Annotated in this window: 87 protein-coding genes and 1 tRNA gene; 44 read left to right on the top strand and 44 right to left on the bottom strand. The window is 68.6% G+C overall.

The annotated features are described in order from the left end of the window. Positions 1 to 328: 328 nt before the first annotated feature. The 4 genes from ACZ7KI_RS34300 to ACZ7KI_RS34285 all read right to left on the bottom strand — a co-directional run bounded on the left by ACZ7KI_RS34300 (position 329) and on the right by ACZ7KI_RS34285 (position 8,352). Complete coding sequence (locus ACZ7KI_RS34300) at positions 329 to 1,573, bottom strand: low temperature requirement protein A (protein WP_470277179.1); 1,245 nt, start codon at positions 1,571 to 1,573, stop codon at positions 329 to 331. Positions 1,574 to 2,030: 457 nt separating this feature from the next. Next, complete coding sequence (locus ACZ7KI_RS34295; protein ID WP_470277178.1) at positions 2,031 to 3,503, bottom strand: MFS transporter; 1,473 nt, start codon at positions 3,501 to 3,503, stop codon at positions 2,031 to 2,033. Further along, positions 3,503 to 7,087, bottom strand: coding sequence for a DNA polymerase III subunit alpha (gene dnaE / locus ACZ7KI_RS34290; protein WP_470277177.1), 3,585 nt, complete (start codon positions 7,085 to 7,087; stop codon positions 3,503 to 3,505). The genes ACZ7KI_RS34295 and dnaE overlap by 1 nt, the downstream gene beginning before the upstream one ends. Positions 7,088 to 7,278: 191 nt before the next feature. Beyond that, entirely contained in the window at positions 7,279 to 8,352 is a 1,074-nt protein-coding gene (locus tag ACZ7KI_RS34285) for a plasmid pRiA4b ORF-3 family protein (protein ID WP_470277176.1), read from the bottom strand. 77 nt (positions 8,353 to 8,429) lie between these two features. Here ACZ7KI_RS34285 and ACZ7KI_RS34280 point away from each other — a divergent pair, with 77 nt between their 5' ends. The 6 genes from ACZ7KI_RS34280 (at position 8,430) to ACZ7KI_RS34255 (ending at position 15,725) form a co-directional block, all read left to right on the top strand. Continuing rightward, entirely contained in the window at positions 8,430 to 8,888 is a 459-nt protein-coding gene (locus tag ACZ7KI_RS34280) for a nitroreductase/quinone reductase family protein (RefSeq protein ID WP_470277175.1), read from the top strand. A 569-nt stretch (positions 8,889 to 9,457) separates the two neighbouring features. Beyond that, positions 9,458 to 10,129 carry a FadR/GntR family transcriptional regulator gene (locus ACZ7KI_RS34275; protein ID WP_470277182.1) on the top strand — a complete coding sequence of 224 codons (672 nt, stop codon included), beginning with the start codon at positions 9,458 to 9,460 and terminating at the stop codon, positions 10,127 to 10,129. A 4-nt stretch (positions 10,130 to 10,133) separates the two neighbouring features. Further along, on the top strand, positions 10,134 to 11,573 hold the full coding sequence (locus ACZ7KI_RS34270) for an amino acid permease (protein ID WP_470277174.1): 1,440 nt from the start codon (positions 10,134 to 10,136) through the stop codon (positions 11,571 to 11,573). Next, positions 11,570 to 12,541: an asparaginase gene (locus ACZ7KI_RS34265; RefSeq protein ID WP_470277173.1), complete on the top strand. Its 972-nt coding sequence runs from the start codon at positions 11,570 to 11,572 to the stop codon at positions 12,539 to 12,541. Before ACZ7KI_RS34270 ends, ACZ7KI_RS34265 begins: the two co-directional genes overlap by 4 nt. A gap of 11 nt (positions 12,542 to 12,552) precedes the next feature. Beyond that, the gene (aspA, locus tag ACZ7KI_RS34260; RefSeq protein WP_470277172.1) at positions 12,553 to 13,941 is read left to right on the top strand and encodes an aspartate ammonia-lyase; all 1,389 of its coding nucleotides are present in this window, start codon (positions 12,553 to 12,555) and stop codon (positions 13,939 to 13,941) included. A gap of 161 nt (positions 13,942 to 14,102) precedes the next feature. Then, complete coding sequence (locus tag ACZ7KI_RS34255; protein WP_470277171.1) at positions 14,103 to 15,725, top strand: CocE/NonD family hydrolase; 1,623 nt, start codon at positions 14,103 to 14,105, stop codon at positions 15,723 to 15,725. Here the strand turns inward: ACZ7KI_RS34255 and ACZ7KI_RS34250 are convergent. Together ACZ7KI_RS34250 and ACZ7KI_RS34245 are read right to left on the bottom strand one after the other, a co-directional pair. Further along, positions 15,722 to 16,483 (bottom strand): metallophosphoesterase, encoded by a 762-nt coding sequence (locus tag ACZ7KI_RS34250; protein ID WP_470277170.1) that lies wholly within the window; start codon positions 16,481 to 16,483, stop codon positions 15,722 to 15,724. The genes ACZ7KI_RS34255 and ACZ7KI_RS34250 overlap by 4 nt on opposite strands. A gap of 4 nt (positions 16,484 to 16,487) precedes the next feature. After that, a complete protein-coding gene (locus tag ACZ7KI_RS34245; RefSeq protein ID WP_470277169.1) occupies positions 16,488 to 17,117 on the bottom strand; it encodes a GntR family transcriptional regulator in 630 nt (209 codons plus the stop codon). A gap of 46 nt (positions 17,118 to 17,163) precedes the next feature. Between ACZ7KI_RS34245 and ACZ7KI_RS34240 the strand changes: the two genes are divergently transcribed. Beyond that, on the top strand, positions 17,164 to 18,342 hold the full coding sequence (locus ACZ7KI_RS34240; RefSeq protein ID WP_470277168.1) for an aminotransferase class V-fold PLP-dependent enzyme: 1,179 nt from the start codon (positions 17,164 to 17,166) through the stop codon (positions 18,340 to 18,342). Here the strand turns inward: ACZ7KI_RS34240 and ACZ7KI_RS34235 are convergent. Further along, positions 18,339 to 18,830: a DUF1453 domain-containing protein gene (locus ACZ7KI_RS34235; RefSeq protein WP_470277167.1), complete on the bottom strand. Its 492-nt coding sequence runs from the start codon at positions 18,828 to 18,830 to the stop codon at positions 18,339 to 18,341. The two genes, ACZ7KI_RS34240 and ACZ7KI_RS34235, sit on opposite strands and share 4 nt — an antisense overlap. A gap of 63 nt (positions 18,831 to 18,893) precedes the next feature. On the opposite strand from ACZ7KI_RS34235, the gene ACZ7KI_RS34230 reads away from it, so the two are divergent. Then, positions 18,894 to 19,505, top strand: a complete 612-nt coding sequence (locus tag ACZ7KI_RS34230; RefSeq protein ID WP_470277166.1) for a TetR/AcrR family transcriptional regulator — start codon at positions 18,894 to 18,896, stop codon at positions 19,503 to 19,505. A 35-nt stretch (positions 19,506 to 19,540) separates the two neighbouring features. Beyond that, positions 19,541 to 19,960, top strand: coding sequence for a cupin domain-containing protein (locus ACZ7KI_RS34225; protein ID WP_470277165.1), 420 nt, complete (start codon positions 19,541 to 19,543; stop codon positions 19,958 to 19,960). Here ACZ7KI_RS34225 and ACZ7KI_RS34220 read toward each other — a convergent pair. Next, complete coding sequence (locus ACZ7KI_RS34220; RefSeq protein ID WP_470277164.1) at positions 19,957 to 20,475, bottom strand: MarR family winged helix-turn-helix transcriptional regulator; 519 nt, start codon at positions 20,473 to 20,475, stop codon at positions 19,957 to 19,959. The genes ACZ7KI_RS34225 and ACZ7KI_RS34220 overlap by 4 nt on opposite strands. Before the next feature lie 14 nt (positions 20,476 to 20,489). Between ACZ7KI_RS34220 and ACZ7KI_RS34215 the strand changes: the two genes are divergently transcribed. After that, positions 20,490 to 20,993, top strand: a complete 504-nt coding sequence (locus ACZ7KI_RS34215) for a carboxymuconolactone decarboxylase family protein (protein WP_470277163.1) — start codon at positions 20,490 to 20,492, stop codon at positions 20,991 to 20,993. Between the two features lie 460 nt (positions 20,994 to 21,453). On the opposite strand, the gene ACZ7KI_RS34210 is transcribed toward ACZ7KI_RS34215, so the two are convergent. The 4 genes from ACZ7KI_RS34210 to ACZ7KI_RS34195 form a co-directional block, all read right to left on the bottom strand. Then, complete coding sequence (locus ACZ7KI_RS34210) at positions 21,454 to 22,419, bottom strand: GNAT family N-acetyltransferase (protein ID WP_470277162.1); 966 nt, start codon at positions 22,417 to 22,419, stop codon at positions 21,454 to 21,456. A gap of 47 nt (positions 22,420 to 22,466) precedes the next feature. Further along, a tRNA-Val gene (locus ACZ7KI_RS34205) sits at positions 22,467 to 22,538 on the bottom strand. Positions 22,539 to 22,574: 36 nt separating this feature from the next. Next, positions 22,575 to 23,036 (bottom strand): peroxiredoxin, encoded by a 462-nt coding sequence (locus ACZ7KI_RS34200; RefSeq protein ID WP_465504701.1) that lies wholly within the window; start codon positions 23,034 to 23,036, stop codon positions 22,575 to 22,577. A gap of 76 nt (positions 23,037 to 23,112) precedes the next feature. Beyond that, a complete protein-coding gene (locus ACZ7KI_RS34195) occupies positions 23,113 to 23,544 on the bottom strand; it encodes a DUF3052 domain-containing protein (RefSeq protein WP_125786920.1) in 432 nt (143 codons plus the stop codon). A 402-nt stretch (positions 23,545 to 23,946) separates the two neighbouring features. Between ACZ7KI_RS34195 and aceE the strand changes: the two genes are divergently transcribed. Further along, positions 23,947 to 26,742: a pyruvate dehydrogenase (acetyl-transferring), homodimeric type gene (gene aceE / locus ACZ7KI_RS34190; protein ID WP_470277161.1), complete on the top strand. Its 2,796-nt coding sequence runs from the start codon at positions 23,947 to 23,949 to the stop codon at positions 26,740 to 26,742. A 115-nt stretch (positions 26,743 to 26,857) separates the two neighbouring features. Next, positions 26,858 to 28,069: an alpha-hydroxy acid oxidase gene (locus ACZ7KI_RS34185; protein ID WP_470277160.1), complete on the top strand. Its 1,212-nt coding sequence runs from the start codon at positions 26,858 to 26,860 to the stop codon at positions 28,067 to 28,069. A gap of 73 nt (positions 28,070 to 28,142) precedes the next feature. On the opposite strand, the gene ACZ7KI_RS34180 is transcribed toward ACZ7KI_RS34185, so the two are convergent. After that, positions 28,143 to 28,784 carry a nicotinamide mononucleotide transporter family protein gene (locus tag ACZ7KI_RS34180; RefSeq protein ID WP_470277159.1) on the bottom strand — a complete coding sequence of 214 codons (642 nt, stop codon included), beginning with the start codon at positions 28,782 to 28,784 and terminating at the stop codon, positions 28,143 to 28,145. A gap of 226 nt (positions 28,785 to 29,010) precedes the next feature. Next, on the bottom strand, positions 29,011 to 29,763 hold the full coding sequence (locus ACZ7KI_RS34175; RefSeq protein ID WP_470277158.1) for a mechanosensitive ion channel family protein: 753 nt from the start codon (positions 29,761 to 29,763) through the stop codon (positions 29,011 to 29,013). 329 nt (positions 29,764 to 30,092) lie between these two features. On the opposite strand from ACZ7KI_RS34175, the gene ACZ7KI_RS34170 reads away from it, so the two are divergent. The 5 genes from ACZ7KI_RS34170 to ACZ7KI_RS34150 all read left to right on the top strand — a co-directional run bounded on the left by ACZ7KI_RS34170 (position 30,093) and on the right by ACZ7KI_RS34150 (position 35,001). Continuing rightward, positions 30,093 to 31,307, top strand: a complete 1,215-nt coding sequence (locus tag ACZ7KI_RS34170) for a PucR family transcriptional regulator (protein ID WP_465466532.1) — start codon at positions 30,093 to 30,095, stop codon at positions 31,305 to 31,307. 182 nt (positions 31,308 to 31,489) lie between these two features. Further along, positions 31,490 to 32,416, top strand: a complete 927-nt coding sequence (locus ACZ7KI_RS34165) for an ACP S-malonyltransferase (protein WP_470277157.1) — start codon at positions 31,490 to 31,492, stop codon at positions 32,414 to 32,416. Continuing rightward, a complete protein-coding gene (locus tag ACZ7KI_RS34160; RefSeq protein ID WP_465504695.1) occupies positions 32,413 to 33,396 on the top strand; it encodes a beta-ketoacyl-ACP synthase III in 984 nt (327 codons plus the stop codon). The genes ACZ7KI_RS34165 and ACZ7KI_RS34160 overlap by 4 nt, the downstream gene beginning before the upstream one ends. Positions 33,397 to 33,464: 68 nt before the next feature. Next, positions 33,465 to 33,710, top strand: coding sequence for an acyl carrier protein (locus tag ACZ7KI_RS34155; protein WP_004559006.1), 246 nt, complete (start codon positions 33,465 to 33,467; stop codon positions 33,708 to 33,710). 40 nt (positions 33,711 to 33,750) lie between these two features. Next, on the top strand, positions 33,751 to 35,001 hold the full coding sequence (locus ACZ7KI_RS34150; protein ID WP_470277156.1) for a beta-ketoacyl-[acyl-carrier-protein] synthase family protein: 1,251 nt from the start codon (positions 33,751 to 33,753) through the stop codon (positions 34,999 to 35,001). Positions 35,002 to 35,084: 83 nt separating this feature from the next. Here ACZ7KI_RS34150 and ACZ7KI_RS34145 read toward each other — a convergent pair whose 3' ends face one another. From ACZ7KI_RS34145 to ACZ7KI_RS34130, 4 genes are all read right to left on the bottom strand, one after another. Beyond that, positions 35,085 to 37,445, bottom strand: a complete 2,361-nt coding sequence (locus ACZ7KI_RS34145) for a cation-translocating P-type ATPase (protein WP_470277155.1) — start codon at positions 37,443 to 37,445, stop codon at positions 35,085 to 35,087. A gap of 66 nt (positions 37,446 to 37,511) precedes the next feature. Next, a complete protein-coding gene (locus ACZ7KI_RS34140; protein ID WP_470277154.1) occupies positions 37,512 to 38,105 on the bottom strand; it encodes a hypothetical protein in 594 nt (197 codons plus the stop codon). A 41-nt stretch (positions 38,106 to 38,146) separates the two neighbouring features. Beyond that, a complete protein-coding gene (locus ACZ7KI_RS34135) occupies positions 38,147 to 38,650 on the bottom strand; it encodes a DUF3145 domain-containing protein (RefSeq protein ID WP_145926758.1) in 504 nt (167 codons plus the stop codon). A gap of 223 nt (positions 38,651 to 38,873) precedes the next feature. Continuing rightward, entirely contained in the window at positions 38,874 to 40,346 is a 1,473-nt protein-coding gene (locus ACZ7KI_RS34130; protein WP_470277153.1) for a S8 family peptidase, read from the bottom strand. A 177-nt stretch (positions 40,347 to 40,523) separates the two neighbouring features. On the opposite strand from ACZ7KI_RS34130, the gene ACZ7KI_RS34125 reads away from it, so the two are divergent. Beyond that, entirely contained in the window at positions 40,524 to 42,005 is a 1,482-nt protein-coding gene (locus ACZ7KI_RS34125) for a hypothetical protein (protein ID WP_470277181.1), read from the top strand. Positions 42,006 to 42,008: 3 nt separating this feature from the next. Here the strand turns inward: ACZ7KI_RS34125 and ACZ7KI_RS34120 are convergent, their stop codons facing one another. Continuing rightward, the gene (locus ACZ7KI_RS34120; RefSeq protein WP_470277152.1) at positions 42,009 to 43,382 is read right to left on the bottom strand and encodes a dihydrolipoyl dehydrogenase family protein; all 1,374 of its coding nucleotides are present in this window, start codon (positions 43,380 to 43,382) and stop codon (positions 42,009 to 42,011) included. Positions 43,383 to 43,539: 157 nt separating this feature from the next. Here ACZ7KI_RS34120 and ACZ7KI_RS34115 point away from each other — a divergent pair, with 157 nt between their 5' ends. Continuing rightward, positions 43,540 to 44,244, top strand: coding sequence for an Lsr2 dimerization domain-containing protein (locus tag ACZ7KI_RS34115; RefSeq protein ID WP_470277151.1), 705 nt, complete (start codon positions 43,540 to 43,542; stop codon positions 44,242 to 44,244). Positions 44,245 to 44,344: 100 nt separating this feature from the next. Here ACZ7KI_RS34115 and ACZ7KI_RS34110 read toward each other — a convergent pair whose 3' ends face one another. The 5 genes from ACZ7KI_RS34110 to ACZ7KI_RS34090 all read right to left on the bottom strand — a co-directional run bounded on the left by ACZ7KI_RS34110 (position 44,345) and on the right by ACZ7KI_RS34090 (position 48,754). Then, the gene (locus ACZ7KI_RS34110; protein WP_470277150.1) at positions 44,345 to 45,088 is read right to left on the bottom strand and encodes a lipoate--protein ligase family protein; all 744 of its coding nucleotides are present in this window, start codon (positions 45,086 to 45,088) and stop codon (positions 44,345 to 44,347) included. After that, positions 45,085 to 46,470 carry an NAD(P)(+) transhydrogenase (Re/Si-specific) subunit beta gene (locus tag ACZ7KI_RS34105; protein WP_044850809.1) on the bottom strand — a complete coding sequence of 462 codons (1,386 nt, stop codon included), beginning with the start codon at positions 46,468 to 46,470 and terminating at the stop codon, positions 45,085 to 45,087. The genes ACZ7KI_RS34110 and ACZ7KI_RS34105 overlap by 4 nt, the downstream gene beginning before the upstream one ends. Continuing rightward, the gene (locus tag ACZ7KI_RS34100) at positions 46,467 to 46,766 is read right to left on the bottom strand and encodes an NAD(P) transhydrogenase subunit alpha part 2 (protein ID WP_037313815.1); all 300 of its coding nucleotides are present in this window, start codon (positions 46,764 to 46,766) and stop codon (positions 46,467 to 46,469) included. The genes ACZ7KI_RS34105 and ACZ7KI_RS34100 overlap by 4 nt, the downstream gene beginning before the upstream one ends. Beyond that, entirely contained in the window at positions 46,766 to 47,872 is a 1,107-nt protein-coding gene (locus tag ACZ7KI_RS34095; protein ID WP_470277149.1) for a Re/Si-specific NAD(P)(+) transhydrogenase subunit alpha, read from the bottom strand. The genes ACZ7KI_RS34100 and ACZ7KI_RS34095 overlap by 1 nt, the downstream gene beginning before the upstream one ends. Before the next feature lie 225 nt (positions 47,873 to 48,097). After that, the gene (locus ACZ7KI_RS34090; RefSeq protein ID WP_470277148.1) at positions 48,098 to 48,754 is read right to left on the bottom strand and encodes a TetR family transcriptional regulator; all 657 of its coding nucleotides are present in this window, start codon (positions 48,752 to 48,754) and stop codon (positions 48,098 to 48,100) included. Positions 48,755 to 48,857: 103 nt separating this feature from the next. Here ACZ7KI_RS34090 and ACZ7KI_RS34085 point away from each other — a divergent pair, with 103 nt between their 5' ends. From ACZ7KI_RS34085 to ACZ7KI_RS34060, 6 genes are all read left to right on the top strand, one after another. After that, positions 48,858 to 49,949 carry a ferredoxin reductase gene (locus ACZ7KI_RS34085; protein ID WP_470277147.1) on the top strand — a complete coding sequence of 364 codons (1,092 nt, stop codon included), beginning with the start codon at positions 48,858 to 48,860 and terminating at the stop codon, positions 49,947 to 49,949. 13 nt (positions 49,950 to 49,962) lie between these two features. Further along, a complete protein-coding gene (locus tag ACZ7KI_RS34080; RefSeq protein ID WP_470277146.1) occupies positions 49,963 to 51,078 on the top strand; it encodes a fatty acid desaturase family protein in 1,116 nt (371 codons plus the stop codon). 10 nt (positions 51,079 to 51,088) lie between these two features. Continuing rightward, positions 51,089 to 51,292: a hypothetical protein gene (locus ACZ7KI_RS34075; protein ID WP_037313821.1), complete on the top strand. Its 204-nt coding sequence runs from the start codon at positions 51,089 to 51,091 to the stop codon at positions 51,290 to 51,292. Between the two features lie 47 nt (positions 51,293 to 51,339). Next, positions 51,340 to 52,605, top strand: a complete 1,266-nt coding sequence (locus ACZ7KI_RS34070; protein ID WP_470277145.1) for a sensor histidine kinase — start codon at positions 51,340 to 51,342, stop codon at positions 52,603 to 52,605. A gap of 15 nt (positions 52,606 to 52,620) precedes the next feature. Beyond that, positions 52,621 to 53,265: a response regulator transcription factor gene (locus ACZ7KI_RS34065; RefSeq protein WP_470277144.1), complete on the top strand. Its 645-nt coding sequence runs from the start codon at positions 52,621 to 52,623 to the stop codon at positions 53,263 to 53,265. Between the two features lie 180 nt (positions 53,266 to 53,445). Further along, on the top strand, positions 53,446 to 54,702 hold the full coding sequence (locus tag ACZ7KI_RS34060) for an HNH endonuclease signature motif containing protein (protein WP_470277143.1): 1,257 nt from the start codon (positions 53,446 to 53,448) through the stop codon (positions 54,700 to 54,702). 162 nt (positions 54,703 to 54,864) lie between these two features. Here ACZ7KI_RS34060 and ACZ7KI_RS34055 read toward each other — a convergent pair whose 3' ends face one another. Further along, positions 54,865 to 55,395 carry a GNAT family N-acetyltransferase gene (locus ACZ7KI_RS34055; protein WP_470277142.1) on the bottom strand — a complete coding sequence of 177 codons (531 nt, stop codon included), beginning with the start codon at positions 55,393 to 55,395 and terminating at the stop codon, positions 54,865 to 54,867. 31 nt (positions 55,396 to 55,426) lie between these two features. Here ACZ7KI_RS34055 and ACZ7KI_RS34050 point away from each other — a divergent pair, with 31 nt between their 5' ends. Together ACZ7KI_RS34050 and ACZ7KI_RS34045 are read left to right on the top strand one after the other, a co-directional pair. Next, positions 55,427 to 55,990: a helix-turn-helix domain-containing protein gene (locus ACZ7KI_RS34050; RefSeq protein ID WP_470277141.1), complete on the top strand. Its 564-nt coding sequence runs from the start codon at positions 55,427 to 55,429 to the stop codon at positions 55,988 to 55,990. Between the two features lie 44 nt (positions 55,991 to 56,034). Beyond that, positions 56,035 to 56,445: a secondary thiamine-phosphate synthase enzyme YjbQ gene (locus ACZ7KI_RS34045; protein WP_470277140.1), complete on the top strand. Its 411-nt coding sequence runs from the start codon at positions 56,035 to 56,037 to the stop codon at positions 56,443 to 56,445. Here the strand turns inward: ACZ7KI_RS34045 and ACZ7KI_RS34040 are convergent. Then, entirely contained in the window at positions 56,383 to 57,387 is a 1,005-nt protein-coding gene (locus tag ACZ7KI_RS34040) for a YhgE/Pip domain-containing protein (protein ID WP_470277139.1), read from the bottom strand. The genes ACZ7KI_RS34045 and ACZ7KI_RS34040 overlap by 63 nt on opposite strands. A gap of 127 nt (positions 57,388 to 57,514) precedes the next feature. Between ACZ7KI_RS34040 and ACZ7KI_RS34035 the strand changes: the two genes are divergently transcribed. From ACZ7KI_RS34035 to ACZ7KI_RS34020, 4 genes are all read left to right on the top strand, one after another. After that, positions 57,515 to 58,201 carry an HAD hydrolase-like protein gene (locus ACZ7KI_RS34035; RefSeq protein WP_470277180.1) on the top strand — a complete coding sequence of 229 codons (687 nt, stop codon included), beginning with the start codon at positions 57,515 to 57,517 and terminating at the stop codon, positions 58,199 to 58,201. Between the two features lie 9 nt (positions 58,202 to 58,210). After that, positions 58,211 to 59,110 carry a DUF8017 domain-containing protein gene (locus ACZ7KI_RS34030; RefSeq protein ID WP_470277138.1) on the top strand — a complete coding sequence of 300 codons (900 nt, stop codon included), beginning with the start codon at positions 58,211 to 58,213 and terminating at the stop codon, positions 59,108 to 59,110. Next, positions 59,107 to 59,970 carry a DUF8017 domain-containing protein gene (locus ACZ7KI_RS34025; RefSeq protein ID WP_470277137.1) on the top strand — a complete coding sequence of 288 codons (864 nt, stop codon included), beginning with the start codon at positions 59,107 to 59,109 and terminating at the stop codon, positions 59,968 to 59,970. Before ACZ7KI_RS34030 ends, ACZ7KI_RS34025 begins: the two co-directional genes overlap by 4 nt. A 70-nt stretch (positions 59,971 to 60,040) precedes the next feature. After that, on the top strand, positions 60,041 to 62,215 hold the full coding sequence (locus ACZ7KI_RS34020) for a bifunctional lysylphosphatidylglycerol flippase/synthetase MprF (RefSeq protein WP_470277136.1): 2,175 nt from the start codon (positions 60,041 to 60,043) through the stop codon (positions 62,213 to 62,215). Here the strand turns inward: ACZ7KI_RS34020 and ACZ7KI_RS34015 are convergent. Next, positions 62,152 to 63,093, bottom strand: a complete 942-nt coding sequence (locus ACZ7KI_RS34015; RefSeq protein ID WP_470277135.1) for a DUF8017 domain-containing protein — start codon at positions 63,091 to 63,093, stop codon at positions 62,152 to 62,154. The genes ACZ7KI_RS34020 and ACZ7KI_RS34015 overlap by 64 nt on opposite strands. Next, entirely contained in the window at positions 63,093 to 64,841 is a 1,749-nt protein-coding gene (locus tag ACZ7KI_RS34010; RefSeq protein ID WP_470277134.1) for a proline--tRNA ligase, read from the bottom strand. The genes ACZ7KI_RS34015 and ACZ7KI_RS34010 overlap by 1 nt, the downstream gene beginning before the upstream one ends. Positions 64,842 to 64,967: 126 nt before the next feature. Between ACZ7KI_RS34010 and ACZ7KI_RS34005 the strand changes: the two genes are divergently transcribed. Together ACZ7KI_RS34005 and ACZ7KI_RS34000 are read left to right on the top strand one after the other, a co-directional pair. Beyond that, positions 64,968 to 65,324 carry a VOC family protein gene (locus ACZ7KI_RS34005; RefSeq protein WP_470277133.1) on the top strand — a complete coding sequence of 119 codons (357 nt, stop codon included), beginning with the start codon at positions 64,968 to 64,970 and terminating at the stop codon, positions 65,322 to 65,324. Between the two features lie 28 nt (positions 65,325 to 65,352). Beyond that, positions 65,353 to 66,255, top strand: a complete 903-nt coding sequence (locus ACZ7KI_RS34000) for a 2-hydroxyacid dehydrogenase (RefSeq protein WP_470277132.1) — start codon at positions 65,353 to 65,355, stop codon at positions 66,253 to 66,255. 40 nt (positions 66,256 to 66,295) lie between these two features. Here ACZ7KI_RS34000 and ACZ7KI_RS33995 read toward each other — a convergent pair whose 3' ends face one another. Then, complete coding sequence (locus ACZ7KI_RS33995) at positions 66,296 to 67,231, bottom strand: aminoglycoside phosphotransferase (protein ID WP_470277131.1); 936 nt, start codon at positions 67,229 to 67,231, stop codon at positions 66,296 to 66,298. 72 nt (positions 67,232 to 67,303) lie between these two features. Beyond that, on the bottom strand, positions 67,304 to 68,272 hold the full coding sequence (locus tag ACZ7KI_RS33990) for a GNAT family N-acetyltransferase (RefSeq protein WP_470277130.1): 969 nt from the start codon (positions 68,270 to 68,272) through the stop codon (positions 67,304 to 67,306). Between the two features lie 59 nt (positions 68,273 to 68,331). On the opposite strand from ACZ7KI_RS33990, the gene yaaA reads away from it, so the two are divergent. Both yaaA and ACZ7KI_RS33980 read left to right on the top strand, forming a co-directional pair. Then, a complete protein-coding gene (gene yaaA, locus ACZ7KI_RS33985; RefSeq protein ID WP_470277129.1) occupies positions 68,332 to 69,078 on the top strand; it encodes a peroxide stress protein YaaA in 747 nt (248 codons plus the stop codon). A 108-nt stretch (positions 69,079 to 69,186) separates the two neighbouring features. Then, on the top strand, positions 69,187 to 70,638 hold the full coding sequence (locus ACZ7KI_RS33980) for a trypsin-like serine protease (RefSeq protein ID WP_470277128.1): 1,452 nt from the start codon (positions 69,187 to 69,189) through the stop codon (positions 70,636 to 70,638). Between the two features lie 64 nt (positions 70,639 to 70,702). On the opposite strand, the gene ACZ7KI_RS33975 is transcribed toward ACZ7KI_RS33980, so the two are convergent. The 3 genes from ACZ7KI_RS33975 to ACZ7KI_RS33965 all read right to left on the bottom strand — a co-directional run bounded on the left by ACZ7KI_RS33975 (position 70,703) and on the right by ACZ7KI_RS33965 (position 75,009). Continuing rightward, on the bottom strand, positions 70,703 to 72,226 hold the full coding sequence (locus ACZ7KI_RS33975) for a phytoene desaturase family protein (RefSeq protein WP_470277127.1): 1,524 nt from the start codon (positions 72,224 to 72,226) through the stop codon (positions 70,703 to 70,705). A 72-nt stretch (positions 72,227 to 72,298) separates the two neighbouring features. Next, positions 72,299 to 73,846, bottom strand: a complete 1,548-nt coding sequence (locus ACZ7KI_RS33970; protein ID WP_470277126.1) for a S8 family peptidase — start codon at positions 73,844 to 73,846, stop codon at positions 72,299 to 72,301. After that, on the bottom strand, positions 73,846 to 75,009 hold the full coding sequence (locus ACZ7KI_RS33965; RefSeq protein ID WP_470277125.1) for a S8 family peptidase: 1,164 nt from the start codon (positions 75,007 to 75,009) through the stop codon (positions 73,846 to 73,848). The genes ACZ7KI_RS33970 and ACZ7KI_RS33965 overlap by 1 nt, the downstream gene beginning before the upstream one ends. A gap of 269 nt (positions 75,010 to 75,278) precedes the next feature. On the opposite strand from ACZ7KI_RS33965, the gene ACZ7KI_RS33960 reads away from it, so the two are divergent. The 5 genes from ACZ7KI_RS33960 (at position 75,279) to ACZ7KI_RS33940 (ending at position 83,804) form a co-directional block, all read left to right on the top strand. Beyond that, entirely contained in the window at positions 75,279 to 78,143 is a 2,865-nt protein-coding gene (locus ACZ7KI_RS33960) for an ATP-binding protein (RefSeq protein WP_470277124.1), read from the top strand. A 234-nt stretch (positions 78,144 to 78,377) separates the two neighbouring features. Beyond that, positions 78,378 to 79,331 (top strand): serine protein kinase RIO, encoded by a 954-nt coding sequence (locus ACZ7KI_RS33955; protein WP_470277123.1) that lies wholly within the window; start codon positions 78,378 to 78,380, stop codon positions 79,329 to 79,331. Positions 79,332 to 79,507: 176 nt separating this feature from the next. Continuing rightward, positions 79,508 to 80,596: a lytic polysaccharide monooxygenase auxiliary activity family 9 protein gene (locus tag ACZ7KI_RS33950; RefSeq protein ID WP_470277122.1), complete on the top strand. Its 1,089-nt coding sequence runs from the start codon at positions 79,508 to 79,510 to the stop codon at positions 80,594 to 80,596. A 375-nt stretch (positions 80,597 to 80,971) separates the two neighbouring features. Further along, a complete protein-coding gene (locus ACZ7KI_RS33945) occupies positions 80,972 to 82,474 on the top strand; it encodes a DEAD/DEAH box helicase (RefSeq protein WP_470277121.1) in 1,503 nt (500 codons plus the stop codon). A 142-nt stretch (positions 82,475 to 82,616) separates the two neighbouring features. Beyond that, positions 82,617 to 83,804 (top strand): 8-amino-7-oxononanoate synthase, encoded by a 1,188-nt coding sequence (locus tag ACZ7KI_RS33940; protein WP_470277120.1) that lies wholly within the window; start codon positions 82,617 to 82,619, stop codon positions 83,802 to 83,804. Here the strand turns inward: ACZ7KI_RS33940 and ACZ7KI_RS33935 are convergent. Next, a complete protein-coding gene (locus tag ACZ7KI_RS33935; protein WP_470277119.1) occupies positions 83,776 to 84,246 on the bottom strand; it encodes a GNAT family N-acetyltransferase in 471 nt (156 codons plus the stop codon). The two genes, ACZ7KI_RS33940 and ACZ7KI_RS33935, sit on opposite strands and share 29 nt — an antisense overlap. A gap of 40 nt (positions 84,247 to 84,286) precedes the next feature. Continuing rightward, positions 84,287 to 85,120: a S1 family peptidase gene (locus ACZ7KI_RS33930; RefSeq protein ID WP_470277118.1), complete on the bottom strand. Its 834-nt coding sequence runs from the start codon at positions 85,118 to 85,120 to the stop codon at positions 84,287 to 84,289. Positions 85,121 to 85,382: 262 nt separating this feature from the next. Here ACZ7KI_RS33930 and ACZ7KI_RS33925 point away from each other — a divergent pair, with 262 nt between their 5' ends. Next, positions 85,383 to 86,777 carry a mycothione reductase gene (locus tag ACZ7KI_RS33925; protein ID WP_470277117.1) on the top strand — a complete coding sequence of 465 codons (1,395 nt, stop codon included), beginning with the start codon at positions 85,383 to 85,385 and terminating at the stop codon, positions 86,775 to 86,777. A gap of 39 nt (positions 86,778 to 86,816) precedes the next feature. On the opposite strand, the gene ACZ7KI_RS33920 is transcribed toward ACZ7KI_RS33925, so the two are convergent. Together ACZ7KI_RS33920 and ACZ7KI_RS33915 are read right to left on the bottom strand one after the other, a co-directional pair. Then, positions 86,817 to 87,329 carry a hypothetical protein gene (locus ACZ7KI_RS33920; RefSeq protein ID WP_470277116.1) on the bottom strand — a complete coding sequence of 171 codons (513 nt, stop codon included), beginning with the start codon at positions 87,327 to 87,329 and terminating at the stop codon, positions 86,817 to 86,819. A gap of 55 nt (positions 87,330 to 87,384) precedes the next feature. After that, on the bottom strand, positions 87,385 to 88,632 hold the full coding sequence (locus ACZ7KI_RS33915; protein ID WP_470277115.1) for a CynX/NimT family MFS transporter: 1,248 nt from the start codon (positions 88,630 to 88,632) through the stop codon (positions 87,385 to 87,387). Positions 88,633 to 88,680: 48 nt separating this feature from the next. On the opposite strand from ACZ7KI_RS33915, the gene ACZ7KI_RS33910 reads away from it, so the two are divergent. Continuing rightward, a complete protein-coding gene (locus ACZ7KI_RS33910) occupies positions 88,681 to 89,370 on the top strand; it encodes a FadR/GntR family transcriptional regulator (RefSeq protein ID WP_044850844.1) in 690 nt (229 codons plus the stop codon). Positions 89,371 to 89,698: 328 nt separating this feature from the next. Here the strand turns inward: ACZ7KI_RS33910 and map are convergent, their stop codons facing one another. The 6 genes from map to dxr form a co-directional block, all read right to left on the bottom strand. After that, positions 89,699 to 90,556 (bottom strand): type I methionyl aminopeptidase, encoded by an 858-nt coding sequence (map, locus tag ACZ7KI_RS33905; protein WP_470277114.1) that lies wholly within the window; start codon positions 90,554 to 90,556, stop codon positions 89,699 to 89,701. 23 nt (positions 90,557 to 90,579) lie between these two features. Continuing rightward, the gene (locus ACZ7KI_RS33900) at positions 90,580 to 92,385 is read right to left on the bottom strand and encodes a penicillin-binding transpeptidase domain-containing protein (RefSeq protein ID WP_470277113.1); all 1,806 of its coding nucleotides are present in this window, start codon (positions 92,383 to 92,385) and stop codon (positions 90,580 to 90,582) included. 50 nt (positions 92,386 to 92,435) lie between these two features. Beyond that, complete coding sequence (locus ACZ7KI_RS33895; RefSeq protein ID WP_470277112.1) at positions 92,436 to 93,290, bottom strand: GNAT family N-acetyltransferase; 855 nt, start codon at positions 93,288 to 93,290, stop codon at positions 92,436 to 92,438. A 163-nt stretch (positions 93,291 to 93,453) separates the two neighbouring features. Further along, complete coding sequence (gene ispG / locus ACZ7KI_RS33890) at positions 93,454 to 94,605, bottom strand: flavodoxin-dependent (E)-4-hydroxy-3-methylbut-2-enyl-diphosphate synthase (RefSeq protein ID WP_470277111.1); 1,152 nt, start codon at positions 94,603 to 94,605, stop codon at positions 93,454 to 93,456. Between the two features lie 117 nt (positions 94,606 to 94,722). Continuing rightward, positions 94,723 to 95,964: a M50 family metallopeptidase gene (locus ACZ7KI_RS33885; protein WP_470277110.1), complete on the bottom strand. Its 1,242-nt coding sequence runs from the start codon at positions 95,962 to 95,964 to the stop codon at positions 94,723 to 94,725. Positions 95,965 to 95,967: 3 nt separating this feature from the next. Next, positions 95,968 to 97,173, bottom strand: a complete 1,206-nt coding sequence (gene dxr, locus ACZ7KI_RS33880) for a 1-deoxy-D-xylulose-5-phosphate reductoisomerase (RefSeq protein ID WP_470277109.1) — start codon at positions 97,171 to 97,173, stop codon at positions 95,968 to 95,970. Positions 97,174 to 97,268: 95 nt separating this feature from the next. On the opposite strand from dxr, the gene ACZ7KI_RS33875 reads away from it, so the two are divergent. Next, entirely contained in the window at positions 97,269 to 97,538 is a 270-nt protein-coding gene (locus ACZ7KI_RS33875) for a DUF2631 domain-containing protein (RefSeq protein WP_470277108.1), read from the top strand. Positions 97,539 to 97,551: 13 nt separating this feature from the next. Here ACZ7KI_RS33875 and ACZ7KI_RS33870 read toward each other — a convergent pair whose 3' ends face one another. Next, entirely contained in the window at positions 97,552 to 98,154 is a 603-nt protein-coding gene (locus tag ACZ7KI_RS33870; protein ID WP_470277107.1) for a hypothetical protein, read from the bottom strand. 217 nt (positions 98,155 to 98,371) lie between these two features. On the opposite strand from ACZ7KI_RS33870, the gene ACZ7KI_RS33865 reads away from it, so the two are divergent. Continuing rightward, positions 98,372 to 99,049 carry a peptidylprolyl isomerase gene (locus ACZ7KI_RS33865; RefSeq protein ID WP_470277106.1) on the top strand — a complete coding sequence of 226 codons (678 nt, stop codon included), beginning with the start codon at positions 98,372 to 98,374 and terminating at the stop codon, positions 99,047 to 99,049. The last annotated feature ends 157 nt before the right edge of the window (positions 99,050 to 99,206 follow it).

Raw genomic sequence — 99,206 nt, 5'->3', positions numbered from 1 at the left:
ATTTTCATGCTCTCAAAGGAACCTCAAACGAGGTTCAAATACATAAGCTCTACTGGCTTAGTTCACTAGCACACTGTTGAGTTCTCAAGCAACACACCCCAGATCGCACCGCGGTCACGCGGCCTTATCCGAAGCAGTTATTTCTTGGCTTTTGTCCGGAGCACACTCTAGCACCTGCTCGAAACTGCCGTCTCAGCGGGGTAGAGTTACCTCTCCGGTTCGGGACCACCCACTCTACCACCATCTGGTGGGAGCTTGGTTCGTGTTCCCGGCGGCCGCTCGGTTTCCCTGGCGACGAAGAGAACATTACACGGCCCGAAACCGGGGTTTACAGGGGGGTCCCTTTTTTCGCGCCGGGGCTCTGACCTGCGTCGATCCGGCTCTCGCCGGGCACGGGCTCGCCGTGGGTGGCGAGCACGGTTAGCGCGACGAGCGCGGCGGCGAGCAGCGCGGTGATGTGGATGGGCGCCGGCGTGAACGACGCGGCGAGGACGAGCACCGCGGTCACCGGGAAGCCGATCGCGATCGGACGGCATTCGTTGGTGGGCCCGATGTGCATCAGCCAGACGCTCAGTAGATAGATCGCGACGGGCACGGTCGTCGCCATCGCGGCGGGCAGCGGGGCCACATGCCCGGTGTGGGTGTCGTAGTCGACGGCGACTTCGAGGCCGGCGCCGAGCGCGGCCGCCGAGGCGAAGATCAGGTAGTGCCCGTAACCCCAGCTCGCGACGGTGAACAGGTTCTTCGCCTTCGAGAGCCGGACGTGTCCAGGCTGGTCGAAGTACAGCCACCACAAGGAGAAGACCAGCACGAGCCCAGCGGCGGCGAGCGAGATCAGGCTGCCGGTGTGCTCGCCCTCGTCCAGGCCTTCCTTGACCGCGGTGGTCGCGCCGAGGATGGATTCACCCAGCACGATGATCGTGAACAGGCCATAGCGTTCGGCGATGTGATGCGGATGCCAGCTGGTCGGCCTCCGGCGCTCGGCGATCATCGGCACGGCGAGTTCGGCGAGCAGGAGCACGAAGAACGAGGGCAACCCGAGGGACTCGGGCAGCGCGAGGCGCACGATCCAGAGGACCTGCACGATCGAGATTCCCACGGCGTAGCGCAACGCGGCGGGACGGCACTCCGGGTCGGTCCTGGCGGCACGGAGCCACTGGACGACCATCGCGAGCCGCATCAGGACGTAGCCGATCACCATGATCGTGAAGTCGCGTTCGAAGGCCGACGAGACGCCGGCGGCGACGGTCAGCCCTCCGGCGATCTGCACCAGCGTCACCAGGCGATACGGGACGTCGTCGGTGTCGAACGACGAGGCGAACCAGCTGAAGTTCAGCCAGCCCCACCAGATCGCGAAGAACACCATCCCGAAGCTGGGCACGCCTTCACCGATGTGGTTTTCGGCGATCGCGTGGTGCAGGCCCGCCGCGGCCTGCGCGACGGCGACCACGAAACACAGGTCGAACAACAGCTCCAGCGGCGTCGCGACCCGGTGCCCTTCGTCGCTGTTCCGCGACGTCATCGGCCGGTACCAGACCCGCAGGCGACTCCGCCCCTCAGAACTCTCCGCCATCGGTGCTCCTCCGCAAATCTCGAACTCGCGAAGATCTTCGCAGCCCGAAGCGGTTCACACAGGACGGAGAGCGCGCGGCGGGTGGGTCCAGGCCGGGGTGCACCTCCCCAGGCGTCCCTGCCGGACCCACCCGCGCGAGTGCTTCACAGGGCTCGGCTGTCAGTGGACGCGAACCGGCTGCCGCCGAACGGTCCCCCGCGGACGCCGACGGCCGTCCACCGGCTCTTGACCATGGGTGTCCATTCCAGAGAACTCCGGACTCGCCACGGTCGCTCCCACCGATCGATCCATCCCCGATCGATCGACAGAAATACCACTGTCGGTAGCCAAGACACAGCAGTGAAGGCTCCGTAAGGTGTACCCGGTTGCTCTGAGTAGCGCCAGGGGCTGACTAGCTCCGTCACTCGGATGGAGCATCGGGTCTTGCCGACCGTAGTCAATGACACGCTCCGGTGACTCAGCCGCGTTGGCTGTCGGCGCCTGCCCTGGTGGCTTCTTCCCGCTCGGTGAGCGAACGACGCTTCCGGCGCGCACGGAGTTCGATCACGGCGAGGAGAAGCGCCGAACAGGTCAATCCCGCGGCGCACAGCATCGCCGCCGTCAGCGCCGACGGGTAGCCGCCGTTCGCGCCGAGTACCGCGTGGAAGACCGACGCCAGGACGACCGTGCCGATCGCGGTGCCGATCCGCTGCCCGGTCTGCAACGCGCCCCCGGCCACTCCCGCCATCGACGTCGGCACGCATTCCAGGGTCAGCGTGGTGTTCGGCGAAATGACCATGCCGCCGCCGACACCGGCGACGAGCAAGGGGAACGCGAACCACCAGCCCGCCGCGGAACCGGGATCCTGACCGGCGAGGACGGCGACCGTGACCATCCCGGAGATCACCATGACCAGCCCGGTGACGGTGAGCTTGCGACCCCATCTCGGTACCAGCCGTCCCGCGACCGCCGCCGAGACGGCGGAGCCGAGAGCGAAGGAGGTGACGGCGAGCCCGGACTGCAAGGGCGTGTAACCGAGCCCCTGTTGGAAGAAGATGGCGAAGACGAGCCACATCCCGGTGAACCCGCTGAAGTACAGCGCGCCGACGGCGGCACCCGTGGCGTATCCGGGAGTGCCGGTGAACAGCCGCGTGTCCAGCAGTGGCGGACGACCGCGCCGCACCATCGAGCGCTCCCAGCGCACGAACGCGAAGCCGAAGACCACCGCGACGACGAACAGCCACCACAGGCTGCTGAGACCGCCTTGTTCGGATTCGATCAACGGAAGCAGCACTCCGAGCACGGCGACACCCAGCAGCATGATGCCGACGAAGTCGATCTCGCCCCGCAGGCTTCTCGCCGGTTTCTCCGCTTTCGGAAGCCATCTCAGTGCCAGGGTGAACGCCAGGATCCCGATGGGCACGTTCACGTAGAAGACCCAGCGCCAGCCTTCCGGGTCACCGAAGACGGCGAGGATCACGCCGCCGAGTACTGGCCCGACGGCGGTCGAGATCCCGACAGTGGCGCCGAACATGCCGAACGCCCGGCCTCGTTCCGCGCCGCGGAACAGGTCCTGGATCATCCCGCTGTTCTGCGGCGTCATCATGCCCGAGGCGACTCCCTGCAGGAGCCGCGCGATGATCAACGTCGTCTCGTCCTGCGCCGCGCCGGCGAACGCGCTGGTCAGCACGAACGCGGCGAGGGCGAACAGGAACATGCGGCGGCGGCCGAGCGCGTCGCCGAGCCTGCCGCCGGTCACCAGCACCAGTCCGAAAGCCAGCGCGTAGCCCGACACGACCCACTGGATCCCGCCGCTCGACGCGCCGAGGTCCTTCTGGATCGAGGGCAGTGCCGTGTTGACGATGCTGACGTCGAGCAGGCCCATGAACCCGGCGGCGAGGCTGACGGCGAGCGCTTTCCAGCGCCGCGGGTCGGGTTCGAAGGTGGTCATCAGGTGCTGGCGGCGATCCCGGGGATGCCCTTGAGCTCACCGATCAGCATCGACGTCACCTTGACCGGGTAGTCGTAGAGCGCGAAGACCGTCTGATTCTTGCCGACGAGCTTGAGGTGCACCGGGGTGTCGCCCTTGTGCGCGAGCAGGGTCTGTTTCAGTTCGCTGACCACCGCCTGGTCGAGCTTCTCCGGCGCGGCCAGCAGCACGAGCGGCAGGTCGTCGTCGCCGTTGCCGACCTCGGACAGGTCGAGCGGCACCAGCCCGCCGCCGAAGATGGACATCTTGTCCTCGCGCCAGTTGACCCGGCCCTTGACCAGTACCGCGTTGTCCTCGATGAGGTCGGCCGAGAACATGGCATACGACTTGGGGAAGTAGAGGACCTCGATCGACGCGTCCATGTCCTCGACGGTGCAGATCGCCCAGGGCTCGCCCTTCTTGTTGACCCGGCGTTCCAGCGAGGTGATCAGCCCGGAGATGATCAGCTCGCCTTCCTTCGGCGGGTCGGCGAGGATCGCGGCGATCGGACGGGGCGCGTGTTTGCGCAGGATGCGCTCGGCGCCGTCCAGCGGATGCGCCGAGACGTACAGGCCGAGCATCTCCCGTTCGTAGGCCAGGAGTTGCTTGCGCGGGTATTCCTCTTCCCCGAACTTCAGATGCGCGAGCGGCGACGAGGACACCGCGTCCCCGGCCTCGTCTTCCCCGCCGAAACCGAAGAGGTCGAACTGGCCCATCGCCTCCTGGCGTTTGAGCGGGACCACGGCCTCGACCGCGTCCTCGTGCACCTGGATCATCGAGAGCCGCGTGTTGCCGAGCGAGTCGAACCCGCCGGCCTTGATCAGCGATTCGATGACCCGCTTGTTGCAGGCCACCAGTTCGGACTTGTCGAGGAAGTCGGTGAAGGAGGAGTACTTACCCTTCTCCTCGCGGGTCTTGATGATCGACTCGACGACGTTCGCGCCGACGTTGCGGACGGCACCCATCCCGAAGCGGATGTCGTCCCCGACGGCCGCGAACCTCAGCGCCGACTCGTTGACGTCCGGCGGGAGGACCTTGATCCCGAGGCGGCGGCATTCCGACAGGTAGACCGCGGACTTGTCCTTGTTGTCACCGACCGAGGTGAGCAGCGCGGCCATGTACTCCGGCGTGAAGTTCGCCTTGAGGTACGCGGTCCAGTACGAGATCAGGCCGTACGCGGCCGCGTGACTCTTGTTGAACGCGTAGCCGGCGAACGGGAGGATCGTGTCCCACAGCGCCTTGATCGCCTCGGACGAGAAGCCGCCGGGAACCAGGTCGCTCGCCTTCATCCCGGCCTCGAAGCCCACGAACTCCTGATCGAGGACTTCCTTCTTCTTCTTGCCCATGGCCCGGCGGAGCACGTCCGCGCGGCCCATCGTGTACCCGGCCACCTTCTGGCCGATGTGCATGATCTGCTCCTGATAGACGATCAGGCCGTAGGTGTCGGCCAAGATCTCCTTCAGGGGCTCCTCGAGCTGCGGGTGGATCGGCTTGACCTTCTGCCGATTGTTCTTCCGGTCGGCGTAGTCGTTGTGCGCGTTCATGCCCATCGGGCCGGGGCGGTACAGCGCGCCCACCGCCACGATGTCGTCGAACACCGTCGGCTGCATCCGCCGCAGCAGGTCACGCATGGGCCCGCCGTCCAGCTGGAACACGCCGAGCGTGTCTCCCCTGGCGAGCAGCTTGTAGGTCTCCGGGTCATCGACGCCGAGGGTGTCGAGGTCGATGTCGATGCCGCGGTTGGTCTTGATGTTGTCGATCGCGTCACCGATGACGGTGAGGTTCCGCAGGCCCAGGAAGTCCATCTTCAGCAGGCCGATGGCCTCGCACGAGGGATAGTCCCAGCCGGTGATGATCGAACCGTCGTCGCGCTGCCACAGGGGGATCGCGTTGGTGAGCGGTTCACTCGACATGATGACCGCGCAGGCGTGGACACCGGCGTTGCGGATCAGCCCTTCGAGACCACGGGCGGTCTCGAAGATCGTCTTGCACTCTTCGTCGGTCTCGACGAGCGCGCGGACCTCGGCCGCTTCGCCGTAGCGCTCGTGCTTCGAGTCGACGATGCCCGAGAGCGGGATGTCCTTCGCCATGATCGGCGGCGGCAGCGCCTTCGAGATCCGGTCCGCGATCGCGTAGCCCGGCTGGCCGAAGTGGACACGGGCGGAGTCCTTGATGGCCGCCTTGGTCTTAATAGTGCCGAAGGTGATGACCTGCGCGACCTTGTCGACGCCGTACTTATCGGTGGCGTAGCGGATCATCTCGCCGCGGCGGCGGTCGTCGAAGTCGATGTCGATATCGGGCATCGAGACGCGCTCGGGGTTCAGGAACCGCTCGAACAACAGTTTCTGCGGGATCGGGTCCAGGTTGGTGATACCGAGGACGTACGCGACCAAAGAGCCGGCTGCCGAACCACGGCCGGGGCCGACGCGGATGCCGACCTTGCGGGCGTAGTTGATGAGGTCGGCGACGATGAGGAAGTAGGCGGGGAAGCCCTTGCCGATGATGACGTCGAGCTCGATCTCGATGCGCTCGTTGTAGTACGGGTCCGGGACGCCGTCCGGGTACCGCCACTTGAGACCGCGCGCGACCTCTTCCCGCAGCCAGGAGCCCTGGTCGTAGCCCTCGGGGACCTCGAAGAACGGCAGCCTGTCCTTGTGCGTGTAGACGTCCTTGTAGGACTCGACGCGCTCGGCGATCAGCAGCGTCGAGTCGGCGGCGCCGGGAACTTCCTTGTCCCAGTACTCCCGCATGTCGGCCGCCGACTTCAGGTAGTAACCGTCACCGTCGAACTTGAACCGGTTCGGATCGTTCAGCGTCTTGCCCGCCTGCACGCACAGCAGCGCGGAGTGGGTGTCGGCCTGGTCCTTGGTGACGTAGTGCGAGTCGTTGGTGGCCAGCGGCTTGAGGTCGAGCAGCTTGCCGATCTCGAGCAGGCCCTCGCGGACCGACCGCTCGATCGGCAGCCCGTGGTCCATCAGCTCGAGGAAGAAGTTCTCGGCGCCGAAGATGTCCTTGTAGTCCGAAGCGGCCTGGATCGCTTCGGTGCGCTGCCCCAGCCGGAGCCGCGTCTGGACCTCGCCAGAGGGGCAGCCGGTGGTCGCGATGATGCCTTCGTGGTTCTCCGCGATCAGCTCGCGGTCCATCCGGGGCTTGCGGTAGTAGCCCTGCATGCTCGCGAGCGAGGAGAGCTTGAAGAGGTTGCGCAGCCCGGTGGAGTTCGCGGCGAGCATCGTCATGTGGGTGTAGGCACCACCACCGGAGACGTCACCGCCCTCACCGAACTCGTCGGAGCCGCGCTGGTTGGCCTGCCCCCAGAAGACCGGCTTCTTGTGGAAGCGGCTCTCCGGCGCGATGTAGGCCTCGATGCCGATGATCGGCTTGAGCTCGTGCTTCACCGCCTGCTGGTAGAACTCGTCCGCGCCGTACATGTTGCCGTGGTCGGTCATCCCGACCGCGGGCATGCCGAGCCGCGCCGCCTCCTTGAACAGGGGGGCGATCTTCGCCGCACCGTCGAGCATCGAGTACTCGGTGTGCACATGCAGGTGGACGAAGGAATCGTTCGACACCAGCGAAAACCTCCCCTAGGCAGACGGATCCCTGGCTGCGTGACGCGGGCCGGTCCTCCCACCTTATGCGCCGGGGTTCACCGACGCATGGGCGGGATGGCGGGCCGCCGCGGCAAGCTTCCTCCGGTAATCGGCCAACGCAAAACAGGCGCGCGGAGAGGCCTCGGTTACGCCCGGACGGGGCGGCGGAGTCAGCCCAGCCGGGCCAGCCGGGCATTGACCGCCACCGGATCGAACCACTCCGGATCGAACCCCACGCCGAGCTCGTCGATCAGCGCCTCGTTGTCTTCGTGGTCCGGATCTTCCATGGCCCCCAGCAGCATCTCGTAGGTCTGCTGGTCTTCGCAGGTCTCCGGAGGCGCCGCGCGCTCACCGTCCAGACAGCGGGGCGCGACGGGAAGGCCGACCCTGTGCTCGACGCGGATCCAGTGCCTCCAGCTCTCCACCTCGTAGACGAGCCGATGGCCGGGTGCCGTCACGACGTGGCCGAGGGTGACATCGTCGTCCAGGCGGTCGCCGTGCCGGGTGTCGGCGCTGAACGCGCCGAAGGCGGTCACGAAGCGATGGTCCCGCCGTTCGTCCCGCTCGAACGCGGTGGCGAGGATCCGGTGCAGTCCCGCGAGGGTGACATCCGAGCGGACTTCGAGCCGCCGCCAGATCGCCTCGTCCGGTTCGGCCAGCGCGACCGCGAGCCGCAGGCCGGTGACCGGCACGGGCGGGGGCAGCACGAGCGGAAGGGGATCACCCGGCAGCTGGGGTATCGGTTCGTATTCGGGGAGACCGAGCCAGCGCCGCAGCTGGGCGGCGCGTACGGGCAGGTCGGATTCGGTCCTCGACCCCGGCTCGAAGAGCTTCGACCCCCTCTCCCGAAGCCAGGCTTCGGAATCCGCCTTGAGGTTCAGAGCCGCTTCCACCTGGCTCCGGAACTCGTCGGGGGTCAGCGGTGCCTCCGCCACCTCGAAACCGGCGCGAAGAACCGCCAACGCGTCCGCGGGCTCGGGGTGGAGTTCGATCACGTCGATCTCGTGCTCGTTGACCACCACTTCGACGCCCACCGAGCGTTTGCCCGCGGTCAGCGTGGCGGCCAGGACCACGAGGTCCTGATCCACTTGACCTTGGACGACGCAGTCCGAAAGCTCGACCGGCCCGTGGAGCAGCTTCGGCCAGCGCTCCACCCTGGCGACGTCCAAGGGCGGACGCGACCGGCGGGAGCGCTGGTTCTTGGGTCTTTTGGCGGGCTTGCGCCCGCGGCTGACGGGGCTCACTCGTCCACTATCTCCGGTGGCACCGACAGTTTCCGCGGCCTCGCGAACAGCCATTACCCAAAAGTGGTTGCCGACCAGTGCGCGGATGGGCAGACTGGCCAGCCGTCAAGATCACCGAGCAGCCCGGAGCGTTGATGATCGACCTGCGTGAGATGAACGAACGCGTGATCGCGGAGTTCCGCGCGAACGGCCGCCAAGGCGACGGCCTTCCGACCCTGCTGCTCACCACCACCGGCGCCCGCACCGGGCGGCGGCACGTGACGCCGATGCTGTTCCTGGCCGACGACGACCGCTATGTCGTCTTCGCCGCCAACGGGGGCGCTCCAGGGCATCCGGACTGGTATCGCAACCTGATCGCGGAGCCGTCTGTCGACGTCGAAGCGGACGGAGAGGCCTTCGCCGCCCACGCGGTCGAGATCACCGGAGCGGCCAGGGACCGTCTGTTCGCGAAGCAGGCGAAGGCGTTCCCGCGGCTTGCTGAGCACCAGGCTAAGACCAGCCGGCCGTTCCCGGTGATCGCGCTCAACCGCGTCTGACGGCGCTCTGGCGCCAGGACATCCGGTGTTTCCGGTCGGCCTCCTCTTGACTGTCCATAAGGGACACGTTTTCGGGCCATGTCGCCCGGTTTGAGTGGTTTGCACGGTTTCGCGAGGGCGAAACAGGACACCGAGGCGCGAATCGAGCACTCGATCGCCAGGAAATGTCCCTTGTGGACACTGACGCCCCGTCTGCGCCCAAATAACGGGCCTCGTATTTGCGTACCTTCGCCTGACCAGTCCACGAGCGACGATCCGGCGGAGTCGTCGGACGTTGCCAAGGAGTCCTTCACGGCTCGGCCACTCATGCCCCCGAGCCCCTCCCGGCGTGTGACGATGACCACGTCGGCAGCGGCATCCGGTGTCACGAAGGGACTCCCTCCGCGCGAAGGTGCCCAGTACGGCTTCGTATTCGCGCATGATTACCGCAGCGAAATCATCCTCGCAGGCTGAATCCCGTCCTCGGTCCGATCGCTTGACAAAGCAATGGACCGGCCGCACGATCTCGTCTCATGAACCTGTCTGACAGCCAGACAGCCGGACACGGTGGTCCGCGGCGCATCAGCGCGATGGAGGCCGTACTGGCCCACCTTCGCGGCGCCATCGAGCGCGGCGAGTACGCCGTCGGCCAGAAGCTGCCGTCGGAATCCGCGCTCGGCAAGGAGTTCGAGGTCAGCCGCTCGGTCGTCCGCGAGGCACTGCGGGGACTGCAGGCGCTCGGGCTCACCGTGTCCAAAACGGGCAAAGGGACCTTCGTGACCGCCACCGGGCCGGTCGAGAACCCTACGTTCGGGACCTATTCGGCCCGCGACCTGTTCGAGGTGCGGCGCCATGTCGAGATCCCCGTCGCCGGATACGCGGCCGTGCGCCGCAGCACCGACGACCTCGATCTGCTCGGTCACCTCGTCGAGCGGATGGATCTCGAAACCGACAACACCGCGTGGGTGGCGCTGGATTCGCTGTTCCACATCACCATCGCCCAGGCCTCGGGCAACCCGGTGTTCGGCAAGGTCATCGAGGAGATCCGGGACGCGCTGGCGCGCCAGTCGTCCTTCCTCAACCAGCTGGGCGGCCGTCGCGCGCGCTCGAACATCGAGCACCGCGAGATCGTCACCGCCATCGCCGCGGGGTCCGAAGCGGACGCCGTCGCGGCGATGACCTCCCATCTGGAGCACGTCGAGAACGCCCTCACCACCATCGTGCGGCCCGGCCACACGACGCACCCGAACAAGGACGACTGACACCGTGACCGAACAGACTCTCAGCACGGACGACAAATCCGTGCCGGTGCCGGCCGACGCCGGTGACGCCGGCTACGACAAGGCGCTGAAGCCCCGCCACGTCAACATGATCGCGATCGGCGGCGCCATCGGCACCGGCCTGTTCCTCGGCGCGGGCGGGCGGCTCGCGCAGGCGGGCCCGGCGCTGGCGATCGTTTACGCGGTCTGCGGCCTTTTCGCGTTCTTCGTGGTGCGTTCGCTCGGCGAGCTCATCCTGTACCGCCCCTCCTCCGGCGCCTTCGTCTCCTACGCCCGGGAATTCATGGGCGAAAAGGGCGCTTACGTCGCGGGCTGGATGCACTTCCTGAACTGGTCGACGACCGGGATCGCGGACATCACCGCCATCGCGCTGTACGCGCACTTCTGGTCCTTCTTCACGCCGATCCCGCAGTGGGTGCTGGCGCTCATCGCGCTCGCGGTGGTGCTGGCGCTGAACATGGTGTCGGTCAAGCTGTTCGGCGAGATGGAGTTCTGGTTCGCCATCATCAAGGTCGCCGCGCTGGTGACCTTCATGGGAATCGGGATCTTCCTCCTGGTCACCCAGCAGCCGATCGACGGCCAGACGCCCGGTTTCTCGCTGATCTCCGACCACGGCGGGATCTTCCCGGCGGGTCTGCTGCCGATGGTGCTGATCGTCCAGGGTGTCGTGTTCGCCTACGCCTCGGTCGAGCTGGTCGGCGTCGCCGCGGGTGAGACGAAGGACCCGCGCAAGATCATGCCGAAGGCGATCAACTCGATCATGTGGCGCATCGGGGTGTTCTACGTCGGCTCGGTGATCCTGCTGGCGATGCTGATGCCGTGGGATTCCTACTCGAAGAACGAGAGCCCGTTCGTCACCGTGCTCTCGCACATCGGGGTACCGCAGGCGGGCAACGTGATGAACCTGGTGGTGCTGACCGCGGCGCTGTCCAGCCTGAACTCCGGTCTCTACTCCACCGGCCGCATCCTGCGCTCGATGTCGCTGGCCGGATCCGCGCCGAAGTTCACCGGCGTGATGAACAAGAACCACGTGCCCTACGGCGGGATCCTGCTCACCTCGGCGGTGTGCGTGGTCGGTGTCGGCCTGAACGCCATCGTGCCGAGCCAGGCCTTCGAGATCGTGCTGAACTTCGCCGCCATCGGCATCCTCGGCACCTGGGCGATCATCGTGCTCTCCCACCTGCTGTTCGTGCGCAAGGCCAAGCGCGGTGAGGTGGAACGGCCCTCGTACCGGCTGCCGTTCTCGCCCTACACCGAGATCGCGACGCTGATCTTCCTCGCCGCCGTCGTCGTGCTGATGGCCTTCGACGAGACCGGCCGGATCACCCTGTACTGCCTGCCGGTGATCGGGCTCGCGCTGGTGGCCGGCTGGTTCGGGGTCCGCAAGCGGATCAACATGGACGTCTTCGAGAAGACGAAGCTGTGATCCCCGAAATCCGCGTGCCCGCCCACGAACCGCTGGTCCACCTCCTCCGTGACGGAATGGTCGAGGGGGTGCACCACGGTTCGGCCGTGGTCCTCGCGCCGGACGGCCGCGTGCTGTTCTCCGCGGGCGACATCGAGGCCGCGTTCTATCCGCGTTCGGCGGCGAAACCCTTGCAGGCCGCCGCGATGGCACGGCTCGGGGTCGAACTGAGCCCGGCCGGATTCGCCGTCGGCGCGGCAAGCCATTCCGGCGAGGAGATCCACCTGTCGGAGGTCCTCACGACCTTGGACGGTGCCGGATTCACCGCCGGTGACCTGCGGACGCCGGAGGACCTGCCGTTCGACCCGGTCGAGCGTGACGCCTGGGTGTCGGCGGGCCGGGGTGCGAGCCGGTTGGCGCACAACTGTTCCGGCAAGCACGCGGCGATGCTCGCGACCTGCCGCCGGCACGGATGGTCCACAAAGGACTACCTGGATCCCGGCCATCCGCTGCAGCGCGCCATCGCGGACCGCGTCGAGAACCTGACCGGGCAACGGATCCCGAAGGTCGCCGTCGACGGCTGCGGCGCTCCCCTGTTCGCGGTCTCGCTGCGCGGGCTCGCCACGGCCATCGGCAAGATCGCCGCGGCGGCCCCCGGTGCTCCGGAAGGCCTTGTGGCCGAAGGGATCCGAAAGCATCCGGAACTGGTCGCCGGCACCCGGCGCGACGTCACCGCGCTCATGCGCGCGGTTCCCGGCCTGATCGCCAAGGACGGTTTCGAAGCCGTCCAGGTCGCCGCCCTGCCGGACGGTACGGCGATCGCGGTCAAGATCGCCGACGGCGGTGACCGCGCGCGGCAGCCGGTGCTCGCCGCCGCGCTCGAACTGTGCGGCGTCGATCGGGACGTACTGAAGCCGTTCGCCGGGACCACCGGAACCGACGGCCTGCGCGTGACGGGCGCGCTGGCCGAACACCACCTCGCCGCCTGAGGAGCCTTTCGATGCACCGTGTGGAACACGATCTGCTGGGAGACAAGGAAGTCCCGGCCGACGCCTACTGGGGCGTGCACACCGCGCGTGCCAGGGAGAACTTCCCCATCACCGGCACCGCGATCTCCTCCTACCCCCATCTGATCGAGGCGCTCGCCGCGGTCAAGGAGGCCGCGGCACAGGCCAACGCCGAGCTCGGGCTGCTGGCCCCGGACGTCGCCGACGCGATCCGCGGCGCGTGCAAGGAGATCAGGGAAGGTGCCCTGCACGACGAGTTCGTCGTCGACGTCATCCAGGGCGGCGCGGGCACCTCGACGAACATGAACGCCAACGAGGTGATCGCGAACCGCGCGCTCGAACTGCTCGGCCACGAGAAGGGCGACTACGCCCGCGTGCACCCGAACGAGCACGTGAACCTCGGGCAGTCGACCAACGACGCCTACCCGACCGCGGTCAACGTCGCGACGATCATCGCCGTGCGTGAACTCGCCGAAGCGATGGTGGTGCTGGAGAAGGCTTTCGCCGCCAAGGCCGTCGAGTTCCACGACTTGCTGAAAATGGGCAGGACCCAGTTGCAGGACGCGGTGCCGATGACGCTGGGGCAGGAATTCGGCACCTACGCGGTCATGCTCGGCGAAGACCGGCTGCGGCTCACCGAGGCGGTGACGCTGCTGCACGAGATCAACCTCGGCGCGACCGCGATCGGCACCGGCCTCAACGCCGCGCCCGGGTACGCCGAAGCCGCCGTCGCGCACCTGCGCGAGATCACCGGCCTGCCCGTCGTGACCGCCGCCGACCTCGTCGAAGCGACCCAGGACTGCGGTGCGTTCGTGCACCTTTCCGGTGTGCTGAAGCGGATCGCGGTGAAACTTTCGAAGAGCTGCAACGATCTGCGGTTGCTCTCGTCCGGGCCTCGGGCAGGGTTCAACGAGATCAACCTGCCGCCGGTGCAGGCGGGCTCGTCGATCATGCCGGGCAAGATCAATCCGGTGATCCCCGAGGTGGTCAACCAGGTCGCGTTCGAGGTCATCGGCAACGACGTCGCCATCACGATGGCGGCCGAAGCCGGGCAGTTGCAGCTCAACGCCTTCGAGCCGCTGATCCTGCACTCGCTTTCGGAGAGCATCACGCATCTGCGGGCGGCCTGCCTCGTGCTGGCGGAGCGGTGCGTTTCCGGGATCACCGCGAACGCCGACGTGATGCGGGGCTACGTCGAAAACTCGATCGGCCTGGTGACCGCGCTGAACCCGAGCATCGGCTACGCGGCGGCGACCGAGATCGCCAAGGAAGCGCTGGAAACCGGGCGCGGGGTGGCCGAACTCGTCGTCGAGAAGGGCCTTCTCCCCGCGGAGGAACTGGCGAAACTGCTGAAGCCGGAGACACTCGCGCGACTCGGCTGACCGGACCAGCGGGGCGGTACCGGGCGGTCTGCCCCGCGCTAAGAAAGCGTCCTTCATTGCGAATTCCGCAATGAAGGACGCTTTCATTTCAGGCGGGCGCGGGGTCACGGGGGTACGGTCGTAAGCGGAAGGTGATCATCCGCACGAAAGGCGGCCCCGGCGTGCTCGACCGACTTCTCGACCGGTATCTCGGCCTCCCTCCGGCCGAAGGCCCCGCCCCCATCGCGACCAAGGGAATTCCCGTCCCGATGCCCGACGGCGTCCGGCTGCTCGCGGATCGCTACGCCCTCCCGGGCGACGAGCCGCGGCCGGTGGTGCTGATCCGCACCCCGTATGGCCGGAAGGCCCTGTTCAGCAAGGTCTTCGGCGAGACACTGGCGCGGCACGGGCTGCAAACGGTCCTCCAGAGCACGCGCGGGACCTTCGGCTCCGGCGGCGAGTTCCGGCCGTTCCACCTGGAGAAGGAGGATGGTCTCGCCACCATCGCCTGGCTGCGCGAGCAGCCGTGGTGCGACGGCCGGGTCGCGATGGCAGGCGCGAGCTACCTCGGCCATACGCAATGGGCAGTCGCGCCGTACCTCGACGAGCCGCTCGAAGCGCTGTGCCTCGGCGTCACCGCGTCGGAGTTCGTCTCGACCTTCTATCCCGGCGGGATCCTCGCGGTCGACAACATGGTCTCGTGGTCGGCGCTGATCGGCCGCCAGGAGGGCCGGTTCGCCGGCCTGCCGAATCCGTGGCAGACGAAGAAGACCCGCGCGGCCATGGCGCATCTGCCGATCTCCGGCGCGGACGTCGCGGCCATCGGCAAGCAGGTGCGGTTCCTCCAAGACGTCTCCGAGCACGCCGAGCCCGGCGACGACTTCTGGGCGCCGTCGGACCACAGCGCCGAGGTCGCTTCGCTGACGACGCCGGTGACGATGGTGACCGGGTGGTACGACCTGTTCATCTCCGCCCAGCTGCGCGACTTCAAGGAACTCGCCGCGGCCGGACGCGCACCGCGCATCACCATCGGCCCGTGGGCGCACGGCGAGCCCGCCAGCCTGAAAACCCTGCTGACCGACCAGATCGGCTTCCTCTCCGCCCATCTGCTCGGCGACAAGGCCCAGCTGAGGCAGGCCCCGGTGCGCCTGTACCTGCAGGGTGCCGGGCGGTGGCTGGACTTCGACAGCTGGCCGCCGAAGTCCGACGCCACCCCGTATTTCCTGCGCCCTGGCGGGCTTTCCCCCGCCGAGCCGGTCGAGTCGAAACCCGGCACGTTCACCTTCGACCCCGCCGATCCGACACCGACCGTCGGCGGTCCCCTGCTGACGGGCGCGCAGAAACAGCGCGACAACAAGATCGTCGAGCAGCGCCGGGACGTGCTGCTGTTCACCGGCGACAGGCTGAAGCGGGATCTCGACGTCATCGGCGAGATCTCCGCGCTGGTGCACATCCGGACCGACATCGGCCACGGTGACGTGTTCGTCCGGCTGTGCGATGTGGACGGTCGCGGTGTCTCCCGCAACGTCACCGACGGCATCCTCCGCCTGCGCCCCGGTTCCACCGAGTCCGATGTGGACGGTGTGGTCGCGGCCGAGGTCCACCTCGACCCGACGGCCTACCGGTTCCGGCGCGGGCACCGGCTACGGCTGCAGGTCGCGGGCGGAGCGTTCCCTCGCTTCGCCCGCAACCACGGCACCGACGAGCCGGTTTTCCGCGCGGTGGACGGGAAACCCGCCCGGTTCGAGATCTTCCACGATCCCGCGCGGCCGTCTCGGATCACCTTGCCGGTATTCGGCGGTTAGGCGGGGACCACGCGCTGGTGCGTGGTCAGCCTGCCGTCGTCGTGCAACACGTGGAACAGCAGCGACGGCGGCAGGTCATAGTCGATCGGCCCGCCTTCTCCCCACGGCCGGAGACCGTTCTCCTCCCACGGGAACAGGATGCTCGACCCGACCGAGGGAGCCGCCCGCAGCGGCACTCCGGCGAACGTGGTCGACGCCGCGGCGTGGACGTGCCCGCAGAGCAGGGCCACCACCCGCGGATGACGCGCGAGCACGTCGGCCAGCTTGTCCTCGCCGTACTGGCGCATCGCGTCCACCAGCGGCAGGCCGAGCTCGACCGGCGGATGATGGAAGGCGACGAAGGCCGGGCCGTCGCCGTCGGCGAGGACCCCGTCCAGCCAAGCCATCGTCTCGTCGTCGAACCGCCCGTCGGGCTTGCCGGGGATACTCGAATCGGCCATCACGAACGTGACGTCGCCGACGGTGTGGACCGCGTTGACCGGCGCGTCGTCCGGTGCCTGGCCGAGCAGTCCCTCACGGAACGGACCGCGCTTGTCGTGGTTTCCGGGGCAGGTGAACAGCGGCACGCCGGTCTTGAACAGCTCGGCCGCGCGCCGGTACTCCTCGAGCGTGCCGTGGTCGGCGATGTCACCGGTCACCAGGATCGCGTCGACCGGCGTCGCCAGGTTCTCCAGATACCGCATCACGCGCTCGGTGCGTTCGTCCGCGCGATCCCCGCCGTCGAGATGGTTGTCACTTAGATGTGCCGTCACGAACATCGTTTCACCCCATGTCATCCAGATAGTCCAACGTTTTCACCCAGTTCCGCACGAGCAGTTCCAAGGCCGTCGCGAGGTCGGCGGCACGAATCGCGCCGGCGATCCGGTGGTGCTCATCGATACTCTCCCTGGCGCGTTCTGCACCACCGAAATAGCGCGCGTCATAGCGTTTCAGCAGCGGTTTGGTCTGCTCGAGCAGGCGCAGCAGATGCGGGTTCGTGCACCGCGAGACGAGCAGCGCGTGCCAGCGGTCATCCAAAGCGGTGAGATCGCCCTGCCGTTCGAGTTCCACGGTCATCTCGGCGGTGATCCGGTCGAGTCCGCCGGTGAGGGCGGCGAGGTCCTGCGGCGAGCTCCAGCGCAACGCGAGCGACTCCAGCTCCGCGACGAGCGGGTACAGCTGCCGGGCCTCTTCCGGATCGAACGGCGGCACGAGAAAACCGCGCCCCGGCGCCGAAACGAGCAGCCCTCGATCGGCCAGCCCGATCAGCGCCTCACGCAACGGTGTCCGGCTGACGCCCAGTTCGCGGGCGAGGTGCACCTCGTTGATCCGGCTGTCCGCGGCGATCCGGCCGTCGAGCAACCGGGCGGTGATCTCCTCCGCGAGGTCGCGCCGGAGCAGGTTCCTCGTCATGCGGGCAGTATTGCATGCACTTCGGCCGTACTGTATTCAGTTAGGCATGACGGACTTCGATGTGAACCGTGCTCGCGCCGAGACTCCGGGCTGCGCCGAAGTGGTCCACCTCAACAACGCCGGCTCCTCGCTGCCACCCGCGCTGGTGACCGACACGGTCGTCGACTACTTGCGCGAGGAAGCCCTGATCGGGGGCTACGAACAGGCCGCGGCCACCGTGGACCGGCTCGAGGGGGTCTACGCCTCGGCCGCCCGGCTCGTCGGCGCCCGGCCCGACGACATCGCGCTGACCGACAACGCGACCCGGTCATGGCAAGCGGTCTTCTACGCGCTGCCGTTCACGGCGGGAGACCGGATCTTGACGGCGAAGTCCGAGTACGCGAGCAACGTCATCTCCTTCCTGCAGACCGCGAAGCGCACCGGTGCCGTCGTCGAGGTGGTGGACGACGACGAGTTCGGGCAGCTGGACGTCGAAGACCTGAAACGCCGGATCGACGGCGACGTCAAGCTGATCGCCGTCTCCCATGTGCCCACCCAGGGCGGGCTGGTGAACCCGGCCGAGAAAATCGGCGCGGTCGCGCGTGAAGCCGGGATCCCGTTCCTGCTGGACGCGTGCCAGAGCGCCGGTCAGATCGACCTCGACGTCACGCGCCTGAACTGCGACGCGCTCAGCGTGACCGGCCGCAAGTACCTGCGCGGGCCGCGCGGCACCGGGTTCCTCTACGCGCACCCGCGGCTGCGCGAGCGCATCGAGCCCGCGATGCTCGACCTCCACTCGGCGGCGTGGACCGCGCCCGAGACCTACGAAGTCGATCCGACCGCGAAGATGTTCGAGGTCTGGGAACGCGATCACGCGGCGGTGCACGGCCTCGGCGCGGCGATCGACTACGCCCTCCATTGGGGCATGCCCGCCATCGAAGGCCGCGTCGCCTCGCTCGCGGCGAAACTCCGCGACGCGCTGCGCGAGATCCCCGGCGTCCAGGTCCATGACCAGGGCGAGCGGAAATGCGGGATCGTCACGTTCAGCGTCGCGAAAACGCCGTCGCAGGAAGTGAAGCAGCACCTGGCGACGAAGAAGATCAACGTCAGTGTCGCGGAGGCAACGTCCGCGCAGTTCGATTTCGCCGCGCGTGGGCTGCCGTCGATGGTCCGGTCCTCGGTGCACTACTTCAACACCGAAGACGAGATCGGGCTCCTCGTCAGCGAAGTCGAGAAACTGGCTTAACGGCGGGAAAGCACAGACTCGGACGGCGGGGCGTACGGCAGCCCCGTCGTCTTCGCGCGACGGCCGATCACCAACGCCTCCCCCAGCAGGCTCACGCCGATCGACAACGTCACCGGCCGCGCGTCGGGATGCGCCCCCGCCGCCGTGGCCAGGAAGCCGATCCCGAAGTTCACCAGCATCGAGAGCACCCACACCCCGAACGTCCAGCCGGTGTATCGCAGCCACAGCACGCCGTCGCGCTCGAACAGTTTCGTGGTGGCCGCGCGCACCGCGCCGAGGCCGCAACCGACCACGGAGCCCAGTACGAGCCAGGCACCGTCGGTGAAGGTGAAACTTTCGAGCTTGGTCAGCCCGTAGGCCCCGATCGCGAGCAGGACCACCGGCGCCCCGAACACCTCACGGACCACCAGCGGCTCACCACGCAGCCTGCGCACGACGATCACGATCACCACGGCGACCACCAGCGCGATCAACAACCAGCTCCGCATGAACTCCCCCTTTATGGCACGTGTGTGCTAAATAAAATAGCAGGGGCGTGCTATAAAGACAACATGCCGAAGATCGTCGACCCCGCGGCCCGGCGCCTGGAAATCGCCGAAGCCGTCTTCCGGGTGATCCAGCGAGACGGCCTCGCGCAGGCGTCGCTCAGAGGTGTGGCCGACGAGGCCGGCCTCGCGATCGGTTCGGTGCGGCACTACTTCCGCGGCCACGACGAGCTCATCGTGTTCGCCATGCGCGCGCTCGGCGACCGGGTGGAAGCCCGGCTGCTGCGCCACCTCCCCGAACTACTCGATCCGGAAACCCCGCGCTCACGCCGTCAGGAACTCACCGAAGCGCTGCTCAGCGAACTGCTTCCGCTCACCGAGCAGACCCGGGCCGAAACCGACGTCTGGCTGGCCTTCTCCGCCGCCGCGAAAAACCGCCCGGATCTTGCCGAGGAAGTCGAGCGCGCGCACGCGGGCGTCCGCGCGCTCGTCCGCAGGGTGCTCGAAGGCGCGCGTGGCGCGGGCGGACTGCTCGACGACCTCGACCTGGAGGTCGAAACCGAACGGCTGGCGGCACTACTGGACGGCCTCGCCATGGCGGCCGGGCGGACATCGCCGGAGCTGATGCGCACGGTGCTCGGACGCCATCTGGAAACCCTGCGACACCCGGATCGATGAAGACGACGGCCACGAAAGTCGGTACGGTTTTCGTCATGCGCCTGCGGTCCGTGACCACACTGCTCGCCACACTCGTCCTCGCGCTCGCCGTCCCAGCCTCGGCGGAGGCGACCCCTGGTTCCGGGGTCACCGGCACGATCCTGAAGCAGAAGACGGTCGGGGACACCGACTACGTCCTGCGTGAGGTCGTCATCCAGCCGGGCGGTTACACCGGCTGGCACTACCACGACGGCACGCTCTACGCGTACGTCAAGGCGGGCACGCTGACGCACAACTCCGCCGATTGCGGGCTGGATGGCCTGTACCGGCAGGGCGTCGCCTTCACCGAGCCGAGCGACACCGTCCACATCGGACGGAATCTCGGGACGACACCCATCGTGCTGGAGGTGCTCTACGTACTCCCGCACGGAAGCCCGCTCTCGCAGGACGCGCCGAACCCGGGCTGCCCTTTCTAGGCTCCGAACCAGCTGGCGACGTCGAGACGGAAGCCGCCCGACGGCGTCATGGCGCGAAGATCACCTTCGAGCGCTCGGACCCTGTCGGCGCCCAGCGCGGCGACCCACTCCTTGCGCAGTTCCTCGAAGATCGCCGCGGACCGGCCGAGCGAGTCGTACCCGCGTGCGGTGAGCCGCACGACCTTGCGTCGCGCGTCGGCCGGATCGTCGACACGCTCGACGTAACCGAGCTGCTCCAGCTTGTCGACGGTCTTGCCCGCCGCCTGCTTGGAGACCCCGAGCCGCCGTCCGATCTCGCTCGCCGTCGCCCCGTCGCGGCCGACCGCCTGCATCGCGAAACCGTACGCCGGCCGGACGTCGGGATGCCCCTGCTCGGCCAGTTCGGCGTGCAGCCGGTCGATGATCGAACGGAAGCCCGCGAACAGCAGGAGCGGCAGCTCGAAACCGGGCGGATCGAAAATCCTCTTGCGTCGATCGACAACTTGGTTTACCTTTTCGTCAACCACATTGACCATCTTAAGGGGCCGCCTTGTTCACCGACCACACCCTCGAAACCGCTCCTGAAGCCTCGCGTCGCTCGATGGAGGCGACCATCCGGCATTTCGGCCACCTCCCCACCGCCGTCGCCCGGCTGGCGACATCACCGGAGCTGCTCGACGGGTTCCTGAAACTCAGCGCGAGTTTCGAGCGCACGACACTCGACCCGGTCGCGCGGGAGACGGTGGTGATGACCGTGGCGACCCGCAACGACTGCCACATCTGCGTCGAAATGCACACCGCCAAGCTGAAGAAGTTCGACGCGGACGACGCCGTCATCGCGGCACTCCGCGCGGAGGAGCCGCTGCCCGACGAGCGGCTGGAAGCCATCCGGCAGTTCACGCTGGCGGTACTCGAAACCGCCGGCGGCGTGGACGACGAGACACTGAAGGCCTTCCTCGGGCACGGATACACCGAGCGGAACGCCCTCGAAGTCGTCATGGGCATCGGGACATACACGATGTCGACCCTGGCGAACCGGCTCACCCGCGCCTGAAAGCGCGCCTTTAGGCCCCGGTCGCGTGTCCGGCCGGATCTGTATTCGCCTACCTCTGCGCGAGGGCTACCCCGGCAGGTGCTGAACGGCTCACCCGAGCGGCCCCAGGTCCGTGAAACCTCGCGACGATGGAGGAATCGGGACGTTGAGTGTCCCGAATCCTCCATCGTCGATCCGGAATCCGCCCGGCCGGATCTGTCACCTTGCGTGATCGCCCCTCGTGGTCTGGATCACTCCAATGGCCGCCGATCTTGATGTATCTGGGCAGTCCCGACCGTCTCTTTTCTTGTGCAGCCGAAAGTTCGCCACCCGCGGCGCGGCGCACCGGCGGTCTGGCCTGCCGAGGGGGCAGACCAGACCGCCGAAACCGAAGGCGTTCCACAGGTGTTGGGGGTGCGTGAAGGCCCTCCTCATTGCGGTTAGCGCAATGAGGAGGGTCTTCACGTGTCTACGGAACGCCTCAGGCTTCGAGCGCCCATCGCACGAACCGCATCGTCGGCATGAAGCCTGCCTTCTCGAACACCCCGAAAGCCCCGGACGCGTTCGCCGAGTCCACGGTCAAACTGGCGCGGTCAAAACCCCGTCCGGCGGCGACCCGCAGCGCGTGTCCCATCAGCGCACTGGCGACACCCCGCTTCCGATACTCGCGAAGCGTTCCGATGGCCATGAAGTGCGCGTCGCGGACCCCGGTGGCCTCCGTGTCGGCTTCCCAGTACATGGTCACCAGCATGCCCACCGGGATGCCGGTCGCCACCTCACGGAGCAGGAAGCTGACCTCGGGCTGGAAAGTCTGGTTGGTGATCTTGTTCCGCCAAAGCTCGACGGGCATGGGCACCGCGCCCCAGTAGTCCCGGTACGCCTCGTTCCGGACCATCCGGAAGTCCTCGTCGTTCCGCTCCGACCACGGCTCGACGCGCAATCCTTCGGGGATCGCAGGAGCACCGAGAGCATCGCCGAGCGGCTGCTCCATGCGCTGGAAGTAGCGAGCGGGCACGAAGCCCTGCGAGCGGGCGAGTTCGGCAAGACCGGCGATGTGCTCGGGGCGGTGGATGTCGACAGCGAGCTTCGAGGCCGGGTGATGCAGTTCGTGCAGCACCTTCGCCGCCTTGACACCCGCTTCCACGAGCTCGGTGCCGATACCCCGGCGGCGATAGGCGGGATGCACCCCGCCGTCCAGGAAGACCCGGTGGACCTCTTCCGCAGAAGGCTTGAAGCGAACCTTCATGAAGCCGACCATCACGTCGCCGTCGAAGGCACCGAGACTGCCGCGCCCCAAATCCGCGTACGGGTCGATCAACTCCTGGAGGGTGTCCTCCTCGGTGTAGTTCTCGCCGATCCGGTCCACGGTCTCGATGGCGTTGAGGAGGTCCGCCGACGCCTTGGCGTCCTCGGGAACGAGCGGCCGCCATGTCAGAGTGTCGTGCATGCGGCCGACGCTATCCGCACGGATGCGGACTGTCGCCGGGTTTTCGGTGGGCGCAGTAGGGATCGAACCTACGACCGCTCGGGTGTAAACCGAGTGCTCTCCCGCTGAGCTATGCGCCCGGGAGGTGGCACCGCGAGGGTGCCACCGGTGAAGACTCAGGCCAAGGAGGCCACGGCCTTCTTCCACGCCTGCTGGTCGCGAGCCTCGCCGGGCTGGTTGACCTCGGCGAACTGCACGACGCCGTTCTTGTCGATCAGGAAGGTGCCACGGGTGGCCAGTCCCGCCGCCTCGTTGAAGACGCCGTAGGCCTTGGCGACCTCGCCGTGCGGCCAGAAGTCCGAAAGCAGGGGGAACTGGTAGCCCTCCTGCTCGGCCCACGCCTTGAGCGAGAACGGCGTGTCCACGGACACACCGATCACCTGGACGCCCTGACCGTCGTAGTCCGCGAACTCGTCACGGAGCTGGCACAGCTCGCCGGTGCAGATACCGCTGAACGCGAACGGGTAGAACACGAGCAGGACCGGCTTCTCGCCCTGGAAGGACGACAGCGTCACGGCCTGCTTGTTGTAGTCGTTGAGCGTGAAGTCCGGGGCTTGCGATCCGACCTCGACGGCCATACCGGCGGTTTCCTCTCAAGAGCGAACAGGGGCCTGCGTCGACAACCCTATCGTGTCGATCGCACGGCCTTCGAGGTCACCGCTTGGTCTTGGACGACTTCGGCGACACCAGCCGGGTGCCCGCCCACTTCGGGCCGGCGCTGATGTTGGCCGTCTGCGCCAGTCCGACCTGCGGCACCGCTTCGGCGATCTCGCTCGGCTGGACATGCCCGGGCTGTCCCGTCTTCGGGGTCAGCACCCAGATCACGCCGTTCTCGTTCAAGGGGGTCCGGACCTCGATCAGCGTGTCTCCGAGATCACCGTCGTCTTCGCGCCACCACAGCAGCACCACGTCGATGACCTCGTCGGCGTCCTCGTCGAGGATGTCGCCGCCGATCTGCTCCTCGATCGCCGCACGAAGATCGTCATCGACGTCCTCGTCCCAGCCGATCTCCTGGACCACCATGTCCGGCTTGATCCCAAGCCTTTCGGCGACGCTGTTCTGATCAGCGTCTCCCGCGGCGACCACTGCTGTCACTCCTCCAACTACGACGGAGCGTGATGTCACCTCGGCCGGATCGACCGGGCGGGCACCACACTCGGGTACACGATGCCCGTTAGCGAACACTGGTGAGGCGCTGCGCGCAACCGTCCACACCGGATCTTGAACAACTCGTGTCGCAGCGTACGGACATTCGGCCTACTCGCGCGAGGCGAATTCGGGCGCGCTTGGGCACCCCGGAGACCCCTGCTTTAGGGTGGAGGAGAAAACGCGCGCGCGAATACAGGCGCGCGCGAGGCGTGTCGCAATCGGGTCCGCGAACGTTACCGATCAGTAGCGGTGCCGTGAACGGAATCCGAGTACGACGATGGAAGGCGAACACGCCCGCGTACGAGCACAACCAGCTACCACCTTTCGCAAGGAGACCCCTTGGCCCCGCAGAACGACGGCGCCTCCGGCAAGGAGACCCCGGCACGCGTCCGCGTCATCCGTGACGGATTGGCGGCGCACCTGCCCGACATCGACCCGGAGGAGACTGCCGAATGGCTGGACTCCTTCGACGAGGCGCTGGCCAGGGGTGGTCAGCAGCGCGCCAGGTACCTGATGCTGCGCATCCTCGAGCGGGCCAGGGAACGCCACGTCGGCGTTCCGGCGCTGACGTCGACCGACTACGTCAACACCATCCCCACCGAGAACGAACCCTGGTTCCCCGGTGACGAGGAGATCGAGCGCCGCTACCGCGCCTACATCCGGTGGAACGCCGCGATCATGGTGCACCGCGCGCAGCGCCCCGGCGTGGGCGTCGGCGGGCACATCTCGACCTACGGCTCGTCCGCGGCGCTGTACGAGGTGGGCTTCAACCACTTCTTCCGTGGCAAGGACCACTCCAGCGGCGGCGACCAGATCTTCATCCAGGGTCACGCCTCCCCCGGCATCTACGCCCGCGCGTTCCTCGAGGGCAGGCTGACCGAGAGCCAGCTGGACGGGTTCCGCCAGGAGTACTCGCACGCCGGTGAGGGCGGCGGCCTGCCGTCGTACCCGCACCCGCGGCTGATGCCGGAATTCTGGGAGAACCCCACAGTGTCCATGGGGCTCGGCCCGATGAACGCGATCTACCAGGCGCGGTTCAACCGCTACCTGCGCGATCGCGGCATCAAGGACACCAGCGATCAGCACGTCTGGGCGTTCCTCGGCGACGGCGAGATGGACGAGCCGGAATCGCGCGGCCTCATCCACGTGGCCGCGGGCGAGGGTCTCGACAACCTGACCTTCGTGATCAACTGCAACCTGCAGCGGCTCGACGGTCCGGTGCGCGGCAACGGCAAGATCATCCAGGAGCTGGAGTCGTACTTCCGCGGCGCCGGCTGGAACGTCATCAAGGTCATCTGGGGCCGCGAGTGGGACTCGCTGCTGCACGCCGATCGTGACGGCGCGCTGGTCAACCTGATGAACACCACGCCGGACGGCGACTTCCAGACCTACAAGGCCAACGACGGCGCCTTCGTCCGTGAGCACTTCTTCGGCCGCGACCCGCGGACGAAGGAGCTGGTCAAGGACCTCTCCGACGCCGACGTCTGGAACCTCAAGCGCGGCGGGCACGACTACCGCAAGGTCTACGCGGCCTACAAGTCGGCGCTGGAGCACCACGGCCAGCCGACGGTGATCCTGGCCCACACCATCAAGGGTTACGGCCTCGGCCCGTCCTTCGAGGGCCGCAACGCCACGCACCAGATGAAGAAGCTCACCCTCGACGACCTCAAGCTGTTCCGGGACGCCCAGCGCATCCCGATCAGCGACGAGGAACTCGAGCGCGACCCGAAGCTGCCGCCGTACTACCACCCCGGCAAGGACTCGGCGGAGATCGAGTACATGATCGGCCGCCGCAAGGCGCTCGGCGGATTCCTGCCGGAGCGCCGTCCGAAGGCCGCGAAGGCGCTCGTTCTGCCGGGCGACAAGGTCTACGAAGGCATTCGCAAGGGCTCGGGCAAGCAGGAGGTCGCCACCACGATGGCGTTCGTCCGGCTCGTCCGTGAGCTGGCGAAGGACTCCGAGATCGGCAAGCGGATCGTCCCGATCATCCCGGACGAGGCGCGCACCTTCGGCCTCGACTCGATGTTCCCGACGGCCAAGATCTACAACCCGCACGGCCAGACGTACACGTCGGTCGACGCGAGCCTGATGCTGGCCTACAAGGAGTCCGAAAAGGGCGTCATCCTGCACGAGGGCATCAACGAGGCGGGGTCGACCGCGTCGTTCACCGCCGTCGGCACCTCGTACGCCACGCACGGCGAGCCGATGATCCCGATCTACATCTTCTACTCGATGTTCGGGTTCCAGCGGACCGGTGACGGCCTCTATGCGGCGGCGGACCAGATGGCCCGCGGGTTCGTGCTCGGCGCCACCGCCGGCCGCACCACGCTGACCGGTGAGGGCCTGCAGCACGCCGACGGGCACTCGCTGCTGCTGGCGGCGACCAACCCGGCCGTCGTGGCCTACGACGCGGCGTGGTCGTTCGAGATCGCCCACATCGTGCGGGACGGTCTCCGCCGGATGTACGGCGAGACCGGGCCGGACGGCAACGGCGAGAACGTCTTCTACTACATGACGATCTACAACGAGCCGTACCAGCAGCCCGCCGAGCCGGAGAACCTCGACGTCGACGGCCTGCTCAAGGGTCTGTACCGCTACGCCGATGCCCCGTCGGGCGACGGTCCGGAGGCGCAGATCCTGGTGTCCGGCGTGACCATGCCGGACGCGCTCCGCGCACAGCAGATGCTGGCCGAGGAGTGGGGCGTCCGCGCGGCCGTGTGGTCGGCGACGTCGTGGACCGAGCTGCGGCGCGAGGCCGTCGAGGTCGACCACGACAACCTGCTCCACCCGGGCGACTCCCCGCGTGTGCCGTATGTCACGCAGAAGCTGTCCGGCGTGAACGGGCCCGTCGTCGCCGTGTCGGACTGGATGCGCGCGGTACCGGATCTGATCCGCCCGTGGGTGCCTGCCGACATGCTGACGCTGGGCACCGACGGGTTCGGGTTCTCCGACACCCGCCCGGCCGCCCGGCGGAAGTTCCTGGTCGACGCGCAGTCGATCGTGGTCGGCACGCTGAGCGCGCTCGCGAAGCGCGGCGAGTTCGACCAGGCGAAGGTGGCGGAGGCGGCGCGGAAGTACCGCCTCGACGACGTCGCCGCCGCGGGTCCGCAGTTGTCGGACTCCGGCAGCGCCTGACGCTGAGATGAAGGGACCTTTCCTTGCGAATTTCGCAAGGAAAGGTCCCTTCATCGCGTCCGGCGGCGGACGAGCTAGGGTGATACATCGGATGTTTACGAGAGGGTGAGCGAGTGTGACGAAGCGTCGACTGCCGAAGCCGAGTGAACTGAAGCAGATCCTGCGGCCGAAGCCGATCGTGCTCAACCCGACGGAGCGGCGGCTGGCGAGCGCGCACACGATCGCCGACCTGCGGATGATCGCCCGCAAGCGGACACCACGGGCGGCGTTCGACTACACCGACGGCGCCGCGGAGCTGGAGGACAGCCTCCGTCGCGCCCGACAGGCCTTCCGCAGCGTGGAATTTCACCCGAACGTCCTGCGCGGGGTGTCCGATGTGGACACCAGCAGGGAGATCCTCGGCAAGCGTTCGGCGCTGCCGTTCGCGTTCGCGCCGACCGGGTTCACGCGGATGATGAACCACGAGGGCGAGTCCGCGGTGGCCCGCGTCGCGCAGCGCAACGACATCCCGATGGGGTTGTCGACCATGGCGACGACGTCGATCGAAGATCTCGCGGCGGCCGCGCCCGAGGCCCGCAAGTGGTTCCAGCTCTACGTCTGGCGCGACCACAAGGCGGGCGAAGATCTGATGAATCGCGCCTGGGCTGCCGGATTCGACACGCTCATGCTGACCGTGGACACCCCGGTCGCGGGCGCGCGGCTGCGCGACGTCCGCAACGGGCTGACCATCCCGCCCGCGCTCACCCTCAAGACGTTCGCCGACGGCGCGATGCATCCGGCGTGGTGGTTCAACCTGCTGACCACCGAGCCACTGACCTTCGCGTCGTTGAGCAACTTCGACGGCACGGTCGCCGAGCTGCTCAACAAGCTTTTCGACCCGACCTTGAACTTCGACGATCTCGACTGGGTCCGCCAGACCTGGCCGGGCAAACTCGTGGTCAAGGGCATCCAGAACGTCGACGACGCGCGTGACGTGGTCAAGCACGGCGCCGACGCGGTCCTGCTGTCCAACCACGGCGGACGTCAGCTCGACCGCGCGCCGACCCCGATCGAACTGCTCCCGGCGGTGCTCGACGAGATCCAGGGCAACGCCGAGGTGTGGGTCGACACCGGCATCCTCTCCGGCGGTGACATCGTGGCCGCGATCGCGCGCGGTGCCGACGCGGTGCTCATCGGCCGCGCGTTCCTGTACGGCCTGATGGCCGGTGGCGAACGCGGCGTCCAGCGGTGCGTGGACATCCTGCGCGGCGAGATCGTCCGGACCATGCAGCTGCTGGGCGTCCGCACCCTCGCCGACCTCAAGCCCTCGCACGCCACCATGCGCTGACCCTCACGCGTTTCGTCCTCTAAACGCGGTGGTTGGCGATACCAACTACCGCGTTTAGAGGATGAAACGCGGGTCAGGCGGAGGCCGTGGTGGCGCTGGAGGGCGCGGTGCGGACCTGTTTCGCCGTGCGGTTCCAGCTCCACCAGCCGTGGACGACCAGCCCGGCGAAGACGATGTAGACCGCGGCCGAGAAGTACAGGCCCGAGGAGAGCTGCAGCGGCACACCGATCGCGTCGACGACCAGCCACACCAGCCAGAACTCGACGAGACCCGCGCCCTGCGCGGCGAAGGCGACCAGGGTGCCGACGAAGATCGCGGCGTCCGGCCACGGCGCCCACGAGGCGTCCAGCGCGTCGAGGACCAGTGCCATCGCGGTGGTGCCGATCGCGAACGCCCCGAGCATCGCCAGCCGCTCGGAGAGGCGCCCCTTGCGGACGACGACGCCGTAGATCGGATCGCTGCGGCGGGACCAGGCCCACCAGCCGTAGATCGAGATGGCGAGGATCGCGACCTGCCTGGTGGCGAGCCCGCCGAGATGCGCCGAAAGGTAGACCGAGAACAGCAGCACGGTGGCGCCGACCTGGACCGGCCAGGTCCACAGCGTGCGGCGTTGCGCCAGGAAGACCACGGCCAGCGCGAAGATCTGCCCCGCCAGCTCGGCGAAGGAAATCCATTGTCCGAGCACCGTGACACCGTTGTGCAGCAGGAAGTCCACGTCCGCGCCCCTCTCCGTCTACCGCTCCAACATGCTCCGCCGCGCCGCCATTCCCTAGGGAGTGTGAGGTGCGGAACAGGGAACCGGCTGGAGAGCCGCTGGAGTGGCGTAGTGAGCCCGCGCCCAGTACGACGAAGGGGCCCTTCGCCGCGTGTTGAGCGGCGATGGACCCCTTCAGCTCCACGCGGGCCCGGTGCCTTCCTCGATCACCGGGCCCGCGGGATGCTCAGGAATCTACGCGACCGATGCCCACGGGTGACGTCGGCGGCTCCGAACGGACTTCCCGCTTGCCGGAAGCCTGCCCTTGAGGGGCGGCGTCCAGCTGGCCCTGCAGGTTGGCCAGCCAGCCCTGCCAGCGCTCCTGCGCCGGCTTGATCAGGCCGCCGCCGAAGCCGACGACGATCACGCCGCCGATGGTGGCGAGCACGGCGACCAGAACCGGCCCGGTCACGGCCGTCGCGATGTTCACCTGGCCGAGCGCGGCGATGACGCCGAACGCGACGATCATCCAGTACGCGATCGTGCCGAGCAGCCGTCCGGCAGGGCGGGTCGACAGGGCGCCGGTCACCAGGTCGCGGACGACCTTCGCGACGGCGGCCGCGACGATCACCAGCACCAGCGCCACCAGGATCCTCGGCAGGAACGCGATGATGTCGTTGAGCAGCGCGCTGACCGGATTGCTCTCACCGAATACCCCGAAGGCGAGTTGCAGGGCGATCAGGAGAATGAAGTAGTACACGAGTTTGACGAGGATCCCACCGGCGTCGACATTCGCTTGTTTCAGCGTTCCGGTGAGTCCGGTCTTCTCGATGAGCTTGCCGAAACCGATCTTCGACAGAACCAGTCCCAATGCCTTCGAAACGGCCTTCGCGATCAACCAGCCGATGAGCAGGATGATCAGGAATCCGACCAGTTTGGGCACGAAGGTGGCGACAAGGTTCCATGCTTGCCCCAGACCGTCTTTCAGCTGCTCGCCCACGGCGAACTCCCTCCTCTGCGATCCGCGCCGTACCTGGCGCGACTTGCGAGGGATCGTTGATCACGAGCACCTCACCGGCAACTCGGCACCCCACGATCGAGTGAGTCAACTAGCGGGAAAAGATCCACAAGTCCCATACTTGTTCTACCGGTGGGGACCGGGGAGACGAGGCCGTCCGGCGCAGCGAAAAACGCTAGCGCCGGGCGGCCTCGAGTTTTATGCAAACACCTTTCACAATTCGCACACCATGACTGTCCACTTCGGACAAGCAGGCGGAAGGACCGCAGGACGACGGGCATCGTGGCCGGTCGGACTAGGATCGGCTGACCATGGCTGATGCGACTTCCGGACGGCGTGTGCCCAAGCACCACGGGCTGTCCGCCAAGACCCTCCGGCGGCTCGACCACGCCTCCGGCCGGCTCGCGAGCGCGAGCGTCGCGGTGATGGAGGAGCGGCTGAGCTGGTTCGCCCGCCTCCCCGCCGACCAGCGCGCGAGCGTCCTGCTGATCACCCAAGCGGGTGCCGCCGGGTTCGTCGACTGGCTCCGCGACTCGAAGGAGGCCCTCTCCCTCACCACCGAGGCGTTCCGCGAAGCGCCCGCCGAGCTGTCCCGCTGGGTGAGCCTGCGACAGGCGGTCGGCATGGTGCGGCTCGCGATCGAGGTGTTCGAGGAGCAGCTGCCGGAATTCGCCGCGAGCGAGGCGGAGCGCGCCGCGCTGATCGAGGGGATCCTGCGCTACGGCAGGGAGATCGCGTTCGCCGCCGCCAACTCCTACGCGGCCGCCGCCGAGGCACGCGGCGCCTGGGACGCGCGACTGGAGGCGCTGGTCGTCGACGGCATCGTCCGCGGTGACGCCGAGGAGGCGGTGCTGTCCCGCGCCGCCGCGCTCGGCTGGGATCCGGCCGCACCGGCCACCGCGCTGGTCGGCACGCCGACCTCGGACGACCCGCCCGCCGTCGTATTCGAGGTCCGCAGCCGCGCCGCCAGGGTCGGCCGTCCCGTCCTGCTTTCGGTGCAAGGGTCCCGGCTGGTCGTGGTCGTCGCCGGGCCCACCGACGGCAGCGTCAAGGACCGCGAAATCCTCACCAAGCTGTCTGTCGCCTTCGCCGAGGGCCCGGTCGTCGCCGGTCCGACGGTGCCCACCCTCGCCGAGGCGCACCACAGCGCCACCGAAGCGCTGTCGGGCCTGCGCGCCGTCGTCGGCTGGCCCGGTGCGCCGCGGCCGGCGAGATCGATCGACCTGCTGCCGGAACGCGCGTTGTCCGGCGATCCCGAGGCGGAACGTCTGCTCGTCGAGCAGATCGCCCGGCCACTGGAGGAGGCAGGCCCGGCGTTGCTGCGGACGGTCGAGACCTACCTCGACAGCGGCGGCGTGCTGGAAACCTGCGCACGGACGCTGTTCGTACATCCGAACACCGTCCGGTACCGGCTGCGGAAGGCGGCCGAACTCACCGGCCGCCACGCCGCCGAATCACGCGACGCCTGGGTGCTGAAGGTGGCACTGACAGTCGGACGCCTGGCCCGCTCCCGCGGCCTCTGGTAAAACCGGTTGGTAACTCAGCGCAGTGACGGACTTCATAGCGAAAGCTGATTGAACCCGACAAGGCTTTTGGGTTAAGAGCGGAGATCAGGAAGGCGCTTTTGGAGGGTTTCTACAATTACGTAGGCCGGACTTGGTGAGCGTCGGCATCACGACCATGGTGGCCGAGAGTGTTCCCTTGAGAGGTGACAGCAGCAGTCCTCGCCCCCGGTCAGGGTTCCCAAGCCCCAGGCATGCTCTCCCCTTGGCTCGAGCTCGACGGTGCCCGCGCGCGCGTCGAAGCCTGGTCCGAGCGCGCCGGTCTCGATCTCGTCCGCCTCGGCACCGAAGCGGACGCCGAAGAGATCCAGGACACCGCGATCACGCAGCCGCTGATCGTGGCGCTGTCCCTGCTGGCGTTCGAGCACCTGCAGCGTGTGGCCCCGGTCGCCGCGGACGCGCCGGTCGCCGGTCACTCCGTCGGTGAGCTGGCCGCCGCCGCCATCGCCGGGGTGCTGAGCCCTGAGGACGCCGTCGCGCTGGCCGCCGTCCGTGGCGCGGAGATGGCGAAGGCGTGCGCGCTGGAGCCCACGAGCATGGCCGCGGTCATGCTCGGCGACCCGGAACAGGTCGTCGCCTGGCTCGAAGGTCACGGTCTCGCCGCGGCGAACCGCAACGGCGCGGGGCAGATCGTCGCCTCCGGCTCCGCCGCCGCGATCGAGAAGATCGTGGCCGAGCCGCTCGAAGGCACCAAGGTCCGCGCGCTCAAGGTCGCGGGTGCGTTCCACACGTCGTACATGGCACCCGCGCGTGAGGCGCTGGCCGCCCACGCTGCGAAGATCACCCCGGCGGACCCCACGCGTCCGCTGCTGTCGAACGCCGACGGCCAGGTCGTCACCGGTGGGGCCGAATACCTCGACCGGCTGGTCAAGCAGGTCACCAGCCCGGTGCGCTGGGACCTCACCATGGACGGGCTGGTTTCCTTGGGTGTCACTTCGACGCTCGAACTGCCGCCGGCGGGGACGCTGACGGGACTGGTCAAGCGACAGCTCAAGGGAACCGTGACCACCACCATCGCACTGAAGACGCCCGCCGAGCTGGCGAAGCTTCAGGGGCAGGAGGACGCTTCGTGACCGACCGATCCACCTTGCGGCAGGCGCCGGGCGCCGCCGGGACCCGCATCCTCGGGGTCGGAAGCTTCCAACCCGAGAAGATCGTGACCAACGACGATCTCTCGAAGATCATGGACACCAACGACCAGTGGATCCGCGACCGCGTCGGCATCATCGAGCGCCGGTTCGCCGAAAAGGACGAGTCACTGGTCGACATGGCGGTCAAGGCAGGCACGGCCGCGCTGGCCGACGCCGGCGTCGATCCGTCCGAAGTGGACACGGTCATCCTGCCCAACTGCACGATGCCCACCCAGATCCCGAACGCCGCCGCCCAGGTGGCCGACCGGATCGGGATCACGCATCCGGCCGCGTTCGACCTCAACGCCGCCTGTGCCGGATTCTGCTACGGCCTCGGCGTCGCCTCGGACCTGATCCGGGCGGGCAGCGCGAAGAAGGCACTCGTCATCGGCGCCGAAAAGCTCACCGACCACGTCGACCCGGTCGACCGCGCGAACGCGATCATCTTCGCCGACGGCGCCGGTGCCGCGGTGGTCGGCGCGGCCGACACCCCGCAGATCGGGCCGGTCGCCTGGGGCAGCGCCGGCGAGCACGTCGACCTCATCTACATGCGCGACGACAAGTGGATCTACCAGGAGGGCCAGTCGGTCTTCCGGTGGGCGACCACCCAGATCGCGCCGATCGCGCTGCGGGCGCTGGAGCTGGCCGGGCTCGAACCGTCCGATGTGGACGTGCTGATCCCGCACCAGGCCAACCTGCGCATCGTCGAAGCCATCGCCAAGAAGCTGCGCGCCAAGGGTGGCCGCGAGGACATGGTCGTGGCCGACGACATCAAGTACTCGGGCAACACCTCGTCCGCGTCCATCCCCCTCGCGCTGGACCACATGCGCAAGGCGGGCACCGTGAAGTCCGGCGACGTCGTACTCGCCGTCGGCTTCGGGGCCGGACTCTCCTACGCGGGCCAGACCTTCATCTGCCCGTGATGAATACTTCCCCTGCGGACGCCGTGTCCGCGGGGCAGCCGAAAGCATCACCGAGAAGGGAACAACCAGTGGCAGACAACGCAGAGATCCTCGCCGGCCTCGCCGAGATCGTCGAAGAGGTCGCCGGTGTGGCGCAGGACGACGTGACCGCCGAGAAGTCCTTCGTGGACGACCTCGACATCGACTCGCTGTCCATGGTGGAGATCGCTGTTCAGGCCGAGGACAAGTTCGGCGTCAAGATCCCGGACGACGAGCTGGCGAACCTGAAGACCGTTGGCGACGCGGTGAACTACGTGTCGGCCAACTCCAAGTAATTCCCAGTTCTTGATTGGCGCCGACCTTGGGGAGACACCAATGAGCAACATCGACGTCGTGATCACCGGGATGGGCGCCACCACGCCGCTCGGCGGGGACGTCGCGTCCACGTGGGACGGTCTGCTCGCCGGGGCGAGCGGGATCCGCCGCATCGAAGCCGACTGGGTCGACGAACTCGACCTGCCGGTGAAGATCGGCGCCATGCTCGCCGTGGACCCGTCCGAAGTCCTGCCTCGGGTCCAGGCTCGCCGTCTGGACCGCTGCGAGCAGGTGGCCCTCATCGCCGCACGTCAGGCATGGGCGGACGCGGGGTTCACGCAGCCGACCGATGAGCATCAGGACGTGGTCCCCGAGCGCCTGGGGGTGACCATCGGCACCGGTGTCGGCGGTCCGGTCACCCTGATCTCCCAGAACGATCTTCTGCACAAGCAGGGACTCCGCAAGGTTTCCCCGCTGACCGTGCCGATGCTGATGCCGAACGGCCCCGCCGCACACGTCGGGATCGACCTGAAGGCCCGCGCCGGTGTGCACTCGCCCGCGTCGGCTTGTGCTTCGGGCGCGGAAGGCATCGCCGCCGGCTACGAGATGATCCGCTCGGGCCGTGCCGACGTCGTGGTCGCCGGTGGGGCCGAATCGTGCATCCACCCGATCACCCTCGCCGGTTTCGCCCAGGCGCGGACGGTGTCCACCCGCAACGACGATCCGACGAAGGCGTCCCGGCCGTTCGACGTGAACCGTGATGGTTTCGTCCTCGGCGAGGGTTCCGGTGTCGTGATCCTGGAGCGGGCGGACCGGGCGAAGGCCCGCAACGCGCGGATCTACGCGCAGCTGAGCGGCTACGGGATCACCTCGGACGCCTACCACATCACGGGCAACCACCCGGAGGGCATCGGCCAGATCGCCGCCATGCGGCAGGCGATGACGATGGCCGGGGTCTCCCCGACCGACGTCGGCCACGTCAACGCGCACGCGACCTCCACGGTCGTCGGTGACGTCGGCGAGGCCGCGGCGATCCGCAACGCCATCGGCGACCACACCGTGGTGACCGCTCCCAAGGGCGCGCTCGGCCACCTGGTCGGCGGTGCGGGCGCGGTCGAGGGCATCGCCACGATCCTGGCGATCTACCACGGCCTGATCCCGGCGACGCTGAACCTCGAGGACCTGGACCCGAAGGTGCAGCTCGACGTCGTCTCCGGCGAGGCCCGCAAGGTCGAGCTGGGCGCGGCGATCAGCAACTCGTTCGGTTTCGGCGGCCACAACACGGCGCTGCTGTTCACTCCGGCGGCCTGAGACCGGTTGTAAGTACGTGAAGGCCCCCTTCACTGCGCTAGACGCAGTGAAGGGGGCCTTCACGTACTTCTGGGCTTGAGTTCTCAGGCCTCCGAGCGCTTCACCAGATGCCGCCCGATCCACCAGGCCGCTTCCACCAGCACGATCCCCACCCCGGCACACGCGAACGCCGAGAGCGTGTACGCGCTGACACTCGGGTCCAGCGCGAAGAACTTCTGCGTGAACGGGATCAGGAACAGTGCGAGGGTCAGTACGACCATCCCGCCGATCAGGCCGATCTTCCACCACCGGTACGGCCGTGCGACGATCCCGAGCACCCACAGCGCGATCGTGATGAGCGTGATCAGCGCTGTCGTCCCCGCCTGGATCTTGTCCACTTCGGACTGTCCGGATCCCTTGTAGACCAGCAGGTAGCTGACGAACGTCGCCGTGGCGATGACCAGCCCGGCCGGTACGGCCATCCGCATCACCCTGCCGACGAACCCGGTGCGGGCGCGTTCGTTGTTCGGCGCCAGCGAGAGCACGAAGGCGGGCAGGCCGATCGTGAACCACGCGGTGATCGTGATGTGCCGCGGCAGGAACGGGAACGGCACCTGCGCGATGCCGACCATCAGCGCCAGCAGCACCGAGTAGACCGTCTTGGTGAGGAATAGGTTCGAGACACGCTCGATGTTGCCGATCACCCGGCGCCCCTCGGCGACGACGTGCGGCAGGGTGGCGAACTTGTCGTCCAGGAGCACGATCTGCGCGACCGCGCGGGTGGCCGGGCTACCGGCACCCATGGCGACGCCGATGTCCGCGTCCTTCAGCGCGAGGACGTCGTTGACGCCGTCGCCGGTCATCGCGACGGTGTGCCCCTTCGACTGCAGCGCACCGACCATCGCGCGTTTCTGCAGCGGCGTCACGCGGCCGAAGACGGCGCGCTCTTCCACCGTCTCGGCCAGCTTTTCCGCATCGTCCGGCAGCTTCCGCGCGTCGACGGGCTTGTCCGCGCCCGGCAGGTCGAGGGTGCCCGCGACCGCGCCCACCGAGATGGCGTTGTCGCCGGAGATGACCTTGACCGCGACATCCTGATGCGCGAAGAAGTCCAAAGTGTCCTTCGCGTCGGCGCGCACCTTCTGCTCCAGCACCACGAGCGCCACCGGTTCGATGTCGCCGGGCCCCTCGGCCGCGTCGACGGCCCGCGCGGCCCGGCCCAGCAGCAGGACCCGCAGTCCACGTGAGCCGATCTTCTCGGCTTCGGCCCGGTGTTCCCCTTCGGGCAGCAGGACGTCGGCCGCGCCGAGCACCCAGTCACCGTCGCCGCCGAACGACGCGCCACTCCACTTGCGCGCCGAGGAGAACGGCATCGTCGTGGAAACCCGCCAGCCCGGATCGGTCCCGTGCGCCTCCGCGATCGCCTGCAGGCTCGCGTTCGGCCGGGGATCGGCGGCGGCGAGCGCGGCCAGCGCGTCGTTCACCGGATGCCCCGGAGTGATTTCCCGGACCTCGGAAAGCCGCATGGCGTTCTCGGTGAGCGTGCCGGTCTTGTCCGCGCACACCACGTCGACCCGGGCGAGCCCCTCGATCGCGGGCAGTTCCTGCACCAGGCACTGGCGCTTGCCCAACCGGATGACGCCGACCGCCAGCGCGACACTGGTCATCAGCACCAGGCCTTCGGGCACCATCGGCACGAGCGCCGCGACCATGCCGCGTAACGCGTCCGGCCACGCCTGGTCGCCCGCGAGCTGGTTGTAGATGGTCAGCGCGCCCGCCGGAACGAGCAGGTAGGTGATGAACTTGAGGATCTTGTCGATACCCTGCCGCAGTTCCGACTTCACCAGGGTGAATTTGCTGGCCTCCGCGGCCAGTTTCGCGGCATAGGACTCATCGCCGATGATGTCCGCGCGGTAGGTGCCGCTGCCCGCGACGACGAAGCTGCCGGAAAGCACCTTGTCGCCGGGCTGCTTGACCACGGGATCGGATTCGCCGGTGAGCAGCGACTCGTCGACCTCCAGCGCTTCGGCCGTCAGCGTCGGACCGTCGACGACGATCTTGTCGCCTGGCCCCAGTTCGACGAGGTCGCCGAGAACGACGTCCTCCGGCGCGATCTCGGCGCTCTGCCCGTCACGGCGGACGGTCGGCTTCGCCTGTCCCACGATCGCGAGCCGTTCCAGCGTCCGTTTCGCCCGGAGCTCCTGGATGATGCCGACCGCGCTGTTCACGATGATCAATCCGCCGAACAGCCCGTCGATGAAATACCCCGTCGACAGGATGAGCACGAACAGCACGCCGTAGATCGCGTTGATCCGGGTGAAGACGTTCGCGCGGACGATCTCGCCGGTGGTCCGGCTGGTCTTCGTCGAGACCGTGTTCGTCTGGCCCGCGGCGACCCGTTGGGCGACCTCTTCGCTGGTGAGCCCCCTCGAGGCGTCGGTCAGCAAGGCCGGCTGATCAATTGCCATGCCCGCGACTCTATTCCGCCTCCGCCCGCGCACGCGTCAGCCTGAGGGACCATGTCGGCCCTTACTTCAGCATCTTTCGTGCTCGGGATTGGTACCGCCATCGGTGGTGTCCACACGCCAGGTTCCGCTCTCCAACCGCAGCGGCAGCACCAGCCGCCAGCGGATACAGCCCTCCGGCAGGTACACCGGCGCGTCGTCGACGTCCTGTGTGCTGGTGAAGGCGACGAGTACCCGGAGCGAGCCCGGCGAGCCCGGCTCGATGCGGTAGACGAGGATGCTGCCGTCCCGAGTGGACTGATAGTCGTTCTTCCACTCCGAGGAGGTCTTGGTCTTGGCCCGTTCCCGGCTGACCACCGAAGTCCACTTCGGATAGTCGCGATTGTTGATGGAGTCGAAATACCCCTGCAGCACCTGGCGGACGCTCTGGTACTGCGGATGCGCGAAGACGTCGGGCGTGACTTCGACGATGGGCGAACCAGGCTGCGCCCCCGGGGCGACCGGCGACGGCGAATCGCTGACGACCGGATCGGTGGACGCGGCCTCGGGACGGCGGTAGAGCTCGCGCGCCAGCAACCCGATGCCGACGGTCAGGGAGATCACCACCACGAGGACGGGGATCAGCCACCGCTGGCGAGAGGCGGGGCGAGGCTGGGCGGTCACCCTGAAAGGTTAGCCGCCCGCCTCTTCCGTCTTCACGCCGTCTACCCGACTTGATGCAGCCAGGTGACCGGAGCGCCGTCGCCGGCGTGCCGGTACGGTTCGAGCGCTTCGTCCCAATTGGCGGCGAGGAGCTCATCGAGCTTGTGCGCCAGGGATTCACCGGTGCGGACCTTGCTCACGAGAGCGCGCAACTGGTCCTCACCCACGACGATGTCGCCGTTGGCACTGGTCCTGCCGTGCCACAGGCCGAGGCCGGGGGCGAAACAGAACCTCTCACCGTCGACCCCCGCACTGGGCTCTTCGGTGACTTCGAACCGGATCATCGGCCACGCCTTGAGCGCGGACGCCAGCTTCGCGCCGGTGCCCGAAGGCGCGCGCCAACCACATTCGGCGCGGAGCTGTCCTGGACTGGCGGGTTGCGCCGTCCACTTCAACTCGACTCGGGCACCCAGGGTGCCCGAAATGGCCCACTCGACGTGCGGACAGACCGCAGACGGCGACGAGTGGACGTACACCACGCCACGGGTGTTGCCACGGGTGCTCACTGCTGACCTCCGCTACTCGACGAGGGGCGTCTTCCCCTACGACCTCGCGAGCTGCGCTGGTCAGGTGGCTCGTGCCGCCGCCCGATACGCGTGAGCACATTGTGCACCCCAACTGTGCTGTTTGGCCACATGAACACCATAAGTCGCACCTGATTGGGACGCGGGACTCGCGTGAAGGCCTCCTTCCCTCGGCTCAGTCATGGGAAGGAGGCCTTCACGCGGGTCAACCCTGGGCGCCGAGGGATTGCGCGGCGGCGAAGGTGTCCACCAGACCGGTGCCCTTGTCGAAGCTCGACGCGTACGGCCCGGCCGCCACGTACGGCGAGCCGTTCGCGAACTTGTACGCCGTGGCCTTGATCGCGGCCTCGATGTCACCCGGACTCGCGTTCGGCGCGACCTGGAACAGCTGCGCGACGATGCCGGTGATCTGCGGCGCCGCCATCGAAGTCCCGCTGATCACGTTGTAGGTGGCGAGGTCCAGCACTCCCGGCCCGCTCTTGGGCTGCCCGCCCTGCGTGCAGATCGGCTGCGTCGGACGGCAGGACGACAGGATGTTCTCGCCGGGAGCGGAAACGTCGGGCCAGCTCGACTGGGCGGTTTTGAGGCCGCGCGAGGAGAAGTCGGACACGGTGCCATCGCGGGTGCCGGTCCCCTGGTCGTTGAACGACGCCACCGAAAGCACACCCGGCGTCTGGTCCTGCCCAGGCGGGTTGGAGAGGTTCGCCGAACCGTCGCCGCCGTCGTTCCCGTTCGCCCACACCGTGACGACGCCTTCCGCGGCGAGCGCGCGCTGCAGCTTCACCGTCGCCGAGTTCGGGTCGAAGGTGCCACCACCGGTGGGGCCGTAGGAGTTGTTGGTCACCTTGATCGGCGGGCACACCGACGCCGGGACGCCCGCGCCGCACGGCGCCTTGTGGTTCTCCAGCACCCAGTTCAGCGCCGCGTCCGTGCCGAGCACGAGCAGCGCGGCCCCGGTCGAGACCGAGACGATCTTCGAACCCGGCGCCGAGCCGCCGACCTTGGTGCCGTCGGTCAGCGTCAGCCGGTTGCCGGCGGCGATACCGGTGACGTGCGTGCCGTGGCCGCCGAGGGAAAGGGTGTCGGTGTCGACCGACGTCGGGACGTCGACGATGCAGCCGGTCGTGGTCCCGTCGAGGCAGAGGCTCTTCAGGCTGCGCACCACCCGTGTCTTGCCGTCGGCACCCTTGAACGCGGGATGCGTCGGGTCGACGCCGGTGTCGATGATCGCGACGGAAACGCCCCTGCCGTCCACCGGCGCGCCACCGGCGTCCTTGAGCTGTGTCTGCGTCTGGAGGCTCCGCGTCGCCGTGGTGCCCGTGCTGCCGTGTGCCTTGAGCTTCTCGTTCCCTTCGACGTAGATGACCCCGGCCGCCTCGCGGACCGCGCGCACCTGGTCGGCGGTGCCCCGGACGGCGACGACACCGATCTTCCCGAACGAGGTGATCTTCGTGAGCCCGGCTTCGCGGGCGGCGCGCTCGGCGGTGGCGACGTCGCCGGCGTGCACGAGCGCGGTCACCCCCGTGGCGCCGGAGACGGCCGACAACAGCCGGGACAGTCCGGGAGCCACGGGTGCCAGCGGCCCTGCGGCCTGCGCGGGGACCAACCCCGCGGCAGGGACGGCTAGCAGGGCGACGACGAGCGCTGCACGTCGACGCCAGTGGCGAAATGCGGCCATGTGTTTCTCCTGGTGACAGGGGGCAGGGAACTGTCACCTACCAACGAGTACTACCCGGACGGGTGACGGCGCTCACGCGCATTACAACTTTTCGGAGCAACCTCACCGCCCCTACCTGGGACGTGTCTCCCCATTAGTCCGGATGGAGGCGCTAGTTTGTGCACCGAGACCGACGAGATGGGGAGGGGTTCGGTGCGACTCGTTCGCCTCGCTCAGCAGCCGTCCCGGGTGGCCGAGGACGTACGCGCCGCGCTGGCCTCACTCGGCCGCGGGAGCAACGTCGTCGGCGGGGTCGCCCTGATCGGCGCCCGCCCGGCCGACGAACGGGCCGTCGAGGCGGTCATCGTCATGCCCAAGGGCGTCATCATCGTCATCGGTGTCGACCTGCCGGACCCGGCGCTGAAACTCGAAGCCCCGCTCGGCGGGCCGTGGAAGGCCGACGGCTGGCCGCTGGTCCATGGCGACACGTCGATCAACCCGGCCACCGACGCGCTCTCGCTGTCCGCCGCGTGCACGCACAAGATCGCCGACGTCGCCCCCGGCGCCGGGCCGATCGGCACGATCATCGCCGTCGGCCCGTACGTGGAGACGGTCGATCAGCCGCCGTCGGACCTCGCGGGCTCGGTCCGCGTCCTGTACCCGACGGCGACGACGATGCTCGCCGCGACGGTTTCGCTGGCCACCGCGGACCGGCCCCGGTCGGTTCAGCAGGCGCGGGAGCTGATCGCCGCGCTAGCCCCGGACGCGCCTCCGATGCCCGAAGAGATGTTGCTCGGCGAGGGATTCAGCGCCTACTCCGACGACGAGCCGACGGTGATCCGCGAGAACCCGCTCGTCGCGATCGCGCCGACGGTTCCCGTGCAGCACCCGGGAAAGGCGAAGAGATCGGCGAAACCGGCCGCACCGCCGGCGCCGCCTGTTCAGCCCGCCCCTCCGCGGGCCGCCGCGAAATCGGTTCCCCCGGTCCGGCAGACCCCACCACCGGTGGCCGTCCCCGCCGCGGCCTCCGCTCCAACCGAGTCCGCACCGAAGGCGCCGCACCAGTCCAAGCCTCACCAGTCCAAGACGGTGAAGTGGCTTCCGGTCGCCGCGATCGGCCTGCTCATCGTGCTGCTGGTCGCGGCCATCGCCGTCGCTTCCGGCGGGGACGACACCGCGTCCACGCAGACCCCACCGGCACCGACCCCGGCGACCAGCTCCGCCCCGCCCAGCAGCAGCGCCGTGGAGAACATCCAATTCACCTCGCGGGCGTCGGCCGCGGACCAGAAATGCGCGTCGCACGCGTACGGCGACGTCCAGGCGAGCCTTCAGCAGACGAGTTGCTCGACGGTGAAACGGGCCAGCTTCGCCAGTTCCATCGACGGCAGGGCCGCCGCGGTGACGATCGCCGTCGTCGAGTTCCCGGACACCGCGCAGGCGACCGCGTTCAAGGCGGCCGCCGACACCCCCGGCGGTGGCGGCATCCTCGATCTCGCCACCGAAACCAACCAGTGGCAGGGCGAAGTCCCCGTGTTCGAGGGCGCGGCCTACCAGAGCAGCCAGGACGGGAAGTCGGTCCGGCTGATCCAGGTGGTGTGGGTGCCGGGACCGTCCACTCCGGACGATCCCGGCCTGGTCCGTGGCGCGAAGGCCGCGCTCGAACTCCCCGTCAACGGCTGAGCCTCAGAGCCCGTACGCCTCCAGCAGGCGCAGCCACACCTCGCTGATCGTGGGGAACGACGGAACCGCGTGCCACAGCCTCGGCAGCGGGACCTCCCCCACGATCGCGATCGTCGCCGAATGCAGCAGTTCGGCCACGTCCTGCCCGACGAAGGTCGCGCCGACCAGGACACCGCGCTCGGTGTCGACGACGATCCGCGCCTTGCCCGCGTAGCCGTCCGCGTGCAGTGACGAACCGGCGACCGCGATGTCGATGTCGACGACGCGATGCGGTTCGCCCTCTTCCGGGCCGGCGAGCCCGACCGAAGCGACCTCCGGGTCGGTGAAGACGACCTGTGGGATGGCGTAGTGGTCGGCGGTGGAACTGTGCGCGCTCCACGCGGCGGAGTCGACCGGCTTGCCCGCCGCCTGCGCGGCCACCGCGTCGCCGGTGGCCCGGGCGGCGTACTTGCCCTGATGGGTCAGCGGAGCCCTGCCGGTGACGTCCCCGACGGCGAACAGCCAGTCACCGTCCACAGCGGACACACGACCGTTGTCGTCGGTCGTGAGCGCCGCACCGGCTTCGAGGCCGAGCACCTCCACACCGAGTCCGTCGGTCGCCGGACGGCGGCCGGTGGCGACGAGCAGTTCGTCGACGACCAACCGATCGCCGCCCTTCAGCGCCAGTTCCTTACCACCGTCCAAAGCGGACACGGAGTCGACACCGGAGCCGGTGTGCACGGTGACCCCGGCTTCGCGCAGCCCCGCGATGACCGCGTCGCCGACGAAATCCGGCAGCCGCGGCAAGGGACGCGCCCCCGAGATGATCAGGTGGACTTCGGCGCCGAGCGTGGCATAGGCCTGCGCCATTTCGACGCCGACGACACCGCCACCGAGTACGCCGAGGCGGCGCGGGACCTCTTCCGCCGAGGTCGCCTCCCGCGAACCCCAAGGGGAAATGGTGTCCAGCCCGGGGATCGACGGCGTCCGCGGAACGCTGCCGGTGGCGACGATCACCGCGTGCCTCGCGGTGAGGACGTCACCGCCGTCGACCGTGACCTCCCGCTCACCGGTGATCCGGCCGTGCCCTCGGATCGGGGCGATCCCGGCCCCTTCCGCCCACTTGACCTGTCCGCTGTCGTCTCCCTTGCCGGTGAACCAGTCCCGGCGCGCGAACACCTCGGCGGGGTCGACCGCGTCGCCCACCGGGACACCGGGGACGCGTTTGGCCGCGGCGAGCAGGTTGCCGGGGCGCAGCAGCGCCTTGCTCGGAATGCAGGCCCAGTAAGAACATTCGCCGCCGAAGCGTTCGTCTTCGACGAGGGCGACCTGGAGGCCGCCGCGGGCGGCGCGCTCGGCGGCGACCTCACCGACCGGGCCGCCTCCGATCACGATCACGTCAAAAGTCTGTGCTGACATGCATTCAGCGCACACCACCGCGCAGCTTCGCGCAACCTGCCGCTATCCTCGTGTCGCTGCGTGAGTCATCAGCCGCGGGTTCAGGTTGCACCGTGCCGGTTACGCAGTAGAACGATCGAGCGCGGGAGGTTTTTTCATGGCCAGGAACACTGCTGTGCATTTGCTGGACGATCTGACCGGCGAAGCGGCCGAAGAAACGGTCGCCTTCGCTTTGGACGGAATCGCCTACGACATCGACCTTTCGGCCGACAACGCCACCGCGCTCCGGGAAATCCTGCGTGCTTATGTGGAGAACGGCCGCCGGATCGGTGGACGGAAACTGCGGCCGCGGGTCGTGCAGCGACCCAAGGGTGCCCGGGTGTCGAAGTCGACACCGAAGACCGCGGCGACCGCCGCGAAGGCGGAGGCGAAGACCGCCGCGAAGCCGGGTCGCAAACCCGCCGCGAAGGGTGTCGCCGGCCGCAAGCCCGCCGCCGCCAAGGCCGCTCCCAAGACCGCCGCCGCGAAGGTCGCCGCCCCCAAGGCGGAGACCAAGACCACCGCCAGGAGCACGGCGAAAGCCACCGCGGCCAAGGCGAAGGCGGCCCGCGGCACGGCGGCGAAGACCACCACGGCCAAGGCTCCGGCCGGCCGCGCCAAGGCCGCCGCCGCGGCCAAGGCCCCGGCGAAGACGGCGACGGCGAAGCCCGCGGCCAAGACCACGGCCGCGAAGGCGACGGCCGCCAAGGCCGCTCCGAAGGCCGCCGCCAAGACTCCGGTGAAGAAGGCCGTGGAGCCGAAGAAGACCACCCGGGCCGCCCGCAAGGTGCCCGCCGTCACTTTCTCGGCCAAGGAAAAGTAGTTCTCCCGAAAAAGGGCCCCATTCGCGCGAAAAGCGAATGGGGCCCTTTTCGTCTCGTGAGTGAAACGACGGTTAGAACCGTCATTACCCACTCACGAGGCTAATTACGCTGAGCGCCTTCAGAGTGCCACCGCGGGTACTGGTATCGCGTGTGCCGGAGCGAGCTGTGCCACTCCCGCTCCGCCGCCGAGGGCTTCCGGGTGCCGAGTTCACCCAGTTGCGCGGCCGCCGCCGCGCGGACCGCGGCCGTGACGTCCGCGACACCTTTGCGCAGGCCATGGTCGGCGAGCGACGCGACCCGGCTCCGATGCGAGTCGAGCGGACGGGGATCCGCCGGTGCCGCGCTGAGGTACCGGCCGACGCGTTCGGCCGCAGTCGAAACGAGCAGGGTCGAATGCGCGAGCAAGCCCGTTCTCGTCCGGAACACGGCGAAACCGCACAGCTTCGCGTCACCGACGAACAGCCCTCGATCACCGAGCCGCGACGGCAGCCCGAGTCCGGCCACCGTCGCGGTCATCAGTTCCCCGAGTGCTTCGAGCGGCTTGACGGCTTTCGCCGACAAGCCGAGCCCCGGCAGGACGAGGGTGATGTTGAGATTGCCGGGATCGTGGAACACCGTGCCGCCGCCACTGGCCCGGCGCAGCACCGGGACGCCGTCGCTCGCACAGACGTCGGCCTTGACCTCGCGTTCGATCTTCTGCCCCCGCCCCACGACCACACAGTCGGTGTTGCGCCAGATCCACAGGACCGGCGCTTCCGGTGCGGCGCGCAGGAGGGCTTCGTCGAACGCGAGGTTGTCGGCCGGGTCGTCGAACGACGCGACGACTTCCGATGGGCCGGTCACAGTGCTTTGAGTTCCTCCACGATCTCGCCCACCGACGACTTCGCGTCGCCGAAGAGCATGCTGGTCTTCGCATCGTAGAAGAGCTCGTTGTCGATGCCGGCGAAGCCCGAGCTCATCGAGCGTTTGAGCACGATCACAGACCGGCTGTGGTTCACCTTGAGGATCGGCATCCCGTAGATGGGCGAGCCGGGGTCGGTCTCCGCCGCCGGGTTCGTGACGTCGTTCGCGCCGATCACCAGCGCGACGTCGGTCTGGGCGAACTCGGAGTTGATCTCGTCCATTTCCTTGAGCTGCTCATACGGGACGTCGGCCTCGGCGAGGAGCACGTTCATATGCCCCGGCATCCGGCCCGCCACCGGGTGGATGGCGTAGGCGACCGTGATCCCCTTGGCCTCCAGCAGCTTCGCCATCTCGCGGACCACGTGCTGCGCCTGCGCGACGGCCATGCCGTAACCGGGGACGACCACGACCTTGTTGGCGTACGCCATCTGGATCGCGGTGTCGGACGCGCTGGTGCTGCGGACCGGCCGGACCTCGCCGGAGCCGCTGCTGGCGACCGCGGTGCCGCCGCCGAACCCACCGGCGACGATGGCGGGGATCGACCGGTTCATCGCCTTCGCCATCAGGTTCGTCAGGATCGAACCCGAGGCGCCGACGATCATGCCCGCCACGATCAGCGCGGTGTTGTCGAGGGCGAGGCCCATGGCCGCCGCCGACAGACCGGTGAGCGCGTTCAGCAGGGAGATGACGACCGGCATGTCCGCGCCGCCGATCGGCAGCACGACCACCACGCCGAGCACGCCCGCGGCCACCAGCAGGCCGATCATCAGCAGTTCGGCGTCGCCGCCGGTGGCGATGACGACCGCCAGCACGACCGCGGCGATCAGTACCAGCGCGTTGACCGGCTGCTGCAGTTTGCCCAGGGTGATCGGACGGCCGGAGATGAGCTCCTGCAGTTTCCCGAACGCGATGTTCGAGCCCCAGAAGGAGATCGAACCGACGATGGCGGCGAAGAGCGACGCGATCGCGACGTACGCCGGCTCGTGCGCGTAGCCGTCCGTGGTCCGGAACTCGACCCACGCGATGAGCGCGACCGCCCCGCCGCCGACGCCGTTGAACAGCGCCACCATCTGCGGCATCGCGGTCATCTTCACCTTGCGCGCGGACGGCACGCCGACGACGACACCGATCGCGACGCCGAGTGCGATCAGCAGCCAGTTGCTCATGCCGGGGGTCAAGAGCGTCGCGATCACCGCGATGCCCATGCCGACCGCCGCGATCCAGTTGCCGCGCACCGCGGTACGCGGACCGGTCAGCCCCATCAGGCCGTAGATGAACAGTGCGAAGGAAATGATGTAGAGGACGGCGATGAAGGTCGTCACTTGTCACCACCCTCTTCCGGCTTCTTCGCCTTGAACATCGAAAGCATGCGGTCGGTGACGAGGAAGCCGCCGACCACGTTGATCGTGCCGAAGGCGATCGCGATCACCAGCAGGATCTTGTTCAGTACGCCGTCCACCCCGAGGCCGAGCACGATCAGCCCGCCGAGCAGGACGATGCCGTGGATGGCGTTGGTGCCCGACATGAGCGGGGTGTGCAACGTGTTGGGCACCTTGGAAATGACCGTGAAGCCCACGAATCCGGCGAGTACGAGGATCGCCAAACTGCCTACCAGCATCACTCGCCCCCTTCTTCTTTTCCGGCCACGCAGGCCCCGGCGACGATCTCGTCGGAGAAGTCGAGCGCGAGCTTGCCTTCCTTGTCGACGAGCAGTTCCAGCAGTTCGGTGACGTTGCGCGCGTACAGCTCACTGGCGTGCGCGGGCATCTCCGCGGCGAGGTTGAGCGGCGAGCAGATGGTGACGTCGTACTCGACGACCTCCTCGCCCGGTTTCGTCAGTTCGCAGTTGCCGCCGGACTCACCGGCGAGGTCGACCACGACACCACCGGCGGGCATTCCCTTGACCGCGTCGGCGGTGACGAGGGTCGGCGCCTTCCGGCCGGGGACGAGCGCGGTGGTGATCACCACGTCGAACTTCGTGATCGCCTCGGTGAGCCTGCGTTGCTGCTCGGCCCTTTCCTCTTCGGTCAGTTCGCGGGCGTACCCGCCTTCACCGACCGCCTCGATGCCGAGGTCGAGGAATTTCGCGCCGAGCGACTTCACCTGCTCGCCGACCTCCGGCCGGACGTCGTACCCGGTGGTCTGCGCGCCGAGCCGTTTCGCCGTGGCCAGTGCCTGCAGCCCGGCGACACCCGCGCCGAGCACGAGCACCTTCGCCGGTGGCACGGTGCCCGCCGCGGTGGTGAGCATCGGGAAGAAGCGGGTGAGTCTCTGCGCGGCCAGCAGAACCGCGCGATAACCCGCGACACTGCTTTGGGACGACAGCGCGTCCATGGCCTGCGCACGGGAGATCCGCGGGATCGCCTCGACGGCGAAAGCGCGTACGCCCGCCGTTTCCAGCGCCGCTATCCCGTCCGGATCGGCCCGTGGATTCAGGAAACCGATGAGGATCGTGCCTGTTTTGAGCTTCGCGACCTCGGCCGCGCTCGGCGGCGCCACCTTCACCACGATGTCGGCATCCCACGGGTCGCCGATCTCCGCACCCGCCTGTTCGAAGATCTCGTCGGCGAGCAACGCGCCGGCGCCCGCACCGGGCTCGACCACCACCCGCAATCCGCGTCCGGAGACGCGCTCGACGAGCTTCGGAACCAGCGCGACGCGGCGTTCGCCTTGTCCGGTTTCCCGGACCACACCGACCGTGAGCTGCTCGTTTTCTGCCGCCACAGGCGACCTCCTCACTGGAGAGGACCACACGAACTCGCACTGTTTACCATGTCCGGCCGACAAGTCCCATGGCTGAACGTGTCCGGGGGGAATCTTTCCGTGACATCGACCATCACGATCGATCCAGCCATCGATCCAGGTGTGCGATGTCATAAGGGGTCCCCATAGGACGGAATTCGTCCTATGGGGACCCCTTATGACACTTACGGAGCAACGGTTTCCGGATTACGGAACACTGCGCCAGTTCGGCACGCCCAGAAAGATCAGCCGCAACCGCCGTTCGGCCGTGCGCACGATCTCGTTGTCCCGTGAGGGGCTCTCCAGCAACTCCAGCACCGTCGTGAGCATGGTGGTCACGATCAGGTCGGCGAGCAGGTGAAGATCCTCCGTCGCCCATTCGCGGAGATTATCGAAACGCGCGAGGTCGACGGCGAGTTCGCTGACGAAGAGCTTGAGTTCGAAGCCGATCGCCTGCTGGACCGGACCGGTGCCGCCGTAGCGCTCCCTGGTCAGGAAGTGGAAGTGGTCTTCGTGCGCCCGCACGTGCTCGTGCAGGATGCGCACGGACGTCCGGATCATGTCGTTGTACGCCGCGGGCCTGGTGCGCGCCGAGCGGATCATCGTGCGGAGCGTGCGCATCGACTCCTCGACGAGCGCCACGCCGAGTTCGTCCATCGACGCGAAATGGCGATAGAACGCCGTCGGCACGATCCCCGCCTGTTTCGCGACCTCTCGCAGACTCAGCCCGGAGAACCCGCGCTCCGCCACCAGGTCCAGCGCGGCGTCCAGCAGGGCCTGGCGCGTGCGCTGTTTGCGCTCCTGCCGGGAAACGGGCTCTGTTGTCACGACGGACAGCGTAATCGCCTCCGCGGTATCACCCACGTCACATCGCCCTCCTCTCGCGTTGACAAGCGGGACCATCGCCACTTCACTGTTCAGTGTACAAGCGTTCACTGAATTTCAGGAAGAAACCTCGGGAGATGTGATGACGGCACTGGTACCGCGCAAGGCCAGGCGGCTGGTCTCGCTGGCCGAGGCCCTGCTCACGCCCCATGGCATGGACCGCTACCTCGAACTCGTCGATCCGATGCTGGTCCGGCGCGAGATCCGTGGCCTGGTCACCGACGTCCGGCGGCAGACGCCCGACACGGTCACCCTGACCATCCGCCCGAGCCGGGCGTGGCGGGGTTTCGTCGCGGGTCAGTATGTGCGGGTGACCGTCGAGATCGACGGCGTCCGCCGGACCCGGTGTTACTCGCCTGCCGGTTCGGAGCACGACCGCGCACTGGAATTGACCATCAAGGCGGATCCGCAGGGCCTCGTCTCACGGCATCTGAACCGCACGGTCACCATCGGCTCCGTCCTCGGACTGTCCACTCCGGACGGTGAATTCACCCTGCCCTCGCCGAGGCCTCGCCGGATCCTGCTGGTGAGCGGCGGGAGCGGGATCACGCCCGTCCTGTCGATGCTGCGCACGCTCGCGGACGAGCGCCACGAAGGCGACGTCGCCTTCGTGCATTACTCCAACGGCGCCGAAAACGCGCTCTACCGCGCCGAACTCGGCGACCTCGCCCGCCGCCTCCCCGGCCTGCGGGTGGTACACGCGTTCACTCACGCGAAAACCGGCGGCGACCTGCACGGGTTCTTCTCGAAGGAGCACCTCGAAGAGGCCGCGCCGTGGTACCCCGACGCCGAAACCTTCCTGTGCGGCCCGAAGCCGCTGATGGACTCCGTCCGCGAGGCTTTCGAGGCAGACGGTCTCGGCGCACATCTGCACACCGAGGAGTTCACCCCGCCCACGCTCACCTTCGACACCGACAGTGCCGAAGGGCAGGTCCGGTTCGCGCGCAGCGGCCGCGAGTTCGAGAACTCCGGGAAGCCCTTGCTGGAGCAGGCCGAAGACGCCGGGCTGCGCCCGGAACACGGTTGCCGGATGGGCATCTGCTTCTCCTGCACGCAGGTCAAGACCTCCGGCTGCGTGCGCAACGCCAAGACCGGCGAAACCTCCAGCGAAGAGAACGAAGAGATCCAGCTCTGCATCTCCGTCCCCGTCGGGGACGTCGAGATCAACGCTTAGAAAGGACCGGCCCATGACCGGCTTGCAGGACAAGCTCACCCCCGCCCAGGTCGAGGAGTTCGGCCGCGAACTGGACGAGATCCGGCAGCGGATCGTCGCCGATCTCGGCCAGGTCGACGTCGACTACATCCACAACGTCATCAAGACCCAGCGCGCGCTCGAGGTCACCGGCCGCGGTCTGCTGTTCGCCGGGTTCTTCCCGCCCGCGTGGGTCGCCGGTGTTGCCGCGCTTTCGGTGGCGAAGATCCTCGACAACATGGAGATCGGCCACAACGTCATGCACGGCCAGTACGACTGGACGCGCGACCCGGCGCTGAGCTCCCAGAAGTTCGAGTGGGACAACGTCGCTCCCGCCGAGAACTGGCGTCATTCCCACAACTACATCCACCACACCTATACCAACATCCTCGACAAGGACCGCGACGTCGGTTACGGCATCCTGCGGATCGACCCGGCACAGAAATGGCATCCGTACTACCTCGGCAACCCGGTGTACGCCGTGGCATTGGCGTTCATCTTCCAATGGGGTGTCATGCTGCACGACCTCGAGTTCGACCGCATCGTCAAGGGCGAGCGCAAATGGTCGGACAACAAGGAGGTCGGCCTGAAGATGCTCAAGAAGGCCGGTCGCCAGGTCGGCAAGGACTACGTGCTCTTCCCGCTGCTGACCGGTCCGCTCGCGCCGCTGACCTTCCTCGGCAACGCGACCGCGAACCTGACCCGCAACCTGTGGGCGTTCTCCATCATCTTCTGCGGGCACTTCCCCGCTGACGTGGAGAGCTTCACCGAGGAGGAGACCGAAAACGAGTCGCGGGGGCAGTGGTACCTGCGGCAGATCCTCGGCTCGGCGAACATCACCGGCGGCAAGCTCTTCCACGTCATGACCGGGAACCTCTCGCACCAGATCGAGCACCACCTGTTCCCCGACATCCCGGCACGCCGCTACCCGGAGATCGCGGGCGAGGTGCGGGCGATCTGCGAGAAGTACGGCCTGCCGTACAACACCGGCCCGCTGCACAAGCAGCTGTTCTCGGTGGCCAAGAAGATCGTGAAACTGGCCATGCCCTGGAACGGCGCACCGCGTACTCCCGCTACTGTTGAAAACGACAAGACCCTTCGAGCGGCTTAAGGTGTCTGACATGGTCGGTCAGTTCGAAAGCACCAAGGACGTGGTCCAAGAGGTCACCGAGTCGGCGGCCACCCACATCGGCAACATCGCGACGATCATCACCGGCGCGATCCGGGACATCGCCCGCGAGACCGGCGACTGGCTGACGGACGTCATCGAGATGCGTGAGGCGTCCCAGCGGGCGCAGGCGGACGAACAGCACCGCGAAGACTAGGGAAACCTGGATGGCATGAAGCGGGTGGCCACGGCAGGCTGAATGCCGTGACCACCCGCTTCGCCTTGCCCGCACGAGTCCTCGGCGCACAGCTGAGCCGCGCGTACTGGGCCGAGCTGGTGTGGGTGCTGGCCGGAGCGCCGCTGACGCTGCTGTTCGCGGCGCTCGTCGTCGTCGGACTGGTACTCGGGATCGGGCTGAGCCTGCTCACCATCGGGCTGCCGGTGCTCATCGGTGTCCTGGCGGGAGCGCGGCTGATCGGCGCCGCGCATATCCGCCTCGCCCACGTCCTTCTCGGCACGAAGGTCACGCCACCGGCGCGACCCGAGCTGCGGCCGGGTCTGTGGAACGGGATCAAGAGCAAACTCGGTGATCAGGCGGGCTGGCGCTCGATCGCCTACCTGCTGATCCGGCTGCCGCTGACGCTGATCGAGCTCTTCCTGGTCGCGACGCTGTTCGTCTACGCCGTGAGCACGCTGACCTATCCGCTCTTATGGTTCACCCTGAACGGCGACGCCATGCCGACGTTCGACCTCCGCGTCGACACGTGGCCCCTCACCGTGCCGCTCGCGCTGACCGGGCTGGCCGTGCTGCTGGCGATGCCGTGGGTGGTCCACGGCCTGACCGGATTCGACCGCCTGCTGGTGCGCGGCGTCCTCGGTGCCGAGGACCTGTCCCAACGCGTGCGCGATCTCGAACGCAGCCGGGCGACCGCCGTCGACGACGCGGCACGGCGCCTGCGCCGGATCGAGCGTGACCTGCACGACGGCGCGCAGGCCCAGCTGGTCGCGCTCGCGATGAAACTCGGCATCGCGAAGGACGAACTCGCCTCGGACTGCGCCGACGTCGCCCACGTCACGGCCCTGGTCTCCGCCGCACATGCCAACGCGAAGCAGGCACTGGTCGAACTACGGGACCTCGCCCGGGGAATCCACCCCGCCGCCCTCGACGCCGGCCTCGACGTCGCACTGTCCACTTTGGCCGCCGGTTCGGGTATCGACGCGCGGATCACCGTCGACCTGCCGAGCAGGCCGTCACCGTCGATCGAGACCATCGCCTACTTCACCGTCGCCGAACTGCTGACCAACGCCGCCAAGCACACCTCGGCCGCGATCGAGGTCGACGTGGGTGTCGTCGGCGACGGCCTGCGACTCGTGGTGCGGGACGGCGGTGAAGGCGGGGCGCGGCTGGAACGCGGCGGCGGGCTCGCCGGGATCGTCGAACGGCTCGCGACCGTCGACGGCGGGCTCGACATCGACAGTCCACCGGGAGGGCCTACGGTGATCAGCGCGGAGATACCACTACGGAAATAGGACATTGGGGGCGGCGTGCGCGTCGTGATCGCGGAGGATTCGGCCATCCTGCGGGCCGGACTCGTCGAGCTGCTCAACCTTCGGGGGCACGAAGTCGTCGCGGCCGTCGCCGACGGCGACAGCCTGCGCACGGCGGTCCGGGAACACCGGCCGGATGTGTCCATTGTGGATATCCGGATGCCGCCGACACACACCGACGAAGGCCTGCGCGCGGCGATCGCGCTCCGCGCGGAACTGCCCGCTTGCGCGATCCTGCTGTTCTCCCAGTACGTCGAGACGCAGTACGCGACGGAACTCCTCGCCGACCGCGCCGGTGGTGTCGGCTACCTGTTGAAGGACCGCGTCGCGGAGGTGTCGGACTTCCTCGACGCGCTTCGGCGGGTCGCCGATGGCGAGACCGTGCTCGATCCGGAAGTGGTCAGCCAGCTCTTCACCGCCACCCGGAAGACCGACGCGCTCGCCGGACTGACCCCGCGGGAGCGAGAGGTACTCGGGCTGATGGCCGAAGGGCGGTCGAACTCGGCCATCGCGGCTGCGCTGTTCCTTTCGGCGGGCTCGGTGGAGAAGTACGTGTCGAGCATCTTCGGGAAGCTGGCGCTGCCTCAGTCCGAAGGGGACAACCGGCGGGTGCTGGCGGTGCTGCGGTACCTGGAGTCCTAGGCAGGTCTGCTTGTGTTCGCGCGTCGTTACGGTGACTCTAAGGAATGGAGCATTCCAGTACGCTTTCGCCGCGCATTCTCTCTTCGCGGGCTTTTGCGCTCTTCCGGGTGATAGCGCCACGTTCGACCACTACGCAAACAGCAGTAGCACAGGTGTTCGAACAGGAGTAATGTCGATGTTGTGACCAGCGAAGACAGGCCTCAGACGACCTTCACCGAGTGGTGGCGGGTCGACACTGCGACGCTGCACGCCCGCAAACAGGAACTCGAAGTCCAGAAGCGCCGATTGGACGCGGAACAAAATGCGATCCTGGCGGAATTGAACACTCGCGGTATTCGCGGGTGCAGCGGGCATTCGACGTTGATGGGATTGATCCTCCAAGATTTCCACGTATCCAAGGAAGAAGCCGCGGCCCGCGCCGATCGCGCGCTGGCATTGCATCCCGGCGTCTCCATCGGCGGCGACGTGGTGCCACCGCTGGCGCCCTTGACGGCCGAGGCCGCCGCGGAGGGTGCGATCGGAGGCGGTCAGATCACCGCGATCATCAAGGCCCTGGCCCGGATCCCCTCCTCGGTCCCCGCCGAAGAAGTGCGAGCCGGAGAGAAGACCTTGGTCGACCTGGCCCGGTTCGCCGGACCGCCCGAGATCGCCAAAGCCGGTCGCCGCCTGCTGGATCATCTCGATCCGGACGGGAAGGAACCACGCGATGAGGATCCGAAGGACACGCGGCCGGAGATGCGGTTCGTCAAGCACCGTAACGGCACCCTCGGCATCACCGGCACTTTGGACCTCGAAACCTACGCCCGGTTGAAGTCCGACCTGGACCCCCTGGCCAAGCCGCACAAGGCCGTGGACGGCGTCCGGGACTCCCGCACCGAGGCCGAGCGTTATGGCGACGCTTTCTCCGACTACGTGCGAATGAAGACCGCGAGCCCTGATCTGCCCGGTCAGGCCGGGGAGTCGACCCAGATCCTGATCACCATGTCCTACGAGGACCTCCTGCGAGACCTGGGTCAGGCACACCTGGACCTGGTCGGGCCGATCAGCGCCACCGATGCCAGGATCCTCGCCTGCGACGCCCGCATCCGACCCATCGTCCTCGATGGCGCCGGTCAGCCCCTCGACGTAGGCCGATCCAGCCGCTCCACCACCACCCCGCAGAAACACGCACTGAAGATCCGTGATGGTGGCTGCGCCTTCCCCGGCTGCGACATGCCCGTGCAACGCTGCACGGCTCATCACGTCGTTTTCTGGCGCCACCACGGCGAAACGAAGATCGACAACCTGGTTCTGCTCTGCACGAAACACCATCGCCTGATCCACAAGAGCGAATGGAAAGTCCGCATCGCCCAGGACGGGTTACCGGAATTCACCGCACCCTCCTACCTCGACCCCACCGGCACACCTAGGCGCAACACCATGCACCTGAGGGCATAGAAGCCGCGGAGCCGATCGGGCGAGGTAGTCGTGAGTGGCGATTCGGATCCTAAGGAGGGGTAAGGCAAACGTGTCGCGTCTCGGGCGAGACGGTGGGCTGGGTGACGCGACACCGCATTCGCGTGCTCAGACCCGGATCTCGCGTGTCTGGATGCCGCGTCTCTACCGCGGCTCCACCGGCGTACCCTCCGCCTCCGGCAGGCACAACTGCATCCACGCCACATCCCACCAGGCTCCGTGCTTGTATCCGATCCGCTTGTAGGTACCCACCGGCTCGAACCCCATCGCCTTGTGCAGCCCGGCGCTCGCGTCGTTCGGCACCACCATTCCGGCGCAGAAGTTCCGGAATCCGCGCGACGCCAGCTTGTCCAGCAGCGCTTGGTAGAGCGCGCGGCCGCCACCCTTCCGCTGCCTGCCCCGCTCCAGGTAGACGCTGACCTCGCACGACCAGCGATAGGCGGCACGGCCGCTGAAGGGGCCCGCATACGCATAGCCGATGACGCGGCCTTCGTCGTCTTCGAGCACGAGCCAGGCGTGCGCCCGCTGCGCCTTGGCGATGCGCTCGGCCATCTCGTCCGGCTTGGGCGGCTCGGTCTCGAATGAGATCACCGTGTCGGTGACGTACGGCGCGTAGATCTCCGCGCACGCCGCCGCGTCGTCTTCGGTCGCTTCCCTGATCGCCATGGTGAGCATAGTAGCGGAAGCTGCCACTATAGTGAGCAACATGTCGGATCCCTTGTCCGCGTCGCTCGCCGCGACGCTCCAGTCCGCGAGAGTCGACCAGAACCTCTCGGCCAACGCTCTCGCCGAGATGTCCGGTGTGTCCCGGGCGATGATCGGGAAGATCGAACGTGGTGAGGCCCAGCCGACGGCCGTCCTGCTCGGCAGGCTTTCGGCCGCGCTCGGGATGACGCTGTCCGAGCTGGTCGCGCGCGCGGAACACGGCGACCAGCGGCTCGTGCGCGTGGCCGATCAGCCGACCTGGACCGACCCGGACACCGGGTACGTGCGCCGCGCCGTCTCGCCGTCGCTCGGCGGGCCGCTGGAACTGGTCGAGGTCGTGCTGCCCGCGGGCGCCGAAGTCTCGTTCCCCGCCCACACCTACGCGCTGACCCACCACCAGATCTGGGTACTGGACGGACACCTTCGGTTCCGCGAGGGCGAAGTCGACCACGAACTCGATACCGGCGACTGCCTCCAGTTGGGCACACCGCAGCCGTGCGCCTACGTCAACCCGACGGACCGGCCGGTGCGATATCTGGTCGCCCTCGCCCGGCGGCACGCCTGACACTCGGCCCACGTCGCCCGCTTCGGGGCACTACCGTGAACGGCATGTACTCCACGGAGATCGAGGTGCGCACCGGCAGCGTGGCCGTGGTGCACGACCTGACCAAGGACGCCGAGACCTTCTTGCGCGACGCGGACGCCGAAGACGGGATCCTGCACGTCTTCGTGCCGCACGCGACGTCCGGGCTGGCGATCCTCGAAACCGGCGCGGGCAGCGACGAAGACCTGCTCACGGCGCTCGACGACCTGCTCCCCCGCGACGGACGCTGGCGGCACCAGCACGGCAGTCCCGGTCACGGCCGTGACCACGTCCTGCCCGCGCTGCTGCCGCCGTACGCCACGGTCCCGGTCCTCGGCGGGGTGCTGACGCTGGGCACCTGGCAGTCGATCTGCCTAGTGGACACCAACCTGGACAACCCGGTCCGGCGTGTCCGCTTCAGCCTTCTGGAGGGCTGAGCGGCCCGGCCACAGCGCGAGCACCAGCCCGGCCACGAGCAGCGCGGCCAGCACCCAGGCCCCGGTCGTCACGTCCGGCGCGTCAGGCACGCCTTGCAGCAGGCTGCGGAGACCTTCGGCCGAGAACCGGAACGGCGTCCAGGACCACAGCACCGCGCGGTAGGCGGGGTTCAGCAGTTCCGGCACCTGACCCGCGACGGCGGGTGCGACCAGGTACAGCGGGCCGAGGATCGCCATCGCCCGCACGCCGATCAGCCGCAGCAGGCCGGTCTGCAGCGCGGCGAACCCGGTCGAGGTCAGCAAAAGGAAGCCGAGGACGTCCCAGCCGAGCGGGAGCGAGGAGTCCCACAGTTTCAGGAATCCGGCCAGGACGCCGGTGACCAGCACGCCTGCCGAAACGATCTGCGTGAAGCGCGCGGCGACTCCCGCGTCTCGGCCGATCCGGTGGCCGAGAAGGATCAGCACGGCGCCCGCGACCAAGCAGCCAACCCACGCGAGCGCGCTCAGCCCGAGCGGAGCGACGCGGCCGGCCGCGCTCGCGGGGTGCAGCGTCTCGACCTTCGGCGTCCCGCCCATCGCCTGCGCGGCGCCGGTCAGCACCTGCTGCGCGATCTGGGTCCCGGACGGATTCACCGCCCCGGAGACCACGACCGTCGACGGAAGTTCGAGGACGCCGTAGACCTCCTTGTCCTCCAGCAGTTTCCGGCCCTCCTCTGGCGAGGTCACCCGCCAGGAGACCTGGCCTCCGCCGTGGGACGCGATCCCGTTCGCGGCCACTTGGAGCGGTCCCGGAGGCGCGGCCACGGCGATGGGGAGACCGTCGGGCGCGACGGTGGCCTGCGCGCCGAAGGTGAGAAAGCCGAGTACGACGGCGACCAGCGCGCCTGCCACCGCGGCGAGTAAGGCGAACGCCCCGGCGGGGCGCCGGCTCTGGGTCGGCATGACGTCCTCCATTTATTCTTCACTTGTTGAATTAGGGCCTCAAGGTAAGCCCGCGCCGCCAAGAAGTCAACAGACGTTGAATTAGCTCACCGGTACCGTCGCCGGCGTGACTACTCCGCACCGGCTCGTGCTGTGGGACATCGACCAGACCCTCGTCGACCTGCGCGGCACCGGCGCCGCCTGGTACACGGCCGCGCTCGCCGAGGTCGCCGGCGTCGAACTGCGGTCGCTCCCGAACTTCGGCGGCCGCACCGAACGCGCCATCAGCGCGGACATCCTGACCTCACACGGCGTCGAGCCGACCGAGGAGAACGTGCGCAAGCTTTGGCTCGCGCTGATCGCCGTCTCCGAAAGCCACGCCCCGACGCTGTCCTCGAACGGCCGGGCGCTCCCGGGTGCGAAGGACGCGCTGAACTCCTTCGCCTCGCAGGGCGGCATCGTGCAGACACTGGTCACCGGGAATCTGCCGGAGATCTCCGTGCACAAGCTGACCGCGTTCGATTTGCACGAACACGTGGACTTCGAGATCGGCGGCTACGGCTCGCTTTCGGCGCACCGGCCCGATCTCGTGCCCGCCGCCGTCGGCCACGCTTCGGCGAAACACGGCACCGATTTCGCGCCGACGTCGGTCGTCGTCATCGGAGACACCCCGGACGACGTGCGGGCCGCGCTCGACAACGGCGCTGTCGCGGTGGCCGTGGCGACCGGGCAGTTCAGCGCGGAGGAACTGGCCGACGCGGGCGCGCACACCGTACTCGGCGACCTGACCGATCTGGCAGCGGTTCGTACCGCTGTACTGGGGGACACGGCCTAAACTCGGGCCATGGCATACCCAGGGGGCGACGGCCGGCCGGAGCGACCTCAGCAGCCCTACCCGCAGCAGCCCCCGGACCAGGGGTATCCGCAGCAGCAGTACCAGGGCTACCAGCAGCAGGGTTTCCAGCAGTTCCCGCAGCAGACCTACCAGGGTTTTTCCCCGGAACCGCCGAAGAAGGGCAAGAAAGGGCTGTGGATCGGCCTCGGCGCGCTCGTCGTGGTCATCGCCGTCGGGGCGACGCTCTTCTTCGTCCTGCGTGACGGCGACGATCCGCGCCCTGAGCCCACTCCCCCGCCCGCGGCCGCTTCCGCGTCGAAACCTCCGTCGACCTCCCAGAGCGGCGATGCCCCACAGGACAACAAGGTCCCGGCCAAGACGTTGGGCTGGCAAGGAATCGTCTCCAGGCAGGACAAGACGGCGTACGACCTGCCGCCCACGGGCTGGGAGACCAAGCCGGGCTACGCCACCGGGAACACCGAGCGTGACCTGAAGATGGTCATCCACGAGGCGTCGCGGTACAAGCTCAACGCCTGCCCCGACATCAGCGGTTCGAACCGGGGAACCGTCGGCTTCGCCACCGCGGATCAGATTCCGGTCGAGAACGCCGCCCGAGGCGCTGTCCGGCTCTGGATCCAATCCGCCACCGGCAAGACCGATGTGCCGCTGCCCGAGATCAAGCAGATCCCCATCGCGGGCGGCACGATCCAGGCGCTCAGTTCCTCCGCCTCGTACACCCCGGGCGAAGGCGAAGGCTGCCGGGCGCCGAGCGTGAAAGTCACTTCCGCCGCGTTCAAGAACGGTGAGCAGACCATCTGCTTCGTGATGGTCCTCGACCAGGGCACCCCGGACGCCCTGTCCGAGGCGGACGCGCAAATGATCCTCGCGAGTTTGAGGCCACAGCAATGACCGGCCCCGGTGGGCGCCCCGACGAACCGCGAACGTGGTTCGTCGATCCGCTCACCGGGGAACCGCTCGAATCCGAGGCCGAGCAGACGAGCCCGATCCCCGTCGTCCGGGACGCCGTCCCGCCGCGCAGCCGCTTCCGCCTGCTGCCGGCACTGGGCGTCATCGGCCTGGTGGTCGTCCTCGCGGTCGGCACGACGGCCACCTATCAGGCCAGGACCGCGACCCCGCCGTCCGCCACGGACCTCGTCCTGCCCGATCCGGTGCTGCCCACCCGGATCGGCCCCGTGATCGCGGGCTGGCAGCCGGTGCTGTCCGACGATCACCCGCTCGTGTTCGACGTCCCGCCGGACTGGACGATCGAGGCGCCCGACGTCGCCGTCGGTTACGAAACTCCTGCCGGGGAACTGGTCACCTTGCAGGGCGTCGCCCGGTACCACCGCGATTTCTGTCCTGGCTCCGATCACTCGGCGCGGGCGATGGCGGGGTTCACCACCATCGACGAGGGCGAGGTCGGCGGCATCGCCCAGGCGGCCGAGGAGACGACCCTCCGATGGGCCGAAGCCGCATACGGTTCGACCAGCGGCGGGCAGGCCCCGAAGACCGAAACCGGCGCCTCCGGGCCGGTCAGCGTGCTCGATGGCGGCACGACGGCCACAGCCGTGACCACGACCGTCGTCCCCGCCGCGGACGGGCCGTGCGCGGCACCCTCGGTCTCGATCACCGCGATCGCCCTGCCGCCACGCGCCTTGCCGGGATCCGGCCGCTACCACGTCCTTCTGGTACTGGCGGACCAGGGGATTCCCGGCGCGATAGCCAGGGACATCGTCCTCAAGATGGGTGGCAGCATCCGCCGGGAGTAGCACGCCCCTAAGGGAAATATGGGTCCCCTGCCCGATGTCCAGGAGGCCTTCGCCCGCTTACCTTGTTTCCATGCCAATAGGGGGAAGCGGGACGGCCGCGCCGGGCCGGACGCAGAAGCTCACCACGGTGCTGAGGCACCGGCTGCCTTTCACGACACTCGTCACGGTCACCATGCTCGCGCTCGCCTTGGCCACGGGCGCGCTCTGGTCGGCCGCCGAGGATCGCGCGGTGTACCCGTACATCGCCTATGGGCTGCCGTCGCTCGAATCAGGCCGGTGGTGGACCTTGCTCACCGGACCGCTGTTCGCGGTCGTCCCGCTGTACTACCTGCCGATGGTGCTGAGTTTCGCGCTGTTCGCCGGATTCGCGGAATGGCGGCTCGGTACCCGCCGGGCGATGGCCGTCGCCATCGGCGGCCAGTTCGTCAGCGTGCTGGTGGCCGTCCAGTTCCTGGCACTGAGCCGCAATTCCGGCTGGGAGTGGGCGGAACGGGTCGCCGGCAGCCTCGACGTCGGGTTCTCCGGCGGCGCGCTCGCCGCGGTCGCGGTCGCCAGCGCCACCCTGCGGCCGCCGTGGCGGCTCCGGCTGCGCGCCGGGCTGTGCGTCTACGCCGGGGTCGCGATCATCTTCGTCGGCACGCTCGCCGACCTCGTGCACTTCTTCGCACTCGTGCTGGCCCTGCCGTTCGGGCGCAAGTTCATCGGTTCTCCGGAGTCCGCCCGTGAACGGCGGCCGAGCCTGCGCGAATGGCGGTTCTACGTCGTCGCCGGGCTGCTGGTGCTCACGGTCGCGGAACTGGTGATGTCCTTCGTACCGGGCAACGGCCCCTTCGGTTCGTCCGAGGAACTTTCGCTCTCCGGCTGGGAAGTCGGCGTCCTGTGCCTGATCGTGGTGCCGATCATGAACGGCCTGCGCAAGGGCAACCAGGTCGCCTGGTGGTGCGCGATGATCCTGACCTCGTTCGTCATCCTGCAGGTGATGGCCTACGGCGGGGTGCTCGCGCTGGCCGAGGTCTTCGGTGAGGACACCGGGCTTTCGGATCCGCCGCTGTTCTTCGTGGACAATCTCCTGTGGACGGTCGAGTTCGCGCTGCTGATCTCCTCGCGCGGCGCCTTCCGGGTCCCGTCGCGGCGGAAGCGCCGCCGTCTCGGCCGGATGGGCAACCCCGCGCTGGCTCGCACGCTGCTCAGCCGCCACGGCGGAAGCACGCTTTCGTGGATGACGACCTGGCCGCAGAACTCGTACTTCGTGGCCGCGGACGGCAAGTCCTACCTCGCCTACCGTCGCCATGCCGGTGTCGCCATCGCGCTCGGCGACCCGATCGCGCCCGACGGCGCCGGTGACCGCACGATCGCCGAGTTCATCACGATGTGCGAGAACACCGGTCTCGTGCCGTGCCTGTTCTCCGCCACCGGCGACACCACCGCCAAGACGGCAGACCTCGGCTGGAAACACGTCCAGGTCGCCGAAGACACCTTGATCGAACTGGACACGCTGGAGTTCCGCGGCAAGCGCTGGCAGGACGTGCGGACCGCGCTCAACCGCGCCAGGAAGGACGGCATCGAGTTCCGGCTGGTGCGGCTCGCCGATCAGCCCCGTTCGGTGATCTCGCAGGTGCGCGCGATCTCCGAGGAATGGATCGGCGACAAGGGCATGCCGGAGATGGGCTTCACGCTCGGCGGCGTCGACGAGGCGATGGACCCGGAGACCCGGGTCGGTCTCGCGGTGGACGCCGACGGCGTGGTCCACGGTGTGACGTCGTGGCTGCCGGTCCACACCGGTGCCGGCGCCGTCGGCGGCTGGACGCTCGACGTCATGCGGAAGCGCTCCGACGGTTTCCGTCCCACGATGGAGTTCCTGATCGCGTCGTCGTGCCTGGCCTTCCGCGAGGAAGGCGCGAAATTCGTTTCGCTGTCCGGCGCTCCGCTGGCGAGTTCCGGCGAACCCGCGCACGCCGTCGAACGCGTACTCGACGCACTCGGCACGATGATGGAGCCGTTCTACGGATTCCGTTCGCTGCACGCGTTCAAGGCGAAGTTCCAGCCTCGTCACGTCCCGCTGTACCTCGCGTTCCGCGACGAGGCCGATCTGCCGCGGATCGGGATCGCGCTCGGCCGGGCCTACCTGCCGAACACCGGACTGCTGCGGCTGGCCAAACTCGCGAGGTCCGGCAAGAAGCCTCAGCGCAAAGTGGAAGGCGGCGGCGTGATGGTCTTGCGGTCGGCCTCCGGGACACCCCGGTAGGACTTGAGGATCTTCAAGATCAGCTCGCGATCCGCAGCACCCGGCGTGTCCTGGCCCGAATAGACGGCCAGGGCCGCCGAGGCGTCACCCAGCTCCGGCGCGAGCACGCCGACGAGGGCGCGCCGCACCCCGCACGCTCCCGGCTGCGGGGTGACGACCTCCGCGAGAACGATGCTCGCGGGGACCTTCTTGCCGGTACCGAGGGTGAACTCGGCCGGCTGGGCCGGTTCCGGGGTGATCTTGGCCGTCAGCGGGCCGTTCTCCAGATTGTAGGCGCTGACGGCGAGGTCGTTGACCGCCTTCTCCGCCGCGGCGGCCGGTGCGGCCACCTGCACCTTCGTCACGCCGCTGCCACCGATCCGGCTCCGCTTCTCCTGCGGGCAGTAGCCCTCGCCGACGAAGGCACTGGCGACCATGGTGATGCCCGGGACCTGGGAGCCCTTCTCCCAGCCGTGGATCGTGCCGGGTTTCGGCGTCCAGTTCGGCGGTACGTCGTAGGCGTAGACACCGTCTTTCCCGGCCACGGACTGCCAGCCGTCGGTCACCGGCGGAGCGACGACCTGCGGCGACGGCGTGTAGACGACCGGGGTCCGGGTCTTCGGCGCACTGCTTTCCGAGGACGTGTCACTGTTGTTCGCCAGCGCGGCGACCGCGATGACGCCGAGCGTGGCGAAGAAGCCGTACATGGCCCTTCGCCCGCTTCGCGACATCGGCTGCTTCGCGGGCTTCTGCGGCTCCGGCTCGACCGGAGCGGAAATCTCGGGGGCGGACGGCCGGTAGCCGGGCGAGTCCGAGGGCTGATAGCCCCCGAACCCGTCCAGCGCGGCGTTGTCCTCGTAGCCCGGGGAATCCTCGCGCTTCTTGCCGAACCAGCCCATTACGAACGGACGAGTTTGACCAGGTGCTCCACGACCGCGTCGACGGCGATCTCCTCGCGGTCGCCGGTGCGGCGGTCCTTGACCTCGACGACGCCGTTCGCCAGGCCGCGCCCGACCACCAGGATGGTCGGCACTCCGACGAGTTCGGCGTCCGCGAACTTCACGCCGGGGCTGGCCTTGCGGTCGTCGAGGACGACCTCGATCCCGGCGGCGTCCAGTTCGGCGGCGAGTTTCTCCGCGCCGGCGGCGATCGTCTCGTCCTTGCCCGCGATGACCACGTGCACGTCGAACGGCGCGACCTCGCGCGGCCAGACGATGCCGAGGTCGTCGTGGTTCTGCTCGGCGAGCACGCCGACCAGCCGCGAGACGCCGACACCGTAGGAGCCCATGGTGATGCGGATGGGCTTGGAGTCCGGGCCCAGCGCGTCCAGCTGGAAGGCGTCCGCGTACTTGCGGCCCAGCTGGAAGATGTGCCCGATCTCGATACCGCGCGCGGCGACCAGGGTGCCCTTGCCGTCGGGCGAGGTGTCGCCTTCGCGGACCTCGGCGGCCTCGATCGTGCCGTCACCGGTGAAGTCGCGGCCCGCGACCAGGTCGACCACGTGGTGGTCGCGCTCGTCGGCGCCGGTGACCCAGGCGGTGCCGTCGACGACGCGCGGGTCGAGCAGGTAGCGCACGCCGTTGTCCTTCAGCGCCTTCGGGCCGATGTAGCCCTTCACGAGGAAGGGGTTCTTGGCGAAGTCGGCTTCGTCGAGCAGCTCGAACTCGGCGGGCTCGAGGGAGGCTTCGAGGCGCTTCGTGTCGACCTCGCGGTCGCCGGGAAGGCCGATGGCCAGCAGCTCCCACTCCTTCGCGCCCGGCTGGCGCGTCTTGACCAGGACGTTCTTGAGCGTGTCCGCGGCGGTGAAGGTGCGGCCGAGGCCGGCGTCGTTCAAGAAGGTAACCAGCGACTCGATGGTCGGGGTGTTCGGCGTGTGGTGGACCTGCGCCTCGGGCAGGCCTTCGATCGGTTTGGCCTCGGGAGCGGGCGTGGTGACCGCTTCGACGTTGGCCGCGTAACCCGATTCGGTGCTGCGGACGTAGGTGTCTTCGCCCGTCTCAGCGACGGCGAGGAACTCTTCGGAGGCCGAGCCGCCCATCGCGCCGGAGGTCGCCTTGACGACGACGTACTCGATGCCGAGGCGGTCGAACAGCTTCGTGTACGCCTTGCGGTGCAGCTCGTACGACTTCGCGAGGCCCTCGTCGTCGAGGTCGAAGGAGTAGGAGTCCTTCATGACGAACTCGCGGCCGCGCAGGATCCCGGCGCGGGGACGCGCCTCGTCGCGGTACTTGGTCTGGATTTGGTACAGGACCACGGGGTAGTCCTTGTACGAGTTGTACTCGCCCTTCACGGTGAGCGCGAAGAGCTCTTCGTGCGTCGGGCCGAGAAGGTAGTCGGCGCCCTTGCGGTCCTTGAGGCGGAAGAGGGCGTCGCCGTACTCGGTCCACCGGCCGGTGGCCTCGTAGGGCTCCTTCGGCAGCAGCGCGGGGAACTGGATCTCCTGCGCGCCGATGGCGTTCATCTCTTCGCGGACGACGTTCTCGATCCGGCGCAGCACCCGCAGGCCCAGCGGCAGCCAGGAGTAGCCGCCCGGAGCGACTCGGCGGACGTAGCCGGCGCGTACCAGGAGCCGGTGGCTCGGTACCTCGGCGTCCGCCGGATCCTCACGCAGGGTGCGAAGGAACAACGACGACATCCTGGTGATCACTTCTGGGCTCCTCGCTGGAATTACGTGCTGAGACGTTCTGCGCAGCGTAGTCACCCCGCCCCGGGGCGATTCAACCGGTTATCGCGGTGCCCGGTTTCTGTCGGTGGGTGCCGCTAGCTTGCCGCCATGGGAATCGAGCTGGGCATGATCACGATCGACTGCGCGGATCCGCGCGGGCTCGCGGCGTTCTGGACGAAGGCGCTCGGGGTGGAGGTGGATCAGGACTACGAGGGCGAGTTCCTGATCCTGCACCCCAAGGGGGACAACGGGCCTGTGTTCGCGTTCCAGCGCGTGCCGGAGCCTCGGGCCGGCAAGAACCGGGTCCACCTGGACTTCGGTACCGACGACAGGGAGAAGGAGGTGGAGCGCCTGATCGGACTGGGCGCGAAGAAGGTGGACGAGCACCAGATGCCGGGGATGGCCTGGACGGTGCTGGCCGACCCCGTCGGCAACGAGTTCTGCGTCGCCACCCACCAGGGTTGACGCCGATCTCGATGGCCAGAATGGCGGCATGACCGAGCGCGCCATCCTGCCCTGGACCGACATCGACCTGCCCGAGGGGCTGAACGCCCGGTGGTACGACGGCACCGGCCCCTTGCCGGAGGGCGACCTCGATGGCGTCGAGGTTTACGTGCTGCCGTACGACACCGGAGCGGAGCCGACGAAGCTGATCGCCCGGCTGCCGTCGCTGAAGCTCGTGCAGTCGCTTTCGGCCGGGGTGGAGAAGCTGCTCCCGCTGGTGCCGTCGGGGGTGAAGCTCGCCAACGGCCGTGGCCTGCACGACCTCAGCGTGGCGGAGCACGCGCTGGCGTTGATCCACGCCTCGCAGCGGGATCTGCCGCGCTGGTTCGCGCAGCAGGCGACGGGTTCGTGGGATCGGGCGCATACGCGTTCGCTGGCCGACAGCCGGGTGCTGCTGGTCGGCCACGGCTCGATCGGCCAGGCCATCGAGCGGCAACTGCTCGCGGCCGAAGCGGTCGTGACCAGGGTGGCGAGCACGGCGCGTCCCGAGGAGCGGGTACACGGTGTCGGTGAACTGGCGGACCTGCTGCCGTCGGCCGACATCGTGGTCCTGATCCTGCCCGAGACACCCGCGACCACGGGCCTGTTCGGTGCCGCGGAACTCGCCGCGCTGCCGGACGGCGCCCTGGTGGTGAACGTCGGGCGGGGCTCGGCGATCGACACCGCCGCGCTCACCGCCGAGACCGTGGCCGGCCGGTTGCGCGCGGCGCTGGACGTCGTCGATCCGGAGCCACTGCCCGCCGGGCATCCACTGTGGACCGCGCCGGGTGTGGTCATCACGCCGCATGTCGCGGGCGGGTCGGCGTCGTTCTACCCGCGCGCGAAGCGGCTGGTCGCCGAGCAGCTGCGCCGCTACGTCGCCGGTGAGGAGCCACTGAACGTGGTCGGCTGACCTCGCGTTTAGTCCTCTAAATGCGCACCTCTGCGCGGCGCTACTGCCAGTGCGTGCGGTAGGCGAGCCAATCGCGCATGGCCACGGCGAGGCGGCGCTGCGCCGCGCGGACGCCGGTCGTCGCGGGTGGCTCCGGCAGACGGCAGGCTCGTTCGGCGTGCCCGGCCAGGGCGACACCGAACGCGGTGACCGCCCAGACCGGGACGCCGGTGAGCACCGGGCGCCGCCGCAACAGGCGGTCGACGTCGGCGGGCCCGTGCCCGGCGTCCAGCAGGTACGGGACCAGCGCCACCAGGTCGAGCCAGCCCGCGCCCCTCGCCGGGTAACGCCAGTTGGTGACGAGCACCCGCCCGGTTCCGGTCCGCACCAGGTATTCGGGCTGGATGTCGTTGTGCAGCAACGTGTCCCCGGCCGCCCAGGGATGCCAGGACGTCTCCAGCTGGACGAGCCGGTCGAGATTGCGGACAGCCCAGCCGTCGAGGTCGTCCGGTGGTTCCTTCGCGAGTTCGTGCCAGCCGCGCAGGAGCGGGCCGAGATCGTCGAGGGCGTCCGGGACGTCGGGAAGCGGGCACGGGGTGAGCGTGCGCCCGAGCGCGCCGAAGGTGGCCAGCACGGCGGAGAGGTCCGGTGACCCTGGTCGCAGGTTCGGCCTGGTGCCGTCGAAGTCGGCGAAGGCGAGCACCAGCCAGTCACTGTCCACAAAGGACAGCAGTTTCGGCGTGGGCGCTTCCGCGGGCAGCCTTCGCGCGATGGCGGCCTCCGTCCGGTAGCCGCCCGCGCGCGGGCTGTTCGCGGGGATCGCCTTCAGGAAGACCCAGCGATGACCGCGTTCGAGTTCGAGCCTCGCGGCGACCCCCGCGTCGAATTCCGGGGTCTGCCACAGCGAACGACGGACCACCGACCCGAGCTCACGCTCCACGGCGTCACGCGTCGCCGACGGCAGGTCATGCCAGCCGAGGCGTGCGGAAACCGGCAACGCCCTACCACCCCCGCGATCTCTCAGAGAAGATCGACTGTACCGAAATCCACCCTTTCGGGTGACAAGCGGTCAGGTCGGGATGGGCTTCACGTATCCGCCCCAGCGCTGATGCTCGCTGAAACCGGCGCGTTCGTAGACGCCGAGGGCGCGGTGGGTGTTGTCCTGGTCGACGTTGAGCGAGGCCCGCTGGAAACCGTGGGCCTTGGCTTGGACGAGCGTGTGCCCGAGCAGCGCGCTCGCGATGCCGCGTCCGCGAAGGCTCGCGTCGGTCGCGACGTGGCTGACGTACAGGTCCTTCACGCCCGTGGCGGCCGCGTCGGAGGCGAAGAACGCGCTCAGCACCATCGCGACGACCCGGTCCCGCTCCGGGCTCAGCAGCAGGAAGGACAGGTCCGGCTGGAAGGCCTTGCCGCCGACCACCAGATGCCGCCAAGCCTCCGGGGACTGGTCGGTGTTCCCCCAGTGATCCGCGAAGGTCTCGTTGCGGGAGCGCAGGGTGAGCGCCTCGTACCTGTCCTCGTAGGTGACGAGCGGGAACTCTTCGGGCAGCGGCTGGACCGGCGGGATCGACGCGAGGTCGGCCCGCATGTCGACGAACCACCGGGCCTGCTCGTACCCGGCGCCGACGAGGACGCCGGTGAGCCAGCGCTGCGTGGTGCAGGCCCCGACCTGCAGTTCCAGCGGCGCGTCCGGGAAGAACTTCGCGTGGATCCGTCTGCCCGCTTCCTCGAACCAGCCGATGAGGTGCGCGGCGATCGAGTCGTCGCGATATCCGGGATGGACGAGCGTCTCGACCCGCATCATGTGCACCGGGTTCGCCGCGTCGCGACGCCGGAGCAGCCCGTAGGCGACCAGCGTGTCGCCGTCCCACGCGCTGGTGGTCGCGGTGGGCAGGTCGACGTTCGGCGAGCTGATCTCTTCGGCGAGATCCTCCGCGCTGTAGTGCTCGTCGATCGGCTCGACGCGCTCCGCCGCGGCGAAGGTCTCGGCCAGTCGCGGCATGTCGTCCATGGTCAGCGGGCGCCAGGTCAGGCTCATGCGTCAGGAGGTTAAGCCCGTGCCTCGGGTGACGCATTCCATTTAGTTACGCTTCCGTGGTGCTCGTGCTGCTCCCCCCTTCCGAAACCAAGGCCGCCGGTGGCACCGGCGCCCCGCTGGACCTCGGCGCCCTCTCGTTCCCGGAACTGAACCCGACCAGGGCGAAGCTGGCCGACGCACTGGCCGAACTGGCGGGCGACGTCCCCGCCAGCATCGCCGCGCTCGGCATCACGCCGCGTCAGGCCGACGAGGTCGCCCGCAACGCGGAGCTGTGGTCCTCGCCCACGATGCCCGCGCTGCGCCGCTACACCGGGGTGCTCTACGACGCTCTCGACGTCAAGTCCTTCACCAAGGCCACGCTGGCGAAAGCCGAGAAGCGTCTCGCCGTCGCTTCAGCACTGTTCGGTGTGGTCGCGGCGACCGACCCGATCCCCGCGTACCGGCTCTCCGGCGGGAACGCGCTGCCGTCGCTCGGGACCGTCCGCAGTGTGTGGAAGCCGGTGCTCGAACCGGTACTCCAGGGCATCGAGGGGCTCGTCGTCGACCTGAGGTCCGGAACCTACTCGGCGCTCGCGAAACTCCGGCCGGACGCGGTCACGGTGCGCGTCGTGACCGAGGACGCGAAGGGCAACCGCACGACGGTGAGCCACTTCAACAAGGCGTACAAGGGAAGGCTGGCCGCGGAACTGGTGAGATCCCGCGCGGAACCGTCCACTGTGGAGCAGCTGATCCGGGTGCTGTCGAAGGCGGGTCTCGACGTCGAGCGCACCGGGGATCACAGCCTGGAACTGCTCACCGGGGATTGACCGCGGGGCCGCGGGCAATAGTTCCGTACCCCTACGGGCTCCTTCCTCGGTTGTTCCGCCAGGTGCACATGCGGAAAGTGATTTCCAGCCATCTGGAAAGGAACCACCGTGAACAGAAGACAACGGCTTCTGGGGATCGCCACCGCCACCCTCGGCTGCCTCTCGGTCCTCCTGCCCGCGCCGGCGGCCGCCGCGAACCTGACCGCCGTCACCCCGACGGATCAAGCGGTCGTCCCCGGTGGACTGCACACGAACTCCATCGGCGGCACGCCCGCCTCGGTCCGTGACTACCCGTTCATCATCGCGGGCCTGCGCGAAGGCGGGACGCGGCCGCAGGGGCAGACCTGCACCGGTTCGGTCGTCGCCCCGCGCAAGATCCTGATCGCCGCGCACTGCAAGGCCGCGGCCGGGGAGAAGAGTTTCCTTTACGGGCTGGACGATCTCAACGCCGGTGGCGGGACGAGGATCGGCGTCGTCAGCTATGACACCCACCCGAAGTACGTCAACTTCGACCAGGGTTACGACGTCGCGGTGGTCACCACGGACGCCGACATCCCGGTGCCGGGTGGCCAGTACGCGAAGGTCGCGACGTCGGCCGACACGGAGCTGAACAAGCCGGGCAAGTCCGGGCTGGGGCTCGGCTACGGCAAGAAGGACTTCAACGACGACACCCGCAACGTCGAACTGCACAAGTTCACCCTGCCGATCGTGCAGGGCAGCAACTGCAACGGTGTCGGTGCGGGCTTCCAGGACGCCACGATGATCTGCAGTGGCTACAGCGACGGCCACGTCACGATCCTTCCCGGTGACAGCGGCGGTCCGCTCATCGTGGACGGCAAGGTCGTCGGCGTCGCGTCGTGGAGCCGTAGCGACTTCAAGTGGTACAGCGTGTACGGCAGGCTCAACAACGACATGGGCGACTGGGTCAAGCAGCAGATCGGCGAGCCGCAGAACCCGGAGAAGTTCTCCCTGGCCGTGACACCGTCTTCGCTCAAGGTCGAGCCGGGCAAGTACGTTTCGGCCACGGTGACCAGCAAGCCCGGTAAGAACGGCGCGGAGAAGGTCGAGCTGAGCGCGTCCGGTCTTCCGGACGGAGCGAAGGCCACCTTCCAGCCCACGTCCATCAACTCGGGCGAGTCGGCCAAGGTGACCATCGAGGTTCCCGCCGGGACGGCCGAAAAGGACTACGCGGTCACGATCTCGGGCAAGGGCACCACCGACACCGCGACCACGAACCTGACGCTGACCGTCGGCGCCGGCGGACCCCAGCCCGGTGAGCTCAGGGTGAGCCTGAGCCCCACCAGTGGGACCTCCCAGCCCGGTTTCTTCAGCAACGTCACCGTTTCCGCCACCGGCGGCACGGGCACGATCAAGCTGTCGGCGTCGGGGCAGGGCCTGCCGTTCGCACCGTTCTTCAACCCGCAGACGATCTCGAGCGGCGGTAGTTCGACGATGCAGGTGGTCGCGCCCTTCCAGCGCGGCACCTACCCGGTGACCGTCACCGCGACGGACTCGGCGGGCAAGACCTCCAGCGCCGTCTACACCCTGACCGTCCAATAATCCCACTTTGCGCGTGAAGGGCCCTTCCCTCGGCTGAGCCGAGGGAAGGGCCCTTCACGCGCGTTCAGGAGTGGGACAGCACCGCCATCGCGGCATTGTGCCCGGGGATACCCGACACACCGCCTCCCCGCACGGCCCCGGCACCACAGAGCAACACCCGCTCGTGAGCCGTCTCGACACCCCACTGTCCCACCTGGGCGGCATCGACCGCGTAAGGCCACGACAGATCCCGGTGGAAGATGTGCCCCGCGGGCAAGCCCAGCTCGGCTTCGAGGTCCAGCGGGGTCTTCGCTTCGATGCACGACCGGCCGTCCGGCGAACGGAGCACGCAGTCTTCGATCGGTTCGGCCAGCACACTGTCCAAAGAGGACAAAGTCGCCCGTAGCGCCGCTTCGCGCGCGGCGTCGTTGCGGCCTTCGAACAACCGCGCGGGCATGTGCAGCCCGAACAACGTCAGCGTCTGCACCCCCGCGGCCTGTTCGGCCGGACCGAGGATCGACGGGTCGGTCAGCGAGTGGCAGTAGATCTCACACGGCGGCAGCGACGGGATCCTGCCCGCGGCGGCCTCCGCGTACGCCGTCGCCAACTGCCCGTAGCCCTCGTTGACGTGGAACGTGCCGCCGAACGCCTCTCGCGGGTCGACGCCCGAATCGCGCAGCCGCGGCAGCCGTGACAGCACCATGTTCACCTTGAGCTGTGCGCCTTCCGGTGCCTCCGGCGGCTCCTCCCCCAGCAACCGCGCAAGCGTCCGCGGCGCGACGTTCGACAGTACGTGTCCACCGCGCACCGCGAACTCGTCGTCGCCCAGCCGATAACGCACTGAGCCGCCGGGATCGATCGACAGCACCTCCGAGCCGGTCACCAGCCGCGCCCCGGCGGCCCGCGCGGCGGACGCGAGCGCGCCGGTCACCGCGCCCATCCCGCCCACCGGCACGTCCCAGTCACCGGTCTTGTTGCCGATCACGTGGTAGAGCAGGCACAGGTTCTGCCGGAAGTCGCCGGCGTCGGCGAAGGTCCCGATCAGCGCGTCGGTCAGGACGACGCCGCGGACGGTGTCGTCGTCGAACATCCCGGTGAGTGTTTCGGTGATCGGCCGCTCGAACAGCGCGTCCCACGCCGCCGGGTCGATGCGTGACCGCAGTTCCTCCCTCGACACCAACGGTTCCGTCAGCGTGGGGAAGGTCCGCTCGGCGACCTCGGAGGTCATCGCGTAGAACCGTCGCCACGCCTCGAAGTCCTTTGTGGACCCGGTGAGCGCGGAGAACGACGCCGCCGTACGGCCGTCGTCGCCCGTGTCGACAAGGAGACCCCCGTCGCCGACGGGGGTATATGACGACATTCGCCGCCGTCGCAGCTCCAGATCGAGCCCCAGATCCGCGATGATCTCGCGCGGCAGAAGGCTCACCAGGTACGAGTACCGCGAGAGCCGGACGTCGACGTCGGGGAACGCCCGGAACGAGACCGCCGCCCCGCCGACCTCGTCGCGGCGTTCGAGCACCAGTACCGAACGGCCGGCCTTGGCCAGGTAGGCCGCCGCCACCAGTCCGTTGTGCCCGCCACCGACGATCACGGCGTCGTAGGACTCCATCCCAGCCTCCCCCAGCGAAACGACAGTGCGCCGCGGTCATCGTGACCGCGGCGCACCGCCGTTCGCAAGGACTCAGAAGGTGATGGAGAATCCTTCGATCGTCCCGCTGTCGAACCGGTAGACGTCACGGACCCGCAGCTTCCAGGTCCCGTTCGCCGGTTCGGACGAGGCGTTCACCGTGTACGACGTGTGCACGCCGCTCGCCTCGCCGATCCCTCCCGCCTGCTTGAGGCCGAACACCGCACCGCTCGGCCCGATCAGGTCTATCGCCAGGTCACCGGTGTAGGTGTGCGCGATGTCGACCTTGACCGGCAGCGTCGCCGACGCCTTGCCGTCGCAGCCGTCCTGCGTCACCGAACTGGTCACCGCGTCACCCGCGTCCGGAATGGACACCGGTGTCGTGTTGGACTTGGCCCCGCACGTCGGCGTGGGGCCACCGCCGCCGATGAACGACACGTTCAGCAGTTTGTTGACCGTGCCGGACGGCAGTCCCTTGAGCACGCCGTCGGAGGCGTTGGTCACCAGCGCGTCCCGCGTCTGCTGCGGGGTGGCACCGGCGTTCGCGGCGAGGTACAGCGCCGCCGCCCCGGCCACGTGCGGCGTGGCCATCGACGTCCCGCTCATGTTCGCCGAACCACCGTTGGACGTGGACAGCGACGTGATGTTGCTGCCAGGGGCGAAGATGTCCACGCACGAACTGTGGTTGGAGAACGAGGACTTGTTGTCGTTCTCGTCCGAGGCGCCGACCGTGATCGCCTCGGGGATACGGGCGGGGCTGACATTGCAGGCGTTCTGGTTCTCGTTGCCCGCCGCCACCGCGTAGACGAAGCCCGCGGCGATGGACTTCTTGATGACGTCGTCGCCGAGCCCGACCTGGTCCATCCGCAGGCTCAGGTTCGCCACCGCCGGTTTGGTGCCGTTCGCGGTCAGCCATTCGGCCGCGTCGACGATGGCGGAGTCGGGACCGTTGCCGGAGCAGTCGTTGCCCAGCACCTTCAGCCCGACGAGCTTGACCTTCTTCGCCACGCCGTAGGTCTTGCTGCCGATGGTGCCCGCGGTGTGACTGCCGTGCCCGTTGCAGTCCTTGCCGTTGCCGCCCACGAAGTCCTTGCCGATGGACGCGCGCCCCTCGTACTCGGGGTTGTCCGGGTTGATCCCGGTGTCGAGGTCGTACGCCGTGACGCCCTCGCCCGTGTTCGGGTACGTGAAGCTCTTGTCGCGCGGCAGGTTCTTCTGATCGATCCGGTCGAGGCCCCAGGTCGGGTTGGTCTGGGTGCCGACGGCACGCGCGGTGCCGTCCTGGTAGACCGCCTTGACCGCCGGGTCGGCCGCGAGCCGCCTGGCCTGCCGCTCGGAGAGGCCCTTGACCGAGAATCCACGGAGCACGTTCTTGTACGCGGACCGGACCTCACCGCCGTAGCGGCCGGTCAGCGCGGCCGAGGACTGCTCGACCGCCAGCGTGCCGACGTCGTGGAGCACCACGATGTACTGGTCGCCGTAGTGCTGATTCGCCTGCACGACAACGCCTTCCGCCTCCGCGGCGAGGGCGTTGCCCGCGGCGAACGCCGCCAGCGCGGTGGCCGCGACGGCCACCAGGCCGGCCCGTACGCCGCGGCGCATCAGAGACCCGCCACGTTCAGCAGCTTGTTGGTCGAACCGGAACCCGGGCTCGTCACGACACCGGAGGTGGCGGCGTTGGCCAGACCGGACGCGACGGCGGCCGGGGTCGCCGACGGGTTCGACGTCAGGTAGATCGCGGCCGCGCCGGCGACATGCGGCGTCGCCATCGAGGTGCCGCTCATCTGCTGGGTGCCGCCACCGTTGCGCAGCGAGGTGATGTTGGTGCCGGGCGCGAAGATGTCGGTGCAGCTGCCGTAGTTCGAGAACGACGACCGGCGGTCGTCGCTCTGGGTGGCGTTGACGGTGATGGCCTCACGTACGCGAGCCGGGCTGGTGGAGCAGGCGTCGGTGTTGGAATTCCCCGACGCCACCGTGTTGGTGATGCCCGCCGAGACGGCGCGGCGCACGGCGGCGTCGACCCCGGAGTCGGCCGGTCCGCCCAGGCTCATGGTGAGCACCGACGGGCCCTTGGCGTTCTTCACGACCCAGTCGATCCCGCTGATGATCTGCGAGTACTGGCCGCTGCCCTGGCAGTTCAGCACGCGGACCGAGACGATCTTGGCGCCCTTGGCCACGCCGTAGGTGGCGCTGCCGACGGTGCCGGCGACGTGCGTGCCGTGTCCCTGACAGTCGCGGGCGTCGCTGTCGTTGTCGATGAAGTCGTATCCGCTGGTCGCGCGGCCGCCGAACTCCGTCTGGCGGTAGTCGACACCGGTGTCGACGACGTAGACCGTGGCACCGGCTCCGTCGTTCGGGTAGGTGTACTTCCGGTCCAGCGGGAGGTTCTTCTGGTCGACGCGGTCGAGGCCCCAGGTCGGGTTGGTCTGGGTTCCGGTCATGTGCGCGACCGCGTCCTGCTGGACGAAGTCGACGTTGGGGTCGGCGGCGAGCCGTTTCGCCTGTGCCTCGGTCATCTTGGCCGAGAAGCCGTTCAGCGCCGCGGTGTAGGTCGCCTTCAGCTGACCGCCGTATTTGGCCGCGAGGCCGGCGTCGCCGCTCTTCAGCGAGACGATGTACCCGTCCGTGACGGCTCCCGGTACGCCGGCGCCGCGGATCTGTCCCTCGGCGGCCGTGGCCGGTCCGGCGAAGGCCACGGAAGCCGCGACAGCGGCCCCGGTGAGCACCGCACCCGCGATCCGGTGACGTCGAAGATCTCCACGCATTTCCTGAGCTCCGTTCACTCGAACAGGTGGTTCGCGCCGGCAGGGTCCGGGCCGACGCCGTGACATGCGGTCACGTAGGAATCACTGTCGGGTGGCGGTACCTGCACGAACAAGCGAGGCAACGGTCCGTAGGACTACGTATCTAATAGGGAAAGCCCCCGTCCCTACGAAAGTTCTGTGACCGTCCGAGCGGGTTCCGTGATCACTGAGCGGGCGCTTAAGCTGCGTTCACTCGAACGGTGTTGTTCGTGAAGCGGGGGTGACCCGGCATGGTGATCGGTGGATGCCGACGCAGGACGAGTTCGCCGGTACTCGTCGGCCGTGATGCGGAACTACGCGCGATCCTCGACGGCGCGATGCGCTCGCCCGCGGTGATCATGCTCGAAGGTGAAGCGGGCGTCGGCAAGACCCGGCTAGCCACCGAACTGCTGGCCTGCCCCGAACTGGCCGGACGGCCGGTCCTCACCGGGAGCTGCCAGCCACTGCGCGAACCCTTCCCGTACGGCGTCGTCTTCGACGCGCTCAAGGACGTCCGCCCGCCACGCGATCTCAACCCCGTGACCGGCGTACTCGGGCCTTACCTGCCGGAGCTCGCGGCCTTCCTGCCCCCGCCACCACTGAGGCTCGGCGACCCGAGAGCCGACCGGCACCGGCTCTTCCGCGCCGTCCGGGAACTGCTCGGCTCGCTGGGCCCGCACGTCCTCCTCATCGAAGACCTCCACTGGGCGGACGACGGCTCCCGCCGCCTCCTGCGGTTCCTGATGACCGACCCGCCCACCGGGCTGACCCTCCTGCTCACCTACCGGCGTGAGGAAACCCCCGGCGGCATCCCGCTCGGCAGCGCCTACCGGCCCGCGCCCGGCACCGAGCATGTGCTCGTCACGCTCCGTCCCCTGAACCGCGACGGCGTCCAGGCGCTGGTGTCGGCGCTGCTCGGCGAGGCGAACGTCTCGGCGGAATTCGCCGCACGCCTGCACGAGCGGACCGCGGGAATACCGTTCGTGGTCGAGGAGGTCGTGCACGCGATCGGGGGTATCGAAGGCGCGGTGCACGCCGACGGCGCGACCGCACGGCGGCTGCTCGACGCCGTCGAAGTCCCGGCGCTGCTGCGGGAAGCGACCGTGGAACGGCTCGCCGGACTGCCGTCAACGGCCCGGCGGATCACCGAGGCGGCCGCCGTCCTCGGCACACCGTCCACTTCGGACCTGCTGACGGCCGCGGCCGCGCTCACCCCCGAACGCGCCCACCGCGCCCTGGTCGTCGCGCTCGAACGCAACGTCCTGGTGGAGACCGGCGAAGGCGAATACGGCTTCCGGCACGCGCTCGCCCAGCAGGCCGTCTACCGCACCATCCCCGGCCCCGACCGCCAGGAACTGCATCGGCGTGCCGCCCGGCTGTTGCGCGACCGCCTCCCGCAGTCACTGGTGCGGCTCGCCGAACACTGCCGCAAGGCGGGCGACCGGGCCGGTGCCCTGAAGTACGGCGAGGCGGCCGCCGATCAGGCGTCGACGGTCGGCGACCTCGCCACGGCGACGGATCTGCTCCGCACCCTGCTCGACGAACCGGGCCTCCAGCCGTCCGATGTGGACAGACTGGCGGTCAAGTTCAGTTCGGTGGCGTGCAACGGACTCGCACAGGCGGAGGTCGTCCCGGCACTGGAACGGCTGCTCACCGACGGCAGGCTGTCCGGTCGTCTGAGCGGCGAAGTCCGGCTGGGACTCGGGCTCCTGCTGGTGCGCCAGGCTGGCGGGCTGGAGGCGGCCAGGACCGAGATCGAGATCGCCGTCAACGACCTCGCCGACCGCCCCGACCTCGCCGGACGCGGGATGGGTGTACTCGCCCAGCCGTGGGTCGGCGCGACCCCGCTGCACGAGCACCGGCGCTGGATGGACCGGGTGGACGGGCTCATCGAACGGGCGACCGACCGGCGGCTGCGGATCATCCTGATGGCCAACAACGTCGCGTCGCGGCTGCACATCGGGGACGCTCGCGGCTGGGCCATGCTGGACCGGGCGCCCACCAGCGTCGGCTCGGCCGACGAGCAACGGCATCTGGCGCGGCTGCACTGCAACAGCGCCGACGCCTGCGCCTGGATCGGCCACCACCGGCGCGCCAGGAGCCTGCTGCGCAGCGGGATGCAACTGGCCGCCGACTGCGGCGCACCGTACGTCGTCAGCACCGCGCGGGCGACGGCGGTCCACACCGACTGGCTCACCGGGAACTGGGACGGCCTCGCCGAACGGGCGGGCGCGCTCATCGACGAGTACCGCGACCTCCTGCCGGTGACCAGCGAACTGTGTCTCGTGCTCGGTCTGCTCGCCGCCGCCCGCGGTGAATGGGACGAAGCCGCGGCCCGGTTCGCCGGAACCGCGGCGGACCAGCCGGAGAACGCGTTCACCCCGGTCGCGATCGCCGCGCACGCCGGGATGGCGGGCATGCTGCTCGCGCAGGACCTCGGCGAGGCCGCCGTCGCGCAGGCCGAGAAGGGACTGGAACTCTTGCGCGCCAAGGGTGTCTGGGCCTGGGGCGCCGATCTCGTCATGGCCGCCGCCGACGCGTACTGCGCCACCGGACGGGACGCCGCGGCGCAAGCGCTGACCGACGAGTTCGAACGCGAGATCTCCGGCCTCGACGCGCCGTCGACGCGCGCGGCACTGGCCGCGAACCGCGGGATCGTCGCGGCCTCGCGAGGAGAGCACACCGAGGCGATCCTGGCCTTCGAGCAGGCACGCACGCGTTTCGACGCCCTCCCGGCGCCGTATCACGCGGCACTGATCGCGGAGCGGGCCGCGCGCTGCCGCCTGGCCGGGAACGAGGACGTCGCCGAAACCTTCTCCGCGCTCGCCGAGACGTTCGACCAGCTCGGCGCCACTCGCGACGCCGCCCGCTGCCGCCACGCGTTCCGGTCCACCGGCGCCGTCGCCCCGTCCCGCCGCGGCCGCCGGGGCTACGGCGACGAGCTGTCCCCGCGCGAGCGCGACGTCGCCCGGCTGCTGTCCGCCGGGCACACCAACCGGGAGATCGCCGAGGTGCTGTTCCTGTCGCGGCGCACGGTGGAACAGCATGTCGCGAGCGTGCTGCGGAAGCTGAAGGTGCGGTCGCGGAGCGAACTGGCCGGGCTGCGGTCGGCGTAGGGCGTCGAGGAGTGTGGCGGTGAGCCGTCGCCACTCACGACGTTAATTCGGTTGCGGGCGCGAGAGAGCGTCCGGCATGATCGGGCGCGATCCGGCAGGAGCCGGTGGATGCGACTGGGAGGTGCCTCGTGCTGATGACTGTCCGGGGCCTTTGCCGCCCCCATCCACTCGCCCCTCGCGGCTGAGCGCGACCACGCTCGCCCGGTGGGGCACCCTGACTAGGAGAACCCACCAGTGCGCAAGCACGAACTCGAAGAATCCCACGCTTTCGAAAAGATCGGCCGTCCTCGTCGTGCCCAGCGCGGCCGGTTCGACGACGAACCCGAACCCGACCGCGGCGGTCGGCTCACCGAGGCCGAACGCGCCCGGCTCGCCCGGCTGCGCGAAGACGCCTACACCGAAACCGCCATCCCCGGTGGCGGCGACCGCTGGAGCACCTGGGGCGAAGCCGAACACGGGCCGTATCCGCGGCCGGACTGGGTGATCACCGAACTGGCGGCGGTGGACACCGAACTCGGCATCCTCAAGACCGGCAAGGAGGCCGACGTCCATCTCGTACGCCGTGGCCTGCCCGACACGCCGGGCACGGTGCTGGCCGCCAAGCGGTACCGCAGCGGGGAGCACCGGCTGTTCCACCGCGACGCCGGCTACCTCGAAGGCAGGCGGATGCGGCGGTCGCGCGAAATGCGGGCCATGGAGTCGCGCAGCAGTTTCGGCCGCAACCTCATCGCCGAACAGTGGGCGGTGGCCGAATTCTCCGCGCTGAGCAAACTCTGGGCGGTCGGCGCGCCGGTGCCGTATCCGGTGCAACGGGACGGTACCGAGCTGTTGCTGGAGTTCCTCGGCGACGGCGACACGGCGGCGCCGCGGCTGGCACAGGTCCGGCCCGAGCCGGAGCAGCTGCGGGAACTGTGGTTCCAGACGTCGGCGATGCTGGAACTCCTGGCGTCGCAAGGGCTCGCGCACGGCGACCTCTCGGCGTACAACCTGCTCGTCCACCGCGAGCGGATCATGGTGATCGATCTCCCGCAGGTGGTCGACATCGTGGCCAACCCCGGTGGGCTCGAGTTCCTCGCGCGCGACGTGCGGAACATCGCCACGTGGTTCCACTCGCGAGGACTGCCCGAGCGGCTGACGGCCGTCCCGGAGCTGATCGAGGAACTGCGGGAGATCGCCGGGCTGCGCTGAGGTTGTCGTGCCGAGGTGTCTTGAGGGATCCCCATGGAGCGAAATCGGTCCCATGGGGATCCCTCAAGACCCTCTTGCTTCGAGACCTGTGAAAGCTCTTCCCCACCACCTGGAGTTGGCCTACCCTCATGAATGGGAGCGCTCCCATACGCACCGGCCGCCACCGCCAGGCGGCCATGTCCGCATGGGAGAAGGGCGAAGCCGACGTGACGAAACAACGAAGTACCGTCCTGGCCGTCGTGACCGTGCTACTGGCGAGCGTGTTCGCCGTGGTGCTGAACACCGGCACAGCCGCCGCGCACGGCGCGATGATGAAACCGGGCAGCCGCACGTTCCTCTGCTGGAAGGACGGCCTGTCCCCGACCGGTGAGATCGTCCCGCACAATCCGGCCTGCGCCGCCGCCGTCCGGACCAGCGGCGCGAACTCGCTTTACAACTGGTTCTCCGTCCTGCGCTCCGACGGTGCCGGACGTACCCGCGGCTTCATCCCCGACGGGAAGCTGTGCTCGGGCGGCAACCCCGGCTTCGCCGGTTACGACGGCGTCGGCGACTGGCCGCTCACGCATCTGACGGCCGGCGCGACGTTCGACTTCTCCTACAACGCGTGGGCGGCGCATCCGGGCTGGTTCTACACCTACGTCACCAAGGACGGCTGGGATCCGAACCGGGCACTGCGCTGGGACGACTTCGAGGACCAGCCGTTCCTGACCATCGACCATCCGCCGGTGACCGGCTCCGTCGGCACGGTCGAAGGTCAGTACAAGTGGAGCGGCGCGCTGCCGACGAACAAGACGGGCAGGCACATCATCTACTCGGTCTGGAAGCGCTCAGACAGCGCCGAGACGTTCTACGGCTGCTCCGACGTCGTGTTCGACGGGGGCAACGGCGAGGTGACGGGGATCAACGACCCGGGCACGCCGCCCTCGTCGACGACGACGACCTCGTCGCTGCCCGGAGGTGGTTCGTGCATGGCGATGTTCGCCGTCACGAACACGTGGTCCGGCGGCTACCAGGCGACCGTGACGATCATGAACCACAGCACGACCGCTTACGGCGGGTGGCTGGCGGGCTGGACGCTTCCCGCCGGGCAGCGGATCGCCAGCGTGTGGAACGGGACGCTGAGCCAAACGGGGAACGCGGTGAACGTCCGGAACGCGAACTGGAACGGCGCGGTCGCGCCGGACGGCGAGACGACGTTCGGTCTCGTCGTCGAGTCGGCGGGGACGAATCCGGTGCAGCCGTCGGTGACCTGTCAGGGAAGTTGACCGACTGTCCACAGTGTCATGAAGGGGTCTTCCAGGACGGAATCCGTCTTGGAAGACCCCTTCATGGCGTCTCCTGGAAGAGCACCGTCGTGGAGACCCTGCCCACAATCGGTCCCTCCCGTTGGGCGGCCGGATAACGGTCCGGTACAGTAGTGCTAGACCGCAATCGGCGGCGTGGATGAGTGGTGTCCGTCGCCTCCAAAGCCAACCGAATGGCTCGCGGTATCCGTATCAACCAATTGGCGCGCGGTGTCATGCAGACGCGGTGTGCCGGGTTCGTCCCTGTGAACGCCCATCTGTGCACACCATCTTGCCCTGCCTTGCGTGCGGGCAGCCCCGGGCCTCCTTGTGACGTACCACGTCCGAGAGGCATTTGTGACAGTCACGTTCAACTCCGGCCCCACCTCACCGTCGGCAAGGCAGCACCGCAAGCCGCGTACCCGCCCCGCGGGTGACGCCATGCTGCACAACGACGCCGTCGAGAGTGTCAAGGCCACGACCTGGGCGGAGCTCGGGCTTCCCGACCCGCTGCTGAAGGCCTTGGCCGAGGGCGGAATCACCACCCCCTTCCCGATCCAGTCGGCGACCATCCCCGACGCGCTCTCCGGCCGCGACGTGCTCGGCCGCGCGCAGACCGGTTCCGGCAAGACCCTGGCCTTCGGCCTCGCGATGCTGACCCGGCTCAACGGCGGCAGGGCCCGCCCGAAGCACCCCCGCGCGCTGATCCTGGTCCCGACCCGCGAGCTGGCCATGCAGGTCGCCGACTCGCTGACCCCGCTGGCCAAGTCGCTCGGCCTGTGGTGCCGCACCGCCGTCGGCGGCATGGCCTTCACCCGTCAGGCCGACGCGCTTTCCCGTGGCGTCGACCTGCTGATCGCCACCCCGGGCCGGCTGTCGGACCACGTCCGCCAGGGCACCGCGTCGCTGTCGGAGTGCACCTTCATCGCGCTCGACGAGGCCGACCAGATGGCCGACATGGGCTTCATGCCGCAGGTCCGCGAGATCCTCGACCTGACCCCGCGTGACGGCCAGCGCCTGCTGTTCTCCGCCACCCTCGACGGTGACGTCGACCGGCTGGTCCGCGCCTACCTGACCAACCCGGTCACGCATTCGGTCGCCCCGTCGACCGCGAGCGTCACCACCATGGACCACCACGTGTTCCAGGTGTCGCACCAGGACAAGCAGGACGTCATCACCGAGATCGGTGCCCGCGAGGGCCGCACGATCATGTTCGTCCGCACCAAGCACCACGTGGACCGTCTCACCGAGCGCCTGCGCGAAAAGGGCGTCCACGCGGCCGCACTGCACGGCGGCAAGACCCAGGGCCAGCGCAACCGGGTCCTCGCGGACTTCAAGGAAGGCTTCGCCCCGGTCCTCGTCGCCACGGACGTCGCCGCGCGCGGTATCCACGTCGACGACATCTCGCTGGTGCTGCACGTGGACCCGGCCGCCGACCACAAGGACTACCTGCACCGCGCGGGCCGCACCGCGCGCGCCGGGGCGTCCGGTGTCGTGGTCACGCTGGTCACCCACGACCAGCGCCGCATGGTGCGCCGGATGACCGACCGCGCCGGTGTCCGCGCCGAGCAGACCACGGTCCGCCCTGGCGACGCCGAGCTCATTCGCATCACCGGTGCGCAGCAGCCCAGCGGCGAGCCGGTCATCGAGCGTCGTCGTGAGTCCCCGCGTCGCGGCGGTGGCCGCGGCTACGGTGGCGGCGACCGCGGTGGCTACCAGGGTTCGCGCGAGGGTCACGGTCACCGCGAAGGCGGCCGTCCCGGCGGCTTCCGCGGCCGCCCGCGTCGCACCGAGTCCGGCGGCGGCAGTGGCCGCCCGCAGCGTCCGAGCCGCGGCCCGCGTCGCAGCTTCGACAGCTGAAGTAACTGAAGCCGGTCCATCCGGCGGCTAGTGCCATGAAAGGTCCTTTCCTTGCAAATTTTGCGAGGAAAGGACCTTTCCTTGCGTTCGCTGTGGGGACCACCACGCCCGGCGCCGAACGCCGGATGGGAGACTGCGGGACGTGAACTCTCCTGCCCCCGCTCCCCAGAACCTCCCTCCCGACCAGGTCTTCGACTGGCTCGACGTGGAGGCGGAGAAGCGGGCCGAGGCCGGGCTGGTGCGCAAGCTGCGCATCCGGCAGGCGCAGGAACCGGAGCTGGATCTCGCCGGCAACGACTACCTCGGGCTCGCCCGCGACAAGCGTGTCGCCGGTGCCGCCGCGGCCGCCGCGTTGCGCTGGGGCGCCGGGTCGACGGGATCCCGGCTCGTCTCCGGCACAACCGAGGTCCACGTCGAACTCGAGCACGAACTCGCCCGCTTCTGCGGCGCGCAGGCCGCGCTGGTCTTCTCGTCCGGCTTCACCGCGAACCTCGGCGCCGTCACGGCACTGTCCGGCGCGGATTCCGCGATCGTCACGGACAAGTACATCCACGCCTCGTTGATCGAGGGCTGCCGGCTGTCCCGTTCGGACATCGCCGCGGTCGCCCACAGCGATCCGAACGCTTTCAAGCACGCCCTCGCGACCCGCCGCAAACCGCGCGCGCTCGTCGTCACCGATTCCGTGTTCTCCGTCGACGGCGACATCGCGCCGCTGGAGCAACTCTCGGCGGTCTGCCGGGAGCACGGCGCGTCACTGCTCATCGACGACGCCCACGGCTTCGGCGTCCTCGGCGAGGGTGGCCGCGGTGCGGTCAACGCGGCGGGGCTCTCCGGCGCGCCGGACGTCGTCACCACGATCACGCTGTCGAAATCCCTTGGGGCACAAGGCGGAGCGGTACTCGGGCCGCGTCGCGTGATCAAGCATCTCGTGGACACCGCGCGCAGTTTCATCTTCGACACCGCGCTCGCGCCCGCCAGTGCCGCCGCCGCGCTGGCCGCGCTCAACGCGCTGAAGGCCGAGCCGGAGCTGGCCACCAAGGTGACCGACGCGGCCGGAAACCTTGCGATGCAACTGAAAGCGACGGGGTTCCGGGTCGGTCTCCCGGACGCCGCGGTGATCTCTGTGCAGGCGCCGTCCCCCGAGGCGGCCGTCGTGTGGGCCGCTTCGTGCGCGGATCAGGGCGTCCGGGTCGGCTGTTTCCGCCCGCCGTCCGTACCCGACGGCATCTCCCGCCTGCGCCTGACCGCGCGGGCCGACCTCACCGAGGCCGATGTGGACCGCGCGGTCGGGGTGATCACGGCTACCGCACCTCCCGGCGCCACATCGTGATGTGCGGGATGCCGTCCTCCAGGAACTCGTCGCCTTCGGCCACGAATCCGTACTTGGCGTAGAAGTCCGTCGCGTACGTCTGCGCGTTGAGCACGCACGGCGCGTCCCCGATCCCCGCGAGCGCGGTCTCCATCAGCCGTCCCGCCAGTCCCTTGCCGCGTGCGCGGACCGCCGTGCACACCCGCCCGATCCGGAAGGTGCCGCCGGCGTCCTGCAGCACCCGCAGATACGAGTCGACGGTGACGGAACCGCCGATCCAGAGATGACGGGTGCCGGGCAGGAGATCGCGCCCGTCGATCTCGGGATAGGCGCACTCCTGCTCGACGACGAAGACGTCCACGCGCAGGCGGAGGATGTCGTGCAACTGAGCGGCGGTGATCTCGTCACCGGCGACGGACAGCGGGAACGACGTGGTCTCGGTGATCGGGGTGTCGGTGCTCACGTCCCACTTGGTAGCACATCGGACGTGAAGAAGGCATGGATCAGCCGATCAGCCCCCGGCTGTTCTGCTGGGAGATCTCGTTCGCGTAGTGCGAGACACGGGTGTAGACGCCCGGCTTGTTCGGCTTCGCGCAGCCTTCGCCGAACGAAACGATCCCGATCAGCGTGTCACCCACGACGAGCGGGCCACCCGAATCGCCCTGACAGGCGTCGATCCCGCCTTCGGGGTAACCGGCACACACCATGTCGATCGGGTCGTAGCCCGAGTACGCGCTCCGGCAGGTCTTGTCGCTGACCACCGGGACGACCGCGCTGCGGAGGTAGTCCGAACGAGCGCCGCCGTCGGCGACCCGGCCCCAGCCGAGGACCGTGGCCTTCGTCCCTTCGCTGTACAGGTCGGCGTTGCCGTTGTCCGCGACCTTCGCGGGCCGGTACGGCAGCTGGCCGCTGACCGTCATCACCGCGATGTCGTCGCCCTTGCCGGGATCGCCGCTGTAGTCGGGGCTGACCCAGACCCGCGAAACACGCAGTTCCACGCCATCCCGCGAACGCTTGTCCTGCCGTCCCGCGACGACCCGGACGTCGGCGCGTTTGACCGCGACCGCGCAGTGCGCGGCCGTCGCGACCGTCGTGGAGCTGACGATCACCGCCCCGCAGTACTGGTTACCGTCGCGGTCGGCCAAGTAGACCGCGTAGGGATACTGCGAGACCGACGCCTTCTCCCCGCCCACGATCCTCGGCTCGGCGGCCTTGTCCGGTCCGCTCACCGCACTGTCGTCCGCCGACGCGCTGGTGAGGCCGATCGGCACCATCACGGCCGTCGCGAGTACCGCTCCGACAGCGAGCAGCAGGGTGCGACGTGACTTCTTGGGCATGTTCTGTCCCTTCACCGGGGCGTACGTACTGCCATCTGGTGGCAGGGGCCGGGGCGCCGCGGCACTGGGCCATCGCGATCATCGTGGTCGTGATCAAACGACTCCAGCGCGTACACAAGCGATCGCGAATACCCTAATCGGAGAAGGCCCGATGCGGTGTCACTGAAACGGGTGGACCTTCGCTCGCGACCGGGAACAACCGGTCACCGTGACAGGTTGGCTAGAGTCGGAACCACCCGCTCCCGCCGCAAAGGAAGACAGCGTGCCCCACTACGACCTGGTGATCGTCGGTACCGGATCGGGCAACTCGATCCTCGACCCGCGTTTCGCGGACTGGAACACGGCGATCGTGGAGAAGGGCACGTTCGGTGGCACCTGCCTGAACGTGGGCTGCATCCCGACGAAGATGTTCGTGCACGCCGCCAACGTCGCGGCCACGCCGGCGTCGTCGGCGAAGTTCGGCGTCGACGAGGAGCTGACCGGGGTCCGCTGGCGCGACGTCCGCGACCGGATCTTCGGGCGGATCGACCCGATCGCCGCCGGTGGACGCGAATACCGCGTCGAGCACGAGGACAACAAGAACGTCACCGTGTACGAGGGCGAAGGCCGCTTCACCGGCCACAAGGAACTCCGGGTCAGCTACTCCGACGGCCGCCCGGCCGAAACGATCACCGCCGACCGGTTCGTGCTCGCCGCCGGCGGCCGCCCGGTGATCCCGGACATCCCCGGGCTCGCCGAAACCGGCTACCACACCTCCGACACGGTGATGCGGCTCGACGAACTGCCCGCCGGCATCGTGATCCTCGGCGGCGGGTACATCGCGGCCGAGTTCGCGCACGTCTTCGCCTCGTTCGGGGTGAAGGTGACCGTGGTCAACCGTTCCGGCGCGCTGCTGCGTTCCGAGGACGACGACGTCAGCGCCCGGTTCACCGAACTGGCCTCGCAGCGGTTCGACATCCGGCTCGACCGGAAGACCGTCCGCGCCCGCAAGACCTCGTCGGGGGTCGCCTTGGACCTCGAAGGCCCTCAGGGCGCCGAGACCGTCGAGGCCGAGGTGCTGCTGGTCGCCACCGGTCGCACGCCGAACTCGGACATCCTCGACGTCGCCGCCACCGGCGTGACCACCGGTGAACGCGGGCACGTCGTGGTCGACGAATACCAGCAGACCGTGGTCGACGGGATCTACGCGCTCGGCGACATCTCGTCGGTCTTCGAGCTGAAGCACGTCGCGAACCACGAGCAGCGCGTCGTGCAGCACAACCTGCTGAATCCGGACGAGCGGATCGAAGCCGACCACCGGTTCGTCCCGCACGCGGTCTTCACCTCACCGCAGGTCGCTTCGGTCGGGCTGACCGAACGCGAGGCGCGCGAGCGAGGCGTGTCGTATGTGACGTCTCATCAGGACTACGCCGGTATCGCCTACGGCTGGGCGATGGAGGACACCACCGGCTTCGCGAAACTGCTCGCCGACCCGGCCACCGGGCAACTGCTGGGCGCGCACATCATCGGCCCGCAGGCGTCATCGGTGATCCAGCCGCTGATCCAGGCGATGAGCTTCGGTCTCGACGCGAAGAGCATGGCCCGTGGGCAGTACTGGATCCACCCGGCGATGCCGGAGCTGATCGAGAACGCGCTGCTGAACCTGCCACTGGACTGAGCCCGGCTCCGCATTTAGTCCTCTAAATGCGACGGCATGTCAGATGACGCGTTCGCAGTTGCGGGCCCCGTGCCGCGCCGCGAGCGCGGTCACCACGTTCATCTTGGTGTCCGAGGCGCCCATCAGGACGGCCGAGCGGGCCCCGTCCTGGTGGAACCGCTCGGCCGCCTCGACGTAATGGTGGACGGCCGCCAAGAACTCCTCACGCGCCGATGCCGCCCCTCCCGGCACCGTGCGAACCCCCGTCGCCCCCTTGAGGACGTCCTTGGCGTCGTCCACCTTCGTCGCGACGTAGTGCTGCCACTTGCGCTGCTCCGTCGCGACGTCCCCCTCCGGGTCCGGCCAGTAACGCCGGATCGCGGCGTCGCTGTCCTCCCCCACCCGCACGCACACCCGGTCCACGGCGCGGTAGAACTCGAACGGCGAAACAACGGGTGCCGTCCGAGCCGGCGCCACCGCCACGCATACCGCGGCGAAGCAGGCAAGAGCCGCCCCGAACGCCAGGTCCTCCACCACGCCGACCCCCAGAACCGAGTTTTTGAACAGGTTCAACTCGCTCAGCGTATGGCTCCGCCACGTGTGGGGTCAAGAAGTTTTTTGAACGCGTTCAGACGAAGCGACGGCGGCCAGCGAAGGCACCGAAGGTCATCTGCGCGGCGAAGACCACGAGCATCATGATCCAGGGAACGGTCCAGTCGTGGGTGACGTCGTGGAGCAAGCCGAACAGGAACGGCCCGACGGCCGCCATCAGGTAGCCGATGCCCTGCGCCATCCCGGAGAGCCGCGCGGTGTCCGCGCCGGTGCGCGCCCGCAGCGCGATCACCGTCAACGCGAGGGAGAAGACGCTCATCCCGAGGCCGATCAGGATGCTCCAGAGCAGCGGCGAGGCGCTCGGGGCGAGCATCATGCCGACCATTCCGGCGAAGCCGAAGACACCCAGCCCGACGATCCACGCGCTCTGGCTGCGGTGCCGCGCGGCCATCGGCGCGACCACGAGGCTGATCGGGACGGCGATCAGCGAGATCAGCCCGAGCAGCAGGCCGGAATCGCCCTTGCTCACCCCGGCGTCGATCATCACCTCCGGCAGCCAGCCCATCACGACGTAGGCCAAAAAGGCCTGAGTGCCGAAGAAAAGCGTGACCATCCACGCAAGCGGGCTACGCAACAGCGATCGCCCGCTACCCTGCTTGCCTGCCTCGTCGACGGTCGCACGCCCCGTACCGCGGGCTGCGAGAATCCAGACGAGGAGTGCGAGCACCGCCAGCACCGACCAGGCGCCGAGCCCTTGGCGCCAGCCGCCGAACGCGTTCTCCAAGGGAGGGGTGAGCGCGGACCCCAGGGCGCCTCCGCCCTGAAGAGCGGCGGTGTACACGCCGGTCATCATGCCGACACGCGCCGGGAAGGAGTCCTTGATGACGACTGGGATCAGCACGTTCGCCAAGGCGATTCCGGCCGTGGCCACCAGCGTTCCCCCGAGAACGACGTACGGCCCGTCGAGCACCCGCAGCACCAGGCCCACGGCCAGAATCGACAGCGCGGCAGCGATGGCGGCGCCGACGCCGAACCGGCGGGCCAGCACGGGAGCGGTGAGACCGGCGGCCGCGAAGCAGAGGCCGGGGAGCGTGGTGAGCACGCCGGCCCAGGTCGCCGTGGCGCCGAGGTCGGCGCGCATGTCGCCGAGCATCGGGCCGACACTGGTGATCGCCGGGCGCAGGTTCAGCGCGACCAGGATCACCGCCACACCGAGCAGCAGACCGCCGGTGATCACTCCCGGCCGCCATTCCGTTTCGATCGCGCCTTCGAGTTCAAGACGCTCGTCGAACGGGGAAGCGGATTCTCGAGAGTCGACACGCACGTCGGCTAGTATCACATACATAGGATGATTGGATGAAGGGACAACGCTGTGCCATTGGCCACCACGCGCCGGGCCGGCCTGGTAGATCAGGTCATCGAGCAGCTGCGTGACGCCGTCACGCAGGGAGAATGGCCCATCGGGCAGCGGATTCCGACCGAACCGGAGCTGGCGGGACAGCTCGGGGTCGGGCGTAACACCGTCCGAGAGGCCGTCCGCGCGCTCGCGCATACGGGACTGCTCGAGGTCCGGCAAGGCGACGGCACCTACGTGCGGGCGACAAGCGAGGTCTCGGGCGCGATCCGGCGGTTGTGCGGTTCGGAGCTGCGCGAGGTGCTGCAGGTCCGGCGCATCCTCGAAGTCGAAGGGGCCCGGCTCGCGGCCGTGTCGCGGACCGAGGAGGAGGTCGCCACCCTCCGGGAGCTGCTCGCCCGCCGCAACGAGGAACTGCGGGAACGCCACTGGGAGGATTTCGCCCGTCTCGACGCGGAATTCCACTTCGCCGTCGTCCAAAGTGGACACAACACGCTGCTGACCGAAATGTACCGCGGGCTCACCGAGGTGATCACGGCCAGCGTGGCCGCGACGTCGAACGTGACGCCGGGACGCGAGTACCTGCCGGAGATCGGCCACGAGGGGCTCGCCGAGGCCATCGCCGACGGCGACGCCGACCGGGCCGCCACCGAGGCGTGCGGTTTCCTCGACGAACTCCTGGCCCGGGTGGAGCGGGAAGAGGACTGAGCAGGTGGGCTCGTGAGTGGTAATGACGGTTAGAGCGAACCCTTTCCTAGGTACCTACGCGCGGCCTGCGGCTTTGCTCGCATGTACTGGGGAAGACGTGAAGGCCTCCTTCACTCGGCTGAGCCGAGGGAAGGAGGCCTTCACGCGCCGCCGTTGTGGTGGGTGGTGCTACTGAGGCTCGTGATCGCGGTCCAGGACGAGTGAGGGGAACATCGAGGGACTCTGGGTCCCTCAAGGAGTCCTTCACGGACCGGCCGCTACCCGACTCACCCGCCGTAGTCACCCAGAACACCGTTGGTTAGAACCGTCCTTACCACTCACGAGTCACTTACGGCAGGGTGAGGATCTCCGCGCCGTCCTCGGTCACCACGAGGGTGTGCTCGAACTGGGCGGTCCACTTCTTGTCCTTGGTGGTGACGGTCCAGTCGTCGGCCCAGATGTCGTAGTCGATGGTGCCGAGGGTGATCATCGGCTCGATCGTGAAGGTCATGCCCTGCTCGATGATCGTGTCGACCGACGGCTCCTCGTAGTGCAGGACGGTCGGCGCGGTGTGGAACGCCGGCCCGACGCCGTGGCCGGTGAAGTCACGCACGACGCCGTACCCGAACCGCTTCGCGTACGCCTCGATGACCCGGCCGATGACGTTGAGCTGCCTGCCCGGCCGGACGGCCTTGATGGCACGCATGGTCGCCTCACGCGTGCGCTCGACCAGCAGCCGCGCCTCCTCGGAAACGTCACCCGCCAGGAACGTCGCGTTGGTGTCGCCGTGGACGCCGCCGATGAACGCGGTGACGTCGATGTTGCAGATGTCGCCGTCTTCGATCACGGTCGAGTCCGGGATGCCGTGGCAGATGACCTCGTTGAGCGAGGTGCAGCACGACTTCGGGAAGGCGCGGTAGCCCAGTGTCGACGGGTAGGCGTGGTTGTCCAGCAGGAACTCGTGGATCACCTTGTCGATGTCGTCCGTGGTCGCGCCGGGTTTGACGGCCTTGCCGCCCTCCTCGAGCGCCTGCGCCGCGATCCGGCCCGCGACGCGCATCGCCTCGATCACCTCGGGCGTGCGGACCCCGTTGCCCGCGTCGCGTTTCGGCGCCGGCCGGTCGACGTACTCGGGGCGGGCGATGCTGGCGGGGACGAGTCGCCTCGGCGTCTGGACGCCGGGCTTCAAGGGGGAACGAACGGACATGAGCCCAGCCTACGACCTGCTCGCTAGCCGAGTCCCGTCAGGAAGCGCTGCGCCGCCTCGACCGCCGGTTTGGACGTCCCGCCGTCGGTGACCAGTACCGCGAACGCCAGGTCACCGGTGTAGCCGACGAACCAGCCGTGCGAATGCGTCCCGTCGCCGAACTGGGCGGTCCCGGTCTTGCCCCTGACCTCGGGCAGGGGTTTGAGCAGTGTCGCCGTGCCGTCGGTGACGACCTCGCGCATCATCCCGCGGACGGCGTCGAGCACCTCCGGCCGGATCGGCTTGCCCAGTCCGGACGACGTCGCGGCCATCCCCCGCACCAGCGTCGGCACCGGGATCTTCCCGGACTGGACCGTCGCGGCGGCGACCGCCAGCCCGAACGGGCTCGTCACGACGGTCCCCTGGCCGAAGCCGTTCTCGGCGCGCTGCGCGACGGTGTTCGCGGGCGGCACCGAGCCGGTGATCGTGGTCACGCCGGGGATGACGAAGTCGGCCCCGATGCCGAGGTCTCGCGCCGCGTCGGTCAGCGCCGCGGGCGGGAGGTCCGTCGCGAGCTTCGCGAACGTCGTGTTGCACGAATGCGCGAACGCCTTCGACAGCGAGATGACACCGAGGGCGAATTTGCCCTCGTTCGGCACCGTCCGGTTCTCGAAGGTGGCCGTGCCGGGGCAGTCGACCGGGCTGCCCGGCTGCACCGCGCCCGCGGACAGCGCCGCGACCGCGGTGGCGACCTTGAACGTGGAACCCGGTGGGAACCGGCCGCTGAGCGAGATCGCGCCCTGCGCGTCGGCCGGGGCGTTCTGGGCCACGGCGAGGAGTTCGCCGGTCGACGGCTGGATCGCGACCAGCGCGGAGGCCGTCGGGAGCGGGGCGAGCGCCCGCTCCGCCGAACCCTGTGTCTTCACACTGAGCGTGCTCACGACCGCGGGTGCCGGTTTGGGCTGTTCGTTGTGCAGATCGATGATCTCGCCGCCGCTCACGTCGAGCGTGACGACGCGCCAGCCCGCCGCGCCGTCCACCTGGTCCTCGACGAGCGAGCGGACGGCGGGCAGCACTTGTTTGCCCGAGTTCTTGTCGTCGGGCAGCAACCTGTCCTGCTGGCTGAACCGGACGCCGGGCAGGTCGTAGATCTCGGGTTTCACCTGCTGGTAGTCGTTCGCCCGCAGGATCATCACCGGATAACCGGCTCCGGGCTTGACCGTCTTCACCCCGTCGCGGATGGACTGTCCGGTCACCGACGGTTCGAAGCGGTTGAGCGCGGCGCCGAGCTTGTCGGAGACCGCGACCAGATCCCCCGCCTTCGCCGGGTCGAGCACGACGCTGACGACGGTCTGCGGGCGCAGCAACGGCATTCCGTCGCGATCGAGCACCGGGGCGAGATCCGGCGGCTCGGACTTCAGCGTGATGGTCTGCTGCGCGGCCAGTTGCGGGTGAAGCGCCGTCGGCAGCCACCGCACCTTCCAACCGTCCTGAGTGGAATGCACCTGGGCGTCGGCCTTGTACGTCCAGACCCGGCCGCGTGGGAGGTTCCAGGTCAGCTCGTAGGTCGCCGTCCCGTCGTCCGCGCCGGAGGCGTGCTGGACGTTCTTGGCCGCGACCTTGATCGACTCCGGGGAAAGCGCTCTCCGCGCCATCTCCAGCGACGACCGCGCGGCGTCCGGCGAATCGGTGAAGAAGGCCGCGGCGGCGGTGTCACCGGAGGCGAGGCCGTCGAGGAAGCCGGTGATGGCGTCTTCGGGGCCGGAATCGGCGAACAGGCCGCAGCCGGCGGCCGCCAGGCCGACCACCCCCGCGAGCATGACGACGGAGACACGACGACCTGCTGGCATGCACCGGATCCTGCCAGTCCCGGCGGTTTCCGACCGGACGAAACGCCGACTCAGAAAAGAACCGTCGCGTACTGCCCGACCTGCTGGAAGCCGATCTTGCGATAGGCGGCGAGCGCCGGGCCGTTGTAGGCGTTGACGTACAGGCTCGCGGTGCGGTTCATCCCACGGACGAGCCTGGTCACGACGGACGCCGTCCCGGCCGTGCCGAGACCGCCGCTACGCCGTTCCGGATGCACCCAGACACCCTGGATCTGGCCGACCGTCGAAGACATCGCGCCGATCTCGGCCTTGAAGACGACCTCGCCGTCCTCGAACCGCGCGAACGCGCGACCGGCGGCGATCAGTTCCGCCACCCTGGCGCGATAACCGGCGCCGCCGTCACCGTTGCGGGGGTCGACCCCGACCTCTTCGATGAACATGGCGATCGCGGAGGGAAGGTACCGGTCGAGTTCTTCCGGGCGCACCGGGCGGACCAGCGGATCCGAGGCCACGGCCGGGATCCCGTCGAGCGCCATCAGCGGCTGGTCGTGCCGGACCTCGCGGGCGGGGCCCCATTCCGGCTCGAGTTCGTCCCACAGCCCGAGGACCTGTTCGGCCGGGCCCACCAGCGAGGAGCAGCTGCGCTGGCGGCGCAGGGCGCGATCGGCGAAGGACCGCAAGGCGGAGGCGTTGCCGCGCAAGGGGATCAGATTCGGCCCGGAAAAGCACAGTCCTTGGAGCCTGCCGGCGCGAACCGGCCGGGAATCGGCCGCCCAGAGCTCACCACCGAGCCGCCAGGGGTCGAGACCCGCCGTCTCCACCCTGGCACTGACCATGCAGCTGCCGACCGGGTCTGTGGCGAGCGCGGCACGGACCGCCGGATAGTCCCGATCATCGAGCAGCCGTGCACCTGCAAGCCGCAACACCACTCCAGGGTGCCAGATGAGCGGCTTAAACGGAACGCAAGCTTTACGACACGCTGAGAGAACCTTGGCTGGTGGGGGCCCACAAGCGCCAGGAAAGGTCCTTTCCTGGCAAAATTTGCGAGGAAAGGCCTTTCTCAGCGTGGTCTCGACCACCTGGCCGATCTCAGCCGACGCTGACGGTGGGCTCCCCCTCGCCGATCGTCTGGCCCGACTCCTCGGCGATGCGCATGGCCTCTTCGATCAGCGTTTCCACGATGGCGTGCTCGGGGACGGTCTTGATGACCTCGCCCTTGACGAAGATCTGGCCCTTGCCGTTGCCCGACGCGACACCGAGGTCGGCCTCGCGCGCCTCACCCGGGCCGTTGACGACACAGCCCATGACCGCGACGCGCAGCGGGACCTCCATGCCCTCCAGCCCGGCGGTCACCTGCTCGGCGAGGGTGTAGACGTCCACCTGCGCGCGCCCGCACGACGGGCAGGACACGATCTCAAGCTTGCGCTCCTTGAGGTTGAGCGACTGCAGGATCTGAATCCCGACCTTGACCTCTTCCACCGGCGGCGCCGACAGCGACACCCGGATGGTGTCCCCGATGCCCTGGCGCAGCAGCGCACCGAACGCCACGGCCGACTTGATCGTGCCCTGGAACGCCGGGCCCGCCTCGGTCACGCCGAGGTGCAGCGGGTAGTCGCACTGCTCGGCCAGGATCTCGTACGCGCGCACCATGACCACCGGGTCGTTGTGCTTCACGGAGATCTTGACGTCGTGGAAGTCGTGCTCGGCGAACAGCGACGCCTCCCACAGCGCCGACTCCGCCAGCGCCTCCGGGGTCGCCTTGCCGTACTTGTCCATGATCCGCTTGTCCAGCGAACCCGCGTTGACCCCGATCCGGATCGGCGTGCCGTGGTCCTTCGCCGCCCGCGCGATCTCCTTGACCTGGTCGTCGAACTTGCGGATGTTGCCCGGGTTCACCCGGACCGCCGCACAGCCCGCCTCGATCGCGGCGAACACGTACTTCGGCTGGAAGTGGATGTCCGCGATCACCGGGATCTGCGACTTCTTCGCGATCGCGGGCAGCGCCTCGGCGTCGTCCGCCGACGGGCACGCGACCCGCACGATGTCACAGCCCGCAGCGGTCAGCTCGGCGATCTGCTGCAGCGTCGCGTTGACGTCGGAGGTGAGGGTAGTGGTCATCGACTGCACCGAAATCGGGTGCTCGCTACCGACGCCGACCGACCCGACCTGCAGCTGTCGGGTCTTGCGACGCTCGGAGAGGACGGGAGGAGGAAGCGCTGGCATACCAAGAGCGACAGTCACGCCTCAAGCGTACCTACCCCGATCGGCGGACATGCACGACGTCAGCCGTCACGGTGAGCAGCATTACCTGGGCAGCCCAACGATCCTGACAGTGCGCTCCGTAATCGACGGCCGCCGTCACTGGAACAGCTTGACCGGGTTCACGATGTCGGCGGTGACGGTGAGCAGAGTCACCGCGCCGCCGATGAAGACGAGCACCATCGTGATCGCGGAAAGCTTCGTGTAGTCGACCGGGCCACCCGCCGCCTTGCCGCGCAGTTTCCGGAACCAGTCACGGACCCGCTCGTACCAGACGACCGCGATATGCCCGCCGTCGAGCGGGAGCAGCGGCAGCAGGTTGAACACGCCGATGAAGAAGTTCAGGCTCGCCAGCAGGAGGACGAAGATCTCCCACAGACCGCGCTCGGCGGCCTCGCCACCGATACGGCTGGCGCCGACCACACTGACCGGGGTGTTCGGGTCGCGCTCGCCGCCGAAAATGGAGTCCACCACCGCGGGGATCCGCGACGGGAACTCGATCAGCCGCTTGGCGGTTTCGGAGAACATCGTGCCGGTGAAGCTGAGCGTCCCGCCGATCGCGTCGACCGGGCCGTAGCTCAGCAGCGCGGGCGCGGTGTTCTGGACCGGTGAGGCGCCGATCATGCCGACGTCCTTGACCGTGGTCTTGTTGGAGCCGTCGGCGACCAGGCGCTGCACCCTCGGCACGTCCACGGTCAGGTCGATCCGCTGCCCGTTCCGCTCGACCACGAACGGCGTCGGGCCACTCGCGACCTGGACGGCCGCGAGCATTTCGCGCCAGGTCTTGATCGGTTTGCCCGCGACGGAAACCACCTTGTCGCCTGCCTGCAGGCCGGCGGTCTTCGCCGGCGTCGGGGCGCCGGGCGGGCAGGACGTGTCGTTGAGCTGTTCCATGGTCGTCGCGGCGCGGGCGCACGACGTGGCGCTGATCACGGCCTCGGTGGGGGCGGCCTGCGCGGCCGGGTTCGGCAGGCCCATGGTCACGGCCATCAGGTACAGGATGATGAAACCGAGGATGAAGTGCATCGCCGAGCCCGCCGACATGACGACGGTGCGCTTCCAGGTCTTGAAGCGCCACATCGCGCGCTTCGACTCGTCCGGCGTGACCTCGTCGAGCGCGGTCATCCCCGCGATGTCGCAGAATCCGCCGAGCGGGATCCACTTGAGGCCGTACTCGGTCTCGCCGCGCCGGAAGGAGAAGATCGTCGGCCCGAAGCCGATGAAGTAGCGCCGGACCTTCATGCCGAAGGCCTTGGCCGCCCACATGTGACCGGCCTCGTGCAGCGCGACCGACAGGCAGATGCCCAGCGCGAACAGCACGATCCCGAGAATGAAGACCACGCGCTATTTCCCCTTACCGATCAGCGCACCGGCACGCGCGCGAGCCCAGCGCTCGGCAGCTAGTACGTCATCCACGTCGCGAGGCTCGCGACGCCATTCGTCGGCGGCTTCCACCACCTGGGCAATAGTGTCCACAATCGAGGTGAAGCCGGTGTTCTGTGCCAGGAAAGCGGCGACCAATTCCTCGTTCGCCGCGTTGTAGACCGCGGGGACGCAGCCGCCGACGGTTCCGGCGTGCCTCGCCAGCTCGACGGCGGGGAACGCCTCGTTGTCCAGCGGCTCAAAAGTCCAGCTCGCGGGCTTGTCCCAGACACACGCGGCCGCGGCGCCGGGGACGCGGTCCGGCCAATGCAGGGCCAGCGCGATCGGCAGCCGCATGTCGGGCGGGCTGGCCTGGGCGATCGTCGAGCCGTCCACGAAGGTCACCATCGAGTGAATGATCGACTGCGGGTGGACGACCACGTCGATGCGGTCGGTCTCGATGTCGAAGAGGAGCTTCGCCTCGATCAGCTCCAGTCCCTTGTTGACCAGGGTGGACGAGTTGATGGTGATGAGCGGGCCCATCGACCAGGTCGGATGCGCCATCGCCTGCTCGACGGTGACGTCGGCCAATTCGGCGCGCTTGCGGCCGCGGAACGGCCCGCCGGAAGCGGTGAGGACCAACCTGGCGACCTCGGCTTCGCGACCGGCGCGCAGGGCCTGGGCGATCGCCGAATGCTCCGAGTCGACCGGGACGATCTGGCCGGGCTTGGCCGCGGCCAGCACGAGCGGACCGCCCGCGATCAGCGACTCCTTGTTGGCGAGCGCCAGCGTGGCGCCGGTGGCGAGCGCGCGCAGGGTCGGCGGGAGGCCCTGTGATCCGGGGAGCGCGTTGAGGACGACGTCGACGGGGACGGCGTCGATCATCTCGAGTGCCGCGTCGGCCCCGGCGAAAATGCGCGGGAGCTTGAAGTCGCCGCTGGAGTAGCCGCGCTTCTGCGCCTCGGCGTAGAGCGCGAGTTGCAGGTCTTCCACGGCCGTCGGCCTGCTGATGGCGACGGCGTCGACCTGGTGCGCCAGGGCCTGCGCGGCCAGCGCGGCGGGGTCGGAGCCGCCCGCGGCGATCCCGGCGACCCGGAACAGCTCCGGGTTACGGGCCGCGACGTCGAGGGCCTGGGCGCCGACCGAACCGGTCGAACCGAGCACGAGCACACTTCGCGAGGTAGTCATCGGGGGTCATTGTCGCGCGGGCCCCGTCGGGCGCGTGCAGCCAGGTGTGGGATCATTCGCGGGCAAGTGAACCAGCGGGTCTTGAGGAGTTGATCGTGGCGAGCAAGGCGGTCGAAAAGCGCGGCCGGGTGGGCGTCGACACCGTTGACCCCCGCGACGAACCGTCGGCCGAATGGGGCTGGCACGGGTCCTTCCCGAAGGCGACGCGGATCGCGGGATGGCTGACCGCGATCATCCTGCTGGTGATGCTCTACGGCAACCACCACGGCTGGACCGAGAACCTGTGGCTGATCGGCCTGTCGCTGGCGGTCATGTTCGCGCTGGTGCTGGACATCCGCAAGCGGCGCACGGCCTGGCGCAAGTAGTTCCAACACGGCTTCAGCGGCCCCCGCTCTCCTTCGAGGACGGGGGCCACTTGCCGTCCTGGACCCAAAGTTCGTTGACGATCACGACAGCGTCGGGCGCCTCGACCCCGTAGCGGTGGCGATACTTCGCCGCCGGCCGCTGCACCGCCGCCGCGACGTCCCCGATGGTGGCGGCCTTCCACGAGTCGTTCGGGTAGAACTGACGCATCACCGCGAGGAACTTGCCGGTCGCCCAGACCGGGTCGGTCCGCTGCGCGAAGGAGCCCCAGCTCGCACGCTGCTGGAAGAGCCCGACCGAGTCGCCCATACCGCCGTCGAGGTTGGCGATACTCGATTCGACGATGACCGTGGCGATCGCGATGGCCGCGGCGTGATCGTCGAGGCCCGCTCTCCGGACGGATTCCACGACGACTCTGGCGCACGAGGTGTTGTACGGGTTCATGTAGCCGCGCATCTTGGTGCCGAGTTGCTGGTTGAGCGCTTTGGCGGTGTCGCCGTCGTCGGCCGACGGGCCCGTCTGGACGCAGGGCAGGGCGACGTGGTCGACCTGGTCGGGCTGGATCTCGGTGGGCGGCAGCAGTGCGAGCGCGAGGGCGAGGTACGCGGCGGTGAACATGCGGCTCCGTTGGTCGTGAGTGGCGATTCGTGTTCTAGCCCGAATCGCCGGTCACGACCACCTGGACCGCCACTCTTACCCGCCTAGGTAGTGAAGGCCTCCTTCACTACCTTCAGGGTAGGCAAGGAGGCCTTCACGGACCGACTCCGCGATCACCCGCGGCGCGCCCGCGTGAAGCGCTACCCGGCGACCATCCTTTTGGGTTAGGTTCCCCCTCATGAAGCTGCGCTGGGGTGTCACCGCTGTCGTTTCCGCACTCGCCGCCGTCCTGCTGCCCGGCGTCGCCAACGCCGCGCCCACGTCTTCGGCGTCTCTGCCGATCGTGCGTTGCGAGTTCACACCGACACCGGAGAACCCGGCCGCCCGTCCGGTCCTGCGGCCGCTCCCCTTCGCGCTGACCCGCGGCACCGTCGACGTCACCTTCCGCTTCAACTACGGCCCCGTGACCGTGCGCCTGAACCGTGCGGGCGCCGCTCCCTGCGCCGTCCACAACCTGGCGAGCCTGGCGCTGCAACGCTTCTACGACCACAGCCAGTGCTGGCGCCTGACGAACTCCTCGCGCCTCGGCGTCCTGCAATGCGGCGACATCTACGAAGCCGAAAAGGGCGGGCCGGGCTACAAGTTCCCGGACGAGGTCGACGGCACCGAGACCTACGAACGCGGCACCATCGCCATGGGCAACCAGGGGCCGGGGACCAACGGCAGCGAGTTCTTCATCGTGCACTCGTTCGCGAACATCCCGAAGAACTACTCGGTGATGGGCAAGGTCGTGCGGGGCATGGAGGTGCTGGACCGGATCGTGGCCGCCGGGATCATCCCGACGGATCCGAACGGGCCCGCGGACGGGCTGCCCGCTAAGCCGGTGAAGATCCAGAAGGCGACCGTGGGTTTCTGATCTGGAACTGGAGTTGAGTGGCCGACGGTAGAGCGTCGAGTGGCGGTGGTCGTGAGTGGCGATTCGGGTTAGTCCTTGTGGCCCCTCCGGTGACGTCTTGCAGACGTGAAAAGGGCGCGCTCATCCTGCCCCTTCTGCGTCTGGTACATGATCATCG

It is taken from the genome of Amycolatopsis sp. NPDC039088 (assembly GCF_055598845.1).
The sequence above is the reverse complement of the archived record's forward strand: the minus strand, read 5'-3'. Positions and strand labels throughout refer to the sequence as shown.

Excerpts from the sequence above, each read along its gene's own strand:
- ACZ7KI_RS33960 (WP_470277124.1), top strand. The coding sequence starts at position 75,279 with ATGGTGATCGGTGGATGCCGACGCAGGACGAGTTCGCCGGTACTCGTC.
- ACZ7KI_RS33930 (WP_470277118.1), bottom strand. The coding sequence starts at position 85,120 with ATGCCCAAGAAGTCACGTCGCACCCTGCTGCTCGCTGTCGGAGCGGTA.
- ACZ7KI_RS34100 (WP_037313815.1), bottom strand. The coding sequence starts at position 46,766 with ATGCTGGTAGGCAGTTTGGCGATCCTCGTACTCGCCGGATTCGTGGGC.
- ACZ7KI_RS34050 (WP_470277141.1), top strand. The coding sequence starts at position 55,427 with ATGTCGGATCCCTTGTCCGCGTCGCTCGCCGCGACGCTCCAGTCCGCG.
- ACZ7KI_RS33965 (WP_470277125.1), bottom strand. The coding sequence starts at position 75,009 with ATGCGTGGAGATCTTCGACGTCACCGGATCGCGGGTGCGGTGCTCACC.
- ACZ7KI_RS34300 (WP_470277179.1), bottom strand. The coding sequence starts at position 1,573 with ATGGCGGAGAGTTCTGAGGGGCGGAGTCGCCTGCGGGTCTGGTACCGG.
- ACZ7KI_RS34200 (WP_465504701.1), bottom strand. The coding sequence starts at position 23,036 with ATGGCCGTCGAGGTCGGATCGCAAGCCCCGGACTTCACGCTCAACGAC.
- ACZ7KI_RS34235 (WP_470277167.1), bottom strand. The coding sequence starts at position 18,830 with ATGCGGAGCTGGTTGTTGATCGCGCTGGTGGTCGCCGTGGTGATCGTG.
- ACZ7KI_RS34220 (WP_470277164.1), bottom strand. The coding sequence starts at position 20,475 with ATGGTCAATGTGGTTGACGAAAAGGTAAACCAAGTTGTCGATCGACGC.
- ACZ7KI_RS33870 (WP_470277107.1), bottom strand. The coding sequence starts at position 98,154 with ATGTTCACCGCCGCGTACCTCGCCCTCGCGCTCGCACTGCTGCCGCCC.
- ACZ7KI_RS33865 (WP_470277106.1), top strand. The coding sequence starts at position 98,372 with ATGAAGCTGCGCTGGGGTGTCACCGCTGTCGTTTCCGCACTCGCCGCC.
- ACZ7KI_RS33970 (WP_470277126.1), bottom strand. The coding sequence starts at position 73,846 with ATGCGCCGCGGCGTACGGGCCGGCCTGGTGGCCGTCGCGGCCACCGCG.
- ACZ7KI_RS34225 (WP_470277165.1), top strand. The coding sequence starts at position 19,541 with ATGCGCCTGCGGTCCGTGACCACACTGCTCGCCACACTCGTCCTCGCG.
- ACZ7KI_RS34015 (WP_470277135.1), bottom strand. The coding sequence starts at position 63,093 with ATGGGCTGGTTCGGCAAGAAGCGCGAGGATTCCCCGGGCTACGAGGAC.
- ACZ7KI_RS34040 (WP_470277139.1), bottom strand. The coding sequence starts at position 57,387 with ATGCCGACCCAGAGCCGGCGCCCCGCCGGGGCGTTCGCCTTACTCGCC.
- dxr (WP_470277109.1), bottom strand. The coding sequence starts at position 97,173 with ATGACTACCTCGCGAAGTGTGCTCGTGCTCGGTTCGACCGGTTCGGTC.
- ACZ7KI_RS33990 (WP_470277130.1), bottom strand. The coding sequence starts at position 68,272 with ATGAGCCTGACCTGGCGCCCGCTGACCATGGACGACATGCCGCGACTG.
- ACZ7KI_RS34295 (WP_470277178.1), bottom strand. The coding sequence starts at position 3,503 with ATGACCACCTTCGAACCCGACCCGCGGCGCTGGAAAGCGCTCGCCGTC.
- ACZ7KI_RS34085 (WP_470277147.1), top strand. The coding sequence starts at position 48,858 with ATGACGGCACTGGTACCGCGCAAGGCCAGGCGGCTGGTCTCGCTGGCC.
- ACZ7KI_RS34150 (WP_470277156.1), top strand. The coding sequence starts at position 33,751 with ATGAGCAACATCGACGTCGTGATCACCGGGATGGGCGCCACCACGCCG.
- ACZ7KI_RS34055 (WP_470277142.1), bottom strand. The coding sequence starts at position 55,395 with ATGCTCACCATGGCGATCAGGGAAGCGACCGAAGACGACGCGGCGGCG.
- ACZ7KI_RS34240 (WP_470277168.1), top strand. The coding sequence starts at position 17,164 with ATGACGGACTTCGATGTGAACCGTGCTCGCGCCGAGACTCCGGGCTGC.
- ACZ7KI_RS34125 (WP_470277181.1), top strand. The coding sequence starts at position 40,524 with ATGGGGAGGGGTTCGGTGCGACTCGTTCGCCTCGCTCAGCAGCCGTCC.
- ACZ7KI_RS34145 (WP_470277155.1), bottom strand. The coding sequence starts at position 37,445 with ATGGCAATTGATCAGCCGGCCTTGCTGACCGACGCCTCGAGGGGGCTC.
- ACZ7KI_RS34005 (WP_470277133.1), top strand. The coding sequence starts at position 64,968 with ATGGGAATCGAGCTGGGCATGATCACGATCGACTGCGCGGATCCGCGC.
- ACZ7KI_RS34170 (WP_465466532.1), top strand. The coding sequence starts at position 30,093 with ATGGCTGATGCGACTTCCGGACGGCGTGTGCCCAAGCACCACGGGCTG.
- ACZ7KI_RS34210 (WP_470277162.1), bottom strand. The coding sequence starts at position 22,419 with ATGCACGACACTCTGACATGGCGGCCGCTCGTTCCCGAGGACGCCAAG.
- ACZ7KI_RS34025 (WP_470277137.1), top strand. The coding sequence starts at position 59,107 with ATGACCGGCCCCGGTGGGCGCCCCGACGAACCGCGAACGTGGTTCGTC.
- ACZ7KI_RS34115 (WP_470277151.1), top strand. The coding sequence starts at position 43,540 with ATGGCCAGGAACACTGCTGTGCATTTGCTGGACGATCTGACCGGCGAA.
- ACZ7KI_RS34020 (WP_470277136.1), top strand. The coding sequence starts at position 60,041 with ATGCCAATAGGGGGAAGCGGGACGGCCGCGCCGGGCCGGACGCAGAAG.
- ACZ7KI_RS34000 (WP_470277132.1), top strand. The coding sequence starts at position 65,353 with ATGACCGAGCGCGCCATCCTGCCCTGGACCGACATCGACCTGCCCGAG.
- aspA (WP_470277172.1), top strand. The coding sequence starts at position 12,553 with ATGCACCGTGTGGAACACGATCTGCTGGGAGACAAGGAAGTCCCGGCC.
- ACZ7KI_RS34080 (WP_470277146.1), top strand. The coding sequence starts at position 49,963 with ATGACCGGCTTGCAGGACAAGCTCACCCCCGCCCAGGTCGAGGAGTTC.
- ACZ7KI_RS33900 (WP_470277113.1), bottom strand. The coding sequence starts at position 92,385 with ATGCCAGCAGGTCGTCGTGTCTCCGTCGTCATGCTCGCGGGGGTGGTC.
- ACZ7KI_RS33950 (WP_470277122.1), top strand. The coding sequence starts at position 79,508 with ATGTCCGCATGGGAGAAGGGCGAAGCCGACGTGACGAAACAACGAAGT.
- ACZ7KI_RS34130 (WP_470277153.1), bottom strand. The coding sequence starts at position 40,346 with ATGGCCGCATTTCGCCACTGGCGTCGACGTGCAGCGCTCGTCGTCGCC.
- ACZ7KI_RS34250 (WP_470277170.1), bottom strand. The coding sequence starts at position 16,483 with ATGTTCGTGACGGCACATCTAAGTGACAACCATCTCGACGGCGGGGAT.
- ACZ7KI_RS34030 (WP_470277138.1), top strand. The coding sequence starts at position 58,211 with ATGGCATACCCAGGGGGCGACGGCCGGCCGGAGCGACCTCAGCAGCCC.
- ACZ7KI_RS33975 (WP_470277127.1), bottom strand. The coding sequence starts at position 72,226 with ATGGAGTCCTACGACGCCGTGATCGTCGGTGGCGGGCACAACGGACTG.
- ACZ7KI_RS34275 (WP_470277182.1), top strand. The coding sequence starts at position 9,458 with ATGGAGGCCGTACTGGCCCACCTTCGCGGCGCCATCGAGCGCGGCGAG.
- map (WP_470277114.1), bottom strand. The coding sequence starts at position 90,556 with ATGTCCGTTCGTTCCCCCTTGAAGCCCGGCGTCCAGACGCCGAGGCGA.
- ACZ7KI_RS34045 (WP_470277140.1), top strand. The coding sequence starts at position 56,035 with ATGTACTCCACGGAGATCGAGGTGCGCACCGGCAGCGTGGCCGTGGTG.
- ACZ7KI_RS34230 (WP_470277166.1), top strand. The coding sequence starts at position 18,894 with ATGCCGAAGATCGTCGACCCCGCGGCCCGGCGCCTGGAAATCGCCGAA.
- ACZ7KI_RS34075 (WP_037313821.1), top strand. The coding sequence starts at position 51,089 with ATGGTCGGTCAGTTCGAAAGCACCAAGGACGTGGTCCAAGAGGTCACC.
- ACZ7KI_RS34245 (WP_470277169.1), bottom strand. The coding sequence starts at position 17,117 with ATGACGAGGAACCTGCTCCGGCGCGACCTCGCGGAGGAGATCACCGCC.